This is a genomic window from Streptomyces violens, assembly GCF_000717745.1.
GTDB lineage: Bacteria > Actinomycetota > Actinomycetes > Streptomycetales > Streptomycetaceae > Streptomyces > Streptomyces violens.
In genome coordinates this window covers 1-112978 of the sequence record NZ_JOBH01000018.1, presented here as the reverse complement: position 1 = coordinate 112978, position 112978 = coordinate 1, and the positions used below count along the sequence as shown (strand labels likewise).

Below are 112978 nucleotides of genomic sequence, written 5' to 3'. Positions count from 1 at the left end.
GGACTCCTCGCGGGTGAGCACGTCCGGCGCGGTCTCCGGGTCGCCGCCCTCGTGCTCGACCAGCCACAGCAGGGCGTAGGGCCGCAGGGCCGGCTCGTCGGCCGCGGCCCGTACGGCGGGCTCGGCCGGTGCGCCGACCGCGCGCAGCGCCTCGAAGGCGAGCCCGCGCAGCAGGGCGTCGTCGCCGCGGGCGACCGCCAGCAGCTCCTCGACCGCGCTGCCGGCCGAGCGCGCGGCCAGCCACGCCCGGTACTCGGCGCGGGCGGGGCCCGGGGTGAGCCGCGCGCAGCCGCGCAGCATCGCCTCGGCGGACTGCTCGATGTTGCCGGCGGGGCTCTGCGCGGCCACGCAGATCTGCTCCAGCTTGACCCACACGGCCCAGCTGCCGAGCGGGGTGAGCCGGGCCTGCCGCTCACCGGCCGGTTCGCCGCCCCGCAGCAGTACGGCGGCGTCCCCGGCCGCCCGCGCCCGGGGAGCGCCGTTCGCGCCGCGTACGACGAGCGCGCCGACCGCGGCGAGCGCACCCAGCGCCCAGTCCAGCAGCTCGGCGGACGACACCTCGGTGGACGGCAGCTCGGTGTCGGCGTCACCGGCGGCCCGGGCCGCGTCCGCCCCGGCGGCGGCCGGTTCTTCGGGCGCACGTTCAGTGGCCTGGCCATCGGCATCCGAGGCGGTGCCGGTGGGTTCCTGTCCGACGGGCTCCGCGTCCCGGGCGGTCGCGTCCGCCGCCGGGCCTTCGTACGGCACCTCGCAGCGCTCCGTGCGGAGTTCGGCGATGCGCTGGTCGAGCAGCTCCAGGAGGTCGGCCACCTGGACCGGGCCCGACGAGAGATACAGCAGCGACAGCACCTGCGGCAGCGCCTCGATCACCTCGGCGACCGCTCCGGGGCGCGCGGCCTTCGGGGCGGGGCGCGCCAGTGACCAGGCGTCGAAGAGCGCGACCCAGCCGCGCAGCGCCGCCGAGTCGTCGCGGTCCCAGGCGCGCAGCCGCCAGCCCGGCCGGGCCTCCCCGCCGTGCAGCTCGATGAGTCCGGCCAGCCGGGCCCGGTCCCAGTCGGCCCGCACCTGTTCCGGCGTCAGTTCCAGTTCGGCGGCGGCCTCCTCGGCCGCGGCGTCCGGGAGCGAGCCGTCGGGGCCCGCGCACGCGCCCACGCCCTCGCCCCGCGCGCGGTCGGCCCAGCGGGCCACCCGAACGGCGCCCGCCAGTCCGTTGCGCGCCATCCGGGCCAGCTCCGCGGGCGGCGGAGTGCCCTCGGGCGGCCGTGTCGCGGGCCTGGCGGACCGGGTGCTCACCGCGCGGCGGGCGGCGGCGATCGGTTGTCTGGGGACGAGGCGGAGCCGGGAGTCGCGCGGAGTACGGGACGTCACAGGAGCAGTCTTGCTCTTGTGGGCCCGAAAACCCAATCGGAAGGCGGATTGCGTTCTTCGGAAGGTCCGCTCCTGCCCGATCCGCCCATGATCGCCCCCCTCCCCTCGGCACCCCGTGCCAGGTCGTCGGCCCCTCCGTGCCAGGTCCGGCGGACCGGCGCGGCCGCCGCACCGACCACGACGTCAGCGGCCTACATCAACGGCGTCAGAAACCGCCGCAGCGACTCCTCGTACTCCTCGGGCGCGGCGTTCCACATGGCGCCGTGCGGGGCGTCGCCGACGGTGTGCAGGCTGACCAGATCGGGCCGGGCCGCCTTCAGGCGGCGGGAGGCCGCCCAGGGGGCGATGGTGTCGCCGGGGCCGTGGAAGATCAGCGTCGGTACGGAGAGCAGCGCCGGGTCGCGCGCCTCGGCCAGCCGGTCGGAGTGCAGGCCCGTGCTCCCCTCGGCGGCCCGCACGGCCAGCGGCAGCAGGGGGCGCGGCACCCGGTGGGCCGCCGCCAGCGCCCGTACCGTCGCGCGCCAGTCCAGTACCGGCGAGTCCAGCACCAGCCCGGCGATCCGGTCGCGCAGTACGGAGTGGGCCGCCGTGTGCAGCGCCATCGTCGCGCCCGTGGACCAGCCGTGCAGGATCACCCGGCGCGCGCCGTACCGCAGCGCGTACCGGATCACCGCGTCCACGTCGCGCCACTCGGTGTCCCCGAGGTGCCCGATGCCGTCCGTGGTGCGCGGCGCGCCGAGGTCGTTGCGGTATGCCGGGGCCAGCACCGGGAAGTGATGGCGTTGCAGGAACGGCATCACGACCATCGGGTGCTCCCGTGTCGTGCCGAGGCCGTGCACGGCGATGACCCAGGTCTCCCGGTCGCCCGGCACGAACCACGTGGGCAGCGCGCCCAGTTCGCCGGGCACGTCCACGTCCGCGCACTCCAGGCCGAGCGCGTCGGAGGGGCTGCCGAGGTGCACCTGCGGGGTCAGCCGCAGGCGGGTGCCGCGCGCGAGGGTCCCGTGGGTGATCCGCTCCAGGCGCCGGACGACGGTGTCGGCGGCGTGCGGCTCGTCGTCGCACACCGGGCCGATGACCGCGTGGCAGTCGCGGCCCGTCAGGCCGTACCGGCCGGGCCGCAGCGCGGACAGGCTGCGGGTGAGCGTGACCCGGTCCGCTGTGGTGGCGTGCACCGTCAGCCGCCCGTCGCCCGGGAACGGCCGGTCGGGGGCGGGTTTCAGAGCGACGTCGCTGGCATACCGGCCGGCCGCCAACGCGGCCGCTCCGGTACCGATCACGGTGGTGACGGCCGCAGCCGCCGCGGTACCCAGGCGCACCCTCCCCAGTCTGGGGAGCCGGGCGGCGCCTGGCCAGTGGGCCGCTCCGGCCGGGTGACGGACCCGGCCTCCCGCGGCCCGCCCCGCTGCCCGCATCACCGCTGCCCGCATCACCGCGGCCCGCATCACCGCTGCCCGTACCCCCGCAGCCGCTCGCCCGCCTCGGCGAGCTGGTCCTCGGAGAGCAGCGACGGCGTGTGGCCGGGGACGGACGCGGCGGTCAGCCACAGCCGGCACATCCACTCCAGCTGCGCCGTACGGTCGTACGCCTGGTCGAGGGTGTCGCCGTAGGTGAGGGTGCCGTGGTTCTGCAGGAGCACGCCCGTGCGGTCGCGCAGCGCGTGCAGCATGTTGTCGGCCAACTCCTGGCTGCCGTACGTCGCATATGAGGCAACCCGGACGGTACCGCCGAGGGCCGCGGTCATGTAGTGCACCGGCGGGAGTTCGGGGACCAGTGTGGAGACAGCGGTGGCGTGCACCGCGTGGGTGTGGACGATGGCGGCGGCACTGGTGTGGCGGTACACCGCGAGGTGCATCGGCAGCTCGCTCGTCGGCTTCAGCGCACCGGCCACCTGCCGCCCGTCCGCCGGGTCCACCGCCACCAGGTCGGCCGGCCCGAGCCGGTCGTAGGGGACGCCGCTGGGCGTGACGAGCACCAGCCCGCCGGCCCGCACCGAGACGTTCCCCGACGTGCCGACCACCAGCCCGTCGGCCACCGTGCGCCGCGCCGCGGCCACCAGCGCGTCCCACGCCTCCGCCACCTCTCGTACCGGTCCGGACTCCCGCTCCGTCATCCCGCCCCACTCCCTCCTGACGCACCTGGGTTCCGCACCGTACCGGCCGCCCCCCGCGCAGCCGCCGCACTGTAAGGCGGACCATTCCCCTCCGGTACCCCCCAAACAGGGACACCTCGGCGATAATCGGTGATTGGCCGGAGGTCACCGTCATCTCGGGATCATCCAATAACCTCTGGATGTTTTGTCATGCACGTCGCCATCCGGGGGGAACCATGGCTCGTGACCACAAAGGTGACCACATACCGGCCTTACTGCCCCGCCTGACCTCCGCCGCCACCGGAACCGCTCTGGCACTGGCCGTACTGGCCGGCGCCGCGCTCACCGATCTCGCCGCCGCGAGCCCCTCGGCTGCGAGCGGTGTGCCGCACGGCCACGACGTCTCCTCGCACCAGAAGAACGTCGACTGGCCGGAAGCCCGGGCGAACGGCGCGCGGTTCGTCTACGTCAAGGCCACCGAATCGACCTCCTACACCAACCCCTACTTCGGCAGGCAGTACCGCGGCGCGCGCCAGGCCGGCCTGCTGCACGGCACGTACCATTTCGCGGTGCCGAACCAGTCCTCCGGGACCGCGCAGGCCCGGTACTTCCTGAACCACGGCGGCCAGTGGAAGGCGGACGGCTGGACGCTGCCGCCGGCCCTGGACATCGAGAACAACCCGTACAGCAAGAAGCACAAGTGCTACGGCGTGAGCAAGAAGAAGATGGTCCGCTGGATCTGGGGCTTCAGCGACGAGATCAAGCGGCAGACCGGGCGCCGGCCGGTCATCTACACGACCACGCGCTGGTGGAACACCTGCACCGGCGGCAGCAGCGCCTTCGCGCAGAGCCACCCGCTGTGGCTGGCATCGTGGCACGGGAAGCCCGGCAAGCTGCCGAAGGGCTGGGAGTTCCTGAGCATCTGGCAGTACTCCAACAAAGGCCGATTCCCGGGGGATCAGAACGCCTGGAACGGTTCGTTCAGTCAGCTCCGCCGCTTCGCAGCGGGCTAGCCGGCAGCACGTCTCGGCCACCTCTGGATGAACCTCGAGTTACTGGTGAGGCGCCTCCGCACGAAATCGGCGGGGGCGTCACCACCAGGCCCGTTGTCGTTCATCTTCCGTTCACCCATCCTCCCTACGGTCGTTCGCGTCACTGACCATCGAACTGATTGCCTGGGTGAATGGAACACATCACGCTTCTCATCGGGATCGTGATCGTCACGGCCTTGGTGTTCGACTTCACGAACGGCTTCCACGACACGGCCAACGCCATGGCCACCACCATTTCCACGGGGGCGCTCAAGCCCAAGACCGCGGTGGCGATGTCGGCGGTGCTGAACCTCGTCGGCGCCTTCCTCTCCGTCGAGGTGGCCAAGACCATCTCCGGGGGCATCATCGACGAAGGCTCCGGCATCCGACCAGAAGTGATCTTCGCCGGCCTGGTCGGCGCGATCGTCTGGAACCTGCTGACCTGGCTCGCCGGCCTCCCCTCCAGCTCCTCGCACGCCCTCTTCGGCGGCCTGATCGGCGCGACCGTGGTGTCCGTCGGCATCGGCGGGGTCAACGCCGACGCGGTCGTCATGAAGGTCCTCATCCCGGCCGTGGCCGCGCCCATCGTCGCCGGCATCGCCGCGACGGCCGCCACCCGGCTGACGTACCGCCTCGCCCGCAACCGCGCCGAGGAGGACACCGCCAAGGGCTACCGCGCCGGGCAGATCGCCTCGGCAGCGCTGGTCTCCCTGGCGCACGGCACCAACGACGCCCAGAAGACGATGGGCGTCATCACCCTCGCGCTGATCACCGGCGGCGCGCTCGCCCCGCAGGCCGACCCGCCCATGTGGGTCATCGCCTCGGCCGGTATCGCCATCGCCCTGGGCACGTACCTCGGCGGCTGGCGGATCATCCGCACGATGGGCAAGGGCATCACCGACATCCAGCCGCCGCAGGGCTTCGCCGCCCAGACCGGCGCCGCGGTGACCATCCTCGCCTCCTCGCACCTCGGCTTCGCGCTCTCCACCACCCAGGTCTGCTCCGGCGCGGTCATGGGCTCCGGCCTCGGCCGCAAGGGCGGCGTGGTCCGCTGGTCCACGGCGGGCCGGATGGTGCTCGCCTGGGGCCTGACGCTGCCGGCCGCCGGGCTGGTCGCCGCCGGAGCGGCCTTCCTGGCCGGCCAGGGCACCTGGGGCGTCACCACCGTCGCCGTGCTCGGTGTCGTCATCTGCGGCGCCATCTGGGCCGCCTCCCGCCGCAAGCCGGTGGACCACAGCAACGTCAACGACGTCGAGCCCGTCGAGCCGGCCGGTGTCGTCACCACCGCGCTGCAGTCCGTCACCCCGCCGCCCGCGGGGTCGACCACGGCCGGTGCCGGGACCATAGAGGGCATCCCGGCGCAGTCCACCACCCGCTCCCCCGCCACCTCGGCCGTCCGCTGACGCCGGGCGCTCGGTTTAAGGAACTCACGCCATGAACATCGACTGGGCGGCACTCGGCCAGGTCTTCGGCACCACCCTCGTGGTGACCGTCGCGATGGTGGGCCTCTTCACCCTGGGCATCATGGGCACGTCCCGCAAGGCCCCTCAGGAGGGCGAGGCGGGCACCGCCGCGGCCGTCGGCGGCAGCACCTCCGCCGTGGCCCGCACCGGCGGCTACGCCTGCTTCGCGCTCTGCCTCGCGGCCGTCGGCTACGGCATCTTCCTGATCGTCGCCGGCTGACACTCTCAGCACCCGAAGGCGCTCAGCGTCCGCGTTCTCCGCGGCCGCTGAGCGCCTTCGTCGCTTCCTCGGCGAGCTCGTCGGCGATGGACGCGTCGTCCTTGCCGGTGAGGTAGGCGGAGACGTAGAGCTGGACGACCTTGCTGTACGTGGCGTAGTGGGCGCTGCGCGGCCGGGGCGCCGCGTCCTTGAGCGCGCGGTGCAGCAGGTCCGTGTACGGCGGGACCCGGCCGGGCGGCGGGGTGCCGGGCCGGGCGCCGCCGTCCTCCTCCCGCCGGGCGTCGTCGGGCGGCAGGTCGCACGCGGGCGCCGTGCCGTCGTACGCCGAGGCCCGGGTGGCCGCGAAGCCGCGCTGCAGCAGACAGTGCTCGCTGCGCGCCGAGGTGAGGGCGGTGATCAGGGAGCGGGCTTCGTCCGGGTGCGCGGCGTCGGCCGCGATGGCGAGGTTCTGGCCGCCCAGGACCGTGCGGTGCCGGCCTTCCGACGAGCCCGCGGGGAGCTGGGCCACGTCGAACTGCCGGCCCGGTTCGAGTTTCTCGGCGACCGAGGCGTACTCCACCGGCCAGTTCCGCATGAACAGCGCCCGTCCTTCGGCGAACCACTGCCCGCTGGCGGTCTCGTCCATCGCCGTCGCCTCCTGCGGCATGATCGTGCGCAGCCGCTCCTTGAGCGCGTACACGCCCTGCTGCAGCGCCCCGGCGAGGTGGGCGGTCCGCTCCGGGTCGCCGCCGGACGCCCAGACGGACTCCAGGGTGTTGACCGTGAGGCCCTCGTAGGGCCGTAGCTGGGCGACCATGCCGTAGAGCTTCTCGTCCGCCGGGCGGCCGGCGTTCTCCTCGGCCATGATCTGCTGCGACCAGGTCCGCAGCTGCTCCCAGGTGTCCGGCGGCCCGTCGTACCCGTACTTCCGCAGCAGGTCGCTGCGGAAGTAGAGAAGTCCGGCGTCCGTGTTGAAGGGGACGGCCCAGACCGTGCCGTCGGAGCCGGTGGTGGCCGTCTTCTTGACGCTGTCGAGGAAGTCGCCGCCCAGCTCCCTGCCCCAGGGGCGGATGATGCCGGCCGCGGCGAACTCCGCGGTCCAGGCCACGTCGATGTTGAGCACGTCGTACCCGCTGTTGCCGGACTGGCCGGCTGCCAGCAGCTGGCTGCGCTGCCCGTCGGCGGTGTCCGGCAGCTTCACGATGCGCACCTTCTTGCCGCTGCGCCGCTCCCACTGACGGATCAGTTCCCGGCGCACCCCGGTGCTGCTGAGGTCGCTGCCGGTGGCCAGGACGATGTCCCCGTCCCCGGCGGGCGCGGGCCCCGGGTCCGAGCAGCCCGCCGCGAGCAGGCAGAGGACGGCGGCGGCCGTGACCACCACGCGCTTCACCGGCCCGCCTCCTGTCCGCCCGTGCCGAAGGAGGCCACCAGTCCGGCCAGGGTGTCCGCGGCTCCCGGGCCGCCGGCCACGCAGTTCCCTCCCGAGCCCTCGACGACGTGCCGCACCGGGGCCGCGTCGCAGCCGCCCCTGCCGGTCGCCAGCACCACCACGGGGATCCGGGGACGCGCGGCGAGCGCGTCGGAGAGCGCCTCGCGCGCCGCCGCCGACCGCTTCCCCGCGCCGTCGTCCTCGTCGAGGACGAGCACCACGGCCTTGGTCCGCTCGGCCGGGCTGTCGCGCAGCCGGTCCAGCGCGGCGGTGAGCGCCTCCTGCATCCACGCCCCCTGGTCGACGAGGCCGCCGTCGTCCCGCCGGAGGCCCTCCAGCAGCCTGCGCCCCGCGGCCGGGCCGGAGCTGCCGGCCCTGATCCGCTCGACGGGGCGCTCGCGGTCCCGGGCGGCGGTGCCGGTCCTGGGATACGTCCACAGCCCGTACGTGTCCTTCGGCCCGAGGACCTCCAGGGCGCGGCCGACCGCGTCCGCCGCCCCGGCGATCCGGCCCCCGTCCGCCATGGAGGTGGAGGTGTCGAGGAGGAAGAGGAGCTGCCCGGGGCGGTGCGCCGTGTCGTACGCGGCCAGCACCTGGGCGACCCGCTGTTGCCCCGCGGTGTACGGCTCCACGCCGACGTCCGGCAGGACGCCCGCCCGGCTGTCGCGGAGCGGGGAGCCGGTGGGCGGCGGGGCGGCGCGGCCGGCCGCGTTCACCCCGCGGTACCCCGCCTCCGTGATCACCCGCTGGCCGCCGTCCGGCCGCCGCAGCCAGTCGGCGAACCGCTCCGAGGCGGCCTGCCGGCGGGCGGCGTCCGCGGCCCCCTGCCAGGCCACCCGGATCAGCGGGTGGTCCAGCCCCGGCACGCCGGACGGGTAGTACGCCTCGTAGCGGTCGTCCTTCTCGGGGACGGTGGCGAGGGCCGGGCAGTTGCCGACCGCGTGGCCGAGGTTGGCGTCGGCCAGGGACTTCTCCGTGACCAGCGGCGCGGCGGTGGCGCGCGACCCCGCGCCGGACGGGGCCGCGCCCGGGCGCAGCGAGCACAGCAGCTCGGCGCTGCCGGCGTACTGACTGCCCGGCGCCCGCAGCCGCCGCTCGGCGCGCTCGGCCACCTCCGGTGGGGGCGCGCCGCTGTCCTGGCCGACGGGTGCGCCGTCGTCGGCCAGGTACAGGCCGATGGTGTGCATCAGGCCGATGCCGGACAGCGCGGGGCTGGGGCGGAGCAGCCGCAGCTTCCCGTCCGCCGAGGCGTCCAGGATCGTGTGCCAGCCGCTGCCGGCCTGTTCCACGTCGGGGAGGCCGCGCGCCGCGGGGACGCCCACGACGAGCGGGGTGAAGGCGACCGGGCCGACCCGGTGCAGGGTGGCGGGCGCGTGCGCGGCCATGCCCCGGCGGACCTGGAGGTAGTCGACGGTCGATTCGGGCACCCACAGGTCGGGCTGGGGGCCCGGCCGGTAGAGCGGCTCGACGGCCTGGCCGCCACTGTCTCCGGGCGGGGCCTCGTCGGCGCCCTCGGCCTCGCCCTGCCAGCGGTCCGCCGCGGCGAAGCCCTGCGCCACCTGGTCCTTGGCAGCGGAGTAGACGGTGATCTGGGTGCGCCGGCAGCCGTCGGGGACGTCGTCCTCGCCCGGCACGGGCTCGGTGTTGAGGGCGGACATCTCGTACGCGAGGGCGGCGGCGCGCAGCGTCGGCTCGGCCTCGGGGGCGGTGAGCAGCCGCAGCTCCTGGGCGGGCGGGCAGCTCTCGGGCGGCCCCAGCCGGTCGACGAGGACCAGCGCGGTGGCGGTCAGGGCCGGCGCGACGGCGGCGGCGGTCAGCAGCCGTAACCGGCGCCGCGGGCGGGAGCGCCACCAGCGCCGGGCCCGGACGGCGAACGGCGTGCGGGGCCGCCGCGGCTCACGGGTGGCGAAGGAGACCACCACGTCGTCGACGGTGTTCTGCTTGGAGGCGCGCGGCACCCAGGCGCCTCCCTGCGGGGTGGTGTGCCCGGCGAGCCGGCGGCGCAGCTCACCGGCGAGGTCCTCGAAGGTGACGCACTCCTTGCCCTCGATGCCGTGTTCGAGGATGTCGAGCACGGCCCGGGTGAAGGTGGTGCCGCCGCCGGGCTCCTTGCCGCTGAAGATGCGGCGGTTCGGCTGGGCGGCCATCAGCAGCGAGACCGGCTTCTCGCGGGTGCGGAAGCTGTCGTCCGCGTTGCCCGCGAAGCAGCATTCGAGCACGACGACGACGCGGTCGGCGCGGGACCGCTCCAGCCGCGGCAGGACGTCGTTGGCCCAGGAGACCGCTTCGTGCGAGGCCTTCCCGCGCTCGTCCCGCGCCACCTGCGACGAGCCGACCAGCAGGTGCAGGTCGCTGCCGTCGCGCCGGACCCGGCCGTGCCCGGAGAAGTAGACGAGCAGCAGTCCGCGGGCCTCGGAGGCCGCGGTGCGCAGCGCGTTGGTCAGCTCCTCGGGGGTGTCCGGGCGCAGCGGCGTCACTTCCCGGGGCAGGAAGAGGTCGGTGGCCGGGGCGCACAGCACGCGGCCCAGTTCGTCGGGGTTGGCGAAGACCGCGTCGAGGTCGTGCAGCCGGGGGTCCTGGTACCGGCTGACGCCGATGATCAGCGCGCGGTTCTGCTTGCCCCGCGCGTCGTAGAGGGGCATCGCCGGTTACTCCGTGCCGACGCGGCCGCCCTGGTCGTCGCGTTCGGTGCGCGGATCGGGGTCGTCGAGGCGGCGGTGTCCGGAGGCGTCGGTGATGTCGAGTCCCGGGGCCTCGCCCTTGGCGGCGGTCTCCCTGCGGTGCGCGAGCCACTCCCGCAGGGCGATGAGGAGCTGCTCGGTCATCGGGGCCGCGACCGCGCCGATGAGGACCAGGACGAGATCGTCGATGCCGACGGCCATCTCGGGGCCCTGGTCCGCCGCGCCGGTGCGCGGGGCGGTCTCCGCGCCCGGCGCCCGGCGCCAGTCGTGGTTGCCGGGCGTCAGCCAGGACTCGCGCTGCAGCCAGCGCTGGAGGTCCTCCAGATCCTGTTCCCCGTCATGGGTCCCGGTGATTCTGATGCGTACCTCGTGACGCTGTCGGCTCTCCGTCATCCCCGCCCCCTCCTGCGGCACCATTGCCATAGGTGCCCCGATGGTGTCGTGCCGGAGGTACGGCAGGCAACAGGTCGTCAACCACTGTCCACGCTGTGTCGTTGGCCACAGGCCCTGCCATACGCCCGCGTCGCAGGTCAAGGGTGAGTTGACGGGCATTCGCGGCACGTGGTGGACTGCCCGGTGCCATTCGGCGACAGATGAGGAAGTCCGGTGAGAATCCGGCGCGGTCCCGCCACTGTCACCGGGGAGCGCTCCTCCAGCAGAGGCCACGGCCCGCGCAGACACGGGCTGGAAGGCCGGGGGCAGCGCCGATCCGGGAGCCAGGAGACTCTCGTCGCCCGTCACGTCGAGCCAGGGCGCGGACCCTGAGTGAGGACACACGCCATGCCGGGCCCCGAGCCGAGACCCCTGCCTTTCTTTGCCGTACGCCCGGTACGCGACCGCGTGCGGCCGTCCCTCCGAGGCACGACGGCAGGCTGATCCGACGATGCGTGCCGAACACGCCACCTATGCGTGCGGCGCGGCTCTGGGCTTTCTCGGCGACCTGGCCGTGGGCGATCCCCGCCGCGGCCACCCGGTGGCCGCCTTCGGGCGGGCCGCGGGCGCCGTGGAGCGCGGGCTGTGGCGCGATCACCGTGGATACGGAGCGGCGCACACCGCGCTGTGCGCCGGCGGGGCCGCCGTGGGCGCGGCCCTGCTCTCCCGCGCCGTACGCCGCTGCGCCCCCGCACACGTAGCGCTGACCGCCGCCGCCACGTGGGCCGTGCTGGGTGGAACGACGCTGGGCCGGGAGGCGCGCGCCATCGGCGGCGCGCTGGAGGCCGGCGACCTGGACACGGCGCGCGAGCGGCTGCCGCACCTGTGCGGCCGTGACCCGCAGGCGCTGGACGGACAGCAGATGGCGCGCGCCGTCGTGGAGTCCGTCGCCGAGAACACCTCCGACGCGGTGGTGGGCGCGCTGGTCTGGGGCGCCGTGGGCGGCGTACCGGGCCTGGTCGCCTTCCGCGCGGTCAACACGCTCGACGCGATGGTGGGTCACAAGTCCGACCGGTACCGCCGGTACGGCTGGGCCTCGGCCCGGCTGGACGACGTGGCGGGCTGGCCCGGCGCGCGGCTGACCGCGCTGCTGGCCACCGTCGCCGGGCCCGACCCGCGCGGCGCCTGGCGCGCCTGGCGGGCCGACGGCAAGCGGCACCCGAGCCCCAACGCGGGCCCGGTGGAGGCGTCGTTCGCGGGCGCGCTCGGCGTACGGCTGGGCGGCACGCTCGCGTACGCGGGGCGGGTCGAGCACCGGCCGGTGCTCAACGACGGCGCACGCGCGGTCGAGGGCGCGGACATCGCGCGCGCGGTGCGGCTGTCGCGCCGGGTGAGCGCGCTGGCGCTGGCGACGACGGTCGGGGCGCGGATCGCCGTGGGCGCGGTCCGCGGCGCGCGGAAGGCGAGGAGATCCCGGTGAGCGGTACGGACAGGACTCTCGGCGGCGGCCTGCTGGTCGCCGGGACGACGTCGGACGCGGGCAAGAGCGTGGTCACGGCGGGCATCTGCCGCTGGCTGGCGCGCAAGGGCGTCAAGGTGGCGCCCTTCAAGGCGCAGAACATGTCACTCAATTCGTACGTGACGCGCGAGGGCGCGGAGATCGGACGGGCGCAGGCCATGCAGGCCGCGGCGGCCCGCGTCGAGCCGACCGCGCTGATGAACCCGGTACTGCTCAAGCCCGGCAGCGACCGCAGCAGCCAGGTCGTGCTGCTGGGCAAGCCGGTGGGCGAGCTGAGCGCCAGGGGCTACCACTCCGGGCGCCAGGAGCGGCTGCTCGGCACGGTCACCGACTGCCTCCAGGAGCTGCGCCGTACGCACGACGCGGTGATCTGCGAGGGCGCCGGCAGCCCGGCCGAGATCAACCTCCGCCGCACGGACATCGTGAACATGGGCATCGCGCGCGCCGCGAACCTGCCCGTGGTCGTCGTCGGCGACATCGACCGCGGCGGCGTCTTCGCGTCCTTCTTCGGCACCACCGCGCTGCTGTCCGAGGCCGACCAGGCGCACATCGCGGGCTACCTGGTGAACAAGTTCCGCGGCGATGTGACGCTGCTGGAGCCGGGCCTGGACATGCTCAAGGAGCTGAGCGGGCGGCCGACGCTGGGCGTACTGCCGTTCCGGCACGGGCTCGGCATCGACGAGGAGGACGGCCTGCACGTCTCGCTGCGCGGCGCGGTGCGCGAGAGCACGGTCGCGCCGCCGCACGGCAAGGACATCCTCCGCGTCGCGGTCGCCGCCGTCCCCCTGATGTCGAACTTCACGGACGTCGACGCGCTCGCCGCCGAACCGGGCGTCGTGGTGCGCTTCGTGGACCGGCCCGAGGAGCTGGCCGACGCCGATCTGGTCGTCCTGCCCGGCACCCGCGGGACCGTACGGGCCCTGCAGTGGCTGCGCGAGCGCGGCCTCGCCGACGCGATCGCCCGCCGGGCCGCCGAGGGCCGCCCGGTGCTCGGCATCTGCGGCGGCTTCCAGATGCTCGCCGAGCACATCGAGGACGAGGTGGAGTCCCGGGCCGGCGCGGTCGACGCGCTCGGACTGCTGCCCGTACGGGTGCGGTTCGCGACGGAGAAGACCCTCGCCCGGCCGGAAGGCACGGCTCTCGGCGAACCCGTCGACGGGTACGAGATCCACCACGGCGTCGCCGAGGTCCGCGAGGGCGACGAAGCCTTCCTGGACGGCTGCCGCGTCGGCTCCGTATGGGGCACGCACTGGCACGGCTCCCTGGAGAGCGACGGCTTCCGGCGCGCGTTCCTGCGCCGGGTGGCCGCCGACGCGGGGCGCGCGTTCGTGCCCGCGCCGGACACCTGCTTCGACGCGCTGCGCGAGGAACAGCTCGACGCGCTGGGCGACCTGATCGAGGAACACGCGGACACCGCGGCCCTGCTGCGGCTGATCGAGGACGGGGTACCGAAGGGGCTGCCGTTCGTACCACCGGGGGCACCGTGAGCGCGCCCGGCGAGAAGCCAACGAAAGCCACTCGGAGGAGTGATCCGTACGTGAGCACCCGGTATCCGTTCACCGCCGTCGTCGGCATGGACGACCTGCGGCTGGCGCTGCTGCTGAACGCGGTCAGCCCGGCGGTGGGCGGCGTCCTGGTCCGCGGCGAGAAGGGCACCGCCAAGTCGACCGCGGTCCGTGCGCTGGCCGACCTGCTGCCCGACGTCTCGGTCGTCGCCGGCTGCCGCTTCAGCTGCGACCCCGCCGCTCCCGACCCGCAGTGCCCGGACGGGCCGCACGAGGTGAGCCCCGCCGAATCGCGTGCGGCGCGCATGGTCGAGCTCCCCGTGGGCGCCTCCGAGGACCGCCTGGCGGGCGCGCTCGACATCGAGCGCGCCCTGTCCGAGGGGGTCAAGGCGTTCGAGCCGGGCCTGCTCGCGCACGCCCACCGCGGCATCCTGTACGTCGACGAGGTCAACCTCCTGCACGATCACCTGATCGACCTCCTCCTCGACGCCGCCGCCATGGGCGCCTCCTACGTCGAGCGCGAGGGCGTCTCCGTACGGCACGCGGCGCGGTTCCTCCTCGTGGGCACGATGAACCCCGAAGAGGGCGAGCTGCGGCCGCAGTTGCTGGACCGGTTCGGGCTGACCGTCGAGGTCGCCGCGTCCCGCGAGCCGGACCAGCGCGTGGAGGTCGTCAAGCGGCGGCTCGCGTACGACGCCGACCCGGCCGGTTTCGCGGCGCGCTGGGCCGCCGAGGAGGAGGCCCTGCGGCAGCGGATCGCCACTGCCCGCGCGCTGCTCCCCGACGTGACGCTCGGCGACGCGGCGCTCCGCCAGATCGCCGCGACCTGCGCGGCGTTCGAGGTGGACGGGATGCGCGCGGACATCGTGATGGCACGTACGGCCACCGCGCTGGCCGCATGGGCGGGCCGGGACAAGGTGCTGGAGGAGGACGTCCGACAGGCCGCGCTGCTCGCGCTGCCGCACCGGCGCCGCCGCAATCCCTTCGACGCCCCCGGCCTGGACGAGGACAAGCTCGACCAGACCCTGGACGAGTTCGGCCCCCAGGAGGACTCCCAGGACGACGACGAGCCCGACCCCGAGCCGCAGGGCCCGGACGACGGGCCGGACGGGCCGGACGGCGGGGGTCCGGACGGGGGCGGCGGGGTGCCGCCGCAGGGCGGCCCGGACGACGCGCCGCCGCCGGCCGGCTCGGACGCGGGCCCCGAGCAGCCCTCCGTACCGGACCAGCGCTCGGACGGCTCTCCGGAGCAGCAGCCCGCGCAGCCCAGGAACGAGGCCGCCGAGAGCGGCGCCGCTCCTGAGAAGGCCGCGGTCGGCGCCACCGAACCGTTCAAGACCCGGCGGCTGGACGTGCCGGGGCTCGGCGAGGGCGCCGACGGCCGCCGCTCGCGGGCCCGTACCGCGCACGGCCGGACCACCGGCTCCCGCCGCCCCCAGGGCGCGCTGGGCAAGCTGCACCTGGCCGCCACCGTGCAGGCCGCCGCGCCGCACCAGAAGGCGCGCGGGCGCAACGGCCGCGGACTGCTGATCCGCCGCGACGACCTGCGGGAGTCCGTACGCGAGGGCCGCGAGGGCAATCTCGTCCTCTTCGTCGTGGACGCGTCCGGCTCGATGGCGGCGCGCAAGCGCATGACCGCGGTCAAGGGCGCGGTCCTGTCGCTGCTGCTGGACGCGTACCAGCGGCGCGACAAGGTCGGCATGATCACCTTCCGGGGCGCGGACGCCGAGCTCGCGCTGCCGCCGACCTCCTCCGTGGAGGCGGGCGCGGCCCGGCTGGAGCAGCTGCCGACCGGCGGCCGCACCCCGCTGGCCGCGGGCCTGCTGAAGGCCCATGAGGTACTGCGCGTGGAACGGATGCGGGACGCCTCGCGCCGCCCGCTGGTCGTGGTCGTCACGGACGGCCGGGCGACCGGCGGCGTCGAGCCGCGCCCGCGCGCTTCCAAGGCCGCGCAGCTGCTGGCCTCCGAGGGCATCGCCTCGGTCGTCGTGGACTGCGAGGCCGGTCCCGTGCGCCTGGGCCTGGCCGGCGAGCTGGCCCGCGATCTGCAGGGCACCGCCGTCACCCTCGACGAACTCCGCGCGGACAGCGTCTCCGCGCTCGTCCGCACCGTCACCGACACCACTCACCGGAGGGCCGCCTGATGCCGCAGGGACAGCCGACCGTCGTACCGAACGACGGCCTCACCACCCGTCAGCGCCGCAACCGCCCGCTCGTCTTCGTCCACACCGGCACCGGCAAGGGCAAGTCCACCGCCGCCTTCGGGCTGGCGCTGCGCGCCTGGAACCAGGGCTGGCCGGTCGGGGTTTTCCAGTTCGTGAAGTCCGCGAAGTGGAAGGTCGGCGAGGAGCGGGCGCTGAAGGTGCTCGGCGAGACCGGCGAGGGCGGGACCGTCGCCTGGCACAAGATGGGCGAGGGCTGGTCCTGGGTCCAGCGCGACATCGAGTCCAGCGAGGAGGCCGCGCGCGAGGGCTGGGAGCAGGTCAAGCGGGACCTGGCGGCGGAGTCGTACAAGCTGTACGTGCTGGACGAGTTCGCGTACCCGATGCACTGGGGCTGGATCGACACCGACGAGGTCATCGAGGTGCTGCGGAACCGCCCCGGCACCCAGCATGTCGTGATCACCGGCCGCAACGCGCCCGAGAAGCTGGTGGACTTCGCCGACCTGGTCACCGACATGACCAAGGTCAAGCACCCCATGGACGCGGGCCAGAAGGGCCAGCGGGGCATCGAGTGGTGAAAGCAGCGATGACCGAAGTGATGAGCCAGTGGTGAACGTTCCGCGCCTGGTGATCGCCGCGCCCTCCTCGGGCAGCGGCAAGACCACCGTCGCCACCGGCCTGATGGCCGCCTTCCGCGAGGCGGGCCTCGCGGTGTCCCCGCACAAGGTCGGCCCGGACTACATCGATCCCGGCTACCACGCGCTGGCCACGGGCCGCCCGGGCCGCAACCTCGACGCGTACCTGTGCGGTCCGGAGCGGATCGAGCCGCTGTTCCTGCACGGCGCGGCGGGCGCGGACCTGGCGCTCGTCGAGGGCGTCATGGGCATGTTCGACGGCGCGTCCGGGATGGGCGAGCTGGGCTCGACGGCGCAGGTCGCGAAGTTGCTGCGGGCGCCGGTCGTCCTCGTCGTGGACGCGTCCTCGCAGTCCCGGTCGGTGGCGGCGCTGGTGCACGGCTTCGCCTCCTGGGACCCGGAGGTGCGGCTCGCCGGGGTGATCCTGAACAAGGTCGGCTCCGACCGGCACGAGGCGCTGCTGCGCGAGGCGCTGGGCGGCGCGGGCGTGCCGGTACTGGGCTGTCTGCGGCGTGCGCCGAAGGTCAATACGCCCGCCCGGCACCTGGGCCTGGTCCCGGTGGCGGAGCGGGCGCCGGAGGCGGTGGACTCGGTGGCGGCGCTCGCCGAGCAGATCCGTACGGGCTGCGACCTGGAAGGGCTGCTGGCGCTGGCGCGCAGCGCGCCGGAGCTGACGGGGCCCGCGTGGGCGCCCGCGGCCCCGGAGACGCCCGCCACGGGCCGCCCGGTGATCGCGGTGGCAGGTGGAGCGGCCTTCACGTTCTCGTACGCCGAGCACGCCGAGCTGCTGACGGCCGCCGGTGCCGAGGTGGTCACCTTCGATCCGCTGCGTGACGAGAAGCTGCCTGCGGGCACGGCCGGGCTGGTGATCGGCGGCGGTTTCCCGGAGGTGTACGCGCCGGAGCTGTCGGCGAATGAACCACTGCGCGCCGAGGTCGCCCGGCTGGCGGCCGCGGGGGCGCCGGTCGCCGCGGAGTGCGCGGGCCTGCTGTACCTGTCCCGTTCGCTGGACGGGCGGCCCATGTGCGGCGTGCTGCCGGCCGACGGGCGGATGTCGGAGCGGCTGACGCTGGGCTACCGGGAGGCGGTGGCCATCGGTGACAGCGCGCTGGCCGCGGCCGGGACGCGGGTGCGCGGCCACGAGTTCCACCGCACGGTCCTGGAGCCGGGCACGGGCGACAGTCCGGCGTGGGGCTTCGTGCGCCCCGAGCGCCGTACCGAGGGCTTCGTTCAGGACGGTGTGCACGCCTCGTACCTGCATGTGCACTGGGCCGCCGAGCCGTCGCTCGCGCACCGGCTGGCGGCGCGGGCCGCGGCGTGGGCGGCGAGCGCCTGATGGCCTCAGCCGCCCGACAGGCCCACCACCAGCCACATGAAGCCCACGCCGGCGGCCGTACAGCCCAGCGTCGACAGCGCGGGGTGGTCGTGGTGGGCCTCCGGCAGGATGTCGGAGGTCGCGAGGTAGAGCAGGACGCCGCCGAAGAAGCCCAGGTAAAACCCGAGCGGCTGCTCCGGCAGGGTGACGGCCAGCGTGATCGCCGCGCCGGCGAGTGGCGCCACCGCGTCCGCGCCGAGCAGCAGCAGCGCCTTGCGCCGGGCGTTCCCATAGAGGCTGGCGATGGTGTACGTGTTGAAGCCGTCGGCGAAGTCGTGGGCGATCACGGCGAGCGCCACGGCCACCGCCATCTCCCTGCCGACCTGGTAGGCCGCGCCGATCGCGAAGCCGTCCATCAGGCTGTGCACGACCATCGCGGCCGCCGCCGTCAGCCCCACCTGCGGGACGCGCTCCTCCGGGTCCATGCCGTGCGCGGCCTTCCGTACGGCCAGCAGCCGTTCGGCGGCGTGCGCGGCCAGGAAGCCCAGCACGAAGCAGAGCAGCGCCGCGGGGACGCCGAGGAGCTGCACATCGGCCGCCTCCAGGGCCTCCGGCAGCAGGTCGAGGCCGACGACGCCCAGCATCAGGCCGCCGGCGAGGCCGAGGATGAGGTGGCGGCGGTCGGTGACCCGGTGGGCCACCCAGCCGCCGACGAGGGTCATCAGGAACGCGCCGACCGCGATGACCACAGGCACTGTCTCGCCCCTTCCGCCGCCGTGCCCACGGGTGTACCGGTGCCGGTACCCGTGTCACCTGCTTACTGATCCCCGGCCGGTCCCGCATGTCCGGCTCCGCCCTGCCGAAAGGACCCGCCGTGCCTGCTGAGCGTGCCGTGCGAGGACCGCAGCGGGACCTGGTGGTGGGTATCGGCGCACGGCCCGGAGTACCGGCGGAGGAGCTGACGGCGCTGGTCAGGGGTGTGCTCGCGGAGGCCGGGCTGCCGCTCGCCGCGGTGCGCGCGCTGGCCACCCTGGACGCCAGGGCCCAGGAACCGGGACTGCGGGCCGCCGCGGCGCTGCTGGGCGTGGAGCTGCTGGCGTACCCGGCCGCCGTGCTGGCTTCCGTACCGGTGCCGCATCCCTCGGGCGCGGTGCTGGCCGCCGCCGGGACGCCGTCCGTCGCCGAGGCCGCCGCGCTGGCCGCGGCGGGTCCTGGCGGCACGCTGGCCGTGCCCAAACGGAAGTCCGTGCCTCCGGACGGTGGCGCGGCCCGGGCCACCTGTGCGATCGCCCGCCGCCCCGCACCCCACGACAGCAGCACGCAGCCGACCGTACGAACACAGCAGACCGTACGCACGCACGAGGAGACGCCGTGACCACCCTGCCCGACCTTCGCCACCACGGGGACGCCGAGGTACGCGGCGCCGCGGCCGGCCTGACCGACCTGGCCGTCAACGTCCGTACGGGCACCCCGCCGGCCTGGCTCAAGGCCCGGATCGCCGCGTCGCTGGACGGGCTGGCCGCGTACCCGGACGGCACGGCGGCGCGCGCAGCGGTCGCCGCCCGGCACGGCCTGCCGGCCTCCCGGGTACTGCTGACGGCCGGCGCCGCGGAGGCGTTCGTGCTGCTCGCGCGGGCCGTGCGCGCCACGCGCCCGGTCGTGGTGCATCCGCAGTTCACCGAGCCGGAGGCGGCCCTGCGGGACGCCGGGCACGAAGTGCACCGGGTGCTGCTGTCCGAAGAGGACGGCTTCCGGCTGACTCCGGAGGCGGTACCGGACGACGCGGACCTGGTGGTGGTCGGCAACCCGACCAACCCCACCTCCGTGCTGCACCCCGCGGAGACCGTGGCGGCGCTGGCGCGGCCGGGCCGCACGCTGGTCGTCGACGAGGCGTTCATGGACGCGGTGCCGGGCGAGGCGGAGTCGCTGGCCTCCCGCACGGACCTGCCGGGCCTGGTGGTGCTGCGCAGCCTCACCAAGACCTGGGGGCTGGCCGGGCTGCGCATCGGGTACGTGCTGGCGGGCCCGGAGATCATCGAGGCGCTGGAGCGGGTCCAGCCGCTGTGGCCGGTCTCCTCCCCCGCGCTCACCGCGGCCGAGGCGTGCTGCGAGCCGGCGGCGCTCGCGGAGGCCGAGGCGGCGGCCGGGGAGATCGCCGCCGACCGCCAGTACCTGATCGCGCGGCTGGGCGAGTTCCCGCAGATCACGGTGGCACGTCCGGCCGAGGGGCCGTTCGTGCTGATCCGCCTGCCGGACGCGGCGGGTGTACGGGAGCGGCTGCGGGAGCTGGGCTTCGCGGTCCGGCGGGGCGATACGTTCCCGGGGCTGGGCGCCGAGTGGCTGCGGCTGGCGGTGCGGGACCGGAACACCACCGACCGCTTCGTGACGGCCCTGGGGAAGGCGGTCTGAGGACGGTCCGAGGGCCGTCCATCATCCGGAACAGCGTTGCCCGAGGCACCTAAGATCGCCGTAAGGTGCCGAGGTGACGAACGAGCAGACGAATCAGAAGGCCGCGGCGCCCGAGGGGCCCGCACCCGCCGCGCCGCACGCGCCGGGCACCGGTGACCTCCCCGCGTCCGACCGCGCCGCGCGACGCGCCGTGACGATCTTCCCGCTGCTCGTGATCGTGGCCGGGCTGATCGGCCTGTTCTGGCCGTCGCACTTCACCGGCTGGGCCCCGTCCGTGCCCTGGCTGCTCGGTGTCGTGATGTTCTCGATGGGCCTCACGCTCACGGTCCCGGACTTCGCCGCGGTCGCCAAGCGGCCGTGGGCGGTCGGGCTCGGCCTGGTCGCGCATTACGTGATCATGCCGGGCCTCGGCTGGCTGGTGGCCACCGTGCTGGACCTGCCGCCCGCGCTGGCGGCCGGCGTGATCCTGGTCGGCTGCGCCCCGAGCGGTACGGCCTCCAACGTCGTGACCTACCTGGCGCGCGGCGACGTCGCCCTGTCCGTCTCGGTGGCCACGGTCTCCACCGTGGTCGCCCCCTTCGTGACCCCGCCCCTGACCTACCTGCTCGCCGGACAGTTCATGCATGTGGACGCCGGTGTCATGGTCACGGACATCCTCAAGACCGTCCTGCTGCCGGTCTTCGCCGGTCTCCTGGTCCGGCTGGTCGCCGGGCGCTTCATCGACAAGCTGCTGAAGGCCCTCCCCTGGCTCTCCGCGCTGACCATCGCGGTGATCGTGCTGGTCGTGGTGGCGGGCAGCGCGGACCGGATCAAGGACGCGGCGGCGCTGGTGCTGCTCGCGGTGGTCCTCCACAACGGCCTCGGCCTGGCACTCGGCTACGGCGCGGGCGCCCTGGCCCGCCTGGGCCGCCCGGCGAGCCGCGCCATGGCCTTCGAGGTCGGCATGCAGAACTCCGGCCTGGCCGCCTCCCTGGCCACGGCCCACTTCAGCCCGGCAGCGGCCCTCCCGGCAGCGGTGTTCTCGGTGTGGCACAACATCTCGGGCGCCCTGGTCGCGGCCTGGATGGCGCGCAGCGCCCGGAGGGACGGCGCGTAAGCGCCCGTCCCTCCGGGGCTCGGGGAACTGCGCGACCGGCCACGACGGCGCCGCGGGGTGCCACCGGCAGAAACCCCCGCGGCGCTCAGCTGACCACCCGCCCCCGCAGAATCACCCGCCGCGGCGTACCGAGCACGCGTACGTCTTCCCGAGGATCCGCCTCGTACACCACCAGGTCGGCGGGGGCGCCCTCCGTGAGCCCGGGCCGCCCGAGCCACTCCCGGGCGCCCCACGCCGTCGCCGACAACGCCTCCAGGGCCGGGATACCGGCCTTGACCAGCTCCCCCACCTCCTGGGCGACGAGCCCATGCGCGAGCGACCCACCCGCGTCCGTACCGACATACACCGGCACACCCGCGTCGTACGCCGCCCGTACCGTGTCGTAGCGCCGCTCGTGCAGCCGCCGCATGTGGTCGGCCCAGCGCGGGTACTTCTCATCGCCGCCGGCCGCCAGCTGCGGGAAGGTCGCGATGTTCACCAGCGTCGGGACGATCGCGACGCCGCGCTCGGCGAAGAGCGGAATGGTCTCCTCGGTCAGGCCCGTGGCGTGCTCGATGCAGTCGATGCCCGCCTCCACGAGGGGCGCGAGGGACTCCTCGGCGAAGCAGTGGGCCGTGACGCGTGCCCCCAGCCGGTGCGCCTCCGCGATCGCGGCCTCGACCGCGCCACGCGGCCAGCAGGCCGCCAGGTCGCCCGTCTCCCGGTCGATCCAGTCGCCGACGAGCTTGACCCAGCCGTCGCCCCGCTTCGCCTCCTGGGCGACGTACGCCACCAGGTCCTCGGGCTCGATCTCGTGCGCGAAGTTGCGGATGTAGCGACGGGTGCGCGCGATGTGCCGGCCGGCGCGGATGATCCGCGGCAGGTCCTCCCGGTCGTCGACCCAGCGGGTGTCCGCGGGCGACCCGGCGTCGCGGATCAGCAGCGTGCCCGCCTCGCGGTCGGTGAGCGCCTGCTTCTCGCTGGTCGCCTTGTCGACCGCGCCGTGCGCGCCCAGGCCCACGTGACAGTGGGCGTCGACCAGGCCCGGCAGCGCCCAGCCCTCGATGGTGGTGACGTCCCGCGCCCCGGCCGGCCGCTCGTAGCTGACGCGTCCGCCGACGACCCACAGGCCGTCCCGTACGTCGTCCGGCCCGGCCAGGACCCTCCCCTTGATGTGCAGCACCGCGCTATCGCTCATGCACGCACTGTACGAGCCGCGCGTGAACCGCTGGACGGGACGGTCGGCGGGGAAGAATCCCGGAAACCCCATGGCGCTCCGGGCTTTCCTTGCTGTACACCTGTTACCAGAGAATTGCCAATTCTTCAGGTGCGCAGCTTCCCGTATTCTTCTGCCCGCTTTTCCGCAGCTCAAACGCGTCGATTCGGGTGACCCGCAAGTCCCGTAATTCGGACGGATCTCGCGGCCGTTACGCACATGTGACCGACCCCACAGTCGGACAGATTTGCCCCGTATTTTCCGGGCAAACCAAGACATCCCAAGGGTCTTCCGTGCGCCCGTGCGCCCCCGCGCGATAACACAGAACCCCCCGTCTCCGTAACCCCAGCCCGCGATGCAATTTCGAATTTCCCTCGGTAAATTTAATTCGCATGACCGCCGCACAAGCAGACCTTGCACGTGCCCGAAGCGAATTCAGAGAAATGCCGGAGGGCTTCAAGCTCGATGCCCCGCGAGTGGAGGACGGGGCCGCCATCTGGCGCATAGCCCGGGACTCCCGCACGCTGGACCTGAACTCCTCCTACAGCTACCTGCTGTGGTGTCGTGACTTCGCCGCCACCTCCGTCGTCGCCCGCGACGCGAAGGGCGAGACGGCCGCCTTCATCACCGGCTACATCCGCCCCGCCCGCCCGGAGACCCTCGTCGTATGGCAGGTCGCCGTCGACGACGCGCACCGTGGCCGCGGGCTGGCCGCAGCTCTCCTGGACGGCCTCGCCGGCCGCGTCGCGCAGGAGCAGGGCATCACTCGCCTCGAGACCACGATCTCGCCCGACAACACCGCATCGAACCGGCTCTTCGCCTCCTTCGCCGAGCGCCACGGCGCCTCCGTGGAGCGCGAGGTCCTCTTCGACGCCGGGCTGTTCCCCGAGGAGGGCCACGAGCCGGAGGTGCTGCACGACATCGGCCCCTTCGCCGCCCCTGCCCAGCCAGTGCGCTGAGCGCACGTCCAGTGCGCAGAGCGCACCCCAAGACTTCCCCCCTTCTGTCACACCCCACATCTCCCAGGAGCATGCTGTGACCATCACCCAGCCGGATCTGAGCGTCTTCGAAACCGTCGAATCCGAGGTGCGGAGCTACTGCCGCGGCTGGCCCACCGTCTTCGACCGGGCGCAGGGCAGCCGCATGTACGACGAGGACGGCCACGCCTACCTCGACTTCTTCGCCGGCGCCGGGTCGCTGAACTACGGCCACAACAACCCGGTACTCAAACGGGCGCTGATCGACTACATCGAGCGGGACGGCGTCACCCACGGCCTGGACATGTCCACCACGGCCAAGCGGGCGTTCCTGGAGTCCTTCCAGAACGTCATCCTGCGCCCGCGTGACCTGCCCTACAAGGTCATGTTCCCGGGCCCGACGGGCACCAACGCGGTCGAGGCCGCGCTGAAGCTGGCCCGTAAGGTCAAGGGCCGCGAGTCGATCGTGTCCTTCACCAACGCCTTCCACGGCATGTCGCTGGGCTCGCTCGCGGTGACCGGCAACGCGTTCAAGCGGGCCGGCGCGGGCATCCCGCTGGTGCACGGCACCCCGATGCCCTTCGACCACTACCTCGACGGCCGCTACCCGGACTTCCTGTGGTTCGAGCGGCTGCTGGAGGACCAGGGCTCGGGCCTGAACCAGCCCGCCGCCGTGATCGTCGAGACGGTCCAGGGCGAGGGCGGCATCAACGTCGCCCGTCCCGAGTGGCTGCGCGCCCTCGCCGACCTGTGCCACCGCCGCGACATGCTGCTCATCGTGGACGACATCCAGATGGGATGCGGCCGTACGGGTGCCTTCTTCTCCTTCGAGGAGGCTGGCATCGTGCCGGACATCGTCACCGTCTCCAAGTCCATCAGCGGCTACGGCCTGCCGCTGGCGCTCACGCTCTTCAAGCCGGAGCTGGACGTCTGGGAGCCGGGCGAGCACAACGGCACCTTCCGCGGCAACAACCCCGCCTTCGTCACCGCCGCCGCGACCCTGGACACGTACTGGGCCGACGGCCAGATGGAGAAGCAGACCATCGCCCGCGGTGAGATCATCGAATCGCACCTGCGTGCCATCGCCGAGGAGCACCCGCGGGCGGGTGTGGACTACCGCGGCCGCGGCATGGTCTGGGGGATGGAGTTCGCCGACAAGAGCCTGGCGAACAAGATCTCCAAGCGGGCCTTCGAGCTGGGCCTGCTGATCGAGACTTCGGGGCCGGAGAGCGAGGTCGTCAAGCTGCTGCCGGCGCTCACCACCACCCCCGAGGAGCTGGACGAGGGGCTGCGCACCCTCGCCCGCGCGGTCCGCGACTGCGTCTGACCCGACGCGCACGGGGCCGGCCGGCTGACCGCCGGCCGGCCCCGGCGGATCTCACCACCCGCAGAACAGAAAGGTTTTGAACCACGTGATCGTTCGCTCGTTCAAGGACATCGAGGGCACCGACCGCCACGTCAAGTCCGCTTCGGGGACCTGGGAGAGCAAGCGCATCGTGCTTGCCAAGGAGCGCGTCGGTTTCTCGCTGCACGAGACCACCCTTTACGCGGGCACTGAGACCGACATGTGGTACGCGAACCACATCGAGGCCGTACTGTGCGTAGAGGGCGAGGCAGAGCTCGAGAACCGGGAGACCGGTGAGAAGCACTGGATCGAGCCCGGCACGATGTACCTGCTCAACGGCCACGAGAAGCACACCCTGCGGCCGAAGACGGACTTCCGTTGCGTGTGCGTCTTCAATCCGCCGGTCACCGGTCGCGAGGACCACGACGAGAACGGCGTGTACCCGCTGCTCACCGAGCCCGAGGCGAGCTGACGCCGCTGGAATCAGGCCCGCTGCCCCGTCCGGCAGTTGAGGAAGGCACGTACGAGAGGAGAGGAAGGCAACACCATGACCACCGCACCCGAGCGCACCGCCGACCTGTACCCGACCCGTGGGGCCACCGAGGTGATCACCCCGCGGCAGGACCCGGTGGTGTGGTCGCAGCCCGGCACGGCAGGCCCGTTCCAGCCGTCCGAGCTGAGCGACTTCGAACGCGACGGCTTCTTCGCCATCGAGGAACTGATCACGGCGGACGAGGTCGCGGTGTACCGCGCCGAACTGGACCGGCTCACCCATGACCCGGAGGTCAAGGCCGACCCGCGCTCGATCGTCGAGGCGAAGTCGGACAAGGTCCGGTCCGTGTTCGAGGTGCACAAGATCAGCGAGGTGTTCGCCAAGCTGGTCGCCGACCCGCGCGTGGTAGGGCGCGCCCGTCAGATCCTCGGCTCGGACGTCTACGTCCACCAGTCGCGGATCAACGTCAAGCCGGGCTTCGGTGCGTCCGGGTTCTACTGGCACTCGGACTTCGAGACCTGGCACGCCGAGGACGGCCTGCCGAACATGCGCACGGTGTCCATCTCGATCGCGCTGACCGAGAACTACGACACCAACGGCGGCCTGATGATCATGCCGGGTTCGCACAAGTTCTTCCTGGGCTGTGCGGGCGAGACGCCCAAGGACAACTACAAGCGGTCCCTGCAGATGCAGGACGCGGGGATCCCGACCGACGAGGCGCTGACCAAGCTGGCCGACCGGCACGGCATCCGCCTGTTCACCGGCAAGGCGGGCTCGGCGACGTGGTTCGACTGCAACGCCATGCACGGCTCCGGCGACAACATCACGCCGTACCCGCGGAGCAACGTCTTCATCGTGTTCAACAGCGTGGAGAACGCCGCGGTGGAGCCCTTCGCGGCCCCGGTGCGGCGCCCCGAGTACATCGGTGCCCGGGACTTCACTCCGGTCAAGTGATCCACCCCGTGGTGTCCTCTCCCTCGTGACGAGGAGCCCGGTTCCGGGCCGGGGGGTCTTGGGTTCAGCCCAGGGGTCTCCGGCTCATAACCAGGCGAGTGACGCGGCCGTCGCCAGCACATGCTGAGCGGCGGCCGCGTCGCCTGCCTGGCCCCGGCTCACCTCCTGCGGGGTGAGCCGGCCGCCCACCAGCAGGCAGAGGTCGACCGCCTCCAGGACCAGTTCCGCGGCGACCGGCTCGGCGGCCGGCCCCAGTACCCAGTCGCCGCCCGCCTCGCCCTCCACCGCCAGCAGGACGGGCCGGGCCCCGTCCCCCAGTGCCAGGTCCAGGATGCGGACCGCGAGCGCCACCAGCCGCCGCAGATGCACGGGCGGCGGTGGGGGCACGACCAGGCCGAGTGCCCGGCCGATGTCCCGGGTGTGGATCCAGGTCTCGAACGCCCTGATCACGTAGTGGTCCGCGACCGGCAGCCGGCGGCCCATCAGCGCGGTGGACAGCGCGGCCGGCTCCGCCTCCCGTGCCTCGGGCAGCTCCAGCAGCCCGTGCGCCTGGGTCCGCCACGCCTCGGCCGTCTCGGCGGGCGGGCGGGTGTGCTCGTACGCCACGACCTCCTCGGTACGCGCCGCCCAGCGCACCTCCCACGGCGCCGCGTCCCCGGTCCCGCCCGGCTCGGCGCGCGTCACCGGCAGCAGCCCCAGCCGCTCGGCCAGCGGCTCGTCCGCCGCGATCAGATGCGCGACCGTGCCCTGTACGTCCCAGTCGTGCACCACCGGCGTCCCCCAGCGCGCAGGCGTACCGTCCAGCTCGCGCAGCAGCGCCTCCAGGCTCGCGACCGCCGCGGCGTAAGGAGCGGCGTGCGCGGCAGGCGCGTCGTGCCCGGTGCGCGCCGCGCGGGCCGCCGCCATCAGCCGGCCCCGGCCGACCTTGTCCGCTCCCTTGCGGGCGCCCTTGGCCGGCTCGGCGGGCGGCCCGTCCAGCCGGTGCACCGCCTCCCGCAGCCGTGCCAGCTCCTCCGTGCAGTCCTCGCAGTCCTCGATGTGCGCGCGGATGCGTTCCTCGTCGCCGGACATCACGGCGTCCAGCGCCCAGGCGGCGAGCAGCGCGTCGATCTCGGGGTGCTCCTCCGCGGGATCCCAGCCCATCAGATACCTCTCTCGACGGCCGGATCCGGCGGGTCGGCCAGCCGGTCGGCGAGGCTGCGCAGTGCCGCGCGCAGCCGGATCTTGGCGGTGTCCTCGGGAATGCCCAGTTCCACCGCGACCTGCCGGTAGGTGCGTCCCGCGAAGTACGCCAGGTGGAGCACCTGCCGCTGGGCCAGCGGAAGTTCGGTGAGTGCGGCGTGCAGCAGCGCGGCGTCGGCGAGCGCGGCTCCGGGCTCGTGCTCCGCGTCGCGCACCCGGTCGACGGCCCGCCGGTGGGCGAGCATGCTGAGCCAGGCGCGCAGCGAGCCGCGGGCCGGGTCGAAGGCGTAGGGGCGGGCCCACAGGTGGGTGAGCACCTCCTGGACGACGTCCTCGGCGGCGTTCGTGCTGCGGGTGACGGTGCGGGCGACGGCGTGCACCAGCCCGCCGAAGGCGTCGTACACCTCGCCGAGGGCGGACTCGTCGCCGTACACCAGCCGCCGGTGCAGGTCCTCGTCGCGCGGCGGAGTCGACGAATGAGCAGTTCTCCGGTCCACCGGCACCACCTCGTGAGGTCGTGCTGCCATTCCTAGCCGTCCGCGCCGCCGCGCGGTAGCCGTCCGCTCGGCCGAATTGCTCGAATGCCGGTGGGCCCGGGCGGATGGCCGTAGGGCGCGGCCACCCGCCCGGGGTCGGAGGGCAGAGCCTGTGTCATCACCCTGGTCGGATCAGCGAACGTCGTCTGGTGCGTGCTATCGCAAGGCGCCGGGGCGTCCTCGATGGGGGCCCCTCCCTGGCCGTTAAGGCCTTGGGGGAGGAGCTACGTGGGCGTTTCGGCAACGCCGCGAGAGTGCGTGCCAGGCGGCGGGCGCCCGGCCAGGGTTATGACACAGGCTCTCAGCCGGTGAGCGCCGGGTAGTCCACGTAGCCGCTGTCGTCGCCGCCGTAGAAGCTCTCCCGTACCGGCTCGTTGAACGGGCCCCCGGCCGCGAGGCGCGCGGGCAGGTCGGGGTTGGCGAGGAAGAGCCGGCCGTACGCCAGCAGGTCGGCCTCGCCCTCCTCGACCAGGGACAGCTCCTCGGGTCCGGCGGGGCGGCCGTCGACGGCCGGGTTCAGCATGAACGTACCGCCGAAGCGCTTCCGCAGCCGCGCCAGCAGCCCGCTGTCCCGGACGTCGCAGGCGTGCAGGTAGGCCAGGCCCAACGGGGCGATCGCCTCGACCAGGGCGGTGTAGGTGGCCTCGGGGTCGGGCTCCGACATGCCGTTGAAGGGGTTGCCGGGCGAGATCCGCAGGCCGGTGCGGTAGGCGCCGATCTCCGCCGCGACGGCCTTGGTGACCTCGATGGCGAAGCGGGCGCGGGCCTCGTCCGAGCCGCCCCACTCGTCGGTGCGCAGGTTGCTCGCGGGCGAGAGGAACTGGTGGATGAGGTAGCCGTTGGCGCCGTGGATCTCCACGCCGTCGAAGCCGGCCTCGATCGCGTTGCGCGCCGCGACCGCGAAGTCCGCGATGGTCTCGCGGACCTCGTCGTCGGACAGCTCGCGCGGCACGACGCAGTCCTTCATCCCGTCCTGGGTGAAGACCTGCTGGTCGGCGGCGACCGCCGAGGGCCCGACCGGTATCAGGCCGTCCGGCAGCAGTACGGGGTGGCCGATGCGGCCGCCGTGCCACAGCTGCGCGAAGATCTTGCCGCCCGCGGCGTGCACGGAGTCGGTGACCGTACGCCAGCCCGCGATCTGCTCGGCGGTGTGCAGCCCGGGGGTGAGCGGGTAGCCACGGCCCACCACGTTCGGCTGGGTGGCTTCGGTGATGATGAGGCCGGCCGAGGCCCGCTGGGTGTAGTAGCGGACCATGGACGGGGTGGGCACGCCGTCGGCCGTGGCGCGGTTGCGCGTCATCGGGGCCATGACGAGGCGGTTGGCGAGCGTCAGCCCGGCGAGGTCGACGGGGTCGAAGGCAGTGGTCAAGGCGTTCCTTTCACAAAGTCCTGTGGGGTCACCGGTCCCCAACACGACCTGCCGCCGACACATTCCCGGTAATGTCAACCCACTTGCATCGCTTGCCACTTGACATGCGATTACTTGAGCAGCTCCAGCAGCCGGTCCACGTCGTCCGGTGTGTTGTAGAGGTGGAAACCGGCTCGAAGCTTCCCCGCCCGTACGGCCGCCACGACGCCTGCCTCGGCCAGCCGTGCGTGCGCGTCCGCGAGGCCGGGGACGGTGACGATCGCGGAGCCGGGCGCGGGCAGCGGCTCGTGCCCCAGCTCGGCGAGGCCGGCACGGTACCGCTCCGCCAGCGCGGTGTTGTGCGCGTGCACCGCCGCCACCCCGATCTCTTCGAGGAGTGCGAGGGAGTGCTGGGCGCCGGTGTACGAGAGGGAGGCGTGCGGCTCGTCGTAGCGGCGGGCGTCCGCGGCGAGCCGCTCGATCGGGCCGTAGTTGGACTGCATCGGGTCGGCGCCGGCCACCCAGCCCGCGTGCAGCGCCGTCGGCTGCGGCGCGTCCTCGCCGACCACCAGGAACGACGTGCCCCGCGGGCACAGCAGCCACTTGTAGGCGCCGCACACGAGGTAGTCGAACTCCCGGGCGTCCAGCGGCAGCCAGCCCGCGCCCTGCGTCACGTCCAGCAGCGTCCGGGCGCCGTGCGCGCGGGCCGCGTCCCGGACGGCCGCGAGATCGGCGATCCGGCCGTCCAGCGCCTGCACCGCGGCGAAGGCGACCAGCGCGGTGCCCGGCCGCACCGCCTCGGCCAGGCCCTCCAGCGGCGCGGTGCGCACCCGCAGCCCGGGCCGCATCGAGAAGGGGTTGGCCACCGAGCTGAACTCACCCTCGGGCATGAGCACTTCGGCGCCCTCGGGCAGCGAGGCGGCGATGAGCGCGCTGGAGACGGCGACCGAGCCGGCGATGGCCACTCGGTCCGGGGTGGTGTGCAGCAGCCGCGCGAAGGAGGCCCGCGCGGCGTCCGCCGGGCCGAAGTAGTCACGGCCCATCGTGCCGTACGAGGTGGCGAGGTCGATCTCGTCGCGCAGTGCCGCGCGGGTCCTGGCGGGCAGCAGCCCGCTGGCGGCGGTGTTCAGATACGTCGTCTCGGGCGCGAACTCCGCGCCGACCGGTCGCTGTTGGGTCATTGCATCACTCTGATCGTTCCGCGTCCCGGAGTCCATCCCGATTCTTCTTGGCCACGCCCCAAGGACTGCTTGGAGAGGGGTCCCGGACGGCGTCTCCGTGGGGGTGGAGGGACCAGTTTTACGCACCGATGGGCGGTTTTGCGCTATCCTCCGGCGCTCGGCGATGCACTTGCCGTGCATCGGGCCGTCCGCGCCGTCCCGCGCCGGTACGGTCCGGGCATGACTACGCCTCAAGAACGTCTCGGCTCCTGGGAGAGTGCCGGGACCGACCCCGCCGCCGGCCACCCCTTCGATCCCGCCGCCCTCCGGGCGCAGCTCGCACCCGGCGCGCGGGTGCTGGACTTCGGCTGCGGCAGCGGCCGGCGAACGGCCGCGCTCGCGGCACTGGGGTACGCGGCCGAGGGCGTGGAGGGGTCGCGGGCGCTGGTCGAACGCGGGCGGCGGGAGCACCCCGGGCTGCCGCTCACGCACTGCCCCGGACTGCCACTCCCCTACCAGGACAGGCGCCACGACGCGGCGCTGCTCTTCGGTGTGCTCACTCGCGTGGCGCACGATGCCGGGCAACGCGCCGTCCTCGGGGAGCTGGCGCGCGTGGTGCGCCCCGGCGGGCTGCTGCACCTCAGTGACGTACCGCTGCAGACCGACCCGCGCTCGCGTGCGCGGTACGCCGCGTACGAGGACGAGTTCGGCGCGTACGGGATCTTCCGCACCGAGGACGGCGCGGTGGTCCGGCACCACGAACCGGAGCACCTGCGGCGGCTGCTGCGGATGCACGGCTTCGCCGTCACCGAGGAGCGCACCGACGCCGTCGGCACGCTGCACGGTCACTCCGTGAGCCGGCTCCAGCTCATCGCGCGCCGGGTGCCAGAGCCTGTGTCATAGCCCTGGTCGGATCAGCGCACGTCGTCTGGTGCGTGCTATCGCAAGGCGCCGGAGCGACCTCGTAGCGGAGCTACGTGGGCGTTTCGGTAACGCCGCGAGAGTGCGTGCCAGGCGGCGTGCGCCCGGCCGGGGCTATGACACAGGCTCTAAGCGTGAGCGCCAGGCCGATGTGGGTGTCGTCGGGGGCCGGGCGGCGTCCCTCGTCCGGCCGCCAGCCGTGCCGGGCGTAGAAGTCCCGGGCCCGGCGGTTGTGCCAGTACACCTGGAGCCGGGCGAGGGGGTGGCCCGCGGCGTGCCAGGCGGCGACGCAGGCGTCGTGCAGCGCGCTGCCGACGCCGGTGCGCCAGTGGGCGGGGTCCACGTGGAGCTGGTGAAGCATGACGCTGTCCACCGGGGCGCGGTCCTCGCGGCGGAAGGACGCGACGCCCACGGTCGTACCGGAACGTTCCGCGCACAGCACGGTGGTGTCCGGCCGCTCGACGGCCCCGGCCCAGGCCTCGCGCCAACGGGCCTTCTCGGCCGCGTCGTCCAGGAGCGCGTCGGGCAGCCGCCCGCGGTAGTAGGACGCGCGGGCCCGGGCGTGCAGCGCGGCAATCGCGTCGAGGTCGCCCGGCACGGCGGCCCGGACGGTGGTGTCCGGGCCGCTCGCGGGGTGGGGCGCGGCCGTCACGCCTCGCGGACCCCGTCGACCCTGCGCGGCAGCCCCAGCGGGTTCTCCTCGCGCAGCTCCGGCGGGAGCAGCGCGGGCGGGGTGTCCTGGTAGGCGACCGGGCGCAGCCAGCGCTCGATGGCCGTGCCGCCGACGGAGGTGGAGGTCGAGGTGGTCGCCGGGTAGGGGCCGCCGTGGTGCTGGGCGGGGGACACGGCGACGCCGGTGGGCCAGCCGTTGACCACGACGCGCCCGGCGAGCGCGGTGACCTCGGCGAGCAGTTCGGCGCCGCTGCCCTCGCCCGCGCACTCGCCGCTGGAGAGCTGCAGGGTCGCGGTGAGGTTGCCGGGCAGCCGGCCGAGGACCGCGGTCGCCTCGGCGTCGTCGGCGTACCGCGCGACCACCGTCACCGGGCCGAAGCACTCCTCCAGGAGCAGGTCGTGCGGGCCGTCGGCGGCCAGCCGGGCGGCGGGGAGGGTGAGGAAGCCGGCGGAGACGGTGTGCTCGCCGCCCGCGCCGGGCGTCACCGGGGCTTCCACGTCGGGCAGTTCGGCGCGGGCCTGGACGCCCGCGAGGAAGGCGTCCCGCATCCGGTGGTCGAGCAGTACGCCCGACTCGGTGTCGCTGACCTTGGCGGTGAGCTCCTTGACGAGCCCGTCGCCGGCCGCACCCTCGGGCACCAGCACCAGGCCCGGCTTGACGCAGAACTGGCCGACGCCCAGCGTCATCGCGCCGGCCAGGCCCGCGCCGATCTGCTCGGCGCGCTCCTCGACGGCGTCCTGGGTGACCACGACGGGGTTGAGGCTGCCGAGCTCGCCGTGGAAGGGGATCGGGTGCGGGCGGGCCGCCGCAGCGTCGTACAGGGCGCGGCCGCCGCGTACCGAACCGGTGAAGCCGGCGGCGGTGATCAGCGGGTGGCGGACCAGCTCGACGCCCGCGTCGAAGCCGTGCACCAGGCCGACCACGGCCTCGGGGAGGCCGGACTCGGCGGCGGCGCGGCGCAGCAGGGCCGCGCACAGCTCGGAGGTGGCGGGGTGGTCCGGGTGCGCCTTGACGACGACCGGGCAGCCCGCGGCCAGGGCGCTGGCGGTGTCGCCGCCGGGCACCGAGAAGGCCAGCGGGAAGTTGGAGGCGGAGTAGACCGCGACCACACCGAGCGGGATCTTGTACCGCCGCAGGTCGGGGCGGGGCGGGGTGAGCTGCGGGTCCGCGTGGTCGATGTGTACGTCGAGGAAGGCGCCCTCGTCGACGATGTCCGCGAAGGCGCGCAACTGGTACGTCGTCCGGGCCAGTTCGCCGGTGAGCCGGCCCGGGCCGAGCGCGGTCTCCGCGTCGGCGGCCTCGATCACCGCCTCGCCCGCCTGGTCGAGCAGGTCGGCGGCGCGGCGCAGGAACGCGGCGCGCACGGTCCGGTCGGCGAGGGAGCCGCGGGCTTCGTGCGCCGCCCGTACGGTCGCGTCGACCTCCTCGGCTGTGGCCTCGGCCGCAACCTCTTCGCGCTGCTTCCCGCTGCGGGGGTCGACGCTCCAGACTGGTGCTGCCACCGTGCATTCCTCCTGGGCCGAGTACTTCTGCAGTCCGGGCGTGTTCGATATACTGAACTGCGTCCCGAAGTGTGAATACTCTGGGACTCTATGACTGTCCGAACTGAGGGGTCAAGGGCGATGCCGGCTGCCGAGACCGGGGGATCACAGGTCAAGTCCGCAGTGCGGACGGTCGAACTGCTGGAGTACTTCGCGGGCCGCCCCGGGATGCACAGCCTCGCCTCCGTCCAGGAGGCCGTCGGCTACCCGAAGTCCAGTCTGTACATGCTGCTGCGCACGCTCGTCGAGCTGGGCTGGGTGGAGACGGACGCCACCGGCACCCGGTACGGCATCGGGGTGCGCGCCCTGCTCGTCGGCACGTCGTACATCGACGGCGACGAGGTCGTGGCCGCCGCGCGGCCCACCCTGGACCGGCTTTCGGACGACACCACCGAGACCATCCACCTCGCCCGCCTGGACGGCACGAACGTCGTCTACCTGGCGACCCGTCAGTCGCAGCACTATCTGCGCCCGTTCACCCGCGTCGGCCGCCGGCTGCCCGCGCACTCCACGTCCCTGGGCAAGGCCCTGCTCGCGACGCACACGGACGAGCAGGTGCGCAAGATGCTCCCGGAGACGCTGCCCTCGCTCACCGAGCACACCACGACCGACCGCGAGAAGCTCATCGAGGAGCTGCACGCGGTGCGGGAGCAGGGGTACGCCGTCGACCGCGAGGAGAACACCCTCGGGCTGCGCTGCTTCGGGGTGGCGATCCCGTACCGCACGCCGGCCCGCGACGCCATCAGCTGCTCGGTCCCGGTCGCCCGGCTCACTCCGGCGCACGAGCAGATGATCAAGGACGCGCTCTTCGACGCCCGGGACCGACTGACGCTGGCGACGCGGCGCCTCTGAGGCGCAGCCCTGTAGCAGCCCTGTAAGGGATCAGGCTCCGGAGCCGCTCAGCTCCGTGAGCGCCGTACGGACCTCCTCCAGGTCCACGTCGGACGCCAGCCCCGCGTGGTACAGCCGCAGCTCGTCGGCGCCGGACGTGGCCGCGTGGGCTGCGTCCGCCGCGAGCGTGTCCGGGCTGCCGCCCATGCCCCGCACGACCGTGAAGTTCGCGGCACGGACGCCGCGCCCCGTGAACGGCGCGAGCGCCGCGGCCCGTTCCTCCGCGCTCCCCGTGCACGGCACGACCACGCCGTCCGCGTAATCGAAGATCTGCCCGGGCTGCACGCCGGCATTGGCGCCGCAGCGGTGCGGGGCGGGGTCGGCGTGCAGCAGGATACGGAAGTCCGGCCCGGCGGCGGCCCGTACGGCGGCCACGGCGTCGCGCCGCAGCTCTTTTGCGGCCCGGTTCCGCCAGCCGGCGACGACCCCCACGTACGCCTCCCCGAGGGCCTCGACGACCTCGGCCCACTCCCCCGCACGGTCCCCCGCTCCCCCGCTGCCGCCACCCGCCCACACGGGCGCCAGCGCACGGAGCACCGCCTGCCGCAGCTCCTCGGGGTCGGCGCCCAGCGCCGCGTACCCGTGGCGGCACTCCGTACAGAAGCACAGCGACATCAGGTACTGCGCCGCGCCGCTCAACGGGACGCCGCCGGTCTTGTCGTGCGCGTGCAGATGGGCGAGCCCGTACCAGCCGCAGGACTCCAGTTCGGTGCCGCGGGTGTGCGGCCGTACGGCGGCCTCGGCGGCCAGGGTGACGAGGTACTCGTGCACTTCGGGGCGGGCGATACAGGGTGCCCAGGGGTAGGCGTCCCCGTAGGCGTTGCGGACGACGGACTCCGGATGCTCGGCGCCCAGCCGGGAGTTGTGCGCCAGCACCACCCAGGAGTGCACCTCCAGACCCGCGTCGGTGAGCGCGCGGGCGGCCTCTTCGTACGGGTCGGGCCCCGGGAGCCAGTCCTGCGTATACGGGCGCAGCGCGCGGCCGGCCCAGCGCTCCGGGGACGGCGGGTAGAGGACGGCGGAGTGCCGGGCGGTGACGACGCGGTGCTCCGGGTGGCGCGGGGTGAGGGCGCGGGTGGAGTGGTAGGCGGCGGCGAGGGTGACCTGGGCGACGCCGAGCCCGGCGGTCCGCCGAGCGGCTTCCGGGTCACCGACGACGTCCCACGGGTAGAGAAAGGCGGCGGCGCGCATCGGGATCCCTTCGAAGAACCACATACGCCGAGCGACCTGAGTCGAGACGTATTCATGGCCAGCATCCATCTACATGAACGCGATGACGCTAAAACAGCGCATCCGGCGGGTCAAGAGTCCTTACTCGTCCACCATCTTGACCGGAGCACGCCCCTTCTTTACGTTGACGCCCATGACCGCACCCCGCACCGTCCTGCTCACCGGGGCCGCCGGCGGCCTCGGCACCCTGATGCGCGAACTGCTGCCCTCGTACGGCTACCGACTGCGGCTCTTCGACCGCCTGCCCATCGAGGGCGAGCCGGACGCGATCGTCGCCGACCTCGCCGACAAGGAAGCGCTGCGCAAGGCGGTGCACGGGGTGGACGCCGTGATCCACCTCGCGGGCATCTCCCTGGAGTCGACGTTCGAGAAGATCCTCAAGGCCAACATCGAGGGCACGTACCACCTCTACGAAGCGGCCCGCGAGGAAGGCGTGCGGCGGATCGTCTTCGCCTCCTCCAACCACGCCGTCGGCTTCACCCCGCGCCCGCGCGACGGCTCGGCCGCGATACCGGTGAACACCCCGCGCCGCCCCGACACGTTCTACGGGCTGTCCAAGGGCTTCGGCGAGGACCTCGCCGCGCTCTACTGGGACCTGCACGGCATCGAGACCGTCTCGGTGCGCATCGGGTCCTGCTTCCCCCGGCCCACCTCGGTCCGAATGCTCTCGATCTGGATGAGCCCCGGCGACTGCGCCCGGCTGCTGCACGCGGCGCTCACCGCCGAGGACGTCGGCCACACCGTCGTCTACGGCTCCTCCGCCAACACCCGGCTGTGGTGGGACCTCAGCAGCGCCCGCGCGCTCGGTTACGAGCCGCAGGACGACTCCGAGGAGTACGCCGCCGAACTCCTGGCGGAGCAGGGCGAGCTGGACCCGGAGAATCCCGAACACGCACACCTCGGCGGCGCCTTCTGCACGGATCCGCCGGTCTGGCCGTACTGAGATCCGCTGCTCATCGGCGGGTGATCGTGGCATACCGCACGGAACTCCGGGCGGTGTCCTCGCGTCCTTGAAGGCGTAACAACCCCTTGCAGGAACGAGGAACACCATCATGGGCATCGTCAGCTGGCTCGTACTGGGGCTGGTCGCCGGCGTCATCGCCAAGGTCCTGCTGCCCGGACGGGACCCGGGCGGCCTGGTCGGCACCACCCTGACCGGCATCGTGGGCTCGTTCGTGGGCGGCTGGCTCTCCACGAAGTTCCTCGACCGCCCGATACCGAAGGACTTCTTCGACCCGGCCATGTGGGTCGCCTCCATCGCCGGCGCCCTGGTCCTGCTGATCGCGTACCGCCTGCTCTTCGGGAACTCCCGCGCCCGGAACTGAGCCCCGCGGCGGCGGGCGGCGATCGGGTGGGGGTAATGGAACCGTAAAGCGGTGCCGGTCGTTACTGGGGCATGACCGCTATGACTCCTGGCTCGAATATCCCGCTCTCCGCAGCGCGGGTCGCGGTGGACGTCACCGCTCCCGTGCGGCTCGACGTGTCGGGCCTGCTGCTGACCGCCGACGGCAAGGTCCGCTCGGACGACGACTTCGTTTTCTACAACCAACCGAGCGGTCCCGGCGTGACCCACACCGCGGGCACGAGCGGCGGTGGCGACACGATCACGGTGGACACCGCCGCCGTGCCGCCCGGCATCGACAAGGTCGTCGTGACGGCGAGCCTGGACGCCCCCGGCGCCACGTTTGCCGGTACGGAGCCGACGGCGACGGTCCGCAGCGCCGACGACGGCAGTGTGCTTGCCACGTTCACCCCTCCCCAGCTCGGCCCCGAGACCGCCCTGGTGGTGGTCGAGGTCTACCGCCGCGGCGACGCGTGGAAGGTCCGCGCGGTGGGCCAGGGCTATGCGAACGGCCTGGCGGGCATCGCCACGGACTTCGGCGTCAGCGTCGAGGAGCCCGCCGCGCCGGCCGCGGCGCCCGTCGCCCCGCAGCAGCCCGCCACGCCGCCCGCGCCGCCGCACCCCGGCGCGCCGAGCGCCGGCCAGTGGGGCCCGCCCGCCGGCGCCGCCGCCCCGCTCGCCCCGCCGACCGCCGTCCCCGGCGCGCCGGGCTCCATGGGCACCCCCGCGCCGCCGCCTGCTCCGGCCGCGCCTGCCCCCGGCGCCGGGAAGATCAACCTCGACAAGGGCCGGGTCAGCCTCGAGAAGAACCAGACCGTTTCCCTGGTCAAGGGCGGGCAGCCGCTGCTCTCCTCGGTCCGGATGGGCCTCGGCTGGGAGCCCGCCTTCCGCGGCAAGGACATCGACCTCGACGCGTCCGTGATCGCGTACGGCCCGGACCGCAAGAAGATCGACAACTGCTTCTTCGGCAAGCTCTCGATCCTCAACGGCGCCATCCAGCACTCCGGGGACAACCTCACGGGTGAGGGCGCGGGCGACGACGAGGCGATCACGGTCCACCTCAGCGGCCTCCCCCCGGAGGTCACGGGCCTGGTCTTCACGGTGAACAGCTTCTCCGGTCAGAAGTTCACCGACGTCGCCAAGGCGTACTGCCGCCTGCTGGACGCGCAGTCCGGCGAGGAGCTGGTCCGCTTCAGCCTGACCGGCTCGGAGAAGCGGACGGGCGTGCTGATGGCCAAGCTGATCCGGCAGTACAGCGGCGAGTGGGAGATGACGGCCCTCGGCGACTTCGTCGACTCCCGCACGGTCCGCGGCATGGTCAAGCCGGCCGCCCAGGCGCTGTGACCGGCGCGCCGTCCAGCCCTCCTACCGCCGCCGCCAGCCGGCGGTAGGAGTCCAGCTGGGCGGCGCGGTCGTAAGTACTGGTCGTGACCAGCAGCTCATCGGCCCCCGTGGCGGCGAGCAGCTCGGCGACCGCCGGGCGCACGTCGCTCTCCGTGCCGTGGATCTGACCCCGCTGTGCCGCCTCGTAGAACTCCCGCTCCTTCGCGGTCATGGCGGCCTCTCGCGCGAGCACGGCCTCGGCCGGCTCCAGCGGCGGGAAAACCCCGCGCGTACGGGAGTACGCCATCGCCCACGCCTCCGGGAGCAGCAGCCGGCGGGCCTCCTCGGTGGTGGCGGCCACCGCGACGGTCGCGGAGACGACGACGTACGGCCGCTCCCACAGCGGCGACGGCCGGAAGCCCTCCCGGTAACGCTCGATGGCGCGCAGCAGCGCGTCCCGCCCGCGCACGTCACCGATCACGAGCGCGAGCCCCGCCTCGGCGGCGATCTCCGCCCCGGCCCCGGTGGCCAGCACGAACGCGGGCACGCTCAGCCCTTCGGCGGGCCGGGCGTGCACCTGCGGGTGGGCGGTCTGGTCACCCGCGAAATAACCGATCAACTCGGCAAGCTGCGCGCCAAAGTCCTCTGCCGCGTCCTTGTCCGTCCCCAACGCCCGCCGGATCCCGTCGGTGAACCCGACCGAGCGCCCCAGCCCCATGTCGATCCGCCCCGGAAACAGGGACTCCAGCACCCCGAACTGCTCGGCGACGACCAGCGGCCGGTGGTTGGGCAGCATCACGCCGCCGGTACCGACGCGGATACGGCGGGTGGCGGCCGCGACGGCCGCCGCGAGCACGGTGGGAGCCGATCCGGCCACGCCCGGCACACTGTGGTGCTCCGACACCCAGAAGCGCCGATAACCGAGCTCCTCCACCTCCTGGGCGAAGCGCACGGTCTCCTGCAACGCTTCCGCCTGCGGCCGGCCCGCTCTCGTACGGGACCGGTCCAGGACCGAGATTCGTGGCGCCACTGTCGTCGAGTTCACCCTCAGTACAACGCTCCCCGCCGCCCGGGATTCCGCTACGCCTCCACGCCGGGCAGCCGCTCCCCCCGCAGGTCGGCGACGAGCGCAGCGTCCTCGACCGCCTGGGCCAGATACCGCACGGCCCGCCGCAACTCCGCCCCTGACGCGTCCGGGTCACCGGCCAGCGCACGCCCCCGGGCGACATCGGTCCTCGCCATGCCGAGAATCTCCCCCTCCATGACATCGGCCAGATGATTCACCAGCCCGTCCCCCAACGGCACGTAGGCCGTCCGCCCACCATCGGTCCACGGCAGCCGCCGTAGGCTCTCCATGTCGGCACTCCTTCACAGTGTCGGCCATGCCCCCGGACCGGTCGCACGGTCGCGGGGGTCTCTGCATGCCACGGTACCCCAACCGCGTCCCCCTGATACCTACCGCGGCCCACCGCACCCGGACGCGTCCTAGAGCTGCATAGTGCTCTAGGTAGCGCCAGGCTCGGGTCATGAGCGAGATGCCGCGCTACCGCTACGAAGAGCTGGCCGACCAGATCCAGGAAGAGGTCCGGTCAGGAAAGCTGGCGAGGGGCGCCGCCCTGCCCGCCGAACGCCGCATGACGGAGGTCTACGGCGTCAGCATCGGAACCGTACGCCGCGCTGTCGCACTCCTCCGCGAGCGAGGCGTGGTGGCCACACTCCCCGCGAAGGGCACCTTCATCCTGGGCACAGGAGCGGACGACGGGGCCTAGACCCGGTACTGTCCCGGTATCCGCAGAGCCGCGAACAGCGAGCCGCCGCGAGGAGTCCGGATGTCTGCCGACCAGCCGCCCACCGTTCCCTCCCTGGACGAGATCTACGGGGAGTTCGACCTGAGCCACGTGCCCGCATTCGCCGGTGGGTTCATCAACTTCGGGTACTGGGCGGATGTGCCGGCCGATCGGCCGGTGAGTGAAGCCGATCGGATCGGGACCGAGAAGGAGCTTTACCGGCTGGTTCTGCGCCGCTTCGAGCGTACCGAGGGGCAGGACGCCGTTGAGGTCGGGTGCGGGCTGGGGCTCGGCTCGGCCCTCGCGCTGTGCGAGTACGGGTTCGGGTCGGTCGTCGGGCTGGACATCCATCCCGAGCAGGTCCGGCGGGCCCGAGAGCGGAACGCCGCCGTGCGGGACGCGCACCCGGGGCGGCTGGACTACCGGCGCGGCGCGGCCGAGCGGCTGCCGCTGCCGGACGCCTCCGTGGACTGTCTTTTCTCGGTCGAGGCGGCCCAGCACTTCCCCGACATCCCCGGCTTCGCCCGAGAGACCGCGCGGGTGCTGCGCGCGGGCGGCCGGCTGGCGCTGACGACGTTCTTCGCCACCGGCCAGGAGGCCGCCCGCGCGCTGCCCGGACTGCTGCCCACCTACGCCGACGGCCTCGACCTCGCCCATGTGGCGGACGAGGTCGCCGCCGCGCTGGAGGGGGCCGGGCTGTCGGATGTGCGGATCCGGGCGATCGGGGAATCGGTGTGGGCCGCGTACGACCGGTATCTCGGCCAGGTGCCCGAGCTGCGCGACATGTGGCCGCGCCGCTTCCTCACCGCGTACGAGAAGGGGCTGCTGGATTACTACGTGATCACCGCGGACCGGCCGGGCTCCCCCTGAAGCCGGCCGGTCGGGTGGCGCGTCAGCGCCCCGTCAGCCCTGGCGCCGCCAGGGGCCGGTGATCGCGAGCATGATGCCCGGGTCCTGGATGTTGGCGAACAGCGTCTCGCCGTCGGGCGAGAAGACCGGGCCGGTGAACTCGCTGTACTCCGGCTCCTCCGCCGTACCGATGTTGATCTCGTTGCGCGCGACCGGGTAGGTCCGGCCGTCCTCGGTGGTACCGAAGAGGTGCTGCACGCCCTCGCCGTCCTCGGCGATGATCAGGCCGCCGTAGGGCGAGACGCTGATGTTGTCCGGGCCGTCTAGCGTGCCTTCCTTCGAGGGGTCGGCGTTGATGCCGAAGCGGACCTTGAGGGTGAGGGTGCGGCGCGCGGGGTTGTAGAACCAGACCTGGCCGTCGTGCTGGACCGGGCTCTCCTCACGGGCGTAGGACGACACGACGTACACGCCGCCGTCCGCCCACCACATGCCCTCCAGCTTCCGGGCGCGGGTGATCTCGCCGTCCTTGAACTGCTTGCGGACCGAGGTCGTACGGGCGTCCCGGTCGGCGACCTCGACCCAGTCCACGCCGTAGACGGTGCCGGGCTCGGTGGCCCGGGACAGGTCGTCGACGAAGCGGCCGCCGGAGTCGAAGCACTTGAACGCGGCGAGCACGCCCGCGTCGTCGGCGAGGGTACGGAGCTGCCCGCGGCCGTGCTGGAAGCCCTGCGGCGGGGTCCAGCGGTAGAGCAGGCCGTTGGGCTGCTCGGCGTCCTCGGTCAGGAAGACGTGGCCGCGCTTGGGGTCGACGACGACGGCCTCGTGCGGGTACCGGCCGAACGCCTTGACCGGCTTCGGGTCACGCGCCGCCCGCTCGTCGTGCGGATCGACCTCGAAGACGTAACCGTGGTCCTTGGTCATGCCGTTCTCGCCGGCCTTGTCCTCGGTCTCCTCGCCGGTCAGCCAGGTGCCCCAGGCGGTGCTGCCACCGGCGCAGTTGGTGGAGGTACCGGCGATGCCGACCCACTCGCTGATGTGGCTGCCGTCCTTGGAGACCTCCACGACGGTGCAGCCGCCGGCCGCCGCCGGGTCGTAGACCAGGCCCTTGGCGAGCGGCACCGGGTGGTCCGCGTCCGCGCGCGGGCCCTTGATCTCGTGGTTGTTCACCAGCAGGGTCGCGCCGCGCTGCCCCTCGAAGGTGGCGGTGCCGTCGTGCTTGGCGGGCGTGTACTCGCCGCTCTCCAGCTTGGTCACACCGGTACGGGTGATGATCTTGTAGCTGAAGCCGGCGGGCAGCGCGAGGATGCCCTTCGGGTCATCGATCAGCGGACCGTAACCGAGCTGCCGCGTCCCGTCGTCGCCGGTGGCCTCCCCGGTCTCCTCGCCGATGGCCCCGGGGGCCGTGGCCAGCACCCCGACGCTGCCGGCGAGCGCCACTCCGGCGCCGGTGTACGCGGAGCGCTTGGCGAAGTCCCTGCGAGTGAGGGGCATGGTTTTCTCCTGGATGGCTGGTTTCTTTCTCCCCCGTCCTGACACAGGCTTGCGGGCCCGTCCGAACAGCAGTTGAACGGGGCACGACGTCCAGGAAGCGTTTCGCCTGCGGCAGTGAACCATGACAAACAAGGTCATCCACGCCATGCCACCGCACACTGCAAGATTTCTGGCTTACCGCCTTGACCGCCCCCGCAGTGGGCAATAGACATTCCCTACCTGCATCACCCGTAAGGCGAGCGCCGGACCGGCGGCCGTACGGACGGGTCGCCCGTACGCGCCAGTACGGACAGGCCGCCCGCTCCAGGCCGTACCGGGCCCTGCGTCTCCCTCCGAGAGCCGGCCGCCACGGCGCGGCCCGGCCCGTCAAGCCACACGCGGTCCCGCCCCGGAAGCCGTACGCCCGCCTGCCCGGCGCGCGACGGCCGGGCGCGCGGGACGGCCCACCGGGGAAGAGGTGGTCTGGTGTGAACCAGCCCGAGATGATGCGCGGCCCCACCGGCGGACAGGTCAGTGACACCTCCCGCCAACAGGCGCTGTCGGACTTCATGAACCCGCAGCACCCGCTCGCCAACGTCGTCGGCTTCGGCCACGGCGTGAAGTGGACGGGCGGCGAGCCGACGGGCGAGGAAGCGGTCCTGGTCTTCGTGACGCAGAAGGTCCCCGAGTCGGTACTGTCCGAACGGGACGTCGTGCCGCACGAGATGGACGACGGCACGCCGACGGACGTGGTGGCCGTCGGCCATGTCGCGGCCCAGCGCACCCGCCTCACCGCACCGGGCGGCGGGACGGAGGAGCAGTCCGGGTTTGGCCCCGACGGCAGTACATCCGTACTCTCCCGGCCGCTGCTGGACGAGCTGGGCCAGGAGCTCGACCGGCTCCGCACGGCCACGGAACCGCAGCGGCTCACCCGCAAGATGCGCCCGTGCCCGTCCGGCTTCTCGGTCGGCAGCGTGCGGATCACCGCGGGCACGCTCGGCAGCGTGGTCTACGACCTGCTGCGCGACGCGACGATCAACCCGCCGGAGCCCGGCACCGGAATCCCCGCCACGTACTACATCCTGAGCAACAACCACGTGCTCGCCGACTCCAACCGGGCGCCGCTGGGCAGCCCCGTGGTGCAGCCCGGCCCCGCGGACGGCGGCATGGACCCGGGCGACCGGATCGGCACGCTGTCCCGCTTCGTCGCGATCCAGTTCGCGCCGCAGGTCCCGCTGACGCAGCAGAACAACATCGTGGACGCGGCGCTGGCGAAGGTGGAGTTCCACGACGCCACCCGCGAGCAGTACTTCAACGGCCCGCCCAGGGCCTGGCGGCGCAAGGCTCAGGTCGCGGTGGGCGACCGGGTGAAGAAGGTCGGCCGGACCACCAACCTGACCGTCGGCCGGGTCCTCTCCACCGACGCGACCATCGACGTCTCGTACGGCACGGCCGGCACCGCCCGCTTCAAGGACCAGATCGTCACCACGAACATGTCGGCCGGTGGTGACTCCGGTTCCCTGATCACCTCGCTCGACAACGTCGCCGTCGGCCTGCTCTTCGCGGGATCGCAGCAGGTCACGATCGCGAACCACATCGAGAACGTCCGCGCGCTGCTGCGCGTCGAGATCGCCGAGCAACTGGCCTGACCAGGGGAGCGAAAGCCATGACGAGCGCAGCCAAAAAGAAGGGCCAGGGGCAGGAGCACCGGTTCATCAACGCCCAGGGCTCCGAGGTCAAGACGCGGGACGAGGCGTTCGCCGCACAGCGCGACGTATCGGCCGAGGCGCTGTGGGTCACCGCGAAGATGCGGCTCAGCAACGGAGCGCTCACCTTCGACATGGAGGTGAGCTACAACCCCAACACCTATCCGCACGTCATCACCGGCGGCCGGATCACCTCCGGCATCTGCGGCGCCCCGTGGGACATCACCGGCGGCGAGCTCGGCCCCCGGCTGGTGCTGCGGGCCACCCGCCCCGGCGGCTCGGGCAACTGCGCGCAGACCATGACGGTCGTCGGCCAGTTCCAGGTGCCGCTGTCCTACCGCGGTACGTACGGCTTCAACGGCCAGTCCGCATCGTTCCCGCACACGACGCAGTACCTGTGCTGAGGCAGTGCTTGTGCTGACTCAGTACTTGCGCTGAGGCAGTACTTCTGCTGAGGAGCTCGACGGGCTGACGGCCCGCCGGGCTTCCGCAGCAGCTTCAGCAGTACCGAAGCGGAGTACCGACGGGCCGTCAGTTGTCCTTCTTGGAGCGGGCCTTGAAGGCCGCCTTGCGGGCCTCCTTGGCCGCCTTCTTGTCCGGGTGCAGCCGGCCCATCGCCTCCAGGACGTCGGCGGTGGCCGGGTGGTCCACCCGCCAGACCGCGTCGAAGAAGCCGGTGTGCTGACCGACCAGCCCCTCGATCAGATCCCGCAGCTCGGCCGCGTCCTCGTCGGCGGTGCCGAGCTGCGCCGCGAGCGTGTCCACGGTCAGCCAGAAGATCATGTCCTGGGAGGGCTCGGGGATGCCGGTCGCGCCGTGCTCGGCCAGCCAGACCCGGGCCAGCCCGCCGAGCTGCCGGTCGTCCAGCACCTCGCGGAGCGCGGGCTCGGCCTCCGGGCCGACCAGCGAGAGGGTCTGCTGGCAGGCGAGACGGCGCTGCGGCGCCCGGTCGTCGTCGCCGCGCGCGGCGGACAGCAGGTCCCGGGCCGCGCTGAGGCTGTCGCGGGCCGCGAGCCACTGCTCGGACTCGGCCTGCGCCAGGGTCTCGGGGTAGTCCGGCAGCGCGCCGAGCAGTACGTCGGCGCCCTTGCCGGCGAGGTCGCCGACGGCCGGGGCCTCGACGCCCGCGTCCAGCATCCGCGCGCGGACCGCGTACATGCCGAGCGGGGTGAGCCGGACCATGCCGTACCGGCTGACGTCCTCGTCCTCCAGCGGCCCGGCGGCCCGGACGGTCTCGCCGTCCTCGTCCAGCTCCTCGATGAGCGCCTCGTCCACCGGCTGGTACGCGACCAGGCCGATCGGCTCCAGCACCCGGAACTGGTCGTCCAGGCGCATCATCGCCTCGGAGACCTCTTCGAGGATGTCGTCGGTGGGCTCGTCCATGTCGGCCGGGACGATCATGGAGGCGGCGAGGGCCGGCAGCGGGACGCTCTGCTCCGGGTCCTCGGCCAGCGCGCAGAGCATGTAGAGGTTGCCGAGGATGCCGTCCAGCAGCTCGGCCTCGTCCTCCGGATTCCAGTCGATGGAGTCCAGGTCCAGCTCGCCGCCCTCGGCGATCTGCTCCACGAGGTCGCCGAGGTCGGGCGCCGCTGCGTCGGCCAGTACGGTCTCCATGCCGCCGAGCCAGATGGCCAGCACGTCCTGCGGGCTGCCGGCGGTCAGCAGCCGCAGCTCCTCGCCGGGCGTGGCGGTACCGGACGGGGCGCCGTCGGGCAGGTCCTCGTCCTCGCCCGCATGCTCCTCGATCTCGACCAGGCCGGTGTCCACGGCCAGCTGCCACGCCTCGGCGGCGTAGCCGGTGCCGTCCTCGTCGACGGCCAGGTCCAGGTGGACCGCGGCCTCGGCGAGCTGCTCTTCGAGGAGGTCGCCGCCGACGCCGACCGGTACCTCCCGCTCGGCCCAGCGGGCGAGCTTCGCCGCCCGGGCGAAGAGGGGGGCGCTCAGCGCGTCCCTGGCCAGCTCCGCTTCGGGGTGCAGCCGCACCGGGGGAAGGGTGGGGCGCTCGTCGGACATCTAAGGTTCAGCTCCTCGGGCGGACTACTGCTGGTGCGTCGCCCAAGCGTAGACGGAATCGTGATGATCCCGGGCGGTTCACCGGCCCGTCCGGGGTGCACGGCGGCCCGTCCGGGGTGTATGGCGGCGGGTGGTTCACCGGCCCGCCCGCCGCCGTACACCGGGCGAGTATTGACAACTCACGGCGGCACACAAGAGATTGACGCGCGTAGCGGACCGTCCTCCGATACGCAGCTCGGCCCTTTTCCTCCCTTGTTTCCCCACGCTTCCGGAGGCCACCATGCCGTCCCGCCGTACGTTCAGCAGACCGCTCACGCTCGCCTCGGCGGCCGCCGCGGCCCTCGCCGCAGGGCTGCTCGCCGTCCCGCAGTCCGCGGCGGCGGCCGAGGCCAGGATTCACGACATCCAGGGCGGTACCCGAATATCCCCGCTGGCCGGGGAGCAGGTCACGGGCGTGCCGGGCGTCGTCACCGCCGTACGGTCCTTCGGGTCCGCGCGCGGCTTCTGGTTCCAGGACCCACAGCCGGACCGCTCCGCCGCCACCAGCGAGGCCGTCTTCGTCTTCACCGGGAAGCAGACCCCCGAGGTCGCCGTGGGGGACGCGGTGGAGGTGAGCGGCACGGTCACCGAGTACTACCCCGGCGGCAAGGACGCCGGGCTGCAGTCCGTCACCGAGATCACTGGCGCGAAATGGACGGTGAACTCGGCGAAGAATCGTCTCCCCGCGGCCTTCACGCTGGCCCCCGGCTCCGTGCCGAATCGATACGCCCCGGACAACGGCGGCAAGGACATCGAGCCGCTGAAGCTGCGGCCCGGCTCCTACGCGCTGGACCGCTACGAGTCGCTGGAGGGCATGCGGGTCGCGGTCTCCGACGCGCCGGTCGTCGGCCCCACGAACACCCACCACGAGCTGTGGGTGACGGCCGAGCCCGGCCACAACCGCACCGCGCGCGGCGGCACGCTCTACAGCTCGTACGCCGACCCGAACGCGGGCCGCCTCAAGGTCACCTCGCTGATCCCGTTCGCCGAGCGGCCCTTCCCGGTCGCCGACGTCGGCGACGCGCTGACCGGCACCACCGCCGGGCCGCTGGACTACGACAACTTCGGCGGCTACACGATCGAGGCGACCGACCTGGGCACGCTCGCCGACCGCGGGCCGGCCCGCGAGACCACCCGCAAGCAGTCCGCTGACGAGCTCTCGGTGGCCACCTACAACGTCGAGAACCTCTCCCCCAAGACCGCGCAGGCCAAGTTCGACCGGCTCGCCGAGGCGCTGGTGAAGAATCTCGCCGCGCCCGACATCGTCGCCCTGGAGGAGGTCCAGGACGACAACGGGGCCACCAACGACTCGGTGGTCAGCGCGGACGCCACGCTCAAGAAGCTCACCGACGCCGTCAAGAAGGCGGGCGGCCCCGCCTACGAGTGGCGCCAGATCGACCCGGCCGACGACCAGGACGGCGGCCAGCCCGGCGGCAACATCCGCGTCGCCTTCCTCTACAACCCCGAGCGGGTCTCCTTCACGGACACGCCCGGCGGGAACGCGACAACGCCCGTGAAGGTCGAGAAGAAGGACGGCCGTCCGGCGCTCTCCGCCTCCCCCGGCCGCATCGACCCGGCCGACGCGGCCTGGAAGGACAGCCGCAAGCCGCTCGCGGGCCAGTTCTCCTTCCGCGGCAAGCCGGTCTTCGTGGTCGCCAACCACTTCAACTCCAAGGGCGGCGACCAGGGCCTGGACAGCCGCTTCCAGCCGCCGGCCCGCACGTCCGAGGCCCAGCGCACCGCCCAGGCCGAGGCCGTGCACGGCTTCGTCGAGGACGTGCTCGCCGTCGACCCGAAGGCCGCCGTGATCGTCGCGGGCGACCTGAACGACTACCAGTTCTCCCCGGCGCTGAAGAAGCTCACCGCGGGCGGCGTCCTCACCGACCAGGTGAACCGGCTCCCGAAGCCCGAGCGCTACGGCTACGTCTACAACGGCAACTCCCAGGCCCTGGACCACGTACTGACCAGCCCGGCGCTGTCCCGTGCCGACTACGACATCGTGCACCTCAACGCCGAGTTCGCCGACCAGGCGAGCGACCACGACCCGCAGGTGCTGCGCGTCAGGCCGTGAACCCGGGGTGCGGCGCGGGGGCCTCCCCCGCGCCGCCCGCGAGCGCCTGTTCCGGCTCTCGCTCCCCCACCAGGTCCCGCACCAGCAGCGTCGCCCCCGCCACCGCGCCCGGCATCAGGATCACGGCGACGAACGGTACGAGGAAGAGGAGCACGAGCGGGGTGCCGAAGCCGACGGCGAGGGCCTTGCGGCCGCGCAGCAGGCGCATCCGCTCGCGGACGGGTATCCCGCGGCGCTGCAGGGCCACCGAGGCCAGTTCGAGGGTGAGGAAGAAGCCGGAGACGCAGAAGCCGATGGCCGGGATCACGGTCTGGCCGATGACCGGCACAAAGCCCAGCAGGAAGAAGAGCAGGCCGAAGCCGGCCGCGCGCAGCAGGACGTACACGCTGTCCTTGAGCGCGATCCACACCTCCCGCCACAGCGAGTGTCCGGGCCCCTCCGGGCACTCTCCCTCGGACTCCTCCACCTTCTCGGACAGCGACTCGTAGAACGGATCGCCGACCAGCAGCGTGACGGCGGTGAAGGTCAGCACGGACAGCAGCAGGCCGCCCGCGACCAGCAGCGCGACGAACAGCCCGCGCAGCAGCCCCTGCCAGGGCGAGCCCCAGCCGTCGGCGAACGGCGTCGCCCAGGCCGCGAGGTCGTCCGCCCAGAAGAAGAACACGGTCAGCGCCACCGCGTACAGCACGAGGGTGAGCAGCGCGGGCAGCAGCCCGAACCCCCACCACCGGCCGTGCCGCGCAACCCAGCGCTGCCCCTTGCCCCAGTAACCCAGCCCCGCCACAAGATCACGCATACGACCACCCTAGCGGGCACCACTGACAACGCCGACGGCCCGTGCGGTCCGGGGGTTCCGGAGCGCACGGGCCGCCGATCGGCGCACCGTATGCGTCAGTTGTGGTGCAGCACGTCGTTCAGGCCGCCCCACTCCGCGTTGTTCGGGCGGGCCTCCACCACACCGGTGGTGGAGTTGCGGCGGAAGAGGATGTTGTCGGCGCCGGACAGCTCGGCGGCCTTCACGATCTGGCCGTCGGGCATGGTCACGCGGGTACCGGCGGTGATGTACAGCCCCGCCTCGACCACGCACTCGTCGCCCAGCGCGATGCCCACACCGGCCTCCGCGCCGACCAGGCTGCGCTCGCCGATGCGGATGCGCTCCTTGCCGCCGCCGGAGAGGGTGCCCATCGTGGAGGCGCCGCCGCCGATGTCGGAGCCGTCGCCGACCACGACGCCCTGGCTGATCCGGCCCTCGACCATGGAGGTGCCGAGCGTGCCGGCGTTGAAGTTGACGAAGCCCTCGTGCATGACGGTGGTGCCGGCCGCGAGGTGCGCGCCCAGGCGGACCCGGTCGGCGTCGGCGATGCGGACGCCCGCCGGGGCGACGTAGTCCGTCATCCGCGGGAACTTGTCGACGCCGTACACGGCGAGGTGCAGGCCCTCGGCGCGGGCGTTCAGCCGTACGGTCTCCAGCTGGTCGACGGCCACCGGGCCCAGCGAGGTCCACGCGACGTTCGCCATCAGGCCGAAGATGCCGTCGAGGTTCTGGCCGTTCGGCTGCACCAGGCGGTGGCTGAGCAGGTGGAGACGGAGGTAGACGTCGTGCGCGTCCAGCGGCTTGTCGTCGATCGAGGAGATGACCGTGCGCACGGCCACGATCTCCACGCCGCGGCGGGCGTCGGTGCCGAGCGCCTTGGGCGCGGCCTCGCCGAGCAGTTCGGCGGCGCGCTCGGCGGTCAGCCGCTCGGTGCCGGCCGGGCCGGGCTCGGCGACGAGCTCGGGCGCCGGGAACCAGGTGTCCAGGACGGTGCCGTCGGAGGTGACGGTGGCGAGTCCGGCGGCGACGGCGCCGGTCGTACGGGAGGTAGCTTCGGTCATGCGGAAAACCTAACCGGCGCGCCCCCGGCCTGGCGAACCGGTCTCAGCGTTCGGCCGGGACGACCCGCGCCAGCTCCGCCCGGACCTCTTCCCGGTCGAAGGGCCGGTCGGTGAGCAGCACCTGCAGCAGCAGCCCGTCGATGAGCGCGCCGAGCGTACGGGCGGTGCCCAGGTCGTCCGTATAGCGCGCCAGCACCTCCAGGGTGCCGTCCAGCCACTCCTCCGCGACCGGCCGCAGCGCGGGCCGCCGCAGCGCCGCGAGGTACAGCTCGTACTCCATCCGCACCCGCCCGCGCCTGCTGTCGTCCATGTACGCCTGCAGCAGGTCGGCGATCCGGTCCGCGAGCGGCGCGTCCCGCTCCAGGTACTCCGTCCAGCTCTCCACCGAGGTCCCCGGCTCGCCGCACACCTGCCGCAACGCGGCCACCAGCAGATCGTCCAGGGACGCGAAGTGATACGTGGTGGACCCCAGCGGCACATCCGCCTCGGCCGCCACCACCCGGTGGCTGAGCGCCCCGATGCCCCGCTCCTCCGCGACGCGGATCGCCGCGTCGATGATCCGCTGCCGCCGCTCGGGGTCGTAGCGCCGCGGCATCAGTGCGCCCCGCCCAGGTTCAGCAGCACCACGCCACCGATGATCAGCGCGATCCCGATCAGCCGCGCCGCGTTCGCCGCCTCCCCGAGGAACAGCATCCCGATCGCCGCGATCACGGCGGTCCCGGCCCCCGACCAGATGGCGTACGTGGTCCCCACGCTCATCGTCTTCAGGGTCTGCGCGAGCAGCACGAAGGCGACCAGATACCCCGCCGCGGTCCCCAGCGAGGGCCACAGCTTCGTGAACCCCTCGCTGTACTTCATCGCCGTGGTGGCCAGCACCTCCACCAGTATCGCCGCACCAAGCGTCACATAGCCCATGCGTACGAGCGTACACAACGATGCGTACGGGCGTACACAACGCTGGGGCACGCACGAAACGGCCGTGCCCGCCAGGGACTCTGGCGGGCACGGCCGAATACGCGGAGACGAGTGGGCTCAGACGTTGAACCCCAGCGCGCGGAGCTGCTCGCGGCCGTCGTCGGTGATCTTGTCGGGGCCCCACGGGGGCATCCAGACCCAGTTGATCCGCAGCTCGTTGACGATGCCGTCCGTGGCGGACTTCGCCTGGTCCTCGATGACGTCGGTCAGCGGGCAGGCCGCCGAGGTGAGCGTCATGTCGATGGTGGCGATGTTGGCGTCGTCGATGTGGATGCCGTAGATCAGGCCCAGGTTGACGACGTCGATGCCCAGCTCGGGGTCGACGACGTCGTACAGGGCTTCGCGGACCTCTTCTTCGGAGGCCGGCTTGAGGGCCGCGGCGGGCGCCTCAGCGGTCTCCGCGGCGCTTGCGTTCTCGGTCATGCGGTCTTCGCCTCCTCGGAGAGGGCTTTGGCGGTCGCGTCCTTCCACGCCATCCAGCTCAGGAGGGCGCACTTGACGCGAGCGGGGTACTTGGAGACGCCGGCGAACGCGACCGCGTCCTCCAGCACCTCCTCCATGGCGTCGTCGGGCTCGATCTGGCCCTTGGACTGCATCAGCTCCAGGAAGGTCTCCTGGATCTGCTGCGCCTCGCCGAGCTCCTTGCCGACCAGGAGTTCATTGAGGACGGACGCGCTGGCCTGGCTGATGGAGCAGCCCTGGCCCTCGTACGACACGTCTTCAATGGTCGCGCCGTCCAGACGGACGCGCAGGGTGATCTCGTCGCCACAGGTCGGGTTGACGTGATGCACCTCGGCGTCGCCGTCCCGCAAGCCCCGGCCGTGCGGGTGCTTGTAGTGGTCCAGGATGACGTCCTGGTACATGGAATCCAGCTTCACGGGTCAGTCAGTCCTCGTCCTCATCCGAAGAAATTACGGACGTGCTCCAGGCCGGCGACCAGGGCGTCGACCTCGGCCGGGGTGGAGTACAGATAGAACGACGCTCGTGTCGTCGCAGGAATTCCGTACCGCAGGCAGACCGGGCGGGCGCAGTGGTGGCCGACGCGGACCGCGATGCCCTCCTCGTCGAGCACCTGCCCCACGTCGTGCGGGTGGATGTCACCGAGCGTGAAGGAGATCGCGGCGCCGCGGTCCTCGGCCGTGGTGGGGCCGATGATCCGCAGGTCGGGGACCTCCAGCAGCCGCTTCACGGCGTACTCGGTGAGCGCGTGCTCGTGCTCGGCGATCCGCTCCATGCCGATGGAGTTGAGGTAGTCCACCGCCGCGCCGAGGCCGACGGCCTGGGCGATCGGCGGCGTACCGGCCTCGAACTTGTGCGGCGCCGGAGCGTAGGTGGAGGAGCTCATCGAGACGGTCTCGATCATCTCGCCACCACCGAGGAACGGCGGCAGGTCCTCCAGCAGCTCCTGGCGGCCCCACAGGACGCCGATGCCGGTCGGGCCGCACATCTTGTGGCCGGTGAAGGCCACGAAATCGGCCTGGAGCGCCTGGACGTCCAGCGGCATGTGCGGCGCGGCCTGCGAGGCGTCGAAGACGACGAGCGCGCCGACGTCCTGCGCCTTGCGGACGATCGCCTCGACCGGGTTGACCGTGCCCATGAGGTTCGAGACCAGGGTCAGGGAGACGACCTTGGTCTTCTCCGTGATGATCTCGTCCATGTTGGAGAGGTCGAGCCGGCCGTCCTCGGTCAGCCCGAACCACTTCAGCTTCGCGCCCGTGCGCTGCGAGAGCAGCTGCCACGGCACGATGTTGGAGTGGTGCTCCATCTCCGTGATGACGATCTCGGTCTCGTGGTCCACGCGGTAGGGCTCGTCGGCCCAGCCCAGCATGTTCGCGACGAGATTGAGCGACTCCGAGGCGTTCTTGGTGAAGATCACCTCGTCGCGGCTCGGTGCGTTGATGAACTCGGCGACCTTGTCGCGAGCACCTTCGTACAGCGCCGTGGCCTCCTCGGCGAGCACGTGCACGCCCCGGTGGACATTGGCGTTGTAGCGTTCGTAGTACTCGCTCAGCACGTCGATGACCTGGCTGGGCGTCTGCGAGGTCGCGGCGCTGTCCAGGTAGACGAGCTTCTTCCCCTCATGGACCTCGCGGCCCAGGATCGGGAAGTCCTTACGGATCGCCTCTGTGTCGAGGAGGCCCGGCAGCTGTGTCACGCGGTAGCGCCACCCTTCACGTATGCCTCGTAGCCCTCGGCCTCCAGCTTGTCGGCCAGCTCGGCGCCGCCGGACTCGGCGATCCGCCCGTTGGCGAAGACGTGCACGAAGTCGGGCTTGATGTAGCGGAGAATCCGCGTGTAGTGGGTGATCAGCAGGGTGCCGACCTCACCGGACTCGCGGACCCGGTTGACGCCCTCGGAGACGATGCGCAGCGCGTCGACGTCCAGGCCGGAGTCGGTCTCGTCGAGGATCGCGATCTTCGGCTTGAGCAGCTCCAGCTGGAGGATCTCGTGGCGCTTCTTCTCACCGCCGGAGAAGCCCTCGTTGACGTTGCGCTCGGCGAACGCCGGGTCCATGTTGAGGCGCTCCATGGCCTCCTTGACCTCCTTGACCCACAGCCGCAGCTTGGGGGCCTCGCCGCGGATCGCGGTGGCGGAGGTGCGCAGGAAGTTGGAGACGGAGACGCCGGGGACCTCGACCGGGTACTGCATGGCGAGGAAGACGCCGGCGCGGGCGCGCTCGTCGACGGACATCTCCAGGACGTCCTCGCCGTCGAGGGTGACGGTGCCGCCGGTGATCGTGTACTTGGGGTGACCCGCGAGGGAGTACGCGAGGGTGGACTTGCCGGAGCCGTTGGGGCCCATGATGGCGTGCGTCTCGCCCTGCTTCACGGTCAGGTCGACGCCCTTAAGGATCTCGCGCGGGCCGTTCTCGGCCTCGACGGAGACGTGCAGGTCGTGAATCTCAAGCGTTGCCATGGGGAACTCAGGACTCCTGGGTGACGGAGACGAGCACGTCGTCCCCTTCGATCTTTACGGGGTATACGGGGACGGGCTGCGTCGCGGGAAGGCCGGACGGCTTGCCGGTGCGGAGGTCGAAGCTGGAGCCGTGCAGCCAGCACTCGATGGAGCAGTCCTCCACCTCGCCCTCCGAGAGGGAGACGTTCGCGTGCGAGCAGATGTCGTTGATCGCGAACACCTCGCCCTCGGTACGGACGACCGAGACCGGGGTGCCGTCGAGCTCGACCCGCTTGGGGGTGTCTTCCTCGAGCTCGCTCAGCCCACAGGCTCGTACGAAGGTGGCGGTCATGCTACGGACGCCTCCAGCTCGGCATCGATCTTGGTGAGGAGGCGCTCCTCGACGTCCGGCAGGCCGATCTGCTGGACCAGCTCGGCGAAGAAGCCGCGGACCACCAGGCGACGGGCCTCCTCGGCGGGGATGCCGCGGGCCATCAGGTAGAAGAGCTGCTCGTCGTCGAAGCGGCCGGTCGCCGAGGCGTGGCCGGCGCCGACGATCTCGCCGGTCTCGATCTCCAGGTTCGGCACCGAGTCCACCCGCGCGCCGTCCGTGAGGACGAGGTTGCGGTTGAGCTCGTAGGTGTCCGTACCGGTGGCCGCGGCGCGGATGAGGACGTCGCCGATCCAGACGGCGTGCGCGTCCTGGCCCTGGAGGGCGCCCTTGTAGACGACGTTGGAGCGGCAGTTGGTCGCCTCGTGGTCGACGAAGAGACGGTGCTCCTGGTGCTGGCCGTTGTCGGTGAAGTACAGGCCGTAGAACTCGGCCTCGCCACCGGGACCGGCGTAGGTCACGCGCGGGTTCAGCCGGACCAGGTCGCCGCCGAAGGTGACGATCACGGACTTGAAGGACGCGTCGCGGCCGACCAGGGCGTTGTGCTGGCCGGCGTGGACCGCGCTGTCGTCCCAGTCCTGGACCGAGACGACGGTCAGCTTGGCGCCGTCGCCGAGGAGGTAGTCGACGTTGGCGGCGAGCGTGGCGTCACCGGTGTGGTCGATGACGACGACGGCCTCGGCGAAGGCTCCCAGCTCGATGACCTGGTGGCCGTAGGCGACCCCGCCCTCGCCGTGGACGGCGATGCGGATGGGCTCGCTGAGCACGGTCTCCTTGGGCACGGAGACCACGGACGCCTTCTCGAAGGAGCTGTAGGCCTGCGCGGCGACCCGGTCGATGGGCTTGCCGGCCTTGCCGACGCGGGCGTCATCGCGGTCCGCGGTCTCGACCGTCACGCCCTCGGGCGCGTTGATCTCGACCGAGACGCCGCCGGTGGCGGTGGCGGTGCCGTCGTGGAGGCCCTTCAGGCGCTCCAGCGGCGTGAAGCGCCACTCCTCCTCGCGGCCGTGCGGCACGGGGAAGTCCGCCACGTCGTAGGACGGCGGGGCGCTCATCCGGGTGGCGACGGTGGACTCGGCGGCCACCGCGATCGAGCCGGCGGTGGAGGACCCTGCCGGGATGTTCTGAGCCTCAGCCATGGCTGTCGTAGTGCTCACTTTCTAGGTCAAGAAGTTTGCTGCGGGACGGAAGGGGCCGGGCTGCCCGGCCCCCGGGGCGGTCGGTCAGCCGACCGAGCCCTCCATCTGCAGCTCGATCAGCCGGTTGAGCTCCAGCGCGTACTCCATGGGCAGCTCACGGGCGATGGGCTCCACGAAGCCGCGCACGATCATCGCCATGGCCTCGTCCTCGGAGAGGCCGCGCGCCATCAGGTAGAAGAGCTGGTCCTCACTGACCTTGGAGACGGTCGCCTCGTGGCCCATGGACACGTCGTCCTCGCGGACGTCCACATAGGGGTAGGTGTCCGAGCGGGAGATGGTGTCCACCAGCAGGGCGTCGCACAGCACGTTGGACTTGGAGCCCGCCGCGCCCTCGCCGATCTCGACCAGGCCGCGGTAAGAGGTCCGGCCGCCGCCTCGCGCCACCGACTTGGAGACGATGTTGGAGGAGGTGTTCGGCGCCATGTGGACCATCTTGGAGCCGGCGTCCTGGTGCTGGCCCTCGCCCGCGAAGGCGATGGACAGCGTCTCGCCCTTGGCGTGCTCGCCCATCAGGTAGACGGCCGGGTACTTCATCGTCACCTTGGAGCCGAGGTTGCCGTCGACCCACTCCATGGTCGCGCCCTCGTAGGCCACGGCACGCTTGGTGACCAGGTTGTAGACGTTGTTCGACCAGTTCTGGATCGTCGTGTAGCGGCAGCGGCCGCCCTTCTTCACGATGATCTCCACGACGGCCGAGTGCAGCGAGTCCGACTTGTAGATCGGCGCCGTGCAGCCCTCGACGTAGTGGACGTAGGCGTCCTCGTCGACGATGATCAGCGTCCGCTCGAACTGGCCCATGTTCTCGGTGTTGATCCGGAAGTAGGCCTGCAGCGGGATGTCGACGTGCACGCCCGGGGGCACGTAGATGAACGAGCCGCCGGACCACACCGCGGTGTTCAGCGAGGCGAACTTGTTGTCACCCGCCGGGATCACCGTGCCGAAGTACTCCTTGAAGAGCTCCGGGTGCTCCTTGAGCGCGGTGTCGGTGTCCAGGAACAGGACGCCCTGCTCCTCCAGGTCCTCGCGGATCTGGTGGTAGACGACCTCGGACTCGTACTGGGCGGCGACGCCGGCGACCAGGCGCTGCTTCTCCGCCTCCGGGATGCCGAGCTTGTCGTAGGTGTTCTTGATGTCCTCGGGCAGCTCCTCCCAGGAAGCCGCCTGCTGCTCGGTGGAGCGGACGAAGTACTTGATGTTGTCGAAGTCGATGCCGGAGAGGTCCGAGCCCCAGTTCGGCATGGGCTTCTTACCGAAGAGCTTCAGGCCCTTCAGACGGAGCTTGAGCATCCACTCCGGCTCGTTCTTCTTCGCCGAGATGTCGCGGACGACGTCCTCGGAGAGGCCGCGCTTGGCGGAAGCGCCGGCGACGTCGGAGTCGGCCCAGCCGTATTCGTACTTGCCCAGACCCTCGAGCTCAGGGTGAGCAGTCTCCGTGGGGAGCGTCATGCGGGGTTCCTCCCGGCCGTGCTTGCAGATGCTGTGGTGGTCTTTGTGGTGCGGTGGTCGGCCTTGCCGGTGGCCTTCGTCGCCCTGGGAGGGCCCTGGGCCTTGGGGGTGCCCTGGGCGGTCGCCTTGGGTACGAAGGTCGTGCAGACACCGTCGCCGTGGGCGATGGTGGCAAGACGCTGCACATGGGTCCCGAGCAGGCGCGAGAAGACCTCGGTCTCCGCCTCGCACAGCTGAGGGAACTGCTCGGCCACATGGGCGACCGGGCAGTGGTGCTGGCAGAGCTGTTCACCTTGTTGCAGGTGGGGGGCGCTGCGCGCCGTAGCAGCGTACCCGTCCGCGGTCAACGCCTTCGCAAGGGCTGCCGTGCGGTCCTCGGGGGACGCGGCCTCGACCGCCGAGCGGTACTCCGCCGCCTGGGCCTCCAGCCGGGCGCGGGCGAACTCGGCGACCGCGGCCTCGCCGCGCTCACCACCGCCCGCGGCCTGCGCGATCCAGCGCAGGGCGTCGGAGGCCAGGCTGTCGTATGCCTGGTCGAAGGCGTCCCGGCCGCAGTCGGTCAGCGCGAACGCCTTGGCGGGGCGGCCCCGGGAGCGCGCGCCGTACACCCGCTTCTCGCGGGGCTCCACTACGCCCTCGGCCACGAGGGCGTCGAGATGGCGACGGACGGCGGCCTGGGTCAGCTCCAGCCGCTCCGCCAGCTCGGCGGCGGTGGAGGGGCCGTGGTCCAGGATGGAGCGCGCCACGCGGTTCCGCGTGCCGTGCGCCTCGTCCTGGGCGGTGACCTGCGCGGAGGCGGAGGTCACCGGCCCGGCGGCCGGAGTGGCCACGGGTACCTGTCGGTCCTCGCTCGCGTATTTCACAACGACATTGTTGCGTAATTCTTCAGACCAGGACAAGCCTCGCAGGGAGCCGGGCCTGGTGGCCTCTATCACTTAGGGGAACCTAAGTGCAAGGCCGCTCGGCGTCAGGTACTCGGGAGCCCCCGTGGGAGCGGAGGGGTGTCCCTTCGTAGACTGCCGGTCATGCGCAGCACCTCCCCGGGGGACGTTCCCCGGACCCCCGGGCGCGAGCCCGCCGTCGAGGTCACGGGCCTGGTCAAGCGGTACGGGACCAAGACCGCCGTTAACGGGCTCGACCTCACCGTCACCCGCGGCACCGTCACCGCCGTCCTCGGCCCGAACGGCGCCGGCAAGACCACCACCGTCGAGACCTGCGAGGGCTACCGCCGCGCCGACGCCGGCACCGTCCGCGTCCTCGGCCTGGACCCCGTCGCCGACGCCGCCGCGCTGCGCCCCCGTATCGGCGTGATGCTGCAGTCGGGTGGTGTGTACGCGGGCGCCCGCGCCGAGGAGATGCTGCGGCACACCGCGTCCCTGCACGCCCACCCCGTCGACGTGGACGTCCTGATCGAGCGGCTGGGCCTGGGGTCCTGCGGTCGTACCACCTACCGGCGGCTCTCCGGCGGCCAGCAGCAGCGCCTGGCGCTCGCCATGGCCGTCGTCGGCCGCCCCGAGCTGGTCTTCCTGGACGAGCCGACCGCGGGCCTGGACCCGCAGGCCCGCCGCGCCACCTGGGACCTCGTGCGCGAGCTCCGTACGGACGGCGTCAGCGTGGTGCTGACGACGCACTTCATGGACGAGGCCGAGCAGCTCGCCGACGATGTCGCGATCATCGACGGGGGCCGGGTCATCGCCCAGGGGAGCCCCGAGTCGCTGTGCAAGGGGGGCGCGGAGAACACCCTGCGCTTCACGGGGCGGCCGGGCCTGGACCTCGCCTCGCTCCTGAAGGCGCTGCCGGCCGACTGCGCGGCGGCCGAGCTGACGCCCGGCGCGTACCGGGTCAACGGCACGATCGACCCGCAGCTGCTGGCCACCGTCACCTCCTGGTGCGCGCAGAACGGCGTGCTGCCGGACCGCATAGCGGTCGAGCGGCACACCCTGGAGGACGTCTTCTTGGAGCTCACGGGTAAGGAGCTGCGCGCATGAGTGCGACCACGGGTGTGTTCACCCCGAAGCCGGGCGCGGCGCCGCTCTCCCGGATGATCCGCGCGCAGGCCCTCCTCGAGACGAAGATGCTGCTGCGCAACGGGGAGCAGCTGCTGCTCACCGTGGTCATCCCGACGCTCCTCCTGGTGCTGTTCTCCGCCGTCGACATCGTCGCTGTGCCTACGGAAACAGCGGGCGGGTCCGGCAAGGCCGTGGACTTCCTCGCCCCCGGCATCCTCGCGCTCGCCGTGATGTCCACCGCCTTCACCGGGCAGGCCATCGCCACCGGGTTCGAGCGGCGCTACGGGGTGCTCAAGCGGCTCGGTGCCTCGCCGCTCCCCCGCTGGGCCCTGATGACCGCCAAGACCTGCTCCGTGCTGGTCACGGAGGTCCTGCAGATCGTCCTGCTGACCGTGGTCGCCTTCGCGCTCGGCTGGTCGCCGCACGGCAACCCCGTCTGGGTCGTGCTGCTGCTGATCCTCGGTACCGCGGCCTTCTCCGGCCTCGGCCTCCTGATGGCCGGCACGCTCAAGGCCGAGGCCACGCTCGCCGCGGCCAACCTGGTCTTCCTGCTCCTGCTGGTCGGCGGCGGCGTCATCGTGCCGCTGGAGAGGTTCCCCGGCGTCCTGCAGGACGTACTGCAGCTGCTGCCGATCTCGGCCCTCTCGGACGGGCTGCGCGACGTCCTCCAGCACGGCGCGGGCCTCCCCTGGGCGGACCTCGGCATCCTCGCGGTATGGACGGTACTGGGGCTGGGCGCGGCGGCGCGGTTCTTCCGCTGGGAGTGAGCCGGACGGCCTCCCGGACCCCCTCGTGAAAATCCGCACAAGCCTCCGCATAGCATGACCCCGTGCCGAATTCGCTGAATCCCCTGGAGCAGATCGCCCGTCGCTGGCAGCCGTCGGCTGCCTTCGTGCGACGTGCCGCGCTCGCCACGGTTGTCATGGCCGTCGTCATCGTCGTGACTGGCGGCGCGGTCCGGCTCACCCAGTCGGGTCTGGGCTGCTCCACGTGGCCCCAGTGCACCCCCGGAAGCCTCACGCCGACCCACGAGATGGGCATCAACGGCATCATCGAGTTCGGCAACCGCCTGCTCACCTACGTGCTGTGCGCGGTCATCGGCCTCTTCATCATCGCCGCCCGCGCCCGGCACCCCCGGCGCCGCTCGCTCACCCGGCTCGGCTGGGCGCAGTTCTGGGTGGTCATGGGCAACGCCGTGGTCGGCGGCATCACCGTACTGACGGGCCTGAACCCGTACATCGTCAGCGCGCACTTCCTGGTGTCGACGGCGCTGCTCACGGTGGCGGTGCTCTCGTGGCGGCGGGCCTCCGAGGGCGACGCGGAGCCGCGGGACCTGGTCGCCCGGCCGGTCCGCCAGCTCTCCTGGCTGCTGGTGCTGGCCACCGCCGCACTGACCCTGATCGGCACGGTCGTCACCGGCGCCGGTCCGCACGCGGGTGACGCGCGCAAGGTGCACCGCATCCCGCTGGACTGGCAGGAGATCACCCAGCTCCACGTGGACTTCGTGTACATCGTGGTCGGCCTGAGCGTCGCCCTGTGGTTCACGCTGCGTGCGGTCAAGGCTCCCGCGGCGCCGCGCCGGATGCTCCTGGAGCTCTTCGGCTGCCTCGCCTTCCAGGGCGTCATCGGCTACGTGCAGTACTTCCTGCACCTGCCGGAGCTGGTCGTCGGCATCCACATGTTCGGCTCGACGCTGGTGTGGATCTGCGTGCTGCGGGTCTTCCTCTCGCTGCGCGAGCGCGGCCCGCTGGCGGCCGTTCCGGCCCCCGCCGGGGACCAGGAGCCCACCGACGCTCCCAAGGCCGCCACGGCGGTCTGAGGCGCCTCCCGGCCCCTTCCCCGCAAACGCCCCCGCCGACTTCGCTTCACACAAAAGCCTGCCGGCCACGGTCCGAGGACCGTGGCCGGCAGGCTTTACGCATGCGGTCCGCCGTCAGTCGTTGGACGGCCCGCCCAGCTGGAGCCCCGCCATCCGCGACCACTCGTAGCGGCCGGTGCGCACCTTGGCGGCCAGCTCGCCGTCGAAGTCGTCGTGCAGGGTGATGCCCGCCTTCTCGGCGCCCTTCTTGGCGGCTTCGTACGAGCGGGCGACGAGGTTGCCCCACTCACCGTTGGCGCCGACCAGGGCGACCCGGGTCCGGCCCCGGCCTATGTGCGCCAACTGGCCCTCGGCGCTGCCGCCGTGGCTCCTGGCGAAAGCCTGCATCTCCCGGGCGAGCTTGGCGGCCTGCTTCTCGGAGCGCTTGTCCAGCCGCTCGTCCGCCTGCGTGGTCTCTGACATGGCCGCATGCTACCGACCGGTAAACGCCGCACGGAAGAAGGCCGCCGTGACCTCCCGTATGGGATCGGTCACGACGGCCTTCGGAAGTGCGGTGGGCTGCGCCCGTATGCGGGCTCAGCGCAGGAAGGGATCGACCGCCACGGCCACGAAGAGCAGCGACACGTAGGTGATCGACCAGTGGAAGAGCCGCATCTCCTTGAGCTTGGCGCCCGTGATCTCGGCCTTGGCGCGGGCCTGCAGGCCGTGCGCCTCCTTCAGCCAGAAGGCACCGCACAGGACCGCGACCACCGTGTAGAACCAGCCGGTGTAGCCCAGCGGCTGCAGCAGCAGCGACACGCCGACCATCACCCAGCTGTAGAGCACGATCTGCCGCGCGACGACCTTGTTCGAGGCGAGGACGGGGAGCATCGGCACGCCGACGCGCGCGTAGTCCTCCTTCACCTTCATGGACAGCGGCCAGTAGTGCGGCGGCGTCCAGAAGAACATCACCAGGAAGAGGATGATCGGCGCCCAGGACATCGAGTTGGTCACCGAGGACCAGCCGATGAGGACCGGCAGACAGCCGGCGATGCCGCCCCAGACGATGTTCTGCGAGGTGCGGCGCTTCAGGATCATCGTGTAGACGACCACGTAGAACAGCAGTGCGCCCAGCGAGAGCCACGCGGACAGCCAATTGACGGTCAGTCCGAAGAGCAGCGTGGAGATCACCGCGAGCGAGATGCCGAAGACCAGGCACTCGCGCGGGCTGACCATTCCGGTGACCAGCGGCCGCTGCGACGTGCGGTCCATCAGCGCGTCGATGTCGCGGTCGATGTACATGTTCAGCGCGTTGGCGCCGCCGGCCGAGAGGTAGCCGCCGACGCAGGTGAGGAGCACCAGCGTCAGGTCGGGCACGCCCTGCTCGGCGAGGAACATCACCGGAACGGTCGTGATGAGCAGCAGCTCGATGATCCGCGGCTTGGTCAGCGCCACGAATGCCTTGAGCCGGGCCCCGAACGGCCGGTCACCGGGACCGGAGCTCCCTGCGCTTACAGGAAGCGCCCCCGCAGGACGGGATTCGACGGCCGTCACGCACACCCCTGGAAGTAACTTCTGCGGCTGGCGCCGCGGAGATAAAGGCCAGCAAGCACATTCGGGCAGTGAAGGCCCGGTGAAGACTTGCGCGTACCACGCCACTCTAGACGTTGGGGATAGCGCGATCTTCGCGGGGGTGGGTTCGTGTTGGCGCGGCACCGGCCGGGAGGAATCGCACCCGAGTGCCCGGACACGCGGACGTTCAGCGGGCGAAAGGGGGCGCCGGACGGCAGTCTGAACCCAGCGCCGATACCCGCTGTCTCCTGGGCGTTCACCTGCTCATTCGGGCGCTCGTTCGGGGGTCTGAAAACTCATGTGTTGCAGGTGACGGCAAGCGGGGTTCCGGCGGAAAAATGCGGCTCCCGCGAAGGTAGGCTCGACAGCGTCCGAGGGCATTTCCGACCCCCGGCATTCGACATGTGGAGAGGAGCCCTGACCCAGGGTGAGCACCAAGCCGACCACCACAGGTCTTGAGTGGACCGATCTGGACCAGCGGGCCGTCGATACCGTCCGCGTTCTGGCCATGGATTCCGTGCAGAAGGTCGGTAACGGCCACCCGGGCACGGCCATGAGCCTCGCTCCTGCCGCCTACACCCTTTTCCAGAAGGTCATGCGGCACGACCCCGCCGACCCGGACTGGACCGGCCGTGACCGGTTCGTGCTGTCCGCCGGCCACTCGTCCCTGACCCTCTACATCCAGCTCTACCTGGCCGGTTTCGGCCTGGAGCTGGAGGACTTGATGGCCTTCCGCACCTGGGGTTCCAAGACCCCGGGCCACCCGGAGTACGGCCACACCGTGGGTGTCGAGACCACCACCGGCCCGCTGGGCCAGGGCGTGGCCAACGCAGTGGGCATGGCGATGGCCGCCCGGTACGAGCGCGGCCTGTTCGACCCGGACGCCGCTCCCGGCACCTCGCCGTTCGACCACCACATCTACGCCATCGCCGGTGACGGCTGCCTCCAGGAGGGCATCTCCGCCGAGGCGTCGTCCATGGCCGGGCACCAGAAGCTCGGCAACCTGATCATGCTGTGGGACGACAACCACATCTCGATCGAGGGCGACACCGAGACGGCGATCTCCGAGGACACCGTCAAGCGGTACGAGGCGTACGGCTGGCACGTCCAGCGCGTGGAGCCGAAGGAGAACGGCGACCTCGACCCCGAGGCGCTGTACGCGGCGATCGAGGCGGCCAAGGCCGAGACCGAGCGCCCGTCCTTCATCGCGATGCGTTCGATCATCGCCTGGCCGGCCCCGAACGCCCAGAACACCGAGGCCGCGCACGGCTCGGCGCTCGGCGGCGAGGAGGTCGCGGCCACCAAGCGCGTCCTCGGCTTCGACCCCGAGAAGGACTTCGAGGTCGCCGACGAGGTTCTGTCGCACACCCGTGCGCTGCAGGACCGCGCGCGTGACGCCAAGGCCGAGTGGGAGAAGTCCTTCGGCGAGTGGCGGACCGCCAACCCCGAGCGCGCGCAGGAGTTCGAGCGCATCCGCGCCGGCAAGCTGCCGGCCGGCTGGGAGGACCAGCTCCCCTGCTTCGAGACCGGCAAGGCGGTCGCCACCCGCGCGGCCTCCGGCAAGGTCCTGCAGGCGCTGGGCGGCGTGATCCCCGAGCTGTGGGGCGGCTCCGCCGACCTCGCCGGCTCGAACAACACCACCATCGACAAGAACTCCTCGTTCCTGCCGGTGGGCAACCCGCTGCCGGAGGCCGACCCGTACGGCCGCACGATCCACTACGGCATCCGCGAGCACTCCATGGCCGCGGAGATGAACGGCATCGCGCTGCACGGCAACACCCGCATCTACGGCGGCACCTTCCTGGTGTTCTCCGACTACATGCGCAACGCCGTGCGCCTCTCGGCCCTGATGCACCTGCCGGTCACCTACGTGTGGACGCACGACTCGATCGGTCTCGGCGAGGACGGCCCGACCCACCAGCCGGTGGAGCACCTGGCCTCGCTGCGCGCCATCCCCGGCCTCAACGTCGTCCGCCCGGCGGACGCCAACGAGACCGCGCTGGCCTGGGCCGAGATCAACAAGCGCTGGACCAAGGAGTACGGCAAGGGCGCCCCGCACGGCCTGGCGCTGACCCGTCAGGGCGTGCCGACCTACGAGCCCAACGCCGAGGGTGTCTCCAAGGGCGGTTACGTCCTGTTCGACGCCGAAACGGCCGACGGTCAGAGCGCTGCGCCGCAGGCGGTGCTGATCGCCACCGGCTCCGAGGTGCACCTCGCGGTCGAGGCGCGTGAGCAGCTGCAGGCCGCGGGCGTCCCGACGCGCGTCGTCTCGATGCCGTGCGTCGAGTGGTTCGAGGAGCAGGACCAGGCGTACAAGGACAGCGTCCTGCCGCCGGCCGTCAAGGCACGCGTGGCCGTCGAGGCGGGCATCGGCCTGACCTGGCACAAGTACGTGGGCGACGCCGGCCGCATCGTCTCGCTGGAGCACTTCGGTGCCTCCGCGGACGGCAAGGTCCTCTTCCGCGAGTTCGGCTTCACGCCCGAGAACGTGGCCGCCGCCGCGCGGGAATCGATCGACGCCGCCGCGCGCTGACGTCCATAGACGACAAGTAGGAGATGCAATTCCCATGACAGACGCACTCAAGCGCCTTTCCGACGAAGGCGTTGCGATCTGGCTGGACGACCTGTCGCGCAAGCGCATCACGTCCGGCAACCTCGCCGAGCTGATCGACCAGAGCCACGTGGTGGGTGTCACCACCAACCCGTCGATCTTCCAGAAGGCGATCTCCTCGGGTGACGGCTACGAGCAGCAGGTCTCCGACCTCGCGGCCCGGAAGGTCACCGTCGAGGAGGCCATCCGCATGATCACCACCGCCGACGTGCGGGACGCGGCCGACATCCTGCGGCCGGTCTTCGACGCGACCGGCGGCCAGGACGGCCGGGTCTCCATCGAGGTCGACCCGCGCCTGGCGCACAACACCAAGGCGACCGTGGCCGAGGCCAAGCAGCTGGCCTGGCTGGTGGACCGCCCGAACACGCTCATCAAGATCCCGGCGACCAAGGCGGGCCTGCCCGCGATCACCGAGGTCATCGGCAAGGGCATCAGCGTCAACGTCACGCTGATCTTCTCGCTGGAGCGCTACCGCGAGGTCATGGACGCCTACATCGCGGGTCTGGAGAAGGCCAAGGCCGCCGGCCTGGAGCTGGGCAAGATCCACTCCGTGGCGTCCTTCTTCGTGTCCCGCGTGGACACCGAGATCGACAAGCGCCTGGACGCCGTCGGCACCGACGACGCCAAGGCCCTCAAGGGCAAGTCGGCCCTCGCCAACGCCCGCCTGGCCTACCAGGCGTTCGAGGAGGTCTTCGCCGGCGAGCGCTGGGCCGCCCTGGACAAGGCCGGCGCCAACAAGCAGCGTCCGCTGTGGGCCTCGACCGGCGTGAAGGACCCGTCCCTCAAGGACACCCTGTACGTCGACGACCTGGTCGCCCCGGGCACGGTCAACACCATGCCGGAGGCCACCCTGGAGGCCGTCGCCGACCACGGTGAGGTCACCGGCAACACCATCGCCGGCAAGTACGAGGCGGCCAAGGCCGACCTCGACGCGGTGGCGAAGGCCGGCGTCTCGTACGACGAGGTCGTCCAGCTCCTCGAGGACGAGGGCGTCGACAAGTTCGAGGCGGCCTGGAACGACCTGCTCAAGTCGACCGAGGCCGAGCTGAAGCGCCTCGCTCCTTCGGAGGGCTGAGACTCTTGTCAAGCAGCAATCCGCTGCGTGACGCCGCGGACCGACGGCTCCCGCGTATCGCGGGGCCGTCGGGCCTCGTCATCTTCGGCGTCACGGGCGATTTGTCACGTAAAAAGCTGATGCCCGCCGTTTACGACCTCGCCAACCGCGGCCTCCTCCCGCCGGGCTTCTCGCTCATCGGCTTCGCCCGCCGCGACTGGGAGAACGAGGACTTCGCCCAGGTCGTGCACGACGCGGTCAAGGAACACTCGCGCACCCCCTTCCGCGAGGAGGTCTGGCAGCAGCTCAGCCAGGGCATGCGCTTCGTCCAGGGCAACTTCGACGACGACGCGGCCTTCGAGCAGCTCAAGTCCACGATTCAGGACCTGGACAAGGCGCAGGGCACCGGCGGCAACTTCGCCTTCTACCTGTCCGTGCCGCCCAAGTTCTTCCCCACGGTCGTCCAGCAGCTCAAGAACCACGGGCTGGCCGACCAGAAGGACGGCTCCTGGCGCCGCGCGGTCATCGAGAAGCCCTTCGGCCACGACCTGGAGAGCGCGAAGGAGCTCAACGAGGTCGTCCACGAGGTCTTCCCGCCCGAGTCGGTCTTCCGGATCGACCACTACCTCGGCAAGGAGACGGTCCAGAACATCCTGGCGCTGCGCTTCGCCAACACGATGTTCGAGCCCCTGTGGAACCGCTCCTACGTGGACCACGTACAGATCACGATGGCCGAGGACATCGGCATCGGCGGCCGGGCCGGCTACTACGACGGCATCGGCGCCGCGCGTGACGTGATCCAGAACCACCTCCTCCAGCTGCTCGCGCTGACCGCCATGGAGGAGCCCGCCTCCTTCGACGCGGACGCGCTGGTCGCGGAGAAGGCCAAGGTCCTCGGCGCCGTCCGGCTGCCCAAGGACCTGGGCAAGGAGACGGTGCGCGCGCAGTACGCGGAAGGCTGGCAGGGCGGCGAGAAGGCCGTCGGCTACCTCCAGGAAGAGGGCATCGACCCCAAGTCGAAGACCGACACCTACGCCGCGATCAAGCTGGGCATCGACAACCGCCGCTGGGCGGGCGTGCCCTTCTACCTGCGCACCGGCAAGCGCCTGGGCCGCCGCGTCACCGAGATCGCGGTCGTCTTCCAGCGCGCCCCGCACTCCCCCTTCGACCACACCGCCACCGAGGAGCTGGGGCAGAACGCCCTGGTCATCCGGGTGCAGCCGGACGAGGGCGTGACGGTCCGGTTCGGCTCGAAGGTCCCGGGTACCTCGATGGAGGTGCGGGACGTGTCGATGGACTTCGCGTACGGCGAGTCCTTCACGGAGTCCAGCCCCGAGGCGTACGAGCGCCTGATCCTGGACGTCCTCCTCGGCGACGCCAACCTCTTCCCGCGCACGGAGGAGGTCGAGCTGTCCTGGAAGATCCTCGACCCGATCGAGCAGTACTGGGACAAGCACGGCAAGCCCGCGCAGTACCCGGCGGGCACCTGGGGACCCGTCGAGGCGGACGAAATGCTCGCACGAGACGGACGGAGCTGGCGTCGGCCATGAAGATCGATCTCACCGAAACCACGGCCAGCAAGATCAACAAGGCGCTGGTCCAGGGCCGCCGTGCCATCGGCACACCGGCCGTCGGCATGGTGCTCACCCTCGTCATCGTCACCGACGAGGAGAACGCCTACGACGCGGTCAGGGCCGCCAACAACGCCTCGCGCGAACACCCCTCGCGCACCCTGGTCGTCATCAAGCGCGTCAGCCGCTCCCCGCGGGACCGCGCCAAGCCGCGCCTCGACGCCGAGGTCCGGGTCGGCGCGGACGCCGGTACCGGCGAGACGGTCGTCCTGCGGCTGCACGGCGAGGCCATCAACCACGCCCAGTCCGTCGTGCTGCCGCTGCTGCTGCCGGACGCCCCCGTGGTCGTCTGGTGGCCGGTCGGCGGTCCGACCGACCCGGCCAACGACCCGCTCGGGTCGCTCGCCCAGCGCCGTGTCACCGACACCTACGCCACCGAGCAGCCGGTCCGGGAACTGACCGCGCGCGCCGCGGCGTACACCCCCGGCGACACCGACCTGGCGTGGACCCGCATCACGCCCTGGCGTTCGATGCTGGCCGCCGCGCTCGACCAGCAGCCGAGCGAGGTCACCTCGGTCACGGTCGAGGGCGAGGAGTTCAACCCGAGCTGCGAGCTGCTGGCGATGTGGCTCGCGGACCGGCTGCACGTCCCCGTCGAGCGGACGCTCTCCGCGGGCCCGGGCCTGACCGCCGTCCGTATGGAGACCAAGAACGGCCCGATCGTGCTGGACCGCCCGGACGGCGCGATGGCCACGCTGTGCATGACCGGCCAGCCGGACCGCTCGGTGGCGCTGCAGCGGCGGGAGACCGCCGAGCTGCTCGCCGAGGAGCTGCGCCGGCTCGACCCGGACGACACCTACGCGTCCGCGCTGAAGTACGGCGTGGAGCGGCTGGGGTCGTACAAGGACGCCCAGCCCGGCGTCTCGGCGAAGACCGCCGAGGCCGCCGAGCAGGAGGCCGAGGCCGAGCCGCAGTCCGCCGAGGACGCCCCCAAGGGCAAGGCCGCGGCGAAGAAGGCGCCCGTGAAGAAGGCGGCCGCCAAGTGAGCGCGCCGCAGGTCGTCGTCCACCGCGACAAGGAGCTGATGGCCAAGGCCGCCGCGGCCCGGCTGATCACGAAGATCGTGGACGCCCAGGCGGCGCGTGGCTACGCGTCGGTCGTGCTGACCGGCGGCCGCAACGGCAACGGGCTGCTCGCGGCCCTCGCCGAGGCGCCCGCCCGGGACGCGGTCGACTGGTCCCGGCTGGACCTGTGGTGGGGCGACGAGCGGTTCCTGCCCGAGGGCGACCCGGAGCGCAACTACACCCAGGCCCGTGAGGCGCTGCTGGACAGCGTCCCGCTGGACCCGGCACGGGTGCATGTGATGGCGCCGTCAGACGGCGGGTACGGCAACGACGCGGACGCCGCGGCGGAGGCCTACGCTGCCGCCCTGGCCGCGGCGGCGGGGCCGGAGGACCACGGGCCCGTCCCGTCCTTCGACGTCCTCCTGCTGGGCGTCGGCCCGGACACCCACGTCGCCTCGCTCTTCCCTGAGCACCCGGCGACGCGGGAGACCGAGCGGACGGTGGTCGGCGTGCACGGCGCGCCCAAGCCGCCGCCCACCCGGATCTCGCTGACCCTGCCCGCCATCCGCGCGGCGCGGGAGGTCTGGCTGCTCGCTGCGGGCGAGGACAAGGCGAACGCGGCCGCGATGGCCCTCTCCGGCGCGGGCGAGATACAGGCGCCCGCGGCGGGCGCGTACGGCCGCAGCCGTACGCTCTGGCTGCTGGACGAGGCGGCCGCCTCCCAGCTGCCCCGCGGCCTGTACCCGCCGGCCTCGGCCTGACGGGTCCGCCGCACGACGAACGGCCCGGCTCCCACGGTGCATCACCGTAGGAGCCGGGCCGTCGTCGTGTCCGGGGCCGGACGTGGCCACTCAGCCGCTCACGCCTGCCGTTCCCGCTCCTGACGCACCATGGCGTTGGCCATCCGCGCCGGGTCCTGGAGGTCGCCCACCGCGACGCCGTCCACGTCCTCGTCGAGGGTGTTGTACGGGCCGAGGCCGGCGTCCTTGTTGCCCTTGTCGCCCTGCACCGCTTCGAGGTGCCGGGCGGCCACCTCCTGCTGCTTCGCCGCGGGCCGGCCCACCAGCCACTCGCGATTCTCCGGCGTCAGCAGGTTCAGAAAGCTCATGAGCGCGTCTTCGTGCACCGGGATCAACGCCCCCGCATCGTGCGGTACGTGGCCACCAGCGACTTCGTCGAGGCGTCCAGGTCCTCGACCTCGGCGCCCTCGGTCAATGCGGGCTCCACGCGCTTGGCGAGGACCTTGCCGAGCTCCACGCCCCACTGGTCGAAGGAGTCGATGTTCCAGATGGCGCCCTGGACGAAGACCTTGTGCTCGTAGAGGGCGATCAGCTGGCCCAGCACGGACGGGCTGAGCTCCTTGGCCAGGATGGTCGTGGAGGGGCGGTTGCCCTTGAAGGTCTTGTGCGTCACCAGCTCCTCGGGCACGCCCTCGGCGCGCACCTGCTCCGGCGTCTTGCCGAAGGCCAGCGCCTGGCCCTGCGCGAAGAGGTTGGCCATCAGCAGGTCGTGCTGGGCGACCAGACCGGGCTGGAGGTCCTCGACCGGCTGCGCGAAGCCGATGAAGTCGGCCGGGATCATCTTCGTGCCCTGGTGCAGCAGCTGGTAGTACGCGTGCTGGCCGTTCGTGCCGGGCGTGCCCCAGACCACCGGACCGGTCTGCCAGGACACCTCCTCGCCGTCCCGGCCCACGTACTTGCCGTTGGACTCCATGTCGAGCTGCTGGAGGTACGCGGTGAACTTGGAGAGGTAGTGGCTGTACGGCAGGACCGCGTGCGACTGCGCGTCCCAGAAGTTGCCGTACCAGACACCGAGCAGGCCGAGCAGCAGCGGCGCGTTCTCCTCGGGCGGCGCGCAGCGGAAGTGCTCGTCGACGAGGTGGAAGCCGGCCAGCATCTCGCGGAAGTGCTCCGGGCCGATGGCGATCATCAGCGACAGGCCGATGGCCGAGTCGTACGAGTAACGGCCGCCGACCCAGTCCCAGAACTCGAACATGTTGGACGTGTCGATGCCGAACTCGGCGACCTTCTCGGCATTCGTGGACAGCGCCACGAAGTGCTTCGCCACGGCCTCGTCACCGGCGCCCAGGCCGCTCAGCAGCCAGTCGCGGGCCGACTTCGCGTTGGTGATCGTCTCGATGGTGGTGAACGTCTTCGAGGCGATGATGAAGAGCGTCTCGGCCGGGTCCAGGTCGCGCACGGCCTCGTGCAGGTCGGCGCCGTCGACGTTGGAGACGAAGCGGAACTGCATGTCGCGGTCGGAGTACGCGCGCAGCGCCTCGTACGCCATCGCCGGGCCCAGGTCGGAGCCGCCGATGCCGACGTTGACGACGGTCTTGATGCGCTTGCCGGTGTGGCCCTTCCAGTCGCCGGAGCGGACCCGGTCGGCGAACGTGGACATCCTGGTGAGCACGTGCTGCACGGCCGGGACGACGTTCTCCCCGTCGACCTCGATGTCGGCCGAGCCGGGCGCGCGCAGCGCGGTGTGCAGCACCGCGCGGTTCTCGGTGATATTGATCTTCTCGCCGCGGAACATGGCGTCCCGCAGCTCGGTGACCTTCGTCGCGGCGGCCAGCTCGCGCAGCAGCCGCAGCGTCTCGTCGGTCACCAGGTGCTTGGAGTAGTCCAGGTGCAGGTCGCCGACCTGGAGCGTGTACCGCTCCGCACGGCCCGGGTCCTGCTCGAACAGCTCTCGCAGATGCGTGCTCGCGAGCTGTTCGCGGTGCTTCCCCAGGGCCGTCCACTCGGACGTCTGGTCGAGCCTGCTGCGGCCATCTGCGTTCATCTCGGACATCAGCCTTCTTTGGTCTCGTATCGGCCCCGCCACCCCCCAACCTAATTGATCAGGGGAGGAGATGAGATGTCCGCCCGCCGTCGAACGGCTGACGCCCGTGTGTCCGTACCGCATTCACCTGCGAAGCCACTCGAACAGCGGAACGCGGCCGGCCCGGCAGGAAGGCCGAAACCCTCCGGCCGGGCCGGTGCACACTCTCTTCTCCTCCGCCGGACGCGGGCGTTCGGCGCCGCCGGGGCCGCGTCCTCAGATCTCGCCGCGGAGCTTGGCGAGCGCCTCCGCGAGAATCGCCTCGCCGTCCGCGTCCGTCCGGCGCTCCCGTACGTACGCCAGGTGCGTCTTGTACGGCTCGGTGCGCGGCGGGTCCGGCGGGTTGTCCCGGTCCTTGCCTGCGGGGAAGCCACAGCGCGGGCAGTCCCAAGTGTCAGGAATCTGCGCGTCGCCGGCGAAGCTGGGCTGTGTCTCGTGCCCGTTGGAGCACCAGAAGGAGATGCGGATGCGCGGCGCGGACTCGCCCCGCTCGGCCTCCCCCATCGGCCCCGCCCCGACCCGACTTCCTCGGATCGCGTTGCCACTTGCCACGGTCGTAACTCCCTGCGTCATGGTGCTGCGAAGCCTCGATGGGAGCCTCCGCTGCGGGCGCCCAGTCTACGTAAGGCCCAACGCGCGTCCAGTGACAGGAGTTACCCGGCCACGGAAGGACGCCGCACTCATGATAAGCCGCGCCCCCGACAGAGTGTCAGCTCTTGGGTGACAGACCCGGCATCGTCAGCTGTCCAGCTTCATCAGGATGCCCAGGACGACGATGCACGCGAACCACAGCAGGCCGACGACGATGGTGATGCGGTCGAGGTTCCGCTCGGCGACGGAGGAACCGCCGACCGAGGACTGCATACCGCCACCGAACATGTCGGACAGGCCGCCGCCCTTCCCCTTGTGCATGAGCACCAGCATCATCAGCAGCGCGCTGAAGACGATGAGGGCGATCGAGAATCCCATGACCACTGGTGGACCAACTCTCTAGGACTGGCGGACGGAGACAAGCAGATCTGACGGTGCGGGGCCGGGGCGGCGTCGTGTGACACCGGGACCCGGCCCCGACAGCCTACGACGGGCCGGGCCCGTCGTCATAGCTGCTGCTCACGGTGCGTACCGAGTGCAGCGTGACCGCTACTGGTCGCGGAATCGAACGATCTTGACGAACTCGTCGGCGTCCAGCGCGGCGCCGCCGATCAGCGCGCCGTCGACGTCCGGCTGCGCCATGATCGCCGCGACGTTCCCGGACTTCACCGAGCCGCCGTACTGGATGCGCACCTTGTCGGCGAGGTCCTGGCTGTACAGCTCCGCGAGGCGGCGGCGGATCGCACCGCAGACCTCCTGCGCGTCCTCCGGGGTGGCGACCTCGCCGGTGCCGATGGCCCACACCGGCTCGTACGCGATCACGATGGTCTCGGCCTGCTCGGCCGGGACGTCCTGGAGCGCGCCGTCGACCTGGGCGAGGGTGTGCGCGACCTGGTTGCCCGCCTTGCGGACGTCCAGGCCCTCACCGACGCACAGGATCGGGGTGATGCCGTGCTTGAAGGCGGCCTTGACCTTGGCGTTGCAGACCGCCTCGTCCTCGCCGTGGTACTGGCGGCGCTCGCTGTGGCCGATGGCCACGTACGCGCACTTCAGCTTGGCGAGCATCGGGCCGGAGACCTCACCGGTGAAGGCACCGGAGTCGTGCGCCGAGATGTCCTGGGCGCCGTACTTGATCTTCAGCTTGTCGCCGTCGACCAGGGTCTGCACCGAGCGGATGTCGGTGAAGGGCGGCAGGACCGCGACCTCGACGGCCTCGTAGTCCTTGTCGGCGAGCGCGAAGGCGAGCTTCTGGACGTGGGCGATGGCCTCGAGGTGGTTGAGGTTCATCTTCCAGTTGCCCGCCATCAGCGGGGTACGGCTACTCACGTTTGTTCAGTCCTCCAGAGCGGCGAGGCCGGGGAGCGTCTTGCCTTCGAGGTATTCGAGGCTGGCGCCGCCACCGGTCGAGATGTGGCCGAAAGCATTCTCGTCGAAACCGAGCAGGCGTACGGCAGCGGCCGAGTCCCCGCCGCCGACGACGGTGAAGGCTTCCGAGTCGAGCAGCCCCTGCGCGACGGCCTTGGTGCCGTTCGCGTAGTCCGGGTGCTCGAAGACACCCATCGGGCCGTTCCAGAAGATGGTGGCCGCGTCCTTGAGCTTGGCGGCGTACAGCTCCCGGGTCTTCGGACCGATGTCCAGGCCCTCCTGATCGGCCGGGATGGCGTCCGCAGCGACCGTACCGGGGTTCGCCGGGGCCTTGGTCTTCAGGTCCGGGAAGTCGGCCGAGACCATGACGTCGACGGGCAGGACGAACTCCACGCCCTTCTGCTCGGCGCGCGCCAGGTACTCCAGGACCGCCGGGATCTGGTCCTCCTGCAGCAGCGACTTGCCGACCTCGTGGCCCTTGGCCTTGAGGAAGGTGTACGCCATGCCGCCGCCGATCAGGATGCGGTCGGCCTTCTCCAGGAGGTGGTCGATGACGCCGAGCTTGTCGGAGACCTTGGCGCCGCCGAGCACGACCGCGTACGGGCGCTTGACGTCCTCGGTGAGCTTCTTCAGGACCGTGACCTCGGCGGCGATCAGGTCGCCGGCGGCGTGCGGCAGCCGGGCCGGCAGGTCGTACACCGAGGCGTGCTTGCGGTGCACGGCGCCGAAGCCGTCGCCGACGTACAGGTCCGCCAGCTGCGCCAGCTGGTCGGCGAACGCGCCGCGCTCGGCGTCGTCCTTGCTGGTCTCGCCCGCGTTGAAGCGGAGGTTCTCCAGGACGGCCACCTGGCCGTCGGCGAGGCCCGCCACGGTCGCCTGCGCGGACTCGCCGACCGTGTCGGTGGCGAACGCGACGTCCTGGCCGAGCAGTTCACCCAGTCGCTGCGCCGCGGGGGCCAGCGAGAAGGCCGGGTCCGGGGCGCCCTTGGGGCGGCCCAGGTGCGAGGCGACGACCACGCGGGCGCCCGCGGCGGCGAGCTTGGCGATGGTCGGCTGCACGGCGCGGATACGGCCGTCGTCGGTGATGGTGGTGCCGTCGAGCGGCACGTTCAGGTCGGCGCGGACGAAGACCCGCTTACCCGCTACCTGAAGGTCGTCGATCGTCTTCATGGTGACTCCGTTCACAACGTCAGTCATGGGACGGGGCCCGTACGACGCGTCGTCGCGTCCTACGAGCCCCGTCCTCACATCTCGGTGCCTAGTGCTGCGTCAGGCAGAGATTATTCAGAGCTGGCCGCCGACGAAGACAGTCAGGTCGACCAGGCGGTTCGAGTAGCCCCACTCGTTGTCGTACCAGCCGACGACCTTGACCTGCTTGCCCTGGGCCATGGTGAGGCCGGAGTCGAAGGTGCAGGAGGCCGGGGTGTTCACGATGTCCGAGGAGACGATCGGGTCCTCGGTGAACTCCAGGTAGCCCTTGAGCTGACCCTCGGCGGCCTTCTGGAAGGCGGCGTTGATCTCGTCGGCGGTGACCTCGCGGTCGAGCTCCAGGACGAGGTCGGTGACCGAGCCGGTGGGGACGGGCACGCGCATGGCGATGCCGTCCAGCTTGCCCTTGAGCTGCGGGAGGACCAGCGCGGTGGCCTTGGCGGCACCGGTGGAGGTCGGGATGATGTTCTCCGCGGCGGCGCGGGCGCGGCGCAGGTCCTTGTGCGGGAAGTCCAGGATGCGCTGGTCGTTGGTGTACGCATGGACCGTGGTCATCATGCCCTTGACGATGCCGAAGTTCTCGTCGAGAACCTTGGCCATCGGCGCCACACAGTTGGTGGTGCAGGAGGCGTTCGAGATGACGTGGTGCTTGTCGGCCTCGTACTTGTCCTGGTTGACACCCATCACGATGGTGATGTCCTCGTCCTTGGCCGGAGCCGAGATGAGGACCTTCTTCGCACCGCCGGCGAGGTGCTTGGCGGCGTCCTCGCGCTTGGTGAAGATGCCGGTCGACTCGATCACGATGTCGACGCCCAGCTCGCCCCACGGGATGTCGGCGGGGTTGCGCTCGGAGAGCACCTTGATGGTGCGGTCGCCGACGGTGATGGTGTCGGCGGTGTGCGACACGTCCTGCTTCAGACGACCCAGGATGGTGTCGTACTTGAGCAGGTGGGCGGTCGTCGCGGTGTCACCCAGGTCGTTGACAGCCACGATCTCGATGTCCGCACCCTGCTCCAGCAGCGCGCGGAAGTAGTTACGACCGATGCGGCCAAAGCCGTTGATGCCTACGCGGATCGTCACGAAACCGATCTCCTCGTTGGTACGGCGGTTTGTGCACCGCCGAGCTGTATGGGATGTCCCCGACCGCCTCCGACCCTACCCCCTGTACGAGACGTACGTGACATTGACATGGGGCTCTCCATCTGCTCAAGTGAGCGCCCTTGAGCCCCTCTGACGCCCTTGCGCAACGCGCCCCCCGTCAGTACGCACGCGCCCCCGGCACCCAGTGCGGGTGCCGGGGGCGCGTACTGACAAGTAGCGATCCGGTTCAGCCGACCATGCCCTCCGCGAGGTCGTCGGCGAGGTTGGATTCCGTACCCGGAATGCCGAGGTCCTGTGCGCGCTTGTCGGCCATCGCGAGGAGGCGGCGGATGCGGCCGGCGACCGCGTCCTTGGTCAGCGGCGGGTCGGCGAGCGCGCCGAGCTCCTCCAGGGACGCCTGCTTGTGCTCCATACGCAGCCGGCCGGCCGCCGCGAGGTGCTCCGGCACCTCCTCGCCGAGGATCTCCAGCGCGCGCTGCACACGGGCGCCCGCGGCGACCGCGGCCCGCGCCGAGCGGCGGAGGTTGGCGTCGTCGAAGTTCGCGAGGCGGTTGGCCGTGGCCCGCACCTCGCGGCGCATTCTGCGCTCCTCCCAGGCGAGCACCGACTCATGGGCGCCCAGCCGGGTCAACAGCGCGCCGATCGCGTCACCGTCACGGACCACCACCCGGTCCACGCCGCGCACCTCGCGGGCCTTGGCCGCGATGCCGAGCCGGCGGGCCGCGCCGACCAGCGCGAGCGCCGCCTCGGGGCCCGGGCAGGTCACCTCCAGGGAGGAGGAGCGGCCGGGCTCGGTGAGCGAGCCGTGCGCGAGGAACGCGCCGCGCCAGGCGGCCTCCGCGTCGCAGGTGGCCCCCGAGACCACCTGCGGGGGCAGGCCCCGGATGGGGCGGCCGCGGCCGTCGACGAGGCCGGTCTGGCGCGCGAGCTGGTCGCCGCCGGCCACGACACGGACGACGTACCGGCTGCCGCGCCGCAGCCCGCCGGGCGCCATCACCACCAGGTCCGAGGAGTGCCCGAAGATCTCCAGGATGTCCTTGCGGAGCCGCCGGGCCGCGATACCCGTGTCCAGCTCCGCCTCGATCACGATGCGCCCGCTGACCAGGTGCAACCCGCCGGCGAACCGCAGGATCGACGAGACCTCCGACTTCCGGCAGCAGGTCCGGGTGACGGGGAGCCGGGAGATTTCATCCTTCACCGCTGCCGTCATCGCCATGGGCCGATCCTTCCATGCATCCGAAAAATACGGTCGTACGCGGCGGCCAGCAGCTCCGGGTCGTGCCGAGCGGAACCGCCCCCAGGTTTGCCCTGGTGAGCGCTGCTTTGCGCGGCCACGGCCGCCAGCTCGACCGCGCTGCCGAACAGCTCCTTGGCCGCTCCGGTCAGAGACTCCCGGTCGGGCACGGCGTCCTGATCGGCCAGCACCACGTCGAAGGCGAGTTTAGGGGCGTGTCGGGCCAAAACCTCCAAATGACGCTGCGGGGAAAACCCGTCCGTCTCCCCCGGCTGGGGTGCGAGGTTCAACGAGAGAACCTTACGGGCCTTGGTCTCCTCCAGCGCCTCGCGCAGCTGTGGCACCAGAAGATGCGGGATCACGGAGGAGAACCAGGACCCGGGGCCGAGCACCACCCAGTCGGCGTCCCGGACCGCCTCGACGGCCTCCGGGACGGCGGGCGGCTCCTCCGGGACGACGTGCACGGACTGCACCTCGCCGCGGGTGAGCGCGACCGTGGCCTGGCCGCGGACGGTGGAGATCTCGTCCGGGTGGTCCTCGTCGTGGCCCCTGACCAGGGCCTGGAGCTCCAGCGGCACGGCGGACATCGGGAGCACCCGGCCGTGCGCGCCCAGCAGCTTGCCGACCAGGTCCAGCGCCTGCACGTGATCGCCGAGCTGCTCCCACAGGGCGACGATCAGGAGATTTCCCACAGCGTGGTCGTGCAGCTCGCCGCCGCTGATGAAGCGGTGCTGGATGACCCGGGCCCAGGTCTGGCCCCAGTCGTCGTCGCCGCAGAGCGCCGCCAGGGCCTTGCGCAGATCGCCCGGCGGCAGCACGCCCAGCTCGTCGCGGAGCCGGCCGCTGGAGCCGCCGTCGTCGGCGACGGTGACCACGGCGGTCAGATCGCGCGTGATGCGGCGCAGCGCGGCGAGCGAGGCGGAAAGCCCCATGCCGCCGCCGAGGGCGACGACCTTCGGGGTGGCGCCCTGCGTGCTGCCCCGCACGAGCCGGCGTACGCGGCGCATCCGGGGCGTGCGGCTGGTCACTCGCGCCCCATGTCCCGGTGGACGACGACCGTCTCGACTCCTTCGGAGACCAGGCGGCGGGCGAGCTTCTCCGACATGGCGACGCTGCGGTGCTTGCCACCCGTACAGCCGACGGCGATCGTGACGTACCGCTTGCCCTCGCGGCGGTACCCCTCGGCGACGATGCGCAGCAGCTCGGCGTAGCCGTCCAGGAACTCCTTGGACCCAGGCTGGCTGAAGACGTAGTTCGACACCTCTTCGTTCAGGCCCGTGTACGGCCGCAGCTCCGGGACCCAGTGCGGGTTCGGAATGAAGCGGCAGTCCACCACGAGGTCGGCGTCGACCGGCAGGCCGTACTTGAAGCCGAAGGACATCACCGTCGCGCGCAGCTCCGGGACCTCCTCGCCGGCGAACTGGGCGTCCATCTTGGCGCGCAGCTCGTGGACGTTCAGGCTGGAGGTGTCGATCACCAGGTCGGCGTCGCCGCGCAGCTCGCGCAGCAGGTCGCGCTCGGCGGCGATGCCGTCGACGATGCGGCCGTCGCCCTGCAGCGGATGCGGGCGGCGGACCGACTCGAAGCGGCGGACCAGCGCCTCGTCGGAGGACTCCAGGAAGACGATCCGGCGCTTGACCTGCGCGGCGTCCAGCGCGGCCAGGGACTCCTTGAGATTGTCGAAGAAGCGCCGGCCACGGACGTCGACGACCACCGCGATCCGGGCGACGTTGCCCTGGGAGCGGGCGCCGAGGTCGACCATCGGGGGGATGAGCTCGGGCGGGATGTTGTCGACCACGAACCAGCCGAGGTCCTCCAGACACTTCGCGGCCGTGCTCCGCCCCGCGCCCGACATCCCGGAGATGATCACCAGCTCGGGGATCGCGGGGCTGCGGTCCTGGTCGTCGCGGATCGGCGCCGCACTCGCCTGCGCGTCTTCTCTACCGGTCTGCTGCTCGGGGCTGCTGTCGCTCATCGTTCCTGTCCCTGTTCTGAAGGCAACGCGGCCTGCGGTGCCTCCTCATCTTCAATGATCTCTCCGGTGGCGGTGTTCACCGCCGGGGCGGCCGGAGCGGCCTGGGCCAGGGTCGCCGCGACGGTCTCGGCGGTCTTGCGGCCGACGCCGGGCACCTCGCAGATCTCTTCGATCGTGGCTCCTTTGAGTTTCTTCAGGGAACCGAAGTGCTTCAGGAGGGCCTGGCGGCGACTCTCGCCGAGGCCCGGCACGCTGTCCAGAGGGCTCGCTGTGAGCCGCTTGCCCCGCTTGTTGCGCTGGTAGGCGATGGCGAAGCGGTGCGCCTCGTCACGGACGCGCTGGAGGATGTACAGGCCCTCGCTCGTCCGGGGCAGCACGACCGGGTCCTCCTCGCCGGGCACCCAGACCTCCTCCAGGCGCTTGGCCAGCCCGCAGACCGCGACGTCGTCGATGCCCAGCTCCTCCAGGGCCCGCTGGGCCGCGGCGACCTGCGGCCGGCCGCCGTCCACGACGACCAGCTGCGGCGGGTACGCGAAGCGCTTCGGGCGGCCCTCCTCGTCCTTGGGGCCCGGCCCGGCCCCGGAGAGGTCCGCAGGGCCCGGCACGGCCCCGGAGACCAGGTCGGCGGCGTCCGCCCCGGTCTCCTCCTCCCACTCGCCGGTCTTCTGCTTCTCCTGCAGATACCGCTTGAAGCGGCGGGAGATCACCTCGTGCATGGACCGGACGTCGTCCTGGCCCTCGAACGATCTGATCTGGAACCGTCTGTACTCGCTCTTCCTCGCCAGCCCGTCCTCGAAGACGACCATCGACGCCACCACGTCGTCGCCCTGGAGGTGGGAGATGTCGAAGCACTCGATGCGCAGCGGCACCGAGTCCAGCTCCAGCGCCTCGGCGATCTCCTCCAGCGCCCGGGAGCGGGTGGTCAGGTCCGAGGCGCGCTTGGTCTTGTGCAGGGCCAGCGCCTGCTGGGCGTTGCGCTGGACCGTGGCCATCAGGTCCTTCTTGTCGCCGCGCTGCGGGATGCGCAGCGAGACGTTCGACCCACGGCGCTCGGTCAGCCACTGCTGGACCGGCTCGACGGGGTCGGGCAGCGCCGGTACCAGGACCTCCTTGGGCACGGCGTCGCCGCGCTCCTCGCCGTACAGCTGCTGCAGGGCGTGCTCCACGAGGGCCGCGGTGTCGACGTTCTCGACCTTGTCGGTGACCCAGCCGCGCTGGCCGCGGATCCGTCCGCCCCGGACGTGGAAGATCTGGACGGCGGCCTCCAGCTCGTCCTCGGCGAGCGCGATGAGGTCGGCGTCGGTGGCGTCGGCGAGCACCACGGCGCTCTTCTCCATGGCCCGCTTCAGCGCCTCTATGTCGTCCCGCAGCCGGGCCGCGCGCTCGTACTCCATCTCCTCGGCGGCCTCCGCCATCAGCCGCTCCAGGCGGCGGATGTACGCGCCCGTGCGGCCGGCCATGAAGTCGCAGAACTCCTCGGCCAGTTCGCGGTGCTCCTCGGCGGAGACACGGCCGACGCAGGGGGCCGAGCACTTGCCGATGTACCCGAGGAGGCAGGGGCGGCCGATCTGCGCCGAGCGCTTGAAGACGCCCGCGGAGCAGGTCCGTACGGGGAAGACCCGCAGCATCAGGTCGACGGTCTCGCGGATCGCCCAGGCATGGCCGTACGGACCGAAGTACCGCACGCCCTTCTTCTTGGCGCCGCGCATCACCTGGACCCGCGGGAACTCCTCGTTGAGCGTGACGGCGAGGTACGGATAGCTCTTGTCGTCGCGGTACTTGACGTTGAACCGCGGGTCGAACTCCTTGATCCAGGTGTACTCCAGCTGGAGCGCCTCGACCTCGGTGGAGACGACGGTCCACTCGACGGACGCGGCCGTGGTGACCATCGTGCGCGTACGCGGGTGGAGATTCGCCAGGTCCTGGAAGTAGCTCGACAGGCGCTGGCGCAGGCTCTTGGCCTTGCCTACGTAGATCACCCGCCGGTGCTCATCACGGAACTTATAGACCCCCGGCGAGTCGGGGATCTGTCCCGGCTTGGGTCGATAGCTGCTGGGGTCTGCCATGTCCGCCACCCTACTGGTGACCACTGACAAGCCGGCGCCGGTCCGCGCTGCCGGCCCGCAAGCGTTGGCCCGAGCTCTCGGCCCCCGCCCCCACCCCCCGCTCTCCCCCCTTAAGGGGGGAGGAGAGCGTGGGGGCGGGGGAGGGTAAGGGGGTGGGGGGACGCAGCCTCGCCTCAGCGCCGCCGCAGCTTGCGCCCCATGACCGTGCCGCCGAGTGCCAGCGCGGCGAGGGTGCCGAGCGCGGTCAGCACGGCGACCAGCGGGCCGCTGTCGTCCGCGGCCGCGGCGGCCGCGACCGGCTCCGGTGCGTCCTTCCGTACGGCGGACCCGGACGCCGCAGGCTCCTCGTAGCCGCCCGCCTCGCCCCGCCGGTCGTACGCCGAGCCGGGCAGCTTGTCCCCGTACGCCGCGTGGACCCGCTTCTGGTACGCGGCGACCGTGGTCCCGGACGCGCCGACCGCCCGCTTCGCGTCCGCGTCCAGCGGCAGCACGCGGTCGCCGCGCTGGACGTACCAGGCGTCGATCTGCGGCTCGCGGAAGAGCGTGCCGCCCTTGGCCCGGGCCTTGGCCGCGTACGCCGTCTCGTCGGCGCCGGTGGCGATGTTCACCACCCGCCAGGCGTCCGCGCCCGCCGTCCGTACGGTCCACACCGACGCCTCCTGGCCGTCGGCCGAGACCGCCTTGCTGGCCAGGAAGTCGAGCTTCGCGACCGGGGCGCCGGAGCGGCCGCGCACGAAGTCCGCCGAGAGCGCGTAGACCGGCACGGTGGCGCCCTCGATGCGCGGCGCCGCGGCCTTGACGCTCACCTTGCCGTCGCGGGCGAAGAAGCGGGCGAGGGTCTTCAGGGTGCCGGGGGCACTCGCCGCTTCGTGCGCCGCGGCCACGCTCGCCACGGACGGCGCCTTGGGTGGTGCGGGAGTATCGGCGGCCTGCGCGGTCTGCGGGGCCAGGGCGACGAGGGCGGTGGCCAGCACCGCGGTGGCGGCGCCCCGCTTCACGTTCCGGTACGTCATCGCCTCAGGCTCCGATCCGGTAGAGGGAGTGCGTCCAGGAGAACTCGCTGCCGTTGACGTAGTAGCGGTAATCGCCCCAGTTGTAGCGGTTGTTGTCGGGCCAGGGGTCGCCCCAGTACACCCAGTTGTTCGCGGTGTCGAAGCCGTACAGGACGTGCATGTGGCCGCCCCCGGAGGACCACTGGATGCGGGTCTCCACGGGCCTGTTGGCGTTGATCTCGCTCTGCACGGTGCTGTAGTTGAGGTAGCCGCTGACGTAGTTGCCGGGGCTGATGCCGGCCCAGTCCAGGCCGTTCTGCACATCGCCGAGCGTGGCCTGGCTGTTGGGGCAGGCGGTGCCCTGCTGGCGCCCGAAGGAGGCGTTGCAGAACTGGTTCTGGCTGTAGTTGCGGCCGAACCAGGTGGCGATGGTGTTCCCGGAGGCCGCCCAGCACCAGTTGCTGTACTGCTGGGCCTGCATGGTGATGTTCAGCTTCTTGCTCGCGAGCGCCGTGTCGGGGGCGGCCGTCGCCGTCGCGGCGGGGAAGCCGGTGAGGACGGCGGCGACGGCCGCGATCAGGGGCCATCTGCGGCGCGTGGAACGGGGACGGGTTATGCGTGTGCGGCGGGACGGGCGGTGCATGGCGGTCCTCCCGAGGGGGGTGGGAAGAGGGAGAGGAACGCATCCGGATGATGCTGAGGAGCATCGGGTGTTGTCCGGGGCAGGTCAACACGCTTCAATGCGGGGTGACGCAGGGGTGTGGACGGACGGGCCCTGATGTGAACGTCCCCTGCCCGGCGATCTGCGAGGAACGGACAGCGCCGGCGGGATCTGTGAACTCCGGTTGTGAACGTTCACCCCGCGCACCGGAGGGTTGGCAATGACACAGGACACCGCCGCATCGGCCGGGCTGGCGCAGGTGCTGCGCACCGGCCCGTTCCACCTGGCGCTGCGCGCCGCGCTGGCCGAACGCGGCCTCGCCCTGCACCGCGTGCAGTACAAGCTCGCGCAGCGCGGCATCAAGGTCGGCGTCACCAGCCTCAGTTACTGGCAGCAGGGCGCCCGTCGCCCGCAGCGCCCCGAGTCGCTGCGCGCGGTGACCGCACTGGAAGAGGTACTGGAGCTGCCCGCCGGCGCGCTCACCAGGCTGCTGGAGTCGCAGACCCCGGTGTACCCGGACATCGAGCGCCCCACGGGCCGGTCGTACCGCACCCTCACCGAGGACTCCGACGTCGTACGGAAACTCCTCGCCGACCTGGGCGCCCCCACGGACGGCGGGCTGCACACCGTGGGGCAGTCCGAGCGGGTCCTCATAGGGGCGCGGCGCGAACTGCTGGACCGCGAGTCGCAGCAGGTGGTGCGCGCGCACCGGGACGGCGTCGACCGGTACCTCGCCATCCACTGCGGCGACGAGGGCGCCGACCCGGCGCGGATGACGGTCAGGGCGACGGAGAACTGCCGGCTGGGCCGGGTGCGGCACGTCCCCGAAGCGCCGCTCGTGGTCGCCGAACTGCTCTTCGACACCCGGCTGCGGGCCGGCGACACGTACGTCTTCTCCTACGGGTTCCGCGACGGCACCGCGGGCGAGTCCACCGAGTACTTCCGCGGCTTTCCGTTTCCCGGCGGGCAGTACGTCCTCCAGGTGCGCTTCGATGAGGCGGCGCTCCCGGTGCGCTGCGGCCGCTTCGCCCAGGCGTCGACGAGCGCGCCGCGCACCGCCCGCCAGGAGCTGACGCTGAGCGGGCAGCACCGCGCCGTCCACCTGGTGGACCAGTCCGTACGGCCGGGGCTGCTCGGGATCGAGTGGGACTGGGGGTGAGCCCTTCGGGGCGCGCGGAAGGGCGCCCCCGAGGACGGCTCAGCCGCCCGCGATCAGCTTGCCGCCCTTGACCTTGACCGGGATCTCCTCCAGCGGCGTGGTCGCCGGGCCCTGCACAGGCTTCCCCGTGGCCACGTCGAACCGGCTCCCGTGCAGCGGGCAGGTCGCCACTTCCTTGTCGAGCTTGTTCAGGATCGCGCCCGCGTGCGTGCACACCGAGCTGAAGCACTTGAACTCGCCCTTGGCCGGCTGCGAGACAACCAGCTTCTCCTCGGGATAGAACTTGGCGCCGCCCACCGGTATCGCGTCGGCCGCACCCAGCTCGGTCTCCTGGGTGGGCGCCTTCGGGACCGAGCCCGACCCCGAGCCGCCCGTGGAGCACGCGGCGGCGCCGACGCAGGCGATCCCCGCGAGCGCGGCCCCTCGCAGCACGGTACGGCGGTGGAGGGGCTCGCTCATGGTCATGACTCCTGCGTTCCGGGGGGCGGGGCTGGGGTGGCTCCCCCGGACGCGGCGCGGGCTCTCAGGGGGTGGCGCTGCTTCCCGACGATACCGGGACGGAATCCGCGCCCCCGGCCGGGTCCGCGGTACTCCGGAGCAGGTCCTGTTCGATCTCCTCCAGGCTGCGCCCCTTCGTCTCCGGGAGCAGCTTCCGCACGAACACGAAGGCGAGGAAGGTCATCACCGCAAAGAAGAGGAAGTTGGCGCCCGCCCCGAAGGTGTCCAGGAGCGAGGGGAACACCAGCGCGACCGCCATGTTGAACAGCCAGTTGAAGATCACGCACAGGCTGACCGCCGCGGCCCGCAGCCGCATCGGGAACAGCTCGGGCAGCATCACCCACTGCACCGGCCCCCAGGAGACGGCGAACGACGCGATGTACAGCCCGATCCCGAGGAGCGTCAGCGTGGACAGCAGCGCCCCGTAACCCAGCCCCGAGAGGTTGGTGACGGCCAGCACCACCATCGCCACGCACATGCCCAGCGCACCCCACAGGAGCAGCGGCTTGCGCCCCTTGCGGTCGATCAGCCGCATGGCGGGCAGCGTCATCAGCATGTTCAGCGCGCCGACCCCCATGGTGGCGATGATCGCGCCGCTGTCCCCGAAGCCGACGTTGGTCAGCAGCCGGGGCGCGTAATAGATGATCGTGTTGATGCCGACGAAGTTCTGGAAGAACACCAGCAGCATCCCGACCACGAAGACCGGCCGCAGCTTCGGCGACAGCAGATGCCGGAACGTCAGGCTCTCGGTCTGCTCGCGCTCGGTCCGTACGGTCTCCTCGATCTCGGCGAGTTCGGCCCGGGCCGCCTCGCCCTCCCCGCGCAGCTGGAACAGCACCCGCCGCGCCTCGTCGCCGCGTCCCTTGCCGACCAGCCAGCGCGGGCTCTCCGGCTGCGTGATGATGCCGACCGCCAGTACCGCGGCCGGTACGACGCCGAGCCCGATCATCCAGCGCCAGGCGCCGGAGTCGTGGAGCAGGTAGTCGGTGACGTACGCGAGGAAGATGCCGACCGTGACCAGCAGCTGCATCAGCGAGGCCAGCCCGCCGCGCACATGCTTGGGCGCCAGCTCCGTCAGGTACAGCGGGACGACGACGGACGCGATGCCGACGCCGATGCCGAGGACGAAGCGGAAGACGATCAGCACCCAGACGTGCGTCGCGAACGCCGCGCCGAGCGTGCCGAGGATGAAGACCCCGGAGGCGGCGAGGATCAGCCGGCGGCGGCCCCAGGAGTCCGACAGCCGCCCGGAGAGGCCGGCGCCGAGCATCGCGCCGACCAGCAGCCCGGAGACGACCATGCCCTCCAGCAGCGGGCTCATCGGGAGGTCCCGCTTGATGTAGAGCAGCGCGCCGGATATGACGCCGGTGTCGTAGCCCCACAGGATGCCGCCGAGGGCGCCGAAGACCCAGATCAGCGCGTTCTTGAGGCGAGGTGCCGCCGTACGGGGTGGCGTGCTGGTTGCCATCTGCGTCACCCCTTGGCCGGCGCGAGGTGGATCTTGCGCCCGGTACCGGCCTTGAAGCGGGCCACCGCCTCGTCGAAGTCCTCCAGGCCGAAGACGTCGCTGACCAGCGGGTCCAGGTCGAGCCCCGAGGCGAGGACGTCGATGGCGGGCTGGAAGCTGTTGTGCACGGCCATCGACCCGATGATGTCGATCTCGCTGTTGTAGACGAGGTACGGCGAGAACGCGGCCTTGCGGGACGGGTCCACCACGCCGAACTGCAGGAACGTACCGCCCTTGCGGACGCGCCCCAGCCCGTCCTCGATGGCGGGCACCGCACCGGTCGCGTCCACGACCACCTCGAAGCCCGGGCCCTTGCCCCGCGCGAGCTTGTCCGCGCTGGTCACGGCCGCGTCCAGGCCGAACGACTCGGCGAACGCCAGCCGTTCCTCGTTCAGGTCCACCACCGATACGGAGGCGGCGCCCGCGGTCCGTACGAGCGCGGCCATCATCAGGCCCATCGTGCCCGCACCGTAGATCAGGTAGTGCTCGCCGGGGCGGCGCGGCAGCCGGTTCAGCCCGTGCACCGCGCAGGACAGCGGCTCGATCAGCCCGGCGGCGGCCTCGGAGAAGGAGTCGGGGAGCACGTAACAGCAGCGGGCCGGCACGGCGACCCGCTCGGCGAAGCCGCCGGCCTGCGTGACGCCGATCGCGCGGTAGTCCTCGCAGAGGTTGCCGCGGCCGATCCGGCAGTAATGACAGGCGCCGCACGGCATGTTGGGGTCCACGGCGACCCGGTCGCCGACGGCCGGCGCGGCGACGCCCTCGCCCACCGCGATCACCTCGCCCGTCAGCTCGTGCCCGGGGATCACCGGGTACGTCACGGGCGGCAGCTCGCCGCCGAGGATGTGCATGTCCGTCCCGCACAGGCCGCACGAGGAGACGCGGACGACGACCTCGCCGGGTTCAGGCCGGGGGTCCGGCACGTCGGCCGGGGCGGCTCGGCCCGGCTCGGTGACCACGACAGCGCGCATATCGCGCCTCCACTTCGTTGTGCTGGTCTGATGCTGGTGCTGCGACTCGGGGTGCTGCGACTCGGTGCCGCATCGCCGGTCCTGCGTCCCGCAGCGGCTCGGTTTCCGGGAGGCTAGCCCCGACGTAAACGCTTACGCAAGCGTTTACGCGACGCTTCTGATGCGTTACGGTTTCCCCACAATCACGCACGCCGTCGGACACGTCGGCCACGTCGGGAGGACGGCTTCGGATGGCGACGATGGTCGATGTCGCACGTCGCGCGGGGGTTTCCGTGGCGACCGTCTCGCACGTCCTGAACGAGACCCGCCCCGTGCGCCCCGACACCCGCAAGTCCGTCCTGGACGCGATCGACGAGCTGGGTTACACGCACAACACGCTCGCCCGCTCGCTGGTCACCTCGCGCACCCGCTCCATCGGCCTCGCGGTCTCCGCGATCAGCAACCCGTACTTCACCGAGATCCTGCAGGGCGTCGAGGCGGGCGCGCTGGAGGCCGGGTACAGCCTGCTGATCGCCGACCCGCACGACGACCCGGTCCACGAACGCAAGGTCGTCCAGCTGCTGCACGAGCGCCGCGTGGACGGCATGATCGTCGCGCCCTCCGCCGAACCCGCCGCGCTCGTCGAGTACGTCACCAAGCGCGCGGTCCCCACCGTCTACCTCGACCGCCTCGTCGGCGACGCGCACGACCAGGTCTGCGCCGAGAGCACCGCGCCGATACGGCAGCTCGTCGAGCACCTGGCCGACCTCGGGCACACCCGGATCGGCCTGATCGCGGGCCTGCCGGGGCTGAGCACGACCACCGAGCGGGTCGCCGGCTACCGCGAAGGGCTGCGGTCCCGCGGGCTGCCGTTCGCGCCGGAGCTGCTGGCGGGCGGCAACTCCGAGGCGGAGGGCGCCGAGGACGCCACCCGCCATCTGCTCGCCGCGCCCGAACCGCCCACCGCCGTGATCACCGCCAACAACGCCATGACCATCGGCGCCCTGAAGGCCCTCGGCGAGATGGGCCTGCGCGTACCGCACGACATCGCGCTCGCCTGCTTCGACGACTTCTCCTGGGCGGACCTCTTCTCCCCCCGCCTCACCGCGATCTCCCAGCCCAGCCGGGAGATCGGCGCGGCAGCGGTCCAGCTCCTCCTGGACCGCCTGGACGACCCGGCCCGGCCACCGCGCACCATCCGCCTGCCGTGCAAGTTCGTGCATCGGACGTCTTGCGGGTGCGGGGAGGGTGAGGGAGATGGGGCGTGAGTGCGCGATGACTGCGTTCCCTGTCACCTGACCCGTTGTCCGCCCCGCCGTCGTGCGGTGGCGCCGCATGACACACCCGTACTGCCCCGGACCGGCCCCGGAAAGGACCCCCTCGTGATCGTCGTCGCCGGCGAAGCCCTCATCGACCTCGTCCCCGCGAACACAGCGGACGGCGGGCGCGCGCCCGCGGACGGCGCCGCGCTGCCCGCGCTGTCGCCGCAGCGGGGCGGGGGCCCGTACAACACCGCGGTCGCGCTGGGCCGGCTCGGCTCCCCCGCCGCCTTCTGCTCGCGGGTCTCGACGGACGCCTTCGGCGTTTCGCTGCTGGCCGGCCTGCGGGCGGCCGGCGTGGACACCTCGCTGGTCCAGCGGGGCGCCGAGCCCACCACGCTCGCGCTCGCCGACATCAGCCCGGACGGCTCGGCCGGCTACGGCTTCTACGTCGAGGGCACCGCCGACCGCCTCTTCACCCTGCCGCCCGCCCTCCCCGACGGCGTGCGCGCCCTCTCCCTGGGCACCTGCTCGCTGGTACTGGAACCGGGCGCGAGCGCGTACGAAGCGCTGATGCGGCGCGAGGCGGCCCGCGGCGTCTTCACCGCGCTGGACCCGAACATCCGCGCCGGCCTGATCGCCGACCCGGACGCCTACCGCGCCCGCTTCCGCTCCTGGCTCCCGCACACCGCCCTGCTGAAGCTCTCGGAGGAGGACGCCCGGTGGCTGGCCGGCGCGGAGGACCTGCCGGAGGCGGCCGCCGCCGACGCGGTGGCCGGAGCGGTGAAGGAGTGGCTGGCCGCGGGCCCGGCGGCCGTGGTGCTCACCCGGGGCGGCGACGGCCTGACCGCCATGACGCCGGCCGGCGAGGTGGCCGTACCGGGCGTACGCGTCGACGTCGTGGACACGATCGGCGCAGGCGACACGGTCAACGCGGCGCTGCTGCACCGCCTGGACGCACACCACGCGCTCTCCCCTGCCGCGCTGGCCCGACTGGACGCGGACGCCTGGCGGGACATCCTCGGCTTCGCCGCCCGCGCCGCCGCGCTCACCTGCTCCCGCGCGGGCGCGGAACCTCCGTACGCGTCGGACCTGGCCTGACCTGGGCGAGGCTGGGGCTGGGACCGGGGCGCGGTTGGGTCTGGGGCCGTGCCTGGGTCTGAGGCCCAGCCTGGATAGGCGCCGGGCCTGGGTTCGGGCCTGCTGATCACGCCAGCGACAGGAAGAGCTTCTCCAGCTTGGCGCGCATCTCGTCGCGCTCCATCTGCGGGGCCGCGCCCTCGGCCTCGCCCGTCAGGCAGTGCTCCAGGCCCGTGGCGATGATCGCGAAACCGGCCCGGTCCAGGGCACGGGAGGCGGCGGCCAGCTGCGTGACGACCTCTTCGCAGGACCGGCCCTGCTCGATCATCCCTATGACCCCGGAGATCTGCCCCTGGGCCCGGCGCAGCCGGTTGACGGCGCCTTTCAGTTCCTCTGCTGGCAGCTCCACGGCCTTTCCTTTCCACGAATACCCCCGTGGGTATGGTAGCGCTGGTCCTTGCACCCGCATTCCCGGTACGTCCGCGAGAGGACCCGCATGGCCACCCCCGCCGCACCCCTGTCGGTCGAAGATCTCCGCCCCCGTCTCCACGAGCTGACGCTCATCGACGTCCGCACCCCCGGGGAGTACGCCTCCGGACACATCCCCGGCGCCCTCAACGTGCCCCTCGACCAGCTCGACCAAGCCGTGGCGACCCTGCGCTCGGTCACCGCGCGCGGCCCGCTCGCCGTGGTCTGCGCGGGCGGCAACCGTTCCGCCACCGCCTGCGACCTGCTCGCCGACGCCGGGGTCACCGCCGCCCCGGTGACCGGCGGCACCAGCGCCTGGGCCGCCGGCGGTCACCCGCTGGACCACCCCGCCGACGGCCGTGCCGTCTGGCCCATGGAGCGCCAGGTCCGGCTGGCCGCCGGGTCGATCGTGCTGGCCGGGGTACTGGCCGACCGCCTGCTGCCGGGTGCGAAGTACCTGTCCGCCGCCCTCGGCGCCGGCCTGGTCTTCTCCGCCGTGACCGACACCTGCGGCATGGCCAAGGTCCTCGGGAAGCTCCCGCACAACTGCCGCCCCGCCGCACTCCCGTCCCTCACCACCGTCCTCCGCACCCTCGAGAACTGAGAACCCGCAGCTCAGTTCCAGGTCGGGCCGGCCGACCCCGCGGTACGGCCGGCCCGGAGGCTCAGGGGCTACGCCCCGGTCCGCCCCCCGTCCGTCCCTCAGGACTCCCCCTTCGCCCCCTTCGGCTTCACCGCCTTCGTCACGGTCTTCTTCTTCGCAGGCGTCTTCGCGGCCACGGTCTTCTTGGCCGCGGTCCGCTTCGTCGCCGTCTTCTTGGCCGCCGTCTTGGCCGCCGCCGACGTGGTCTTCTTCGCCGCCGAGCGCTTCGCCGGCGCACCCTTCGACGAGGCCGCGTCGCTGACCCGGTCGCCGAGGATGTCCCGCAGGAACTTGCCGGTGTGGCTGGCCGGGACCCCCGCGACCTGCTCGGGCGTGCCCTCGGCGACGACGAGGCCGCCGCCGCTGCCGCCCTCCGGGCCCATGTCCACGACCCAGTCCGCCGTCTTGATCACATCGAGGTTGTGCTCGATGACGATCACGGAGTTGCCCTTGTCGACCAGTCCGGACAGCACGCGGATCAGCTTGTTGATGTCCTCGAAGTGCAGACCGGTCGTCGGCTCGTCCAGGACGTAGACCGTGCGGCCCGTGGACCGCTTCTGCAGCTCCGACGCCAGCTTCACGCGCTGCGCCTCACCGCCGGACAGCGTCGGCGCGGGCTGCCCGAGCCGGACGTACCCGAGACCGACCTCGTTGAGCGTCTTCAGGTGCCGGGAGATCGTCGGCACCGCCTCGAAGAAGTCCAGCGCCTCCTCGATCGGCATGTCCAGCACCTCGGCGATGGACTTGCCCTTGTAATGCACCTCCAGCGTCTCGCGGTTGTACCGCGCCCCGTGGCACACCTCGCACGGCACGTACACGTCCGGCAGGAAGTTCATCTCGATCTTGATCGTGCCGTCGCCCGAGCAGTTCTCGCAGCGGCCGCCCTTGACGTTGAAGGAGAAGCGGCCCGGCAGATAGCCGCGGACCTTCGCCTCCATCGTCTCCGCGAACAGCTTGCGGACGTGGTCGAAGACGCCGGTGTACGTCGCCGGGTTCGACCGCGGCGTGCGGCCGATGGGCGACTGGTCGACATGCACGACCTTGTCGACCAGGTCGTCGCCCTCGACGCGGGTGTGCCGTCCCGGCACCGACTTGGCGCCGTTCAGCTCCCGCGCCAGGTGGGTGTAGAGGATGTCGTTGACCAGCGTCGACTTGCCCGATCCGGAGACGCCCGTGACGGCGGTCAGCACACCCAGCGGGAAGGACACATCGATGTCGCGGAGGTTGTTCTCCTTCGCGCCGTGCACCGTGAGGCGGCGCTCGAAGTCCACGGGCCGGCGCACGCCGGGCGTCGGGATGACCTTCTTCCCCGAGAGGTACTGCCCGGTCGCGGACTCCTCGTTGGCCAGCAGCTCCTTCAACGGACCGCTGTGCACGACCTTGCCGCCGTGCTCACCGGCGCCGGGGCCGATGTCCACCACCCAGTCCGAGGTCTTGATGGTGTCCTCGTCGTGCTCGACGACGATCAGGGTGTTGCCCAGGTCCCGGAGCCGGACCAGGGTCTCGATCAGACGGTGGTTGTCCCGCTGGTGCAGGCCGATGGACGGCTCGTCGAGCACGTACAGCACGCCGACCAGCCCGGAGCCGATCTGGGTGGCGAGCCGGATGCGCTGGGCCTCGCCGCCGGAGAGGGTGCCGGCCGCGCGGTTCAGCGAGAGGTAGTCCAGGCCGACGTCGACCAGGAACCGCAGCCGCTCGTTGACCTCCTTCAGCACCCGCTCGGCGATCTTCTTCTGGCGGGCGTCCAGCGTCATGTCGCGCAGGAAGTCGGCGCAGTCGCTGATCGACATGGCAGCGACGTCGGCGATGGACTTGTCCTGCACCGTGACGGCCAGCACGATCGGCTTCAGCCGCGTGCCCTCACAGGCCGGGCAGGGCACCTCGCGCATATAGCCCTCGAAGCGCTCGCGGCTGGAGTCGCTCTCCGCCTCGGAGTGCCGCCGCCGGACGAACGGCAGGGCGCCCTCGAACGGCGTGGTGTACCGGCGCTCCCGTCCGTAGCGGTTCCGGTAGCGCACCTCGATCTGTGTGCGGTGGCCGTTGAGCAGGGCCTTCTTGGCGCGCTGCGGCAGGCCGGCCCAGGGGATGTCGGTACGGAAGCCGAGCGCGTCGGCGAGCGCGCCGATCAGCCGGCCGAAGTACTCCCTGTTGTGACCGTGCGACCAGGGGTGGATGGCGCCCTCGTCGAGCGACTTCTCCTCGTCCGGGACGATCAGGTCGGGGTCGACCTCCATGCGCGTACCGATGCCCGTGCACTCGGGGCAGGCGCCGAAGGGCGAGTTGAAGGAGAAGGAGCGCGGCTCCAACTCCTCGAACGACAGGTCGTCGTACGGGCAGTAGAGGTGCTCCGAGTACATCCGCTCGCGCTGCGGATCGTCGGCGTCGAGGTCGACGAAGTCGAGGATGACCATGCCGCCGGAGAGGCCGAGCGCGGTCTCGACGGAGTCGGTCAGCCGGCGCTTGGCGGTCTCCTTGACCGTGAGGCGGTCGACGACCACCTCGATCGTGTGCTTCTCCTGCTTCTTCAGCTTCGGCGGCTCGGAGAGCTGGATCGTCTCGCCGTCGACCCGGGCCCGGCTGTACCCCTTGGTCTGCAGGTCGGAGAAGAGGTCGACGAACTCGCCCTTGCGCTCGCGGACCAGCGGCGAGAGCACCTGGAACCGGCTGCCCTCGGGCAGCTCCAGGACCTTGTCCACGATGGCCTGCGGCGACTGGCGGGCGATCGGCCGGCGGCACTCGGGGCAGTGCGGCTTGCCGATGCGGGCGAAGAGCAGGCGGAGGTAGTCGTAGACCTCGGTGATCGTGCCGACCGTGGAGCGCGGGTTGCGCGAGGTCGACTTCTGGTCGATGGAGACCGCCGGGGACAGGCCCTCGATGAAGTCCACATCGGGCTTGTCCATCTGCCCGAGGAACTGCCGGGCGTACGAGGACAGCGACTCGACATAGCGCCGCTGGCCCTCGGCGAAGATCGTGTCGAACGCGAGCGAGGACTTGCCCGACCCGGAAAGACCCGTGAAGACGATGAGGGAGTCGCGGGGGAGGTCGAGCGAGACGTTGCGGAGATTGTGCTCGCGAGCGCCACGGACGATGAGACGGTCTGTCACGCCGGTCGGCACCTTTCGTGAGAGGAGCGGGGTGCCGCGCACCCCCGCCCCAGGGTATGGGGGCCGCCGCGGCAATGTCTGTCGATGTCGTTTCGATGCCACACACGAGCCTATAGCACGTGCATTCGATTTATGGTCTTCGCCGACCGGGTTCACCCAAAGGTGTGGCCGGACGGCGTTCCGCTGACGCGAAGGCGCCGGTGACCCGGCGCACGACCGCGGAGCGGCTTGCTGCACAGCGGAACCGGACGCCTGGACACGCCGCGCCGAACGCCTGCTCACGACGGCGCCGGACGCCGGATCCCACCGCGCCCTTCACCGTAACGCCGGGGTCTGACAACGCCGGTTCCCGAACCGACCACAGCACCACTGACCTGCACGTATGCGCCCGAGGTCCAGCGAGCGCCCCGCCACGGACATCTCGTACGCGCGGCCTGCCGCACCCCTTCTGCAACACCGGAACCTGCCCGGCCCTTCCCCCGCCGCGTGCCCCGACCCTCGCGCGCTCCCGGCTGGCGACGTGCGCCGACTCCCGCGGTGACGGCGGTGGCGCTAGCTTCGGACCATGACCGACACCGCACAGGAATTCGCGTACGACGCGGCAGCCGTCCACGCCGCCACCGACCGTCTGCTGGTCTCCGTGGCCAAGCTCGACGACGAGGCCGTGGGGGAGCCGTCCCTGCTGCCCGGCTGGTCCCGCGGCCATGTGCTCGCCCACCTCGCCCGTAACGCCGACGCGCTCGCCAACCTCTTCGCGTGGGCGCGTACGGGCATCCGCACGCCCATGTACGCCACGCCCGCGGCCCGCGACGCCGACATCGAGCGGGACGCCGACCGACCGCTGGCCGCCCACCTGGAAGACCTGCGGTCCAGCGCCGAGCGCTGGGAGACGGCCTGCTCGGCCCTGGGGCCCGAGCGCCTGTCGTACGAGGTGGAGATGCGCAACGGCGTCGTCGAGCGGGCCGGCCGGCTGCCCTTCCGCCGGCTCGCCGAGGTCGAGCTGCACCACGTGGACCTCGGCGTCGGCTACACGGTCGAGCATCTGGCGACGGAGTACGTGGACGCCGAGCTGGCCTTCCTCGCGGAGCAGCGGCTGAAGGGACACCCGGACGTCGCCGCACTGGAGCTGTGCACCGATGACGGGCGGAGCTGGCGGACGGGCCGCGCCGACGGCACCCCGCTCACCGTCAGCGGTTCCCCGGCCGCGCTCGTCGGCTGGCTCACCGGCCGCTCCAAGGGCGCCGGCCTCACCACCTCCGACGGCGCCGCCCTGCCCGAGCTGCCGGACCGCTGACCGGGCGTCGGCCGGTGCCGCGACAGGCCCCGGACGTGCTGCTTCCAGGACCCCGGCCAGTAGGCTGCGGGCATGGCGTACACCGGAGCAGTCAAGGTCGGCGGACCGGCCGACGTACACGAGCTGACCGATCTGATGATCTCCAAGGTCGCGGTCGGTCCGATGAACAACAACGCCTACCTGCTGCGCTGCCGCGCGACCGATACGCAGGTGCTGATCGACGCCGCCGCGGAGCCGGACACGCTCCTCGGGCTGATCGGCGAGAGCGGCATCACCTCGGTCGTCACCACGCACCAGCACCAGGACCACTGGGGAGCGCTCGGCGAGGTCGTCGAGCGGACCGGCGCACGGACCTTCGCCGGCCGCTACGACGCCGAGGGCATTCCCGTACCGACGGACGCCCTGGTGGAGGACGGCGACACCATCAGCGTCGGACGGGTCACGCTCACCGCCCGCCACCTGGTCGGCCACACCCCCGGCAGCATCGCCCTGGTCTACGACGACCCGCACGGCCACCCGCACCTCTTCACGGGCGACTGCCTCTTCCCCGGCGGGGTCGGCAATACCCGCGGCAACGCGAAGGACTTCGCCAGCCTGATCGACGACGTCGAGAACAAGCTCTTCGGGCAGCTGCCGGACGAGACCTGGGTGTACCCGGGCCACGGCGCGGACACCACGCTCGGCGCCGAGCGCCCGCACCTCGCGGAGTGGCGCGAGCGCGGCTGGTAAGAGCCACCGGAAACGACGACAGTGCGCGGTGTACGGGCGAGAGGCCCGCACACCGCGCACTGTTATGTGCCGCTCCGGCGCCTCGGTCAGGCGCCTATGGAGTCCTTGTCCTTGCCCTCCGCCTCAGCGGCGGCCTCGGCCTGCGCCTGCTTCTTCGAGGCGCGCAGGCTGGTGATCGTCGTGACGACCAGCACGGCGCAGATGACGCCCAGCGAGACCGGAATGCTGATCTCCGGGACGTGCACCCCGGACTCGTGCAGCGCGTGCAGCACCAGCTTCACGCCGATGAAGCCGAGGATGACCGACAGGCCGTACGAGAGGTGGACCAGCTTCTTCAGCAGTCCGCCGATGAGGAAGTACAGCTGCCGCAGACCCATCAGGGCGAAGGCGTTGGCCGTGAAGACGATGTACGGGTCCTGGGTGAGACCGAAGATCGCGGGGATCGAGTCCAGCGCGAAGAGGACGTCGGTGGTGCCGATCGCCAGCATGACGATCAGCATCGGCGTCATCAGGCGCTTGCCGTTCTCCACGATGAACAGCTTCGTGCCGTGGTACTTGTCGGTCGACGGGAAGCGCCGCTCGACCATCTTCAGGAAGCGGTTCTCCTCGAACTCCTCGTCCTGCTCCTCGGCGCGCGCCTCCTGGATGAGCTTCCAGGCGGTCCAGATGAGGAAGGCACCGAAGATGTAGAAGACCCAGGAGAAGTTGGCGATGATCGCCGCGCCGGCACCGATGAAGACGGCCCGCAGCACGAGCGCTATCAGTACGCCGATCATCAGCACCCGCTGCTGGTATATCGACGGCACCGCGAACTTCGCCATGATCAGGACGAAGACGAAGAGGTTGTCGACGCTCAGCGACTTCTCGGTGATGAAGCCGGCGAAGAACTCACCGGCCGGCTGTCCGCCGCCGAAGAGGAAGAGCCCGAGCCCGAAGAGGGCGGCGAGCGCGATCCAGACACCGGTCCAGATACCGGCTTCCTTGATGCTCACGTCGTGCGGCTTGCGGCCGCCGATGAAGAAATCGGCGGCGATGAGGGCGCACAGACCAAGAATGGTCAGCACCCACAGGTTCAGGGAAACGTCCACTGCTCCTCCGGCAGATTCGTAACGGCACTCACAGCGTCGTCGCTGCCGGAGGTCTCTTCCGCCCCGAGATCGCGGACTGTTCCGCGACGCTTAGTGGGCCGGCGCCCCGGGATCTCCAACCGATCCGTGATGACGGGTACGCCGCAGGCGGGAATACTCCCCTCCGCACAAATGAGCGTAAAGGAACGCCATGGAAAAGTAAAGAGTTAGGCAAAAGCACTGGTCAGAGCAGGTGCAAAGGGAAAGGTCCGCCTTCCTCTCAATGCGTCGGTAGGCGCACGGGCCGCGCCCGTACGCCTACCGTTTTCCCCGCTTCCCCGCCTACTTCAGCCCTGCCTCCCTCATCTGGCGCAGCTCCTTCTTCAGCTCGCTCACCTCGTCGCGCAGCCGGGCGGCGACCTCGAACTGGAGCTCCGCAGCGGCCGCCCGCATACGGTCCGTCATCTCCTCGATCATCTCGGCCAGCTCGGCGGCGGGCCGGTCCGTCGGCACACCCTCCGCGGCCTTGCCCTTCGCGCCCTTCTTGGCGCCCTTGCCGGCCTTCTCGGCGGCGCCGCCCAGCGCCGGCACCGGCGCCTTGCCCTTGGCGTCCTTGCCGTCGGCCGCCTTGCGGTACCCCGTGCCCAGCAGCTCCTGCGTGTCGACGTCCTCGCGCGCGATCGTCGCGACGATGTCGTTGATCTTCTTGCGGAGCGGCTGCGGGTCGATGCCGTTCGCCTTGTTGTACGCGAGCTGCTTCTCGCGGCGCCGGTTGGTCTCGTCGATGGCCTTCGCCATCGCCGGGGTGACCTTGTCCGCGTACATATGGACCTGGCCGGAGACGTTGCGCGCCGCACGGCCGATCGTCTGGATCAAGGACGTGCCGGACCGGAGGAAGCCCTCCTTGTCGGCGTCGAGGATCGCCACCAGGGAGACCTCGGGCAGGTCCAGTCCCTCTCGGAGGAGGTTGATGCCGACCAGTACGTCGTACTCGCCTGCCCGCAGCTCACGGAGCAGCTCCACCCGGCGCAGCGTGTCCACGTCACTGTGCAGATAGCGCACCTGGATGCCGAGCTCCAGGAAGTAGTCCGTGAGGTCCTCGGCCATCTTCTTGGTGAGGGTCGTGACCAGGACGCGCTCGTCCTTCTCGGTGCGCGTGCGGATCTCGTGGACCAGGTCGTCGATCTGCCCGTCGGTGGGCTTGACGACCACCTCCGGGTCGACGAGGCCGGTCGGGCGGATGATCTGCTCCACGTGGCCGTCGCCGCGCGAGAGCTCGTACGGCCCGGGGGTCGCGGAGAGGTAGACGGCCTGCCCGATCCGCTTCTGGAACTCCTCCCACTTCAGCGGGCGGTTGTCCAGCGCGGACGGGAGCCGGAAGCCGTGGTCGACCAGGGTCCGCTTCCGGGAGGCGTCGCCCTCGTACATCGCGCCGATCTGCGGCACCGTGACGTGCGACTCGTCGATGACCAGGAGGAAGTCCTCCGGGAAGTAGTCCAGGAGGGTGTTCGGCGCGGAGCCCCGCTCGCGGCCGTCGATGTGCAGCGAGTAGTTCTCGATGCCGGAGCACGTGCCGATCTGGCGCATCATCTCGATGTCGTACGTGGTCCGCATCCGCAGCCGCTGGGCCTCCAGGAGCTTGCCCTGCTTCTCCATCGTGGCGAGCTGCTCGGCGAGCTCGGCCTCGATGCCGGCGATCGCCTTCTCCATGCGCTCGGGGCCCGCCACATAGTGGCTCGCGGGGAAGACGTACAGCTGCTGGTCGTCGCTGATGACCTCGCCGGTCAGCGGGTGGAGCGTCGACAGCGCCTCGATCTCGTCGCCGAACATCTCGATGCGGACGGCCAGCTCTTCGTAGACCGGGAAGATCTCGATGGTGTCGCCGCGCACCCGGAAGGTGCCGCGGGTGAACGCCATGTCGTTGCGCGCGTACTGGATGTCCACGAAGCGGCGCAGCAGCTGGTCGCGGTCGATCTCCTCGCCGACCTTCAGGGGCACCATCCGGTCGACGTACTCCTGGGGCGTGCCCAGGCCGTAGATGCAGGACACGGAGGAGACCACGATGACGTCCCGCCGGGTGAGCAGCGAGTTGGTCGCGGAGTGGCGCAGCCGCTCGACCTCTTCGTTGATCGAGGAGTCCTTCTCGATGTACGTGTCGGACTGCGGGACATACGCCTCGGGCTGGTAGTAGTCGTAGTACGAGACGAAGTACTCGACCGCGTTGTTCGGCAGGAGCTCGCGGAATTCGTTGGCGAGCTGGGCCGCGAGGGTCTTGTTCGGCGCCATGACGAGGGTCGGGCGCTGCAGCTTCTCGATCATCCACGCGGTCGTCGCCGACTTGCCGGTGCCGGTCGCGCCCAGCAGGACGACGTCCTTCTCACCGCCGCGGATGCGCTGCTCCAGCTCGGCGATGGCCGCCGGCTGGTCGCCACTGGGCTGGTACGGGCTGACGACCTCGAAAGGCGCCACCGTGCGTTCGATCTGGGAAACGGGCCGCATGGAACCCACCGTACGACCCACCACTGACAACCGGCGTCCATAACGCCGGCGCCGACGCCGCGGAAGCGTCCGCGCACCCGCCGTCACGAGGCACTTTCCGCGTCAGGAAGCCCTTCCGGCCCGTGCGGCCCGGACGGCCACCGGCTCCCCCGAGCTCCCCCTGGCCGCCCCTCCGGCACTCACCGGTGGCGGCGCAACCGTACGCAAGAGGTGAACCGGCCAAAGCCGCCCGTCGCCCAAAAGGCGACGATCTGCCACCAGGCGCCCTGGAACAGCGGTCAAGCGCTGGTTTCCCCGGCCTTGGCCAGAAACTCCGTTGCGTGATCATGCCGCACAAATCGTCCCCGTACGGTCCCAAACCCGGAACACACGACACTTCTCGTTCAATTTATGTCCATCTCTGACCTATCTTCCAGTACACCGCCGCTGGGAACCTGCCGCCGACCGCCCCCCGCCGACGTCCAATCCGAGGAGTCCGTATGCACATTCGGCCAGCCGCCGCTGCCGGCGCGCTCGTGGGGCTGACGGCGCTCTGCCTCCCCACCGCCGCCGCCCAGGCCGCGGACCACCCGAACAGACCGGTCACCGTCGCGCACAGAGGAGCCTCGGCCTACGCCCCCGAGAACACCATCGCCGCCGTCGACGCCGCAGACCGTATGGGCGTCACCTGGGTGGAGAACGACGTCCAGCGCACCAAGGACGGCAAGTTGATCGTCATGCACGACACGACGCTCAACCGCACGACCAACGTCGAGGAGGTGTACCCCGGCCGGGCTCCGTGGAAGATCTCCGACTTCACCCTCGGCGAGATCGAGAAGCTGGACGCGGGGAGCTGGTTCAACGCGAAGTTCAAGGGCGAGCGGGTCCCCACGCTCGAGCGCTACATGGACGCGGTCACCCGTAATGACCAGAAGCTGCTGATGGAGCTGAAGGCGCCCGAGCTCTACCCCGGTATCGAGGCGGAGATCCTGCGGAAGCTGCGGGAGGAGGGCTGGCTGGACCGACAGCACGTGAAGCACCGGCTGATCCTCCAGAGCTTCAACGCCGCCTCGGTCAAGAAGGTCCACGAACTGCGCCCGGACATCAAGACCGGCTTCCTGGGCACTCCGGCCATCGCCGACCTGCCCGAGTACGCGAAGTTCACGGACCAGATCAATCCCAGCTACAAGACGCTCAACATGGCGTACGTCTCGGCCGTGCACGCGTTCCAGGGCGCGCACGGACGTCCGCTGGAGGTCTACACCTGGACCGTCAACGACGCGGCCACGGCCAAGAAGGTCGCGAGCTGGGGCGTCGACGGCATCATCACCAACACCCCGGACGTCGTGAGGAACGCCCTGAAGAACTCCGGGTACCTGATCCCGGCCGCGTAATCCGCCGCACCCCGGAGGTGCTCACGGCTTCGCCGGTTTCTCTCCACGGCGATTGTCAGTGGGGGGTCCTAGGCTGAAGCCGTGACCATTTCCGAGGAGCAGACGATTTCCGAGGAGCGCGAGAGGCCGCCGCGCGACTGGGCCTGGCGCATGCTGGAGACCCCCATCGGCCCGCTCCTGCTCGCGGGCACCGACGCGGGCCTGGCCCTGGTCGTCTTCCACGCCGACGACAGGGCCCGGACCAGGTCGCTCGCCCGGCTGCGCGGCGCGTTCGGTGCCGAGCCGGTCGCCGCGATACCGGCGGTGGACACGGCCGTCACCGAGCTCGTCGCGTACTTCGCCGGTGAGCTGCGGGACTTCACGGTTCCGCTGGACTGGTCGCTGTCCTCGGGCTTCAACGAGCGGGTGCTGCGCGAGCTGGCCGCCGGCGTGCCGTACGGCACGGTCGTCGGCTATCAGGACCTGGCCGACCGGGTCGGCGAGCCGGGCGCCGCCCGCGCGGTGGGCGCCGCCATGGGCTCCAATCCGCTGCCGGTCGTCGTGCCGTGCCACCGCGTCGTCGAGAGCGGCGGCGGGCTCGGCGGCTTCGGCGGCGGCCTGGAGACCAAGCGGCAGCTCCTGGCCCTCGAAGGCGTGTTGCCGCAGCCGCTCTTCTGAAAGGTCCCGCGCATGTCCCGTCAGGTCGCCCTGCTCCGCGGCATCAACGTCGGAGGGCACCACAAGTTCCCCGTGGCGCGGCAGCGCGCGCTGATGGCGGAGCTGGGCTTCCAGGACGTCACCGTCCTCCTCCAGACCGGCAACATCGTCTTCGCCGACCCCGGCGTCCCTCCGGAGGAGACCGCGCGCGCCCTGGAGGCCGGTTTCGCGGCCGCGCTGGGCTTCTCCGTACCGGTCCTGGTCCGCACCCGCGACGAGATCGCCGCCACCCTCGCGGCCAACCCGTTCCCGGAGGCGGTGGCGGAGCCCAAGACGCTGCACGTCACGTTTCTGTCGGAGCCGCCCGCCGACACGGCCCCGCTGGACGCCCTGGACCCGGCCGGGTACGCGCCGGACACCTTCCGGCTGCTCGGCCGCGACCTCTACCTCTGGTGCCCGGAGGGCGTCGGGCGTTCGAGGCTCGCCGCGGCCGTCACGGCGGCGAGCCTGAAGCTGGGCGTCACGGCCACCGCCCGCAACTGGAACACCGTCAACAAGATCCTGGCCGTGGCGGACGGCGGCTGATCTCCATACGCGCGGGGGCTCAGCGCCAGCCGTACCGCTCCCGCAGCCGGTTCACGACCAGATTGAAGCGGCCCCGGTCCAGCGCGCAGGCTTCCCGCCGCATCCCGTCCGGATGCACCCGCAGCACCCGGTCGAGGGCGATCCACGAGGGGCGCCCGGCGCGGTCCCAGGGCCCGGAGCCGATCGCCACCCACTCCCGGTCGTCGTGCCGCTTGCTGGACAGCTGCACGGCGAGCAGCGTGCCCGTCCGCTCGCGGGCGACGACCAGCACGGGCCGGTCCTTGCCGCGCCCGTCGTTCTCCTCGTACGGCACCCAGGTCCACACGATCTCGCCGGGGTCCGGGTCGCCGTCGGGGTCCGGCGCGTACACCGTCCGGACCGCGCCGACCGTCCGCGGCCGCGCCTCCACGGTCGCCGTCGCTCCGGTGCTGCCCGGCAGCGCCGCCACCTGTTCGCCCACTTCGTCGATTGCCATGGCCTCACGGTAACGGGCAGTGGATCAAGGTCCGATGAGGGCCCGTCAGCACCCTGACCAGCCGCCCTACCGGCCCTGGCCGATGCCGCTCCACGCCGGGCGGTTCGGATCATCGGCCCGTACGACGACGTCTGCGGCCTCCCTGGGGCCCACCTCCACCTCGTACCGCGCGAACGCCGGCAGCGTCCACCGCTCGCCCGCCTCCGTGCGCCGCTCCAGTGCGCCCGGCGACAGCCCGAGGTGCACGGTGAGGTCGAACGGGAACCACTGCCCGAGCAGCAACGGCCCGTGCAGGATCAGCACGCCGCCGGGCGGCAGCGCGACATACGGGCTGCGCGTCGCCCGGTCCCGCTCCGGATCCCACAGGTCCGGGAGCACCCGGCCACTGCCCCCGGCCTCCAGCGGGTTGAACACCTCCCGCCACAGCGCCTGCCGGTCGAACCACTCGTCGTAGTACGCGTCCGGATCGTGGCGCCCGTACTCCAGACGCAGCGACGCGGGCCGCAGAAACCCGTACGTGCCGCTCTTCTGTACGAAACGGCCGCGCAGCCGCAGCGCTTCGGCGAGCCGCCCAGCCAGCTCCCCGGGGCGGGCGGCGGGGGCCGCGTCGATGCCCACCCGCAGCCAGGGACTGCCGTCCTGTGCCGTCGTGCCCGCCACCTCCTCGGCGAGCGCATCGGTCAGCCGTTCCCAGGTGATCGCTTCGAGCCGCACGCCGTCATTCTGCCGCCCCGGCTTCGTACGTGGGCCGACAGGGGGCCGCCCCTGCGCGTCGTTGACCTCCGGCGCCGTGTAGTTGATCATGAAGCGGGAGGCTCTCCGGCCGCACGGACAGCCGGCCGGCGGGCTTCCTCCCCTCAGCCCTCCAAGAGACGCCTCAGTCCGCCAAGAGACGCCTCAGCCGTCCAGGAGGCGCCGGGCCAGGGCAAGGTGATCGGTGGGCTTCCGGAGCGGGGCCCGGCTCCGGTGCGCAGCCGTGCGTTCGACGACGGTCGTACCGGTCTCGGCTTCGAGGGCCGGGGCGTAACCGGCCGCACGCAGGGCATCCAGGGTGGGGCCCGGCTCCTGCGCGCTGACGAGCACGGTCGGCGCGATCGCCCGCAGCCCGAGGTCACGCAGCGCCCGGTGGGCGGTCAGCTCATGGACGAGCGCGGCATCGTCGGAACGGATGCAGCAGCCGGCGCGCACGACCCGTATGCGCCCGTGCGTACGCGCCGTGTCCTTGATCAGGTACGTCAGCGGATGCGGCAGCGGCCCCGTGGCGGACGCCGCGGTGAGGTCGTCGATCAGCGTGTCAGCGGTGCGGCCCGCGTCCAGTGCCCGGCGGATGGAGGCGCCGCTGAACCGCCAAGCGGTGGCGCTGTCGTCGGACTCGCGGTCGGCGGTGAGCTCGAGCAGCGCGGACAGCTCGGCCGAGGGCGGCCCCGGCACGATGGCCGTCAGATCACCCTGGAACAGGGCCTGTTCGAGCGGCGGGGACAGCAGCGTACGCAGTGCCGCGCGCAACGGGTCCGGATCGGCGTCCCTCTCCGCACGAAGGAGGGCCTGGCCGACGGGCGTGAGAGTCCCGTAGGCGACGAGGCCCAGGAAGGCGGCCTCATCCAGTGTGTGGGCGGCGCGTTCGAGGATCATCGGCTCGTCGGCGACGGCCAGCGGGCGGTGCCAGCCGGCGATCGCCACCAGGGGCCGCAGCGCCTCCAGCGACGCCGCGTCCGGGGGCGGGATCGGGACGCCGGGTCCGGGCGCGGCACGGCCACCGGTGGCCGTGTTCGTGCTGGTGGCGAGGGCGGCGAGGAGGCCGTGGCGCAGGGCGGGCGCACGGCGGTCGTCCCCGCGCTCCAGGGCCGTCGGGGTCTCCCCGAACGGCGTCCACGTCGCGATCGCCCAGTGCCGGGCCCACGCGGTGAGGACCGGCAGCAGCCGTTCACCGGGCGGCAGCGCGAGCCAGTCGTCGTACCCGCTGGTGGGCAGCGCGACGGTGCCGGTGGGCGTACGGCTCAGGGCGATCAGGTCGGCCGCCAGCGCGAGGTCGAGCAGGAGCCGGGTACGGGGCTCGGAGGTGCCGGCCGCCTTCGCCAGCCGCCTGATCTCGCGTACGGCGGGCCCACCGGACTTGCGCAGCGCCGCGGGCTGTACCGCCAGCGTGGCGAGCAGCCGCTCCAGGGCTCCGGCGAGGGCGGACGCCGCCGCCTGCGACTCGGCCGTCAGGGCCCGCTCCTCGACCGGTCCGTTACCTGCGTCTGTACCCGTACGGGTATGCGTACTCGGCAAGGGCTCGGGCTCGAACGCGCCGAGGTCATGACCACCGATCAGCTGCGCCGTACGCGGCGGTACGACCACCCGGCCGTCCTCCGTCGGCGCGGCGAGCCCCGCCTCGTACAGCGCCTCCAACGCCGCCCCGACAGCGTCCCGTTCCCCACCGAACGCCGCGTACACGTCCGCCACCGGCACCGGCTCCGCCGCCAGATCCGGAAAGGCCAGGCTGTGGGCCATGAGGGACTGATAGCCGGCGCCCGGATCGGGGGCGGCCGGCCCGTGCGCGGCCTCCCGGGCGCGCTCCTGGCTTATCCGGGCGGTCGCGGCCAGCACCTGGAGGGACGGCCGGTCGAGCCCCAGCACTACCTGGTGCAGCGTTTCGTACGACCACAGGGACGCGGCCAGTTCACGGAGCCGGGCCGGCGCGGGGCGGCGCGAGAGGGGCTCGGCATGCCGGGCGAGGAGCGCGGCGAGCTGTTCAGGCGTGCGCCTCGCGAGAGCGTTGGTGAGTGTGTCGAGACCTTCCACGGGGTGACTCTCTTCGGTCGTCTCTTCAGTCGCGTCAGTCGTCTACTTGGTTTGGTCGTCTGCCGAGTCGTCTACTCCGTCGCGAGCAGCGGGGTGAGAGCGCCCACGGGGTCGGCGTCGGCGCGTCCGGTGGGCCACCAGTCCTCCGTCCCGGGATCGGATTCGTACGGATACCAGCGGCCGTCGCGCCCGAAGCGCAGCTGTATGCCGCGGCCGGCGTCCGTGAGGTGGTTGTGCCGGGGCCGCAGCGAGGGAAGGTCGGCGGCCGACAGGGCACTGCGGGCACGGTCGAAGTCACCGGCCGGCGGGTCCCACGTCGACTCCAGAAGGCGGAGACCTTCCGGCCCGCCCTGCCGCCAGGCGGCCACGGCACGCGCGACGTCGCTCACCGGACGGTCGGTGGCCTCGGCGACGCCGCGGTAGATCTCCCTCGTGCTGGCGGTCAGCCCCGAGGTGGGGTGCGCCCCGGCGACCAGCCGGATCGCGTCCTCCCAGAGGGTACGGGCGGGGAACGGCGAGGCCGCGTCCTCGGTGGACGCTTCACCGGATGGGACGGGCACTGCCTCAGCGCCGGCCAGGCAGGCGCGGGCCCGGGCGGCGGCATCGGCGGCCAGCAGTTCGATGGCGGCCGGGTCGATGGCCGGGTCGTCGGCCGTCGGCAGCACCAGGGGCCGCCCGGGGTGGGCCGGGACGGGCAGCGGTGGTGGCAGCGGCGGACGGTCCCGTACTTGGAGTGCTGCGCGGGCCGGTACTCCGGGGAGCGCCGCGCGGGCCGCCCGTTCGGAGTGGGCGCTGTGGGTGGCGTTGCGCCGCGAGAGGTCGTCGAGCAGCTCCCGCTCGCCGCGTCCGCGCATGAGGAGCAGCACGAACGGGTCGGCGTCCAGAAGCCGGGCGGCCTGGAAGCAGAGCGCCGCGGCATGCTTGCACGGATGCCCGCGGTCGGGACACGAACAGCGCGGTACGAGATCGCCGGGGCCCGGCAGCAGCCGCACGCCCAACTCGTCCTGCCGCTCCGCCAGGGCCTGCGGCACCGTCCTGCCCAGCAGGGCCGCCAGGTGGGCGGGCCGGGCGGCGACACCGTCGAGGAACGCTTCCCACGCCGCGTCCGTGAAGGGCCGCAACCGGAGCTCGGCCCGGTACGGATACGGCCGGCTGCCCGTCACCGGCGCGGAGATACGCCCCGGGGCCACGGTGATCCGGCCGACGTGCCCGCCGCTCGCGTAGGCCCGACCGCGCGCGAGCCGCGCCGTGTCGAGCGCCGTGCTCTCCAGCGCATCGAGCCATGCCCGCCCCCACCAGGTCTCGGCGAACTCCTCACCGTCCCCGCCACCGGTCGCTACCGCGGGGAACACCCGGGCCCGCCCTGCCCCACGACTCGCCGCCTCGGGTCCGTCGCCACCTCCGGACGCGGTCGGAGACGCAGCGACAGCCGAAGTCGCAGCCGCAGCCGCAGCCGCAGCCGCATCGCCAACGGGCTTCCTGCCTGCGGGCTTCCTGTCGGTGGGCTTCCTGTCGGTGGGCTTCCTGCCGGCTGGCTTCTCGTCCTCCCGCGCCTCACCGCCGCGGGCCTTCTCCTGCCCCGCGCGTGACACCGCTTGGCGAGCCCGCTCCGCAGCCTCACTCCGGCGCACAGCCCCCTGCCCCGCGCCCTCGTTGGCTGCCCCCGCGTCCTCGTCCATCACCGGGGACACCTGTGCCGGAGATGCCTGCCCCTGGGGCGCCCGCTTCTGGACCGGCTGCTTCTGGGAGGCCCGCACCCGGGCGCGCCTCGCTTCTCCGGCCGCCCGCTTCAACGCCTGCCGGGCACGCTCCGCCCCCTGGTTCCGGCTTTCCTCGCCGTCACCGGCCGCGCCCGCCGACGGTCCGTTGTCGAGCGCCGCGTCAGCCGGCTGCGGAGCGGGCTGACGGTGCTCTTCCGGCTCCCGAACGGCACGCCCGGGCCCCTGCCCCGTACGCCGCACAGCCTGCCGCGCACGCTCGGCCGCCTCACTTCGCCGCCCGGCCCCGTACCCGGCTCCAGCCCCAGATTCCTCGGCTTCGGCGGCCCGCTGCACGCTGCCAGGCGCGCCCGCGCCCGCATCCCCGTCCGCATCGCGTCCAGCCCCCTCCCCCGCACGCGCCGCATCCCCCAGCGCATCCTCCGCGTCCCGCTCACGGCTGGCCTCCGCAGCGGCCTCCCGCGCCCGCGCGATGGCCCGGCCGCGCTCCAACTCCCGGCGGACCCGCTCCAGTCCCTCACCTGCGGCCGCCGCCCCCTGCTCGCCGTCACCCCGGCGCTCACTCGGGTACTGCTCATCGCTGCTCATGCCGACCTCCTCAGCGTGACGAGGTCGGAGAGTTCCGCATCCGTGAGTTCGGTCAGGGCCGCCTCGCCCCCGGTGAGCACGGCCTCGGCCAAGGAACGCTTGGCGGCGAGCAGTTCGGCGATCCGGTCCTCCACCGTCCCCTCCGTGACCAGTCGGTGCACCTGGACGGGCTGCGTCTGTCCGATCCGGTATGCCCGGTCGGTCGCCTGCTCCTCCACGGCCGGATTCCACCAGCGGTCGTAATGGATCACATGGCCGGCGCGGGTGAGGTTCAGCCCCGTACCCGCCGCCTTCAACGACAGTAGGAACACCGGTACTTCGCCCGCCTGGAAACGGTCGACCATCGCCTCCCGCTGTGCGACCGGTGTCCCGCCGTGCAGCAGCTGAGTGGGTACGCCGCGGGCCCTGAGATGCTCCTCGAGAAGGCGCGCCATCTCCACGTACTGCGTGAAGACCAGCGCCGCGCCGTCCTCCGCGAGGATCGTGTCCAGCAGTTCGTCGAGCAGTTCGAGCTTCCCGGAGCGCGCGGTGAGGCCGGGCGCGGCCTCCTTGAGGTACTGCGCCGGGTGGTTGCAGATCTGTTTGAGCACCGTGAGCAGCTTCATCACCAGACCGCGCCGCGCCATGCCGTCAGCCGCCTCGATACGGGCGAGCGTCTCGCGGACGGCCGCTTCGTACAGCGCCACCTGCTCGCGGCCGAGCGGCACCGGGTGGTCGGTCTCCGTCTTCGGGGGCAGCTCGGGCGCGATGCCGGGCTCGGACTTCTTCCGCCGCAGGATGAAGGGCCGTACGAGCCGCGCGAGGCGTTCCGCGGCGCCGGGCACCTCGCCGCCTTCGATGTCGCGGGCGTGCAGGGCCCGGAAGGTCTTGAGCGGCCCGAGCAGTCCGGGTGTCGTCCAGTCGAGCAGGGCCCACAGCTCGGAGAGGTTGTTCTCCACGGGTGTGCCGGTGAGGGCGACCCGCGCGGGCGCCTTGATCGTGCGCAGCGCCTTGGCCGTCGTGGACTGCGGATTCTTCACATGCTGCGCCTCATCGGCGACGACCAGCCCCCACGAACACTCGGCCAGCCTCTTCGCGCTGCTGCGCATCGTGCCGTACGTGGTGAGGACGAAGCCGCCGTTCAGGTCCTCCAGACTGCGCCCGGTGCCGTGGAAGCGCCGCACAGGGACACCGGGGGCGAACCGCTCGATCTCCCGCTGCCAGTTCCCGAGCAGCGAGGCCGGACAGACCACGAGGGTGGGGTCGGGGTGGTCGCGGTGGAGGTGCAGCGCGATGGTGGTGACGGTCTTGCCCAGGCCCATGTCGTCGGCGAGACAGCCGCCGAGCCCGAGTGCGGTCATGCGGTCCAGCCAGGCCAGCCCGCGGAGCTGGTAGTCCCGAAGGGTGGCGTGGAGACCCGGGGGCTTCTCCAGCGGCGCGGCATCGGTGGTGAGGCGTGTACGGAGATGGGCGAGCGCTCCGAGCGGTACGACGTCGACGCGCTCCCCCTCGACCTCGGTCTCACCGGCCAGCGTCACGGCGAGCGCCTCAGTGGGGTCGAGGTATCCCAGCTCCCTCTTGCGGGCCTTGCGTACGAGGGCGGGGTCCACGAGCACCCACTGGTCGCGCAGCCGTACGAGGGGACGGTGCGCCTCTGCCAGTACGTTCATCTCCGCGTCGCTCAACGGGGAGCCGCCGAGTGCCATCTGCCATTCGAAGCGCAGCAGTCGCTCGGCATCGAAGAAGCCGAACCCGTCCGCCGCAGAACCGGGTGCCGGCCGCACAACAGCGGTGGTGGTCAGGCCCCGGGCCAGCTCCTTGGGCCAGTGAACGGCGACCCCCGCCGCCTTCAGGCGCGGCGCGGCATCGCCCAGCAGCTCGTACAGCTCTTCTTCGTCGAGGGGCAGTACATCGGGGACGGGGCGGTCCAGCAGCCGGCCGAGCGGCGGCCAGACGCGGGCCGCCCTGCGCAACGCGAGCAGCGCGTCCACCCGCGCGCGCGGCCCGAAACCGTCGGGCGCTTCCCCGTCCCACAGCTCCCGCGCGTCCGCGACCAGCGTCGGGTCGGTGAGATGGCTGACCTGCAGCACCGCCGCCGCGGCCCCGGCCCTGCCACTCGTCTCGTACTCGCCTGCGCTGCCGTGCCCCGTCTCCTCTGCGGCCTCGCTCTCCGTCTCCTCATCCGCCGACATGTCGAACAGCTCGTGTGCCGACAGGTCCAGCCGCAGCGAGATCCGTACACCGCTGTCCACGCCCGCAGCGACCTCTGCCGCCCAGTCCCGCGCTCCGGGCAACCGCTGCGCAACAGTCGCGGCGAACGGGGCGCCCGCCACATGCACCGCAGCCGGCGTGCGTGGCAGGACATCGACGACGGCATCGATGAAGGCGCGCACCAGGGCGTTCGGCGCATGCAGTTGCAGGGGATTGCTGCCGGGCACAGGGACGGCATGGGCCTCGGCGGGCATGGCGGCGGCGATCGCCCGGAGCTGCGCGGCGTCCTCGGCGTCCAGCGGCCCGGCGCGCCAGGCGTCCGCGTCGTCGGCGGTGAGGCCCGGAAGCATACGGCCCCGCGACACCAAGTGAAGCGCCTGCAAGGCGGCCGCGCCCCAACATGCGGTGGCCGGATGCGCCGTCGGATCATGGCGGGCGCGAACGAGCAGCGGCACAGCCTCAGCGACGGTCAGTTCGAGCGCGGAAACCGTACGGCTGCGGACCGAGTTCCCGTGCCGCCGCACGACCTTCAGCTCCGTGGCTTCCGCCGCTCCCAGGGGCGCGGGCAGCGGCTCGCCGTCCGGGCTCCAGAAGGCGATCTTCCCGGCACGCGGCAGCTCGGCCGGCAGAAACACCGCCGCGTGGCGGATCACCTCGTGCGACGCCGTGGACAGGCCCGCACCACCGTCGGGGAACGGCCCGGACGGCGCGGCGCCGGTCGACCGGGTCGGCCCGGTCGCCTCCTGCGCGCTCATCTCCCGCCGTCTCGCCATGCCGTTCCGTTCGTGTCGTACTCCGACTCGTGAGTCTACGGTCGCCTCCATCAGCTCCCCCTCCCCATCTCCGCCCGCGGTGCGGCCGCTGCCGCGGAGCCGCGACCCTGCGTAAAAACCATGGAAGCAGACGGCACTGACAATCCCGCCGGAACGATCAGCAAGCCAGTTATCCACAGGCAAAACCGCTGGTCAGGAATTTCTTGCCCGCCAAGCCCAGCGATCCGCTACTGTCCAACCGTCAGTGACTCAACGTGACTGCGGGTGCGTGCTGAGCAAGCCGCCGAGCCGTCCCCGGCCTTACCGAATCCCATCAGTCCAAGACATTCCAAAGGAGCCCCCATGACTGACCAGCCCCTTCTCCCCACCACGACACCGACAACATCCGCGTCCTCCGCCACGCCCAGGCGCGCTCCCCACACACCACGCACCCGAAGCCGCCCACCCGACACACACCACCGTGACGACCCGGACGGACCCGCGCCTCGTACTCCGCACGCCCCCACCTCTGAGCAACTGGCCGCCGCCGACGCCTTCCATGCGGGCGACCACCTCGTACTCCAGGCCGGCGCGGGCACAGGCAAGACGACGACCTTGGCGATACTGGCCCGCAGCACGCGCCGCCCCGGCCGCTACCTCGCGTTCAACAAGGCCATCGCGCAGGAGGCCGCCCGACGCTTCCCCGCACACGTGACGTGCAGTACGGCCCATTCCCTGGCATACGCGGCCGTGGGTCACCGGTTCCAGCGACGGATGAACGCACCCCGTCAGGCAGGCTGGCGGACCGGCTCCGCCCTGGGCATCGACACCGACTACCGGCTCCGTATCGGCACACGAACGCTGAGCAGCAAAGCCCTTTCCTACACAGTCCTGCGCACTGTCACCGAGTTCTGCCGCTCCGCCGACCCCGTACTGACCGCTGCCCATGTGCCTCGCCTGCGCGGCGCCGAGTCCGACCCGTTGCACAGCCAGCTGGCGCACGCCGTCCTCCCGTACGCCCACAAGGCCTGGGCCGACCTTCAGGACCCCGACCATGGCGCCGTCCGCTTCGAGCACGATCACTACCTCAAGATGTGGGCACTGAGCGCACCGGTCATCCAGACCGACTTCCTGCTCCTCGACGAAGCCCAGGACACCAACCCCGTGGTCGAGCAGGTCTTCACTGCTCAGCGTGCGCACGCTCAACTGGTGCTCGTCGGTGACTCGGCACAGGCGATCTACGGCTGGCGGGGCGCACGCGACGTGATGACCGGTTTCCGCGGCAGGCAGCTCACGCTCTCCCAGTCGTTCCGGTTCGGGCCAGCGCTCGCGGCAGCGGCGAATCGATGGCTGGCGATCGTCGACGCTCCTGTCCGGCTCATCGGCTCGCCACTGCTCGACACCGAGCTGGGGCCTGTTCCCCGCCCCGATGCCGTGCTCTGCCGGTCCAATGCGGGCGCGATGGCGGAAGTCATAAGACTGCTGTCGGAGGGGCGCAGAGTGGCCCTGGCAGGTGGCGGCGACTCCCTGACAGCCCTGGCCCGGGCCGCGTACGAACTTCAGCGCGGCAACCGGACCGCCCATCCAGAACTGACTCTCTTCGAATCCTGGGAAGAGCTGCGGGAGTACGCCACCGCCGACCCGTCGGGCCGAGACCTCCTGCCACTCGTCGAGCTCCTCGACGAACACAGCGCGGAGAGCGTCCTCCGCGCACTGGGATGCCTTTCGAGCGAGGACCGAGCCGAAATCACGGTCTCGACCGCCCATCGAGCGAAGGGCCGCGAGTGGCCGAGCGTGCGCATCGCAGCCGACTTCACGGAACCGGACGAGCTGGAGGAGACCGGTGAAGACGGAGAACCACTGCCGGGCCCGGTCGACCTCGACGAGGCGCGGCTGGCGTATGTGGCGATCACCAGGGCGAGGAAGCGACTCGATCTCGGCCGACTGTCGTGGATCAACAGCCACCCCGCCGGGGATGCGCTCACGCATGCTCATGCACCACGGACGGTAACGACGCAGCCTCCGAGTATCGCGTTTGCGCCAGCCCTCCAAAGTTATCCACAGGCCGACCGAGGGGCGTGACGAGCGGACCGAACCGGAGGATCCTTAAGGAAGAGAAATCCGCTCGGGTAGACAGGAAACCCAGGTCAGCACGCAATGGCGTAATGCGTGCGGCGGCCCCGCCAGCACTTACGCCGAGCCCTGCACCCCATCGACATCGAAACGACCGGAGGCGAACAGGAGACGGACACGAAACAGCCAGAGGCGAGAGACAGAGAGTGACGGTCACGTCGGTGACGACGGGCACCAGACTCCTCCGAACTTCCACTTCCGAACTTCCGATCCGATGAACCAAGGCGGAGATGCGTGGTGAGTGGTGATGCGTACGGGCAATGAGCCCTTGCAGGCACGGAGTCTGCTGAAAACGCGGCGCGCTCTGGCGCTGTGGGGGCTGATATGGGCGGCGTTCGGCGTGGCCGTCTTCGTGGTGGTCGATCGTCCCGGTTGGGCCGCCGGCTGTGCGGTCGTGGCGGCACTGGCTGCGACGGACTTTGCGATCGTGTGCCGCCACATACGCCAGGGGCCGCACTACCAGCCTGGTAAGAACGTGCCACCGTACGAGCCGGACGGCGGTCGCAACGAGTTCACCGGCAGGCGCCGCGGCGGAGCAGGGCCCGGCCGGGGGCCCGATATAGGGCCTGACCGGGGCCCAGAGGGACGCGAGGGACACGGCGGGCCTCTGCCTTGGTGAGCAAGAGACCTCGGCGAGGGACAAGCGAAGACAAGACATCGGGGGGAGGAGGGGTGGGGGGCGGGGGGG

The 112978-nt window shown here is 71.7% G+C and carries 102 protein-coding genes and 1 riboswitch (1 of these 103 cut by a window edge); of the genes, 44 read left to right on the top strand and 58 right to left on the bottom strand.

Features of this window, described 5'->3' with window-relative positions; translation table 11 throughout:
- From IF04_RS0129650 to IF04_RS0129640, 3 genes are all read right to left on the bottom strand, one after another.
- On the bottom strand, positions 1-1368 hold the 5' portion of the coding sequence (locus IF04_RS0129650) for a hypothetical protein (RefSeq protein WP_245654552.1). Its footprint begins 240 nt before the window's first position; only the first 1368 of its 1608 coding nucleotides appear in the window; the start codon lies at positions 1366-1368; the stop codon falls past the left edge of the window.
- A 191-nt stretch (positions 1369-1559) separates the two neighbouring features.
- Positions 1560-2687: an alpha/beta hydrolase gene (locus tag IF04_RS0129645; RefSeq protein WP_030264655.1), complete on the bottom strand. Its 1128-nt coding sequence runs from the start codon at positions 2685-2687 to the stop codon at positions 1560-1562.
- 125 nt (positions 2688-2812) lie between these two features.
- A complete protein-coding gene (locus tag IF04_RS0129640; protein WP_030264652.1) occupies positions 2813-3481 on the bottom strand; it encodes a class II aldolase/adducin family protein in 669 nt (222 codons plus the stop codon).
- Between the two features lie 215 nt (positions 3482-3696).
- Here IF04_RS0129640 and IF04_RS0129635 point away from each other — a divergent pair, with 215 nt between their 5' ends.
- From IF04_RS0129635 to IF04_RS0129625, 3 genes are all read left to right on the top strand, one after another.
- Positions 3697-4473: a lysozyme gene (locus IF04_RS0129635; protein ID WP_030264649.1), complete on the top strand. Its 777-nt coding sequence runs from the start codon at positions 3697-3699 to the stop codon at positions 4471-4473.
- A gap of 170 nt (positions 4474-4643) precedes the next feature.
- Positions 4644-5894, top strand: a complete 1251-nt coding sequence (locus IF04_RS0129630; RefSeq protein WP_030264647.1) for an inorganic phosphate transporter — start codon at positions 4644-4646, stop codon at positions 5892-5894.
- A 31-nt stretch (positions 5895-5925) separates the two neighbouring features.
- Positions 5926-6174 (top strand): hypothetical protein, encoded by a 249-nt coding sequence (locus IF04_RS0129625; protein WP_030264645.1) that lies wholly within the window; start codon positions 5926-5928, stop codon positions 6172-6174.
- Positions 6175-6196: 22 nt separating this feature from the next.
- Here IF04_RS0129625 and IF04_RS0129620 read toward each other — a convergent pair whose 3' ends face one another.
- Genes IF04_RS0129620 through IF04_RS0129610 form a run of 3 tightly spaced genes read right to left on the bottom strand, consistent with a single transcriptional unit; the run spans position 6197 to position 10656 of the window.
- Positions 6197-7543, bottom strand: coding sequence for an extracellular solute-binding protein (locus tag IF04_RS0129620; RefSeq protein WP_030264642.1), 1347 nt, complete (start codon positions 7541-7543; stop codon positions 6197-6199).
- Positions 7540-10224: a VWA domain-containing protein gene (locus IF04_RS0129615; RefSeq protein ID WP_030264640.1), complete on the bottom strand. Its 2685-nt coding sequence runs from the start codon at positions 10222-10224 to the stop codon at positions 7540-7542. The genes IF04_RS0129620 and IF04_RS0129615 overlap by 4 nt, the downstream gene beginning before the upstream one ends.
- Positions 10225-10230: 6 nt before the next feature.
- The gene (locus tag IF04_RS0129610; protein WP_051831657.1) at positions 10231-10656 is read right to left on the bottom strand and encodes a hypothetical protein; all 426 of its coding nucleotides are present in this window, start codon (positions 10654-10656) and stop codon (positions 10231-10233) included.
- Positions 10657-10811: 155 nt separating this feature from the next.
- A riboswitch (cobalamin riboswitch) is annotated at positions 10812-11009 on the top strand.
- Positions 11010-11146: 137 nt separating this feature from the next.
- On the opposite strand from IF04_RS0129610, the gene IF04_RS0129605 reads away from it, so the two are divergent.
- From IF04_RS0129605 to IF04_RS0129585, 5 genes are read left to right on the top strand one after another with little or no spacing between them, the layout of a single operon-like run.
- A complete protein-coding gene (locus tag IF04_RS0129605; protein WP_030264633.1) occupies positions 11147-12115 on the top strand; it encodes a cobalamin biosynthesis protein in 969 nt (322 codons plus the stop codon).
- Positions 12112-13641, top strand: a complete 1530-nt coding sequence (locus IF04_RS0129600) for a cobyric acid synthase (RefSeq protein WP_030264631.1) — start codon at positions 12112-12114, stop codon at positions 13639-13641. The genes IF04_RS0129605 and IF04_RS0129600 overlap by 4 nt, the downstream gene beginning before the upstream one ends.
- A gap of 50 nt (positions 13642-13691) precedes the next feature.
- The gene (locus IF04_RS0129595) at positions 13692-15803 is read left to right on the top strand and encodes a putative cobaltochelatase (protein WP_030264629.1); all 2112 of its coding nucleotides are present in this window, start codon (positions 13692-13694) and stop codon (positions 15801-15803) included.
- A complete protein-coding gene (cobO, locus tag IF04_RS0129590) occupies positions 15803-16399 on the top strand; it encodes a cob(I)yrinic acid a,c-diamide adenosyltransferase (protein ID WP_030264627.1) in 597 nt (198 codons plus the stop codon). The genes IF04_RS0129595 and cobO overlap by 1 nt, the downstream gene beginning before the upstream one ends.
- Before the next feature lie 28 nt (positions 16400-16427).
- Entirely contained in the window at positions 16428-17792 is a 1365-nt protein-coding gene (locus IF04_RS0129585) for a cobyrinic acid a,c-diamide synthase CobB (protein WP_030264624.1), read from the top strand.
- Positions 17793-17797: 5 nt separating this feature from the next.
- On the opposite strand, the gene IF04_RS0129580 is transcribed toward IF04_RS0129585, so the two are convergent.
- Entirely contained in the window at positions 17798-18493 is a 696-nt protein-coding gene (locus IF04_RS0129580) for a ZIP family metal transporter (RefSeq protein WP_425428472.1), read from the bottom strand.
- 152 nt (positions 18494-18645) lie between these two features.
- On the opposite strand from IF04_RS0129580, the gene IF04_RS0129575 reads away from it, so the two are divergent.
- The 3 genes from IF04_RS0129575 to IF04_RS0129565 all read left to right on the top strand — a co-directional run bounded on the left by IF04_RS0129575 (position 18646) and on the right by IF04_RS0129565 (position 21276).
- A complete protein-coding gene (locus tag IF04_RS0129575; RefSeq protein ID WP_051831656.1) occupies positions 18646-19146 on the top strand; it encodes a cobalamin biosynthesis protein in 501 nt (166 codons plus the stop codon).
- Positions 19143-20180: an Rv2231c family histidinol phosphate aminotransferase CobC gene (gene cobC, locus IF04_RS0129570; RefSeq protein WP_030264614.1), complete on the top strand. Its 1038-nt coding sequence runs from the start codon at positions 19143-19145 to the stop codon at positions 20178-20180. Before IF04_RS0129575 ends, cobC begins: the two co-directional genes overlap by 4 nt.
- A gap of 73 nt (positions 20181-20253) precedes the next feature.
- Positions 20254-21276, top strand: coding sequence for a bile acid:sodium symporter family protein (locus IF04_RS0129565; protein WP_030264611.1), 1023 nt, complete (start codon positions 20254-20256; stop codon positions 21274-21276).
- Between the two features lie 85 nt (positions 21277-21361).
- On the opposite strand, the gene IF04_RS0129560 is transcribed toward IF04_RS0129565, so the two are convergent.
- A complete protein-coding gene (locus IF04_RS0129560) occupies positions 21362-22453 on the bottom strand; it encodes an amidohydrolase family protein (protein WP_030264607.1) in 1092 nt (363 codons plus the stop codon).
- Between the two features lie 410 nt (positions 22454-22863).
- Here IF04_RS0129560 and ectA point away from each other — a divergent pair, with 410 nt between their 5' ends.
- The 4 genes from ectA to thpD all read left to right on the top strand — a co-directional run bounded on the left by ectA (position 22864) and on the right by thpD (position 26240).
- On the top strand, positions 22864-23430 hold the full coding sequence (gene ectA / locus IF04_RS0129555) for a diaminobutyrate acetyltransferase (RefSeq protein ID WP_078600938.1): 567 nt from the start codon (positions 22864-22866) through the stop codon (positions 23428-23430).
- Positions 23431-23506: 76 nt separating this feature from the next.
- The gene (gene ectB / locus IF04_RS0129550) at positions 23507-24775 is read left to right on the top strand and encodes a diaminobutyrate--2-oxoglutarate transaminase (RefSeq protein WP_030264602.1); all 1269 of its coding nucleotides are present in this window, start codon (positions 23507-23509) and stop codon (positions 24773-24775) included.
- Positions 24776-24860: 85 nt separating this feature from the next.
- The gene (locus IF04_RS0129545; RefSeq protein ID WP_030264599.1) at positions 24861-25265 is read left to right on the top strand and encodes an ectoine synthase; all 405 of its coding nucleotides are present in this window, start codon (positions 24861-24863) and stop codon (positions 25263-25265) included.
- 75 nt (positions 25266-25340) lie between these two features.
- A complete protein-coding gene (gene thpD, locus IF04_RS0129540) occupies positions 25341-26240 on the top strand; it encodes an ectoine hydroxylase (protein ID WP_030264597.1) in 900 nt (299 codons plus the stop codon).
- A gap of 84 nt (positions 26241-26324) precedes the next feature.
- Here the strand turns inward: thpD and IF04_RS0129535 are convergent, their stop codons facing one another.
- The 4 genes from IF04_RS0129535 to IF04_RS0129520 all read right to left on the bottom strand — a co-directional run bounded on the left by IF04_RS0129535 (position 26325) and on the right by IF04_RS0129520 (position 30487).
- Positions 26325-27383 carry a maleylpyruvate isomerase family mycothiol-dependent enzyme gene (locus tag IF04_RS0129535; RefSeq protein WP_030264596.1) on the bottom strand — a complete coding sequence of 353 codons (1059 nt, stop codon included), beginning with the start codon at positions 27381-27383 and terminating at the stop codon, positions 26325-26327.
- Positions 27383-27949 (bottom strand): sigma-70 family RNA polymerase sigma factor, encoded by a 567-nt coding sequence (locus tag IF04_RS0129530; protein ID WP_030264595.1) that lies wholly within the window; start codon positions 27947-27949, stop codon positions 27383-27385. Before IF04_RS0129530 ends, IF04_RS0129535 begins: the two co-directional genes overlap by 1 nt.
- 310 nt (positions 27950-28259) lie before the next feature.
- Positions 28260-29327, bottom strand: a complete 1068-nt coding sequence (locus tag IF04_RS0129525) for an alkene reductase (RefSeq protein ID WP_030264594.1) — start codon at positions 29325-29327, stop codon at positions 28260-28262.
- A gap of 110 nt (positions 29328-29437) precedes the next feature.
- The gene (locus IF04_RS0129520) at positions 29438-30487 is read right to left on the bottom strand and encodes an aminotransferase class V-fold PLP-dependent enzyme (RefSeq protein WP_037961168.1); all 1050 of its coding nucleotides are present in this window, start codon (positions 30485-30487) and stop codon (positions 29438-29440) included.
- A gap of 219 nt (positions 30488-30706) precedes the next feature.
- Here IF04_RS0129520 and IF04_RS0129515 point away from each other — a divergent pair, with 219 nt between their 5' ends.
- The gene (locus tag IF04_RS0129515; protein ID WP_030264588.1) at positions 30707-31369 is read left to right on the top strand and encodes a class I SAM-dependent methyltransferase; all 663 of its coding nucleotides are present in this window, start codon (positions 30707-30709) and stop codon (positions 31367-31369) included.
- A 70-nt stretch (positions 31370-31439) separates the two neighbouring features.
- Here IF04_RS0129515 and IF04_RS0129510 read toward each other — a convergent pair whose 3' ends face one another.
- Together IF04_RS0129510 and IF04_RS0129505 are read right to left on the bottom strand one after the other, a co-directional pair.
- A complete protein-coding gene (locus tag IF04_RS0129510) occupies positions 31440-32039 on the bottom strand; it encodes a GNAT family N-acetyltransferase (RefSeq protein ID WP_051831655.1) in 600 nt (199 codons plus the stop codon).
- Complete coding sequence (locus IF04_RS0129505; RefSeq protein ID WP_030264579.1) at positions 32036-33562, bottom strand: aldehyde dehydrogenase (NADP(+)); 1527 nt, start codon at positions 33560-33562, stop codon at positions 32036-32038. The genes IF04_RS0129510 and IF04_RS0129505 overlap by 4 nt, the downstream gene beginning before the upstream one ends.
- Before the next feature lie 120 nt (positions 33563-33682).
- Here IF04_RS0129505 and IF04_RS0129500 point away from each other — a divergent pair, with 120 nt between their 5' ends.
- Positions 33683-34453 carry an IclR family transcriptional regulator gene (locus tag IF04_RS0129500; RefSeq protein ID WP_030264575.1) on the top strand — a complete coding sequence of 257 codons (771 nt, stop codon included), beginning with the start codon at positions 33683-33685 and terminating at the stop codon, positions 34451-34453.
- 30 nt (positions 34454-34483) lie between these two features.
- Here IF04_RS0129500 and IF04_RS0129495 read toward each other — a convergent pair whose 3' ends face one another.
- A complete protein-coding gene (locus IF04_RS0129495; protein WP_030264572.1) occupies positions 34484-35683 on the bottom strand; it encodes a glycoside hydrolase family protein in 1200 nt (399 codons plus the stop codon).
- 172 nt (positions 35684-35855) lie between these two features.
- Between IF04_RS0129495 and IF04_RS0129490 the strand changes: the two genes are divergently transcribed.
- From IF04_RS0129490 to IF04_RS0129480, 3 genes are all read left to right on the top strand, one after another.
- Entirely contained in the window at positions 35856-36665 is an 810-nt protein-coding gene (locus tag IF04_RS0129490) for an NAD-dependent epimerase/dehydratase family protein (protein ID WP_030264569.1), read from the top strand.
- Positions 36666-36774: 109 nt separating this feature from the next.
- Complete coding sequence (locus IF04_RS0129485) at positions 36775-37047, top strand: GlsB/YeaQ/YmgE family stress response membrane protein (RefSeq protein WP_030264565.1); 273 nt, start codon at positions 36775-36777, stop codon at positions 37045-37047.
- Positions 37048-37127: 80 nt separating this feature from the next.
- A complete protein-coding gene (locus IF04_RS0129480; RefSeq protein ID WP_030264563.1) occupies positions 37128-38408 on the top strand; it encodes a TerD family protein in 1281 nt (426 codons plus the stop codon).
- On the opposite strand, the gene IF04_RS0129475 is transcribed toward IF04_RS0129480, so the two are convergent.
- Both IF04_RS0129475 and IF04_RS0129470 read right to left on the bottom strand, forming a co-directional pair.
- Positions 38383-39417, bottom strand: coding sequence for an MsnO8 family LLM class oxidoreductase (locus tag IF04_RS0129475; protein ID WP_106975694.1), 1035 nt, complete (start codon positions 39415-39417; stop codon positions 38383-38385). The genes IF04_RS0129480 and IF04_RS0129475 overlap by 26 nt on opposite strands.
- Before the next feature lie 50 nt (positions 39418-39467).
- On the bottom strand, positions 39468-39743 hold the full coding sequence (locus IF04_RS0129470; RefSeq protein WP_030264557.1) for a hypothetical protein: 276 nt from the start codon (positions 39741-39743) through the stop codon (positions 39468-39470).
- A gap of 170 nt (positions 39744-39913) precedes the next feature.
- On the opposite strand from IF04_RS0129470, the gene IF04_RS0129465 reads away from it, so the two are divergent.
- Entirely contained in the window at positions 39914-40156 is a 243-nt protein-coding gene (locus IF04_RS0129465) for a winged helix-turn-helix domain-containing protein (protein WP_030264554.1), read from the top strand.
- A 60-nt stretch (positions 40157-40216) separates the two neighbouring features.
- Positions 40217-41044: a class I SAM-dependent methyltransferase gene (locus tag IF04_RS0129460; RefSeq protein ID WP_037961165.1), complete on the top strand. Its 828-nt coding sequence runs from the start codon at positions 40217-40219 to the stop codon at positions 41042-41044.
- 33 nt (positions 41045-41077) lie between these two features.
- Here the strand turns inward: IF04_RS0129460 and IF04_RS0129455 are convergent, their stop codons facing one another.
- Positions 41078-42514, bottom strand: coding sequence for an alkaline phosphatase PhoX (locus tag IF04_RS0129455; RefSeq protein WP_030264547.1), 1437 nt, complete (start codon positions 42512-42514; stop codon positions 41078-41080).
- Positions 42515-42981: 467 nt separating this feature from the next.
- On the opposite strand from IF04_RS0129455, the gene IF04_RS0129450 reads away from it, so the two are divergent.
- Positions 42982-44142, top strand: a complete 1161-nt coding sequence (locus tag IF04_RS0129450; protein ID WP_245654551.1) for a chymotrypsin family serine protease — start codon at positions 42982-42984, stop codon at positions 44140-44142.
- Between the two features lie 17 nt (positions 44143-44159).
- Positions 44160-44603 carry a hypothetical protein gene (locus tag IF04_RS0129445; RefSeq protein ID WP_030264539.1) on the top strand — a complete coding sequence of 148 codons (444 nt, stop codon included), beginning with the start codon at positions 44160-44162 and terminating at the stop codon, positions 44601-44603.
- Positions 44604-44730: 127 nt separating this feature from the next.
- Here the strand turns inward: IF04_RS0129445 and IF04_RS0129440 are convergent, their stop codons facing one another.
- A complete protein-coding gene (locus IF04_RS0129440) occupies positions 44731-46212 on the bottom strand; it encodes a hypothetical protein (protein WP_030264536.1) in 1482 nt (493 codons plus the stop codon).
- Between the two features lie 280 nt (positions 46213-46492).
- On the opposite strand from IF04_RS0129440, the gene IF04_RS0129435 reads away from it, so the two are divergent.
- A complete protein-coding gene (locus IF04_RS0129435) occupies positions 46493-48322 on the top strand; it encodes an endonuclease/exonuclease/phosphatase family protein (protein WP_030264533.1) in 1830 nt (609 codons plus the stop codon).
- On the opposite strand, the gene IF04_RS0129430 is transcribed toward IF04_RS0129435, so the two are convergent.
- The 12 genes from IF04_RS0129430 to IF04_RS0129375 form a co-directional block, all read right to left on the bottom strand.
- Positions 48312-49118 (bottom strand): EI24 domain-containing protein, encoded by an 807-nt coding sequence (locus IF04_RS0129430; protein ID WP_051831654.1) that lies wholly within the window; start codon positions 49116-49118, stop codon positions 48312-48314. The genes IF04_RS0129435 and IF04_RS0129430 overlap by 11 nt on opposite strands.
- A gap of 95 nt (positions 49119-49213) precedes the next feature.
- A complete protein-coding gene (gene dapD / locus IF04_RS0129425; protein ID WP_030264526.1) occupies positions 49214-50197 on the bottom strand; it encodes a 2,3,4,5-tetrahydropyridine-2,6-dicarboxylate N-succinyltransferase in 984 nt (327 codons plus the stop codon).
- 43 nt (positions 50198-50240) lie between these two features.
- Positions 50241-50792, bottom strand: a complete 552-nt coding sequence (locus IF04_RS0129420; RefSeq protein ID WP_030264524.1) for a TetR/AcrR family transcriptional regulator — start codon at positions 50790-50792, stop codon at positions 50241-50243.
- Positions 50792-51112 carry a DMT family transporter gene (locus IF04_RS0129415; RefSeq protein WP_030264522.1) on the bottom strand — a complete coding sequence of 107 codons (321 nt, stop codon included), beginning with the start codon at positions 51110-51112 and terminating at the stop codon, positions 50792-50794. The genes IF04_RS0129420 and IF04_RS0129415 overlap by 1 nt, the downstream gene beginning before the upstream one ends.
- A gap of 117 nt (positions 51113-51229) precedes the next feature.
- Positions 51230-51595 (bottom strand): metal-sulfur cluster assembly factor, encoded by a 366-nt coding sequence (locus IF04_RS0129410; RefSeq protein WP_030264520.1) that lies wholly within the window; start codon positions 51593-51595, stop codon positions 51230-51232.
- Positions 51592-52050 (bottom strand): Fe-S cluster assembly sulfur transfer protein SufU, encoded by a 459-nt coding sequence (gene sufU, locus IF04_RS0129405; RefSeq protein WP_030264518.1) that lies wholly within the window; start codon positions 52048-52050, stop codon positions 51592-51594. Before sufU ends, IF04_RS0129410 begins: the two co-directional genes overlap by 4 nt.
- Positions 52051-52070: 20 nt before the next feature.
- A complete protein-coding gene (locus IF04_RS0129400) occupies positions 52071-53327 on the bottom strand; it encodes a cysteine desulfurase (protein WP_030264515.1) in 1257 nt (418 codons plus the stop codon).
- Positions 53324-54088, bottom strand: coding sequence for a Fe-S cluster assembly ATPase SufC (gene sufC, locus IF04_RS0129395; protein ID WP_030264512.1), 765 nt, complete (start codon positions 54086-54088; stop codon positions 53324-53326). Before sufC ends, IF04_RS0129400 begins: the two co-directional genes overlap by 4 nt.
- A 7-nt stretch (positions 54089-54095) precedes the next feature.
- The gene (locus IF04_RS0129390) at positions 54096-54419 is read right to left on the bottom strand and encodes a bifunctional 3-phenylpropionate/cinnamic acid dioxygenase ferredoxin subunit (protein ID WP_030264508.1); all 324 of its coding nucleotides are present in this window, start codon (positions 54417-54419) and stop codon (positions 54096-54098) included.
- On the bottom strand, positions 54416-55597 hold the full coding sequence (sufD, locus tag IF04_RS0129385) for a Fe-S cluster assembly protein SufD (protein WP_030264505.1): 1182 nt from the start codon (positions 55595-55597) through the stop codon (positions 54416-54418). The genes IF04_RS0129390 and sufD overlap by 4 nt, the downstream gene beginning before the upstream one ends.
- Before the next feature lie 84 nt (positions 55598-55681).
- On the bottom strand, positions 55682-57103 hold the full coding sequence (gene sufB, locus IF04_RS0129380; protein WP_030264502.1) for a Fe-S cluster assembly protein SufB: 1422 nt from the start codon (positions 57101-57103) through the stop codon (positions 55682-55684).
- Complete coding sequence (locus tag IF04_RS0129375; protein ID WP_030264499.1) at positions 57100-57966, bottom strand: helix-turn-helix transcriptional regulator; 867 nt, start codon at positions 57964-57966, stop codon at positions 57100-57102. Before IF04_RS0129375 ends, sufB begins: the two co-directional genes overlap by 4 nt.
- A 162-nt stretch (positions 57967-58128) precedes the next feature.
- Between IF04_RS0129375 and IF04_RS0129370 the strand changes: the two genes are divergently transcribed.
- From IF04_RS0129370 to IF04_RS0129360, 3 genes are all read left to right on the top strand, one after another.
- Positions 58129-59091 carry an ABC transporter ATP-binding protein gene (locus IF04_RS0129370; RefSeq protein WP_030264496.1) on the top strand — a complete coding sequence of 321 codons (963 nt, stop codon included), beginning with the start codon at positions 58129-58131 and terminating at the stop codon, positions 59089-59091.
- Positions 59088-59879 carry an ABC transporter permease gene (locus IF04_RS0129365; RefSeq protein ID WP_030264492.1) on the top strand — a complete coding sequence of 264 codons (792 nt, stop codon included), beginning with the start codon at positions 59088-59090 and terminating at the stop codon, positions 59877-59879. The genes IF04_RS0129370 and IF04_RS0129365 overlap by 4 nt, the downstream gene beginning before the upstream one ends.
- A gap of 62 nt (positions 59880-59941) precedes the next feature.
- Positions 59942-60931, top strand: a complete 990-nt coding sequence (locus tag IF04_RS0129360; RefSeq protein WP_030264488.1) for a COX15/CtaA family protein — start codon at positions 59942-59944, stop codon at positions 60929-60931.
- Between the two features lie 114 nt (positions 60932-61045).
- Here the strand turns inward: IF04_RS0129360 and IF04_RS0129355 are convergent, their stop codons facing one another.
- Both IF04_RS0129355 and IF04_RS0129350 read right to left on the bottom strand, forming a co-directional pair.
- Complete coding sequence (locus tag IF04_RS0129355) at positions 61046-61393, bottom strand: type 1 periplasmic-binding domain-containing protein (protein WP_030264484.1); 348 nt, start codon at positions 61391-61393, stop codon at positions 61046-61048.
- A 114-nt stretch (positions 61394-61507) separates the two neighbouring features.
- On the bottom strand, positions 61508-62470 hold the full coding sequence (locus tag IF04_RS0129350; RefSeq protein WP_078600934.1) for a heme o synthase: 963 nt from the start codon (positions 62468-62470) through the stop codon (positions 61508-61510).
- Between the two features lie 439 nt (positions 62471-62909).
- On the opposite strand from IF04_RS0129350, the gene tkt reads away from it, so the two are divergent.
- The 5 genes from tkt to pgl are packed head-to-tail and all read left to right on the top strand — an operon-like array spanning position 62910 to position 69543.
- Complete coding sequence (gene tkt, locus IF04_RS0129345; RefSeq protein ID WP_030264481.1) at positions 62910-65015, top strand: transketolase; 2106 nt, start codon at positions 62910-62912, stop codon at positions 65013-65015.
- Positions 65016-65049: 34 nt separating this feature from the next.
- Complete coding sequence (gene tal / locus IF04_RS0129340) at positions 65050-66168, top strand: transaldolase (RefSeq protein WP_030264480.1); 1119 nt, start codon at positions 65050-65052, stop codon at positions 66166-66168.
- 5 nt (positions 66169-66173) lie between these two features.
- Complete coding sequence (gene zwf, locus IF04_RS0129335) at positions 66174-67697, top strand: glucose-6-phosphate dehydrogenase (RefSeq protein WP_030264478.1); 1524 nt, start codon at positions 66174-66176, stop codon at positions 67695-67697.
- Positions 67694-68764 (top strand): glucose-6-phosphate dehydrogenase assembly protein OpcA, encoded by a 1071-nt coding sequence (gene opcA / locus IF04_RS0129330; RefSeq protein WP_030264475.1) that lies wholly within the window; start codon positions 67694-67696, stop codon positions 68762-68764. Before zwf ends, opcA begins: the two co-directional genes overlap by 4 nt.
- Complete coding sequence (gene pgl, locus IF04_RS0129325; RefSeq protein ID WP_030264472.1) at positions 68761-69543, top strand: 6-phosphogluconolactonase; 783 nt, start codon at positions 68761-68763, stop codon at positions 69541-69543. Before opcA ends, pgl begins: the two co-directional genes overlap by 4 nt.
- Positions 69544-69641: 98 nt before the next feature.
- Here the strand turns inward: pgl and IF04_RS0129320 are convergent, their stop codons facing one another.
- From IF04_RS0129320 to IF04_RS0129260, 13 genes are all read right to left on the bottom strand, one after another.
- Positions 69642-69890: a hypothetical protein gene (locus tag IF04_RS0129320; protein ID WP_157847725.1), complete on the bottom strand. Its 249-nt coding sequence runs from the start codon at positions 69888-69890 to the stop codon at positions 69642-69644.
- A gap of 23 nt (positions 69891-69913) precedes the next feature.
- On the bottom strand, positions 69914-71566 hold the full coding sequence (gene pgi, locus IF04_RS0129315) for a glucose-6-phosphate isomerase (RefSeq protein ID WP_030264464.1): 1653 nt from the start codon (positions 71564-71566) through the stop codon (positions 69914-69916).
- 255 nt (positions 71567-71821) lie between these two features.
- Positions 71822-72157, bottom strand: a complete 336-nt coding sequence (locus tag IF04_RS0129310) for an RNA polymerase-binding protein RbpA (RefSeq protein ID WP_078600932.1) — start codon at positions 72155-72157, stop codon at positions 71822-71824.
- A 186-nt stretch (positions 72158-72343) separates the two neighbouring features.
- The gene (gene secG, locus IF04_RS0129305) at positions 72344-72574 is read right to left on the bottom strand and encodes a preprotein translocase subunit SecG (RefSeq protein WP_037801115.1); all 231 of its coding nucleotides are present in this window, start codon (positions 72572-72574) and stop codon (positions 72344-72346) included.
- Between the two features lie 171 nt (positions 72575-72745).
- Positions 72746-73522 carry a triose-phosphate isomerase gene (tpiA, locus tag IF04_RS0129300; protein ID WP_030264454.1) on the bottom strand — a complete coding sequence of 259 codons (777 nt, stop codon included), beginning with the start codon at positions 73520-73522 and terminating at the stop codon, positions 72746-72748.
- A 6-nt stretch (positions 73523-73528) separates the two neighbouring features.
- Positions 73529-74731 carry a phosphoglycerate kinase gene (locus tag IF04_RS0129295; protein ID WP_030264451.1) on the bottom strand — a complete coding sequence of 401 codons (1203 nt, stop codon included), beginning with the start codon at positions 74729-74731 and terminating at the stop codon, positions 73529-73531.
- A 114-nt stretch (positions 74732-74845) separates the two neighbouring features.
- Complete coding sequence (gene gap / locus IF04_RS0129290) at positions 74846-75850, bottom strand: type I glyceraldehyde-3-phosphate dehydrogenase (RefSeq protein WP_030264449.1); 1005 nt, start codon at positions 75848-75850, stop codon at positions 74846-74848.
- Between the two features lie 247 nt (positions 75851-76097).
- On the bottom strand, positions 76098-77087 hold the full coding sequence (gene whiA / locus IF04_RS0129285; protein ID WP_030264446.1) for a DNA-binding protein WhiA: 990 nt from the start codon (positions 77085-77087) through the stop codon (positions 76098-76100).
- On the bottom strand, positions 77078-78133 hold the full coding sequence (locus tag IF04_RS0129280) for a gluconeogenesis factor YvcK family protein (protein ID WP_030264443.1): 1056 nt from the start codon (positions 78131-78133) through the stop codon (positions 77078-77080). Before IF04_RS0129280 ends, whiA begins: the two co-directional genes overlap by 10 nt.
- On the bottom strand, positions 78130-79080 hold the full coding sequence (gene rapZ / locus IF04_RS0129275) for an RNase adapter RapZ (protein WP_425428467.1): 951 nt from the start codon (positions 79078-79080) through the stop codon (positions 78130-78132). Before rapZ ends, IF04_RS0129280 begins: the two co-directional genes overlap by 4 nt.
- The gene (uvrC, locus tag IF04_RS0129270) at positions 79077-81146 is read right to left on the bottom strand and encodes an excinuclease ABC subunit UvrC (protein ID WP_030264438.1); all 2070 of its coding nucleotides are present in this window, start codon (positions 81144-81146) and stop codon (positions 79077-79079) included. The genes rapZ and uvrC overlap by 4 nt, the downstream gene beginning before the upstream one ends.
- Before the next feature lie 173 nt (positions 81147-81319).
- Positions 81320-82159 carry a hypothetical protein gene (locus IF04_RS0129265; RefSeq protein WP_030264437.1) on the bottom strand — a complete coding sequence of 280 codons (840 nt, stop codon included), beginning with the start codon at positions 82157-82159 and terminating at the stop codon, positions 81320-81322.
- 4 nt (positions 82160-82163) lie between these two features.
- Complete coding sequence (locus tag IF04_RS0129260; RefSeq protein WP_051831653.1) at positions 82164-82781, bottom strand: papain-like cysteine protease family protein; 618 nt, start codon at positions 82779-82781, stop codon at positions 82164-82166.
- Between the two features lie 238 nt (positions 82782-83019).
- Between IF04_RS0129260 and IF04_RS0129255 the strand changes: the two genes are divergently transcribed.
- Complete coding sequence (locus IF04_RS0129255) at positions 83020-83958, top strand: hypothetical protein (RefSeq protein ID WP_030264432.1); 939 nt, start codon at positions 83020-83022, stop codon at positions 83956-83958.
- A 39-nt stretch (positions 83959-83997) separates the two neighbouring features.
- Here the strand turns inward: IF04_RS0129255 and IF04_RS0129250 are convergent, their stop codons facing one another.
- The 3 genes from IF04_RS0129250 to IF04_RS0129240 all read right to left on the bottom strand — a co-directional run bounded on the left by IF04_RS0129250 (position 83998) and on the right by IF04_RS0129240 (position 86934).
- On the bottom strand, positions 83998-84417 hold the full coding sequence (locus tag IF04_RS0129250; protein ID WP_030264430.1) for a Rieske (2Fe-2S) protein: 420 nt from the start codon (positions 84415-84417) through the stop codon (positions 83998-84000).
- A gap of 64 nt (positions 84418-84481) precedes the next feature.
- Positions 84482-85924 carry a sugar porter family MFS transporter gene (locus IF04_RS0129245; protein WP_051831652.1) on the bottom strand — a complete coding sequence of 481 codons (1443 nt, stop codon included), beginning with the start codon at positions 85922-85924 and terminating at the stop codon, positions 84482-84484.
- Positions 85925-85929: 5 nt separating this feature from the next.
- Entirely contained in the window at positions 85930-86934 is a 1005-nt protein-coding gene (locus IF04_RS0129240; protein ID WP_030264425.1) for a zinc-dependent alcohol dehydrogenase family protein, read from the bottom strand.
- A gap of 230 nt (positions 86935-87164) precedes the next feature.
- Here IF04_RS0129240 and IF04_RS0129235 point away from each other — a divergent pair, with 230 nt between their 5' ends.
- Positions 87165-88181, top strand: coding sequence for a LacI family DNA-binding transcriptional regulator (locus IF04_RS0129235; protein ID WP_030264422.1), 1017 nt, complete (start codon positions 87165-87167; stop codon positions 88179-88181).
- Positions 88182-88295: 114 nt separating this feature from the next.
- Entirely contained in the window at positions 88296-89273 is a 978-nt protein-coding gene (locus IF04_RS0129230; RefSeq protein ID WP_030264419.1) for a carbohydrate kinase family protein, read from the top strand.
- Between the two features lie 106 nt (positions 89274-89379).
- Here the strand turns inward: IF04_RS0129230 and IF04_RS0129225 are convergent, their stop codons facing one another.
- On the bottom strand, positions 89380-89721 hold the full coding sequence (locus tag IF04_RS0129225; protein ID WP_051831651.1) for a metal-sensitive transcriptional regulator: 342 nt from the start codon (positions 89719-89721) through the stop codon (positions 89380-89382).
- A gap of 27 nt (positions 89722-89748) precedes the next feature.
- On the opposite strand from IF04_RS0129225, the gene IF04_RS0129220 reads away from it, so the two are divergent.
- Positions 89749-90324 (top strand): rhodanese-like domain-containing protein, encoded by a 576-nt coding sequence (locus IF04_RS0129220; RefSeq protein ID WP_030264414.1) that lies wholly within the window; start codon positions 89749-89751, stop codon positions 90322-90324.
- Positions 90325-90422: 98 nt separating this feature from the next.
- On the opposite strand, the gene uvrA is transcribed toward IF04_RS0129220, so the two are convergent.
- Positions 90423-93467, bottom strand: a complete 3045-nt coding sequence (uvrA, locus tag IF04_RS0129215) for an excinuclease ABC subunit UvrA (RefSeq protein WP_037961156.1) — start codon at positions 93465-93467, stop codon at positions 90423-90425.
- A gap of 565 nt (positions 93468-94032) precedes the next feature.
- Between uvrA and IF04_RS0129210 the strand changes: the two genes are divergently transcribed.
- Both IF04_RS0129210 and IF04_RS0129205 read left to right on the top strand, forming a co-directional pair.
- A complete protein-coding gene (locus IF04_RS0129210) occupies positions 94033-94761 on the top strand; it encodes a maleylpyruvate isomerase family mycothiol-dependent enzyme (RefSeq protein ID WP_030264410.1) in 729 nt (242 codons plus the stop codon).
- Between the two features lie 72 nt (positions 94762-94833).
- Positions 94834-95490 (top strand): MBL fold metallo-hydrolase, encoded by a 657-nt coding sequence (locus IF04_RS0129205; protein ID WP_030264408.1) that lies wholly within the window; start codon positions 94834-94836, stop codon positions 95488-95490.
- An 86-nt stretch (positions 95491-95576) separates the two neighbouring features.
- On the opposite strand, the gene IF04_RS0129200 is transcribed toward IF04_RS0129205, so the two are convergent.
- Positions 95577-96578 carry a TerC family protein gene (locus IF04_RS0129200; protein ID WP_030264406.1) on the bottom strand — a complete coding sequence of 334 codons (1002 nt, stop codon included), beginning with the start codon at positions 96576-96578 and terminating at the stop codon, positions 95577-95579.
- A 321-nt stretch (positions 96579-96899) separates the two neighbouring features.
- On the bottom strand, positions 96900-99056 hold the full coding sequence (uvrB, locus tag IF04_RS0129195) for an excinuclease ABC subunit UvrB (protein WP_030264404.1): 2157 nt from the start codon (positions 99054-99056) through the stop codon (positions 96900-96902).
- A gap of 479 nt (positions 99057-99535) precedes the next feature.
- Between uvrB and IF04_RS0129190 the strand changes: the two genes are divergently transcribed.
- The 3 genes from IF04_RS0129190 to IF04_RS0129180 all read left to right on the top strand — a co-directional run bounded on the left by IF04_RS0129190 (position 99536) and on the right by IF04_RS0129180 (position 101650).
- Positions 99536-100429 (top strand): glycerophosphodiester phosphodiesterase family protein, encoded by an 894-nt coding sequence (locus tag IF04_RS0129190; RefSeq protein ID WP_030264402.1) that lies wholly within the window; start codon positions 99536-99538, stop codon positions 100427-100429.
- Positions 100430-100579: 150 nt separating this feature from the next.
- Positions 100580-101086, top strand: coding sequence for a methylated-DNA--[protein]-cysteine S-methyltransferase (locus IF04_RS0129185; protein ID WP_037961188.1), 507 nt, complete (start codon positions 100580-100582; stop codon positions 101084-101086).
- A 12-nt stretch (positions 101087-101098) separates the two neighbouring features.
- Positions 101099-101650 carry a DUF1697 domain-containing protein gene (locus IF04_RS0129180; RefSeq protein ID WP_030264398.1) on the top strand — a complete coding sequence of 184 codons (552 nt, stop codon included), beginning with the start codon at positions 101099-101101 and terminating at the stop codon, positions 101648-101650.
- A gap of 19 nt (positions 101651-101669) precedes the next feature.
- On the opposite strand, the gene IF04_RS0129175 is transcribed toward IF04_RS0129180, so the two are convergent.
- The 5 genes from IF04_RS0129175 to IF04_RS0129155 all read right to left on the bottom strand — a co-directional run bounded on the left by IF04_RS0129175 (position 101670) and on the right by IF04_RS0129155 (position 110178).
- Entirely contained in the window at positions 101670-102125 is a 456-nt protein-coding gene (locus IF04_RS0129175) for a type II toxin-antitoxin system PemK/MazF family toxin (protein WP_030264396.1), read from the bottom strand.
- A gap of 66 nt (positions 102126-102191) precedes the next feature.
- Positions 102192-102839 carry a nucleoside/nucleotide kinase family protein gene (locus IF04_RS0129170; protein ID WP_030264395.1) on the bottom strand — a complete coding sequence of 216 codons (648 nt, stop codon included), beginning with the start codon at positions 102837-102839 and terminating at the stop codon, positions 102192-102194.
- A gap of 183 nt (positions 102840-103022) precedes the next feature.
- Entirely contained in the window at positions 103023-104909 is a 1887-nt protein-coding gene (locus IF04_RS0129165; RefSeq protein WP_037961152.1) for a helicase-associated domain-containing protein, read from the bottom strand.
- Between the two features lie 71 nt (positions 104910-104980).
- Positions 104981-106261 (bottom strand): SWIM zinc finger family protein, encoded by a 1281-nt coding sequence (locus IF04_RS0129160; RefSeq protein WP_051831650.1) that lies wholly within the window; start codon positions 106259-106261, stop codon positions 104981-104983.
- 950 nt (positions 106262-107211) lie between these two features.
- Positions 107212-110178 (bottom strand): DEAD/DEAH box helicase, encoded by a 2967-nt coding sequence (locus IF04_RS0129155; protein WP_030264386.1) that lies wholly within the window; start codon positions 110176-110178, stop codon positions 107212-107214.
- 516 nt (positions 110179-110694) lie between these two features.
- On the opposite strand from IF04_RS0129155, the gene IF04_RS0129150 reads away from it, so the two are divergent.
- Entirely contained in the window at positions 110695-112239 is a 1545-nt protein-coding gene (locus IF04_RS0129150) for a UvrD-helicase domain-containing protein (protein WP_051831661.1), read from the top strand.
- Positions 112240-112537: 298 nt separating this feature from the next.
- Positions 112538-112909, top strand: a complete 372-nt coding sequence (locus tag IF04_RS39965) for a DUF6343 family protein (RefSeq protein WP_078600952.1) — start codon at positions 112538-112540, stop codon at positions 112907-112909.
- Positions 112910-112978: the final 69 nt, after the last annotated feature.

What these genes read in the sequence shown, in the direction of transcription:
- IF04_RS0129640 (WP_030264652.1), bottom strand. Translation starts at nt 3,481, where the DNA reads ATGACGGAGCGGGAGTCCGGACCGGTACGAGAGGTGGCGGAGGCGTGG.
- IF04_RS0129635 (WP_030264649.1), top strand. Translation starts at nt 3,697, where the DNA reads ATGGCTCGTGACCACAAAGGTGACCACATACCGGCCTTACTGCCCCGC.
- IF04_RS0129630 (WP_030264647.1), top strand. Translation starts at nt 4,644, where the DNA reads ATGGAACACATCACGCTTCTCATCGGGATCGTGATCGTCACGGCCTTG.
- IF04_RS0129625 (WP_030264645.1), top strand. Translation starts at nt 5,926, where the DNA reads ATGAACATCGACTGGGCGGCACTCGGCCAGGTCTTCGGCACCACCCTC.
- IF04_RS0129615 (WP_030264640.1), bottom strand. Translation starts at nt 10,224, where the DNA reads ATGCCCCTCTACGACGCGCGGGGCAAGCAGAACCGCGCGCTGATCATC.
- IF04_RS0129610 (WP_051831657.1), bottom strand. Translation starts at nt 10,656, where the DNA reads ATGACGGAGAGCCGACAGCGTCACGAGGTACGCATCAGAATCACCGGG.
- IF04_RS0129605 (WP_030264633.1), top strand. Translation starts at nt 11,147, where the DNA reads ATGCGTGCCGAACACGCCACCTATGCGTGCGGCGCGGCTCTGGGCTTT.
- cobO (WP_030264627.1), top strand. Translation starts at nt 15,803, where the DNA reads ATGCCGCAGGGACAGCCGACCGTCGTACCGAACGACGGCCTCACCACC.
- IF04_RS0129580 (WP_425428472.1), bottom strand. Translation starts at nt 18,493, where the DNA reads ATGACCCTCGTCGGCGGCTGGGTGGCCCACCGGGTCACCGACCGCCGC.
- IF04_RS0129560 (WP_030264607.1), bottom strand. Translation starts at nt 22,453, where the DNA reads ATGAGCGATAGCGCGGTGCTGCACATCAAGGGGAGGGTCCTGGCCGGG.
- ectA (WP_078600938.1), top strand. Translation starts at nt 22,864, where the DNA reads ATGACCGCCGCACAAGCAGACCTTGCACGTGCCCGAAGCGAATTCAGA.
- thpD (WP_030264597.1), top strand. Translation starts at nt 25,341, where the DNA reads ATGACCACCGCACCCGAGCGCACCGCCGACCTGTACCCGACCCGTGGG.
- IF04_RS0129535 (WP_030264596.1), bottom strand. Translation starts at nt 27,383, where the DNA reads ATGGGCTGGGATCCCGCGGAGGAGCACCCCGAGATCGACGCGCTGCTC.
- IF04_RS0129530 (WP_030264595.1), bottom strand. Translation starts at nt 27,949, where the DNA reads ATGGCAGCACGACCTCACGAGGTGGTGCCGGTGGACCGGAGAACTGCT.
- IF04_RS0129520 (WP_037961168.1), bottom strand. Translation starts at nt 30,487, where the DNA reads ATGACCCAACAGCGACCGGTCGGCGCGGAGTTCGCGCCCGAGACGACG.
- IF04_RS0129515 (WP_030264588.1), top strand. Translation starts at nt 30,707, where the DNA reads ATGACTACGCCTCAAGAACGTCTCGGCTCCTGGGAGAGTGCCGGGACC.
- IF04_RS0129500 (WP_030264575.1), top strand. Translation starts at nt 33,683, where the DNA reads ATGCCGGCTGCCGAGACCGGGGGATCACAGGTCAAGTCCGCAGTGCGG.
- IF04_RS0129495 (WP_030264572.1), bottom strand. Translation starts at nt 35,683, where the DNA reads ATGCGCGCCGCCGCCTTTCTCTACCCGTGGGACGTCGTCGGTGACCCG.
- IF04_RS0129490 (WP_030264569.1), top strand. Translation starts at nt 35,856, where the DNA reads ATGACCGCACCCCGCACCGTCCTGCTCACCGGGGCCGCCGGCGGCCTC.
- IF04_RS0129485 (WP_030264565.1), top strand. Translation starts at nt 36,775, where the DNA reads ATGGGCATCGTCAGCTGGCTCGTACTGGGGCTGGTCGCCGGCGTCATC.
- IF04_RS0129480 (WP_030264563.1), top strand. Translation starts at nt 37,128, where the DNA reads ATGACTCCTGGCTCGAATATCCCGCTCTCCGCAGCGCGGGTCGCGGTG.
- IF04_RS0129470 (WP_030264557.1), bottom strand. Translation starts at nt 39,743, where the DNA reads ATGGAGAGCCTACGGCGGCTGCCGTGGACCGATGGTGGGCGGACGGCC.
- IF04_RS0129465 (WP_030264554.1), top strand. Translation starts at nt 39,914, where the DNA reads ATGAGCGAGATGCCGCGCTACCGCTACGAAGAGCTGGCCGACCAGATC.
- IF04_RS0129460 (WP_037961165.1), top strand. Translation starts at nt 40,217, where the DNA reads ATGTCTGCCGACCAGCCGCCCACCGTTCCCTCCCTGGACGAGATCTAC.
- IF04_RS0129455 (WP_030264547.1), bottom strand. Translation starts at nt 42,514, where the DNA reads ATGCCCCTCACTCGCAGGGACTTCGCCAAGCGCTCCGCGTACACCGGC.
- IF04_RS0129445 (WP_030264539.1), top strand. Translation starts at nt 44,160, where the DNA reads ATGACGAGCGCAGCCAAAAAGAAGGGCCAGGGGCAGGAGCACCGGTTC.
- IF04_RS0129440 (WP_030264536.1), bottom strand. Translation starts at nt 46,212, where the DNA reads ATGTCCGACGAGCGCCCCACCCTTCCCCCGGTGCGGCTGCACCCCGAA.
- IF04_RS0129435 (WP_030264533.1), top strand. Translation starts at nt 46,493, where the DNA reads ATGCCGTCCCGCCGTACGTTCAGCAGACCGCTCACGCTCGCCTCGGCG.
- IF04_RS0129430 (WP_051831654.1), bottom strand. Translation starts at nt 49,118, where the DNA reads ATGCGTGATCTTGTGGCGGGGCTGGGTTACTGGGGCAAGGGGCAGCGC.
- dapD (WP_030264526.1), bottom strand. Translation starts at nt 50,197, where the DNA reads ATGACCGAAGCTACCTCCCGTACGACCGGCGCCGTCGCCGCCGGACTC.
- IF04_RS0129420 (WP_030264524.1), bottom strand. Translation starts at nt 50,792, where the DNA reads ATGCCGCGGCGCTACGACCCCGAGCGGCGGCAGCGGATCATCGACGCG.
- IF04_RS0129415 (WP_030264522.1), bottom strand. Translation starts at nt 51,112, where the DNA reads ATGGGCTATGTGACGCTTGGTGCGGCGATACTGGTGGAGGTGCTGGCC.
- IF04_RS0129410 (WP_030264520.1), bottom strand. Translation starts at nt 51,595, where the DNA reads ATGACCGAGAACGCAAGCGCCGCGGAGACCGCTGAGGCGCCCGCCGCG.
- sufC (WP_030264512.1), bottom strand. Translation starts at nt 54,088, where the DNA reads ATGGCAACGCTTGAGATTCACGACCTGCACGTCTCCGTCGAGGCCGAG.
- IF04_RS0129390 (WP_030264508.1), bottom strand. Translation starts at nt 54,419, where the DNA reads ATGACCGCCACCTTCGTACGAGCCTGTGGGCTGAGCGAGCTCGAGGAA.
- sufD (WP_030264505.1), bottom strand. Translation starts at nt 55,597, where the DNA reads ATGGCTGAGGCTCAGAACATCCCGGCAGGGTCCTCCACCGCCGGCTCG.
- sufB (WP_030264502.1), bottom strand. Translation starts at nt 57,103, where the DNA reads ATGACGCTCCCCACGGAGACTGCTCACCCTGAGCTCGAGGGTCTGGGC.
- IF04_RS0129370 (WP_030264496.1), top strand. Translation starts at nt 58,129, where the DNA reads ATGCGCAGCACCTCCCCGGGGGACGTTCCCCGGACCCCCGGGCGCGAG.
- IF04_RS0129365 (WP_030264492.1), top strand. Translation starts at nt 59,088, where the DNA reads ATGAGTGCGACCACGGGTGTGTTCACCCCGAAGCCGGGCGCGGCGCCG.
- IF04_RS0129355 (WP_030264484.1), bottom strand. Translation starts at nt 61,393, where the DNA reads ATGTCAGAGACCACGCAGGCGGACGAGCGGCTGGACAAGCGCTCCGAG.
- tal (WP_030264480.1), top strand. Translation starts at nt 65,050, where the DNA reads ATGACAGACGCACTCAAGCGCCTTTCCGACGAAGGCGTTGCGATCTGG.
- opcA (WP_030264475.1), top strand. Translation starts at nt 67,694, where the DNA reads ATGAAGATCGATCTCACCGAAACCACGGCCAGCAAGATCAACAAGGCG.
- IF04_RS0129320 (WP_157847725.1), bottom strand. Translation starts at nt 69,890, where the DNA reads ATGAGCTTTCTGAACCTGCTGACGCCGGAGAATCGCGAGTGGCTGGTG.
- pgi (WP_030264464.1), bottom strand. Translation starts at nt 71,566, where the DNA reads ATGAACGCAGATGGCCGCAGCAGGCTCGACCAGACGTCCGAGTGGACG.
- secG (WP_037801115.1), bottom strand. Translation starts at nt 72,574, where the DNA reads ATGGGATTCTCGATCGCCCTCATCGTCTTCAGCGCGCTGCTGATGATG.
- IF04_RS0129295 (WP_030264451.1), bottom strand. Translation starts at nt 74,731, where the DNA reads ATGAAGACGATCGACGACCTTCAGGTAGCGGGTAAGCGGGTCTTCGTC.
- whiA (WP_030264446.1), bottom strand. Translation starts at nt 77,087, where the DNA reads ATGGCGATGACGGCAGCGGTGAAGGATGAAATCTCCCGGCTCCCCGTC.
- rapZ (WP_425428467.1), bottom strand. Translation starts at nt 79,080, where the DNA reads ATGAGCGACAGCAGCCCCGAGCAGCAGACCGGTAGAGAAGACGCGCAG.
- uvrC (WP_030264438.1), bottom strand. Translation starts at nt 81,146, where the DNA reads ATGGCAGACCCCAGCAGCTATCGACCCAAGCCGGGACAGATCCCCGAC.
- IF04_RS0129265 (WP_030264437.1), bottom strand. Translation starts at nt 82,159, where the DNA reads ATGACGTACCGGAACGTGAAGCGGGGCGCCGCCACCGCGGTGCTGGCC.
- IF04_RS0129260 (WP_051831653.1), bottom strand. Translation starts at nt 82,781, where the DNA reads ATGCACCGCCCGTCCCGCCGCACACGCATAACCCGTCCCCGTTCCACG.
- IF04_RS0129255 (WP_030264432.1), top strand. Translation starts at nt 83,020, where the DNA reads ATGACACAGGACACCGCCGCATCGGCCGGGCTGGCGCAGGTGCTGCGC.
- IF04_RS0129250 (WP_030264430.1), bottom strand. Translation starts at nt 84,417, where the DNA reads ATGAGCGAGCCCCTCCACCGCCGTACCGTGCTGCGAGGGGCCGCGCTC.
- IF04_RS0129245 (WP_051831652.1), bottom strand. Translation starts at nt 85,924, where the DNA reads ATGGCAACCAGCACGCCACCCCGTACGGCGGCACCTCGCCTCAAGAAC.
- IF04_RS0129240 (WP_030264425.1), bottom strand. Translation starts at nt 86,934, where the DNA reads ATGCGCGCTGTCGTGGTCACCGAGCCGGGCCGAGCCGCCCCGGCCGAC.
- IF04_RS0129235 (WP_030264422.1), top strand. Translation starts at nt 87,165, where the DNA reads ATGGCGACGATGGTCGATGTCGCACGTCGCGCGGGGGTTTCCGTGGCG.
- IF04_RS0129225 (WP_051831651.1), bottom strand. Translation starts at nt 89,721, where the DNA reads ATGCGGGTGCAAGGACCAGCGCTACCATACCCACGGGGGTATTCGTGG.
- IF04_RS0129220 (WP_030264414.1), top strand. Translation starts at nt 89,749, where the DNA reads ATGGCCACCCCCGCCGCACCCCTGTCGGTCGAAGATCTCCGCCCCCGT.
- IF04_RS0129210 (WP_030264410.1), top strand. Translation starts at nt 94,033, where the DNA reads ATGACCGACACCGCACAGGAATTCGCGTACGACGCGGCAGCCGTCCAC.
- IF04_RS0129205 (WP_030264408.1), top strand. Translation starts at nt 94,834, where the DNA reads ATGGCGTACACCGGAGCAGTCAAGGTCGGCGGACCGGCCGACGTACAC.
- uvrB (WP_030264404.1), bottom strand. Translation starts at nt 99,056, where the DNA reads ATGCGGCCCGTTTCCCAGATCGAACGCACGGTGGCGCCTTTCGAGGTC.
- IF04_RS0129190 (WP_030264402.1), top strand. Translation starts at nt 99,536, where the DNA reads ATGCACATTCGGCCAGCCGCCGCTGCCGGCGCGCTCGTGGGGCTGACG.
- IF04_RS0129185 (WP_037961188.1), top strand. Translation starts at nt 100,580, where the DNA reads ATGCTGGAGACCCCCATCGGCCCGCTCCTGCTCGCGGGCACCGACGCG.
- IF04_RS0129180 (WP_030264398.1), top strand. Translation starts at nt 101,099, where the DNA reads ATGTCCCGTCAGGTCGCCCTGCTCCGCGGCATCAACGTCGGAGGGCAC.
- IF04_RS0129175 (WP_030264396.1), bottom strand. Translation starts at nt 102,125, where the DNA reads ATGGCAATCGACGAAGTGGGCGAACAGGTGGCGGCGCTGCCGGGCAGC.
- IF04_RS0129155 (WP_030264386.1), bottom strand. Translation starts at nt 110,178, where the DNA reads ATGGCGAGACGGCGGGAGATGAGCGCGCAGGAGGCGACCGGGCCGACC.
- IF04_RS39965 (WP_078600952.1), top strand. Translation starts at nt 112,538, where the DNA reads ATGCGTACGGGCAATGAGCCCTTGCAGGCACGGAGTCTGCTGAAAACG.